Annotated in this window: 95 protein-coding genes and 14 pseudogenes; 39 read left to right on the plus strand and 70 right to left on the minus strand. The window is 58.9% G+C overall.

Annotation, left to right across the window (positions count from 1 at the left end; genetic code table 11):
• Nucleotides 1–72 precede the first annotated feature (72 nt).
• Entirely contained in the window at nt 73–402 is a 330-nt protein-coding gene (locus M0D64_RS32750) for a hypothetical protein (RefSeq protein WP_266260861.1), read from the minus strand.
• Between the two features lie 268 nt (nt 403–670).
• On the opposite strand from M0D64_RS32750, the gene M0D64_RS32755 reads away from it, so the two are divergent.
• Nucleotides 671–1,000, plus strand: a complete 330-nt coding sequence (locus tag M0D64_RS32755; RefSeq protein WP_266260862.1) for a hypothetical protein — start codon at nt 671–673, stop codon at nt 998–1,000.
• Nucleotides 1,001–1,047: 47 nt separating this feature from the next.
• On the plus strand, nt 1,048–1,266 hold the full coding sequence (locus M0D64_RS32760) for a hypothetical protein (RefSeq protein ID WP_266260863.1): 219 nt from the start codon (nt 1,048–1,050) through the stop codon (nt 1,264–1,266).
• A gap of 107 nt (nt 1,267–1,373) precedes the next feature.
• Here M0D64_RS32760 and M0D64_RS32765 read toward each other — a convergent pair whose 3' ends face one another.
• Together M0D64_RS32765 and M0D64_RS32770 are read right to left on the minus strand one after the other, a co-directional pair.
• Nucleotides 1,374–1,601, minus strand: coding sequence for a hypothetical protein (locus tag M0D64_RS32765; RefSeq protein ID WP_266260864.1), 228 nt, complete (start codon nt 1,599–1,601; stop codon nt 1,374–1,376).
• Nucleotides 1,602–1,737: 136 nt separating this feature from the next.
• Nucleotides 1,738–2,004 carry a hypothetical protein gene (locus M0D64_RS32770; protein WP_266260865.1) on the minus strand — a complete coding sequence of 89 codons (267 nt, stop codon included), beginning with the start codon at nt 2,002–2,004 and terminating at the stop codon, nt 1,738–1,740.
• A 111-nt stretch (nt 2,005–2,115) separates the two neighbouring features.
• Between M0D64_RS32770 and M0D64_RS32775 the strand changes: the two genes are divergently transcribed.
• Nucleotides 2,116–2,673 (plus strand): hypothetical protein, encoded by a 558-nt coding sequence (locus tag M0D64_RS32775; protein WP_266260866.1) that lies wholly within the window; start codon nt 2,116–2,118, stop codon nt 2,671–2,673.
• A gap of 2 nt (nt 2,674–2,675) precedes the next feature.
• Here M0D64_RS32775 and M0D64_RS32780 read toward each other — a convergent pair whose 3' ends face one another.
• Nucleotides 2,676–2,918: a hypothetical protein gene (locus M0D64_RS32780; RefSeq protein WP_266260867.1), complete on the minus strand. Its 243-nt coding sequence runs from the start codon at nt 2,916–2,918 to the stop codon at nt 2,676–2,678.
• Between the two features lie 34 nt (nt 2,919–2,952).
• Here M0D64_RS32780 and M0D64_RS32785 point away from each other — a divergent pair, with 34 nt between their 5' ends.
• The 3 genes from M0D64_RS32785 to M0D64_RS32795 are packed head-to-tail and all read left to right on the plus strand — an operon-like array spanning nt 2,953 to nt 4,220.
• A complete protein-coding gene (locus M0D64_RS32785; RefSeq protein WP_266260868.1) occupies nt 2,953–3,075 on the plus strand; it encodes a hypothetical protein in 123 nt (40 codons plus the stop codon).
• Entirely contained in the window at nt 3,075–3,476 is a 402-nt protein-coding gene (locus tag M0D64_RS32790; protein WP_266260869.1) for a DUF1643 domain-containing protein, read from the plus strand. The genes M0D64_RS32785 and M0D64_RS32790 overlap by 1 nt, the downstream gene beginning before the upstream one ends.
• Nucleotides 3,477–3,482: 6 nt before the next feature.
• Nucleotides 3,483–4,220 carry an IS6 family transposase gene (locus M0D64_RS32795; RefSeq protein ID WP_266260870.1) on the plus strand — a complete coding sequence of 246 codons (738 nt, stop codon included), beginning with the start codon at nt 3,483–3,485 and terminating at the stop codon, nt 4,218–4,220.
• A gap of 260 nt (nt 4,221–4,480) precedes the next feature.
• On the opposite strand, the gene M0D64_RS32800 is transcribed toward M0D64_RS32795, so the two are convergent.
• The 3 genes from M0D64_RS32800 to M0D64_RS32810 all read right to left on the minus strand — a co-directional run bounded on the left by M0D64_RS32800 (nt 4,481) and on the right by M0D64_RS32810 (nt 7,504).
• Complete coding sequence (locus M0D64_RS32800) at nt 4,481–5,851, minus strand: MFS transporter (protein ID WP_171929075.1); 1,371 nt, start codon at nt 5,849–5,851, stop codon at nt 4,481–4,483.
• Between the two features lie 955 nt (nt 5,852–6,806).
• Nucleotides 6,807–7,025, minus strand: a complete 219-nt coding sequence (locus M0D64_RS32805) for a hypothetical protein (RefSeq protein ID WP_266260871.1) — start codon at nt 7,023–7,025, stop codon at nt 6,807–6,809.
• Nucleotides 7,026–7,282: 257 nt separating this feature from the next.
• Nucleotides 7,283–7,504 carry a hypothetical protein gene (locus M0D64_RS32810; RefSeq protein WP_266260872.1) on the minus strand — a complete coding sequence of 74 codons (222 nt, stop codon included), beginning with the start codon at nt 7,502–7,504 and terminating at the stop codon, nt 7,283–7,285.
• Nucleotides 7,505–7,832: 328 nt separating this feature from the next.
• On the opposite strand from M0D64_RS32810, the gene M0D64_RS44960 reads away from it, so the two are divergent.
• A complete protein-coding gene (locus M0D64_RS44960; RefSeq protein WP_367619676.1) occupies nt 7,833–8,114 on the plus strand; it encodes a GNAT family N-acetyltransferase in 282 nt (93 codons plus the stop codon).
• On the opposite strand, the gene M0D64_RS32815 is transcribed toward M0D64_RS44960, so the two are convergent.
• The 9 genes from M0D64_RS32815 to M0D64_RS32855 all read right to left on the minus strand — a co-directional run bounded on the left by M0D64_RS32815 (nt 8,095) and on the right by M0D64_RS32855 (nt 15,280).
• On the minus strand, nt 8,095–8,496 hold the full coding sequence (locus M0D64_RS32815; protein WP_266260873.1) for a GNAT family N-acetyltransferase: 402 nt from the start codon (nt 8,494–8,496) through the stop codon (nt 8,095–8,097). The two genes, M0D64_RS44960 and M0D64_RS32815, sit on opposite strands and share 20 nt — an antisense overlap.
• A gap of 274 nt (nt 8,497–8,770) precedes the next feature.
• Complete coding sequence (locus tag M0D64_RS32820; protein WP_266260874.1) at nt 8,771–9,091, minus strand: non-heme iron oxygenase ferredoxin subunit; 321 nt, start codon at nt 9,089–9,091, stop codon at nt 8,771–8,773.
• Nucleotide 9,092: 1 nt separating this feature from the next.
• Nucleotides 9,093–9,461: an SUF system Fe-S cluster assembly protein gene (locus M0D64_RS32825; RefSeq protein ID WP_266260875.1), complete on the minus strand. Its 369-nt coding sequence runs from the start codon at nt 9,459–9,461 to the stop codon at nt 9,093–9,095.
• Between the two features lie 8 nt (nt 9,462–9,469).
• On the minus strand, nt 9,470–9,925 hold the full coding sequence (gene sufU / locus M0D64_RS32830) for a Fe-S cluster assembly sulfur transfer protein SufU (protein WP_266260876.1): 456 nt from the start codon (nt 9,923–9,925) through the stop codon (nt 9,470–9,472).
• Entirely contained in the window at nt 9,922–11,175 is a 1,254-nt protein-coding gene (locus M0D64_RS32835; protein ID WP_266260877.1) for a cysteine desulfurase, read from the minus strand. The genes sufU and M0D64_RS32835 overlap by 4 nt, the downstream gene beginning before the upstream one ends.
• Nucleotides 11,172–12,506 carry a Fe-S cluster assembly protein SufD gene (gene sufD, locus M0D64_RS32840; protein ID WP_266260878.1) on the minus strand — a complete coding sequence of 445 codons (1,335 nt, stop codon included), beginning with the start codon at nt 12,504–12,506 and terminating at the stop codon, nt 11,172–11,174. The genes M0D64_RS32835 and sufD overlap by 4 nt, the downstream gene beginning before the upstream one ends.
• Nucleotides 12,503–13,285: a Fe-S cluster assembly ATPase SufC gene (gene sufC / locus M0D64_RS32845; RefSeq protein WP_266260879.1), complete on the minus strand. Its 783-nt coding sequence runs from the start codon at nt 13,283–13,285 to the stop codon at nt 12,503–12,505. The genes sufD and sufC overlap by 4 nt, the downstream gene beginning before the upstream one ends.
• Nucleotides 13,286–13,328: 43 nt before the next feature.
• Nucleotides 13,329–14,777 (minus strand): Fe-S cluster assembly protein SufB, encoded by a 1,449-nt coding sequence (gene sufB, locus M0D64_RS32850; protein ID WP_266260880.1) that lies wholly within the window; start codon nt 14,775–14,777, stop codon nt 13,329–13,331.
• Nucleotides 14,774–15,280 carry an SUF system Fe-S cluster assembly regulator gene (locus M0D64_RS32855; RefSeq protein WP_266260881.1) on the minus strand — a complete coding sequence of 169 codons (507 nt, stop codon included), beginning with the start codon at nt 15,278–15,280 and terminating at the stop codon, nt 14,774–14,776. Before M0D64_RS32855 ends, sufB begins: the two co-directional genes overlap by 4 nt.
• A gap of 419 nt (nt 15,281–15,699) precedes the next feature.
• Between M0D64_RS32855 and M0D64_RS32860 the strand changes: the two are divergent.
• The 3 pseudogenes from M0D64_RS32860 to M0D64_RS32870 form a co-directional block, all read left to right on the plus strand.
• A pseudogene (locus tag M0D64_RS32860) lies at nt 15,700–15,819 on the plus strand (IS110 family transposase); the annotation flags it as partial.
• A gap of 429 nt (nt 15,820–16,248) precedes the next feature.
• Nucleotides 16,249–16,482 (plus strand): annotated as a pseudogene (locus M0D64_RS32865) (hypothetical protein); the annotation flags it as partial.
• 403 nt (nt 16,483–16,885) lie between these two features.
• Nucleotides 16,886–17,070, plus strand: a pseudogene (locus M0D64_RS32870) (integrase core domain-containing protein); the annotation flags it as partial.
• 149 nt (nt 17,071–17,219) lie between these two features.
• On the opposite strand, the gene M0D64_RS32875 reads toward M0D64_RS32870, so the two are convergent.
• Complete coding sequence (locus tag M0D64_RS32875) at nt 17,220–17,747, minus strand: GNAT family N-acetyltransferase (protein ID WP_266260882.1); 528 nt, start codon at nt 17,745–17,747, stop codon at nt 17,220–17,222.
• A 327-nt stretch (nt 17,748–18,074) separates the two neighbouring features.
• Here M0D64_RS32875 and M0D64_RS32880 point away from each other — a divergent pair, with 327 nt between their 5' ends.
• Nucleotides 18,075–18,794, plus strand: coding sequence for an IS6 family transposase (locus M0D64_RS32880; RefSeq protein ID WP_266260883.1), 720 nt, complete (start codon nt 18,075–18,077; stop codon nt 18,792–18,794).
• A 77-nt stretch (nt 18,795–18,871) separates the two neighbouring features.
• A pseudogene (locus M0D64_RS32885) lies at nt 18,872–19,489 on the plus strand (IS4 family transposase); the annotation flags it as partial.
• 319 nt (nt 19,490–19,808) lie between these two features.
• Here the strand turns inward: M0D64_RS32885 and M0D64_RS32890 are convergent.
• From M0D64_RS32890 to M0D64_RS32910, 5 genes and pseudogenes are all read right to left on the minus strand, one after another.
• Entirely contained in the window at nt 19,809–20,684 is an 876-nt protein-coding gene (locus M0D64_RS32890) for an endonuclease/exonuclease/phosphatase family protein (RefSeq protein WP_266260884.1), read from the minus strand.
• Nucleotides 20,685–20,832: 148 nt separating this feature from the next.
• On the minus strand, nt 20,833–21,456 hold the full coding sequence (locus tag M0D64_RS32895) for an HAD family hydrolase (RefSeq protein WP_266260936.1): 624 nt from the start codon (nt 21,454–21,456) through the stop codon (nt 20,833–20,835).
• Nucleotides 21,457–21,560: 104 nt separating this feature from the next.
• Nucleotides 21,561–21,758, minus strand: a pseudogene (locus M0D64_RS32900) (YncE family protein); the annotation flags it as partial.
• Nucleotides 21,759–22,120: 362 nt separating this feature from the next.
• A complete protein-coding gene (locus tag M0D64_RS32905; protein WP_171925646.1) occupies nt 22,121–22,468 on the minus strand; it encodes an MTH938/NDUFAF3 family protein in 348 nt (115 codons plus the stop codon).
• 41 nt (nt 22,469–22,509) lie between these two features.
• On the minus strand, nt 22,510–22,911 hold the full coding sequence (locus tag M0D64_RS32910) for a hypothetical protein (protein ID WP_233468733.1): 402 nt from the start codon (nt 22,909–22,911) through the stop codon (nt 22,510–22,512).
• Nucleotides 22,912–23,622: 711 nt separating this feature from the next.
• Between M0D64_RS32910 and M0D64_RS32915 the strand changes: the two genes are divergently transcribed.
• Complete coding sequence (locus M0D64_RS32915; protein WP_266260885.1) at nt 23,623–23,868, plus strand: hypothetical protein; 246 nt, start codon at nt 23,623–23,625, stop codon at nt 23,866–23,868.
• Between the two features lie 101 nt (nt 23,869–23,969).
• The gene (locus M0D64_RS32920) at nt 23,970–24,128 is read left to right on the plus strand and encodes a hypothetical protein (RefSeq protein ID WP_171925647.1); all 159 of its coding nucleotides are present in this window, start codon (nt 23,970–23,972) and stop codon (nt 24,126–24,128) included.
• Between the two features lie 565 nt (nt 24,129–24,693).
• Here the strand turns inward: M0D64_RS32920 and M0D64_RS32925 are convergent.
• Nucleotides 24,694–24,843: a hypothetical protein gene (locus M0D64_RS32925; RefSeq protein ID WP_171925648.1), complete on the minus strand. Its 150-nt coding sequence runs from the start codon at nt 24,841–24,843 to the stop codon at nt 24,694–24,696.
• Between the two features lie 269 nt (nt 24,844–25,112).
• On the opposite strand from M0D64_RS32925, the gene M0D64_RS32930 reads away from it, so the two are divergent.
• The gene (locus M0D64_RS32930) at nt 25,113–25,376 is read left to right on the plus strand and encodes a hypothetical protein (protein ID WP_171925649.1); all 264 of its coding nucleotides are present in this window, start codon (nt 25,113–25,115) and stop codon (nt 25,374–25,376) included.
• Between the two features lie 1,181 nt (nt 25,377–26,557).
• Here M0D64_RS32930 and M0D64_RS32935 read toward each other — a convergent pair.
• From M0D64_RS32935 to M0D64_RS32955, 5 genes and pseudogenes are all read right to left on the minus strand, one after another.
• Nucleotides 26,558–26,716: a hypothetical protein gene (locus M0D64_RS32935; protein WP_171925650.1), complete on the minus strand. Its 159-nt coding sequence runs from the start codon at nt 26,714–26,716 to the stop codon at nt 26,558–26,560.
• A gap of 28 nt (nt 26,717–26,744) precedes the next feature.
• Nucleotides 26,745–27,488, minus strand: coding sequence for an acetoacetyl-CoA reductase (gene phbB, locus M0D64_RS32940; protein ID WP_266260886.1), 744 nt, complete (start codon nt 27,486–27,488; stop codon nt 26,745–26,747).
• A gap of 156 nt (nt 27,489–27,644) precedes the next feature.
• Complete coding sequence (locus M0D64_RS32945) at nt 27,645–28,214, minus strand: phasin family protein (protein ID WP_266260887.1); 570 nt, start codon at nt 28,212–28,214, stop codon at nt 27,645–27,647.
• Nucleotides 28,215–28,514: 300 nt separating this feature from the next.
• Nucleotides 28,515–28,712 (minus strand): hypothetical protein, encoded by a 198-nt coding sequence (locus M0D64_RS32950; RefSeq protein ID WP_171925653.1) that lies wholly within the window; start codon nt 28,710–28,712, stop codon nt 28,515–28,517.
• 450 nt (nt 28,713–29,162) lie between these two features.
• A pseudogene (locus tag M0D64_RS32955) lies at nt 29,163–29,390 on the minus strand (nitric oxide dioxygenase); the annotation flags it as partial.
• Nucleotides 29,391–29,602: 212 nt separating this feature from the next.
• On the opposite strand from M0D64_RS32955, the gene M0D64_RS32960 reads away from it, so the two are divergent.
• Nucleotides 29,603–30,100 carry a 2OG-Fe(II) oxygenase gene (locus M0D64_RS32960; protein ID WP_266238972.1) on the plus strand — a complete coding sequence of 166 codons (498 nt, stop codon included), beginning with the start codon at nt 29,603–29,605 and terminating at the stop codon, nt 30,098–30,100.
• 731 nt (nt 30,101–30,831) lie between these two features.
• On the opposite strand, the gene M0D64_RS32965 is transcribed toward M0D64_RS32960, so the two are convergent.
• A complete protein-coding gene (locus M0D64_RS32965) occupies nt 30,832–31,302 on the minus strand; it encodes a bacterioferritin (RefSeq protein ID WP_266260888.1) in 471 nt (156 codons plus the stop codon).
• Nucleotides 31,303–31,441: 139 nt separating this feature from the next.
• Between M0D64_RS32965 and M0D64_RS32970 the strand changes: the two genes are divergently transcribed.
• Nucleotides 31,442–31,711, plus strand: coding sequence for a hypothetical protein (locus tag M0D64_RS32970; RefSeq protein WP_266260889.1), 270 nt, complete (start codon nt 31,442–31,444; stop codon nt 31,709–31,711).
• A gap of 491 nt (nt 31,712–32,202) precedes the next feature.
• On the opposite strand, the gene M0D64_RS32975 is transcribed toward M0D64_RS32970, so the two are convergent.
• Together M0D64_RS32975 and M0D64_RS32980 are read right to left on the minus strand one after the other, a co-directional pair.
• On the minus strand, nt 32,203–32,466 hold the full coding sequence (locus M0D64_RS32975) for a hypothetical protein (protein ID WP_266260890.1): 264 nt from the start codon (nt 32,464–32,466) through the stop codon (nt 32,203–32,205).
• Between the two features lie 112 nt (nt 32,467–32,578).
• Nucleotides 32,579–32,803, minus strand: coding sequence for a hypothetical protein (locus M0D64_RS32980; RefSeq protein WP_266260891.1), 225 nt, complete (start codon nt 32,801–32,803; stop codon nt 32,579–32,581).
• 35 nt (nt 32,804–32,838) lie between these two features.
• On the opposite strand from M0D64_RS32980, the gene M0D64_RS32985 reads away from it, so the two are divergent.
• Nucleotides 32,839–33,042: a hypothetical protein gene (locus M0D64_RS32985; RefSeq protein WP_266260892.1), complete on the plus strand. Its 204-nt coding sequence runs from the start codon at nt 32,839–32,841 to the stop codon at nt 33,040–33,042.
• 220 nt (nt 33,043–33,262) lie between these two features.
• On the opposite strand, the pseudogene phaP reads toward M0D64_RS32985, so the two are convergent.
• The 7 genes and pseudogenes from phaP to M0D64_RS33020 form a co-directional block, all read right to left on the minus strand.
• Nucleotides 33,263–33,829, minus strand: a pseudogene (phaP, locus tag M0D64_RS32990) (TIGR01841 family phasin).
• Nucleotides 33,830–34,070: 241 nt separating this feature from the next.
• Nucleotides 34,071–34,268, minus strand: a complete 198-nt coding sequence (locus M0D64_RS32995; protein ID WP_266260937.1) for a hypothetical protein — start codon at nt 34,266–34,268, stop codon at nt 34,071–34,073.
• Between the two features lie 407 nt (nt 34,269–34,675).
• Nucleotides 34,676–34,936: a hypothetical protein gene (locus tag M0D64_RS33000; protein ID WP_266260893.1), complete on the minus strand. Its 261-nt coding sequence runs from the start codon at nt 34,934–34,936 to the stop codon at nt 34,676–34,678.
• 849 nt (nt 34,937–35,785) lie between these two features.
• Entirely contained in the window at nt 35,786–36,226 is a 441-nt protein-coding gene (locus M0D64_RS33005) for an SET domain-containing protein (protein ID WP_266260894.1), read from the minus strand.
• A gap of 178 nt (nt 36,227–36,404) precedes the next feature.
• Entirely contained in the window at nt 36,405–36,611 is a 207-nt protein-coding gene (locus M0D64_RS33010) for a hypothetical protein (protein ID WP_266260895.1), read from the minus strand.
• Nucleotides 36,612–36,813: 202 nt separating this feature from the next.
• Nucleotides 36,814–37,104: pseudogene (locus tag M0D64_RS33015) on the minus strand (HU family DNA-binding protein); the annotation flags it as partial.
• A 1,239-nt stretch (nt 37,105–38,343) separates the two neighbouring features.
• Nucleotides 38,344–39,240: a LysR family transcriptional regulator gene (locus M0D64_RS33020; protein WP_266260896.1), complete on the minus strand. Its 897-nt coding sequence runs from the start codon at nt 39,238–39,240 to the stop codon at nt 38,344–38,346.
• Between the two features lie 113 nt (nt 39,241–39,353).
• On the opposite strand from M0D64_RS33020, the gene M0D64_RS33025 reads away from it, so the two are divergent.
• Nucleotides 39,354–40,775 carry an aldehyde dehydrogenase family protein gene (locus M0D64_RS33025; protein WP_266260897.1) on the plus strand — a complete coding sequence of 474 codons (1,422 nt, stop codon included), beginning with the start codon at nt 39,354–39,356 and terminating at the stop codon, nt 40,773–40,775.
• 611 nt (nt 40,776–41,386) lie between these two features.
• Here M0D64_RS33025 and M0D64_RS33030 read toward each other — a convergent pair.
• The 16 genes from M0D64_RS33030 to M0D64_RS33105 form a co-directional block, all read right to left on the minus strand.
• Nucleotides 41,387–42,064, minus strand: coding sequence for an RraA family protein (locus M0D64_RS33030; RefSeq protein WP_266260898.1), 678 nt, complete (start codon nt 42,062–42,064; stop codon nt 41,387–41,389).
• A complete protein-coding gene (locus M0D64_RS33035; protein WP_266260899.1) occupies nt 42,061–42,723 on the minus strand; it encodes an RraA family protein in 663 nt (220 codons plus the stop codon). Before M0D64_RS33035 ends, M0D64_RS33030 begins: the two co-directional genes overlap by 4 nt.
• Nucleotides 42,720–43,397, minus strand: coding sequence for an RraA family protein (locus tag M0D64_RS33040; protein WP_266260900.1), 678 nt, complete (start codon nt 43,395–43,397; stop codon nt 42,720–42,722). Before M0D64_RS33040 ends, M0D64_RS33035 begins: the two co-directional genes overlap by 4 nt.
• Nucleotides 43,394–43,795: a RidA family protein gene (locus tag M0D64_RS33045; protein ID WP_172178329.1), complete on the minus strand. Its 402-nt coding sequence runs from the start codon at nt 43,793–43,795 to the stop codon at nt 43,394–43,396. The genes M0D64_RS33040 and M0D64_RS33045 overlap by 4 nt, the downstream gene beginning before the upstream one ends.
• On the minus strand, nt 43,786–44,748 hold the full coding sequence (locus tag M0D64_RS33050) for a protocatechuate 3,4-dioxygenase (RefSeq protein ID WP_266260901.1): 963 nt from the start codon (nt 44,746–44,748) through the stop codon (nt 43,786–43,788). The genes M0D64_RS33045 and M0D64_RS33050 overlap by 10 nt, the downstream gene beginning before the upstream one ends.
• Before the next feature lie 67 nt (nt 44,749–44,815).
• Entirely contained in the window at nt 44,816–45,583 is a 768-nt protein-coding gene (locus M0D64_RS33055; protein ID WP_266260902.1) for an SDR family NAD(P)-dependent oxidoreductase, read from the minus strand.
• Entirely contained in the window at nt 45,580–47,289 is a 1,710-nt protein-coding gene (locus M0D64_RS33060; RefSeq protein WP_266260903.1) for an AMP-binding protein, read from the minus strand. Before M0D64_RS33060 ends, M0D64_RS33055 begins: the two co-directional genes overlap by 4 nt.
• Nucleotides 47,286–48,278: an aldo/keto reductase gene (locus M0D64_RS33065; protein ID WP_266260904.1), complete on the minus strand. Its 993-nt coding sequence runs from the start codon at nt 48,276–48,278 to the stop codon at nt 47,286–47,288. The genes M0D64_RS33060 and M0D64_RS33065 overlap by 4 nt, the downstream gene beginning before the upstream one ends.
• On the minus strand, nt 48,271–49,338 hold the full coding sequence (locus tag M0D64_RS33070) for a medium chain dehydrogenase/reductase family protein (protein WP_266260905.1): 1,068 nt from the start codon (nt 49,336–49,338) through the stop codon (nt 48,271–48,273). Before M0D64_RS33070 ends, M0D64_RS33065 begins: the two co-directional genes overlap by 8 nt.
• Nucleotides 49,338–50,630 (minus strand): Rieske 2Fe-2S domain-containing protein, encoded by a 1,293-nt coding sequence (locus M0D64_RS33075; RefSeq protein ID WP_172178358.1) that lies wholly within the window; start codon nt 50,628–50,630, stop codon nt 49,338–49,340. Before M0D64_RS33075 ends, M0D64_RS33070 begins: the two co-directional genes overlap by 1 nt.
• Before the next feature lie 69 nt (nt 50,631–50,699).
• Nucleotides 50,700–51,689 (minus strand): amidohydrolase family protein, encoded by a 990-nt coding sequence (locus M0D64_RS33080; protein WP_266260906.1) that lies wholly within the window; start codon nt 51,687–51,689, stop codon nt 50,700–50,702.
• 624 nt (nt 51,690–52,313) lie between these two features.
• Complete coding sequence (locus M0D64_RS33085; RefSeq protein WP_266260907.1) at nt 52,314–53,036, minus strand: TetR/AcrR family transcriptional regulator; 723 nt, start codon at nt 53,034–53,036, stop codon at nt 52,314–52,316.
• 161 nt (nt 53,037–53,197) lie between these two features.
• A complete protein-coding gene (locus M0D64_RS33090) occupies nt 53,198–54,493 on the minus strand; it encodes an MFS transporter (protein ID WP_266260908.1) in 1,296 nt (431 codons plus the stop codon).
• Between the two features lie 144 nt (nt 54,494–54,637).
• Nucleotides 54,638–54,958, minus strand: coding sequence for a 2Fe-2S iron-sulfur cluster-binding protein (locus tag M0D64_RS33095; protein ID WP_266240031.1), 321 nt, complete (start codon nt 54,956–54,958; stop codon nt 54,638–54,640).
• A 13-nt stretch (nt 54,959–54,971) separates the two neighbouring features.
• Nucleotides 54,972–56,219 carry an NAD(P)/FAD-dependent oxidoreductase gene (locus M0D64_RS33100; RefSeq protein WP_266260909.1) on the minus strand — a complete coding sequence of 416 codons (1,248 nt, stop codon included), beginning with the start codon at nt 56,217–56,219 and terminating at the stop codon, nt 54,972–54,974.
• 12 nt (nt 56,220–56,231) lie between these two features.
• Entirely contained in the window at nt 56,232–57,458 is a 1,227-nt protein-coding gene (locus M0D64_RS33105) for a cytochrome P450 (protein WP_266260910.1), read from the minus strand.
• A 297-nt stretch (nt 57,459–57,755) separates the two neighbouring features.
• Here M0D64_RS33105 and M0D64_RS33110 point away from each other — a divergent pair, with 297 nt between their 5' ends.
• Nucleotides 57,756–58,700, plus strand: a complete 945-nt coding sequence (locus tag M0D64_RS33110; RefSeq protein ID WP_308102528.1) for an NAD(P)-dependent oxidoreductase — start codon at nt 57,756–57,758, stop codon at nt 58,698–58,700.
• A gap of 220 nt (nt 58,701–58,920) precedes the next feature.
• Here the strand turns inward: M0D64_RS33110 and M0D64_RS33115 are convergent, their stop codons facing one another.
• The 6 genes from M0D64_RS33115 to M0D64_RS33140 all read right to left on the minus strand — a co-directional run bounded on the left by M0D64_RS33115 (nt 58,921) and on the right by M0D64_RS33140 (nt 65,609).
• Nucleotides 58,921–59,778, minus strand: coding sequence for an SDR family oxidoreductase (locus M0D64_RS33115; RefSeq protein WP_266260911.1), 858 nt, complete (start codon nt 59,776–59,778; stop codon nt 58,921–58,923).
• 873 nt (nt 59,779–60,651) lie between these two features.
• Nucleotides 60,652–61,806: an acetyl-CoA C-acetyltransferase gene (locus tag M0D64_RS33120; protein ID WP_266260912.1), complete on the minus strand. Its 1,155-nt coding sequence runs from the start codon at nt 61,804–61,806 to the stop codon at nt 60,652–60,654.
• Nucleotides 61,803–62,606, minus strand: a complete 804-nt coding sequence (locus tag M0D64_RS33125) for an enoyl-CoA hydratase/isomerase family protein (RefSeq protein WP_266260913.1) — start codon at nt 62,604–62,606, stop codon at nt 61,803–61,805. Before M0D64_RS33125 ends, M0D64_RS33120 begins: the two co-directional genes overlap by 4 nt.
• A complete protein-coding gene (locus M0D64_RS33130; RefSeq protein ID WP_266260914.1) occupies nt 62,603–63,667 on the minus strand; it encodes a phosphotransferase in 1,065 nt (354 codons plus the stop codon). Before M0D64_RS33130 ends, M0D64_RS33125 begins: the two co-directional genes overlap by 4 nt.
• The gene (locus tag M0D64_RS33135) at nt 63,664–64,851 is read right to left on the minus strand and encodes an acyl-CoA dehydrogenase family protein (protein WP_266260915.1); all 1,188 of its coding nucleotides are present in this window, start codon (nt 64,849–64,851) and stop codon (nt 63,664–63,666) included. The genes M0D64_RS33130 and M0D64_RS33135 overlap by 4 nt, the downstream gene beginning before the upstream one ends.
• A complete protein-coding gene (locus M0D64_RS33140; RefSeq protein WP_266260916.1) occupies nt 64,848–65,609 on the minus strand; it encodes an SDR family NAD(P)-dependent oxidoreductase in 762 nt (253 codons plus the stop codon). The genes M0D64_RS33135 and M0D64_RS33140 overlap by 4 nt, the downstream gene beginning before the upstream one ends.
• 660 nt (nt 65,610–66,269) lie before the next feature.
• Here M0D64_RS33140 and M0D64_RS33145 point away from each other — a divergent pair.
• From M0D64_RS33145 to M0D64_RS33165, 5 genes and pseudogenes are all read left to right on the plus strand, one after another.
• Complete coding sequence (locus tag M0D64_RS33145) at nt 66,270–67,652, plus strand: MFS transporter (RefSeq protein WP_266260917.1); 1,383 nt, start codon at nt 66,270–66,272, stop codon at nt 67,650–67,652.
• A gap of 106 nt (nt 67,653–67,758) precedes the next feature.
• Nucleotides 67,759–67,911 (plus strand): hypothetical protein, encoded by a 153-nt coding sequence (locus tag M0D64_RS33150; RefSeq protein WP_266260918.1) that lies wholly within the window; start codon nt 67,759–67,761, stop codon nt 67,909–67,911.
• 57 nt (nt 67,912–67,968) lie between these two features.
• Nucleotides 67,969–69,144 (plus strand): annotated as a pseudogene (locus tag M0D64_RS33155) (IS3 family transposase).
• Between the two features lie 703 nt (nt 69,145–69,847).
• A complete protein-coding gene (locus M0D64_RS33160; RefSeq protein ID WP_266260939.1) occupies nt 69,848–70,873 on the plus strand; it encodes a porin in 1,026 nt (341 codons plus the stop codon).
• A gap of 76 nt (nt 70,874–70,949) precedes the next feature.
• Entirely contained in the window at nt 70,950–71,681 is a 732-nt protein-coding gene (locus M0D64_RS33165) for an IS6 family transposase (RefSeq protein ID WP_266260919.1), read from the plus strand.
• A 244-nt stretch (nt 71,682–71,925) separates the two neighbouring features.
• Here the strand turns inward: M0D64_RS33165 and M0D64_RS33170 are convergent, their stop codons facing one another.
• Entirely contained in the window at nt 71,926–72,210 is a 285-nt protein-coding gene (locus M0D64_RS33170) for a DUF4148 domain-containing protein (protein ID WP_097391517.1), read from the minus strand.
• A 147-nt stretch (nt 72,211–72,357) separates the two neighbouring features.
• On the opposite strand from M0D64_RS33170, the gene M0D64_RS33175 reads away from it, so the two are divergent.
• Nucleotides 72,358–73,341: a serine hydrolase gene (locus M0D64_RS33175; protein ID WP_266260920.1), complete on the plus strand. Its 984-nt coding sequence runs from the start codon at nt 72,358–72,360 to the stop codon at nt 73,339–73,341.
• A 110-nt stretch (nt 73,342–73,451) separates the two neighbouring features.
• On the opposite strand, the gene M0D64_RS33180 is transcribed toward M0D64_RS33175, so the two are convergent.
• The 4 genes from M0D64_RS33180 to M0D64_RS33195 all read right to left on the minus strand — a co-directional run bounded on the left by M0D64_RS33180 (nt 73,452) and on the right by M0D64_RS33195 (nt 78,444).
• The gene (locus tag M0D64_RS33180) at nt 73,452–74,159 is read right to left on the minus strand and encodes a sensor histidine kinase (RefSeq protein ID WP_266260921.1); all 708 of its coding nucleotides are present in this window, start codon (nt 74,157–74,159) and stop codon (nt 73,452–73,454) included.
• 45 nt (nt 74,160–74,204) lie between these two features.
• Nucleotides 74,205–74,864 (minus strand): Crp/Fnr family transcriptional regulator, encoded by a 660-nt coding sequence (locus M0D64_RS33185; RefSeq protein WP_266260922.1) that lies wholly within the window; start codon nt 74,862–74,864, stop codon nt 74,205–74,207.
• A gap of 495 nt (nt 74,865–75,359) precedes the next feature.
• Entirely contained in the window at nt 75,360–76,769 is a 1,410-nt protein-coding gene (locus M0D64_RS33190) for an ATP-binding protein (protein ID WP_266260923.1), read from the minus strand.
• A 7-nt stretch (nt 76,770–76,776) separates the two neighbouring features.
• Nucleotides 76,777–78,444, minus strand: a complete 1,668-nt coding sequence (locus tag M0D64_RS33195) for an FAD-dependent oxidoreductase (RefSeq protein WP_266260924.1) — start codon at nt 78,442–78,444, stop codon at nt 76,777–76,779.
• Nucleotides 78,445–78,826: 382 nt separating this feature from the next.
• On the opposite strand from M0D64_RS33195, the pseudogene M0D64_RS33200 reads away from it, so the two are divergent.
• Nucleotides 78,827–79,995, plus strand: a pseudogene (locus tag M0D64_RS33200) (transposase); the annotation flags it as partial.
• Between the two features lie 473 nt (nt 79,996–80,468).
• Here M0D64_RS33200 and M0D64_RS33205 read toward each other — a convergent pair.
• Complete coding sequence (locus M0D64_RS33205) at nt 80,469–80,972, minus strand: hypothetical protein (RefSeq protein WP_266260925.1); 504 nt, start codon at nt 80,970–80,972, stop codon at nt 80,469–80,471.
• Nucleotides 80,973–81,182: 210 nt separating this feature from the next.
• Nucleotides 81,183–81,854 (minus strand): annotated as a pseudogene (locus M0D64_RS33210) (ATP-binding cassette domain-containing protein); the annotation flags it as partial.
• On the opposite strand from M0D64_RS33210, the pseudogene M0D64_RS33215 reads away from it, so the two are divergent.
• The 5 genes and pseudogenes from M0D64_RS33215 to M0D64_RS33235 all read left to right on the plus strand — a co-directional run.
• Nucleotides 81,840–82,091, plus strand: a pseudogene (locus tag M0D64_RS33215) (cytochrome c biogenesis protein DipZ); the annotation flags it as partial. The pseudogenes M0D64_RS33210 and M0D64_RS33215 overlap by 15 nt on opposite strands.
• A gap of 317 nt (nt 82,092–82,408) precedes the next feature.
• On the plus strand, nt 82,409–82,573 hold the full coding sequence (locus tag M0D64_RS33220) for a hypothetical protein (protein ID WP_169490123.1): 165 nt from the start codon (nt 82,409–82,411) through the stop codon (nt 82,571–82,573).
• A gap of 34 nt (nt 82,574–82,607) precedes the next feature.
• Complete coding sequence (locus M0D64_RS33225) at nt 82,608–82,817, plus strand: hypothetical protein (protein WP_266260926.1); 210 nt, start codon at nt 82,608–82,610, stop codon at nt 82,815–82,817.
• A 379-nt stretch (nt 82,818–83,196) separates the two neighbouring features.
• Nucleotides 83,197–83,379 carry a transposase gene (locus M0D64_RS33230; RefSeq protein ID WP_236002435.1) on the plus strand — a complete coding sequence of 61 codons (183 nt, stop codon included), beginning with the start codon at nt 83,197–83,199 and terminating at the stop codon, nt 83,377–83,379.
• A gap of 265 nt (nt 83,380–83,644) precedes the next feature.
• Complete coding sequence (locus tag M0D64_RS33235; protein WP_266260927.1) at nt 83,645–84,997, plus strand: hypothetical protein; 1,353 nt, start codon at nt 83,645–83,647, stop codon at nt 84,995–84,997.
• A gap of 483 nt (nt 84,998–85,480) precedes the next feature.
• Here M0D64_RS33235 and M0D64_RS33240 read toward each other — a convergent pair whose 3' ends face one another.
• The gene (locus tag M0D64_RS33240; RefSeq protein WP_266260928.1) at nt 85,481–86,116 is read right to left on the minus strand and encodes a hypothetical protein; all 636 of its coding nucleotides are present in this window, start codon (nt 86,114–86,116) and stop codon (nt 85,481–85,483) included.
• 67 nt (nt 86,117–86,183) lie between these two features.
• Nucleotides 86,184–87,143 (minus strand): annotated as a pseudogene (locus M0D64_RS44965) (hypothetical protein); the annotation flags it as partial.
• Between the two features lie 591 nt (nt 87,144–87,734).
• On the opposite strand from M0D64_RS44965, the gene M0D64_RS33250 reads away from it, so the two are divergent.
• The 4 genes from M0D64_RS33250 (at nt 87,735) to M0D64_RS33265 (ending at nt 94,054) form a co-directional block, all read left to right on the plus strand.
• Nucleotides 87,735–88,154 (plus strand): MarR family winged helix-turn-helix transcriptional regulator, encoded by a 420-nt coding sequence (locus M0D64_RS33250; protein ID WP_266260930.1) that lies wholly within the window; start codon nt 87,735–87,737, stop codon nt 88,152–88,154.
• A 116-nt stretch (nt 88,155–88,270) separates the two neighbouring features.
• Nucleotides 88,271–89,623: a chloride channel protein gene (locus M0D64_RS33255; RefSeq protein ID WP_266260931.1), complete on the plus strand. Its 1,353-nt coding sequence runs from the start codon at nt 88,271–88,273 to the stop codon at nt 89,621–89,623.
• 674 nt (nt 89,624–90,297) lie between these two features.
• Nucleotides 90,298–90,978 carry a hypothetical protein gene (locus tag M0D64_RS33260; RefSeq protein ID WP_266260932.1) on the plus strand — a complete coding sequence of 227 codons (681 nt, stop codon included), beginning with the start codon at nt 90,298–90,300 and terminating at the stop codon, nt 90,976–90,978.
• A 358-nt stretch (nt 90,979–91,336) separates the two neighbouring features.
• The gene (locus M0D64_RS33265; protein ID WP_266260933.1) at nt 91,337–94,054 is read left to right on the plus strand and encodes a bifunctional diguanylate cyclase/phosphodiesterase; all 2,718 of its coding nucleotides are present in this window, start codon (nt 91,337–91,339) and stop codon (nt 94,052–94,054) included.
• Nucleotides 94,055–94,385: 331 nt separating this feature from the next.
• On the opposite strand, the pseudogene M0D64_RS33270 reads toward M0D64_RS33265, so the two are convergent.
• Nucleotides 94,386–94,592, minus strand: a pseudogene (locus tag M0D64_RS33270) (transposase domain-containing protein); the annotation flags it as partial.
• Between the two features lie 249 nt (nt 94,593–94,841).
• On the opposite strand from M0D64_RS33270, the gene M0D64_RS33275 reads away from it, so the two are divergent.
• The 3 genes from M0D64_RS33275 to M0D64_RS33285 all read left to right on the plus strand — a co-directional run.
• Nucleotides 94,842–96,083, plus strand: coding sequence for a site-specific integrase (locus M0D64_RS33275; RefSeq protein ID WP_201142094.1), 1,242 nt, complete (start codon nt 94,842–94,844; stop codon nt 96,081–96,083).
• The gene (locus M0D64_RS33280; RefSeq protein WP_266260934.1) at nt 96,080–97,006 is read left to right on the plus strand and encodes a tyrosine-type recombinase/integrase; all 927 of its coding nucleotides are present in this window, start codon (nt 96,080–96,082) and stop codon (nt 97,004–97,006) included. Before M0D64_RS33275 ends, M0D64_RS33280 begins: the two co-directional genes overlap by 4 nt.
• Nucleotides 97,007–97,020: 14 nt before the next feature.
• On the plus strand, nt 97,021–97,612 hold a 592-nt coding region (locus M0D64_RS33285), incomplete at its 3' end, for a site-specific integrase (protein ID WP_266260935.1).

Genomic DNA, 97,612 nt, shown 5'->3' on the forward strand with positions numbered 1-97,612 from the left:
GGCACAACTGATCACCACCGCCGGAAAGCGATGACCGTGATAGAGCGATCTAGAATTATTCATCTCCCGATTCTACGCGACCACCTTCGCAACGTGACAAAGCCCGTACTGCTCATCGCCGAAGCGCACGGCGTCGCGCAGCATCTCTTCCATCCATTCGCCCGGGCCCGCCGCTTTGACGACCCGCGCCTTGAAGCGCATGAAGACCTCGCCTTCTTTCTGGATCACGCCGAGCTGCTTGCCGCGTTCTGTTACTCCGGCCGTGGACTGGTCCCAGTGCCGTCTCTTCGGAGCCTGGTAATGCGCGATCTCAAATTCTGCCTGCGCATGTTCGCTGCCTTCATCGCTATTGTTCTGGTCTTGAGTATCGCTCAGAAATGGGATGACGCCGACACGGATCACGTTCGCGCATCAATCCCTAACACCTGATCCCGTAAAGGCTCACCCATGTACACAGGCCTTGATATCTGTTTAGTACTCCTTTTCTGGCTGTGGGTTGGAGCGGGCTTTGGCCTGATCGTCGGAGGCATCAATCGAAGCGCGAAGCGTTCCGAGCAAGCTGCGCAGTTTCGTGTGCCGGCGGCTCACCGCGAGTTTGAACACGAATCGGATGCGTCCTACCCGCATCTCTGGGATTAACCCGCAGTCCTTCACAAAACGGAGTCAACCAATGAAGAAGGCCTTCACACAAACCTTGATGGAACTACGCGGTGGCGCCGTCGTCGAGGAAGCTACCAACGAATTGAACACGCTTGTTGCGATGGTCCGCGACACCGGCAAAGCCGGAAAGATCACGATCACCGTCGAGGTGAAACCGTTCGCGAAGGTGCAAGACGCGCTGGAAGTGACAGGCAAGGTCGTTGCGACGCTGCCGAAGGAAAAAGAGTCGGCGGAGGTGTTCTTCCCGACTGTTGAAAACAACCTGTCGCGTCACAGCGAGCGGCAGACCAAATTGCCCGGCACCTCGCTTGCCGATTCCAGCTCGGCCGCACACGGCTAATTCGACTGCTCGCCTAATCTCACTTTCAATCTCACACCGGATAAACCATGTTCAACGAATTCCATGGCGAAAAAGACGCCTCAGCCATTCTCACCGCAGGTATCGCTCTCGCAGGTCCGCATAAGAGCCCGCTCAACGACGGCGTGCCGTTCGTGGTCGTGCCGGAAGGCTTCAAGGTCGAACATCTTTTCGAACGCGACGACAACCTTTTCGATTTCTTCGTCCATGTCCGTCTCGCTTGTGATTTTGGGGGAATCCTAGCATGACCGCCCCCACCAACAAGCTCGACGTAGGAGCGAATATGAACCTGCGGCCCTGCAATCCGTACGAAGCAGCTATGACGGAACGCGTGATGCTTTTCGACGGATCGCGGTCAGAGCTGATCGATATATACGCGCGCATACGCATCGGCAGCGTCCCGAGCCTGAGCCTCAGTATCGAAGTAGCCCGGTACCAGGCGCCCGTCCAAAATAAGCTCCTGCCTTCCGTCCGCCAAGTCTTTCCCGAGCCGCAGTTCACCCTGCCATTTCGAACCATTCGGGTCTGCCGAAGTGGTCGAGATCTCATACCAAAAGTGCAAGTACTTCGTGCGCGGAGTCATGACGTTCTCCCTATTTCTGGAGCGATCGTAGCATGAAGGAACGCCCTATCCCTTTCACCGGCGTAATGGTGCGCGCGCTGCGCGACGGCCGCACGCATGACGAATATCCGGAGGCGACCGTATGAGACTGGGCTTATCACGGACCGAATGCGCCGGAGGCCAAATCCTGCTCGAATTCGACCGTCCAAACAGTGCCACGGCCGGCGTCGTAGACCTTGCTTGTGTTGTTGATCAACCGAGTCACTGTGACTTGTCGGCGAATCGGCCCGACAGTTTTGCGAGGGGGATACAACTCTTCGTCAGTGATCGTGAATTCGCCGATGTCGAACCCTTCAGCAGCCGCAGCCGCTGTCACATCTTCTTGTTCGTCCTGCGGGAACTCATGAAACACGTGCGTTGTCATGTACGCCTCCCGATGACCAGAGGAATCCTAGCATGAAGGAACGCCCAATCCTTTTCAGGGGCGCAATGGTGCGCGCTGCTAGACGGCAGCAAAACGCAGACACGGCGCATCGTGAAGCCGCAGCCTGCCGCCGGCGTCCGTGTGTCGCCTTTCTGTTCCAGCGGACTCGAAGACGGGCATGGCCGTGAGCTCGCGAATCCGTACGGCGCGAAAGGCGATCGGCTGTATGTGCGCGAGACGCGGGCGCAGCCGACGACACTTGATCCAGGTCCGACGTTCTATCGCGCGGATTATCCGGACGCAGTACTCGGCAAATACGAGAATCTGCCACCGGCCGAAGCAATCACCTGGAAGCCGTCCATTCACATGCCGCGCTCTCTTTCGCGCATCACGCTTGAAGTGACCGGCGTGCGCGTCGAGCGGCTGCAAGCCATGGAAGGCCAGACGGCCTTCGAAAGCGATGCGCTGAAAGAAGGCATTTGCCGCATCCATCACGGCGACGGCGAGTATGGATACCACGCATTCCGCTATGAGCCGCACCCGAACAACTGGACCGACCCATGCGACGCCTTCCATGAACTGTGGGACAGCCTCAACGCCGCGCACGGCTATGGCTGGGATGAGAACCCTTGGGTGTGGGTGGTCGAGTTTCGAAAGGTTGAATCGTGAAATCACCCCTTTTGACCTGCTTTATCCACGAGCTCGTCGATATAGGCGCGCGCTGCCTTCTCTCCATGGGCAATTGCTTCGTTCGGCGAGTTGAACAACACACTTGCGCCGATGTTGATCTCACCCCACCTGCCATGGGCGTAGAGGAACATCACCGGTATGAAATTTCCGCCGGAAGGCTGAAGCTCTCGGGCCTCGACGGCAAAGGTATGTCCTTTGTATGGCTGGCCGAATTTTGTCGTCATTTTCGCCCCTTGGTGATTTTCGAGGAATCGTAGCATGCAATACCTGACCGAGACTGACCTCGCTGGCGAGCGCGGTGCGCACATCAGCGACTGTGGCACGTACCGGTACCGCCTGTGGCGCGAGTGGGACCGCAGCAAGCCAAGCTGGCGTTTCTGATGCTGAACCCGTCGACGGCCGACCATTTGTCTGACGACCCGACGATCACGTGCTGCATGTCGCGCGCGATCGCAGGCAGGTACGGGCGGCTTGAAGTGGCGAATTTGTACCCGCTGCGTGCGACCGACCCCGCCGAACTGTTAACCCATCCGGATCCGCTCGGGCCTATTGGGACAGCCGACGGCGCCGTGCTCGACGCGATCGACCGTGCGTCGATGGTGATCTGCGCATGGGGCGCGCACCCGGCGGCCGAGCCGCGCGCCGCGGACCTGATGCACATCATTCGGATCACGGGCATACGCAACAAGCTGTACCACCTCGGCCTGAACAAGGATGGCAGCCCGAAGCACCCGCTTTATATCGCCGCCAGGCACTGGCACGTTGCCGAGATGGTCGAGTAAGATCGCGTGATGAAAAATGCAAAATCGCTTTACCACGGTCATCGCTTTCCGGCGGCGGTCATCAGTTGCACGGTGCGTTGGTATTTCAGGTTTCAGCTCAGCCTGCGTGATATCGAAGAACTGTTGTTCGAGCGCGGGGTTATCGTCAGTTACGAAACGGTCCGACGCTGGTGCGATAAGTTCGGTGCGTGCTTCGCACACCGTGTGAAAGCGACGCGTCGCAAGCCCGGCACCACATGGCACCTTGACGAAGTGTTTGTGACGTTGCGCGGCGAGCCTTACCTGTTGTGGCGCGCCGTCGATCAACACGGCGCCGAACTCGATATCCTGCTACAGAAGCGCCGCGACAAAGCTGCAGCGAAGCGGTTTTTCAAGCGCGCGCTTGCCTCGTGCGCTGAGGCACCGCGTAAGATCGTGACCGATCAACTGCGCAGCTATCCGGCGGCGAAAGCCGAGATTCCCGAATTGGTTCACGTCAGGCACGTCTTCGTTAAAGCCAGCGCGCGGGTCAATAACCGGGCCGAAAACAGTCATCAGCCGACGCGCGAACGCGAGCGACGCATGCGTGGCTTCCGCGTTCCTGAACGCACGCAGGCTTTCCTATCGAGCCTCGGTCCGATCCGGCAGCACTTCGCGCTCAAGCGACACCTGCTACGCGCCTCGCTCTATCGCAAACAGCTCGCGGCACGCTTCGCCGCCTGGCATCGTTTCACTGAGATCACCCAAGGTCCGTCCGCTTTCTGAGCAAAAGCGCGTCCTCTCCGCTAATGCGTCGCGAACACTTCAACGTGACAGCGCCGTGGCAGGTTATGCTCAGAGAAGTACGAACGTCCACTTCGATCAATGGCGCGACCCCTGAGATCGGTAGCCGAACGTTCGCTGTCAGGACTGAATTCGAAGTTTGAGGGTCTTCCTTGGCGTGCACGCGAACGGTTGGAGATGGTCGACAACGGCCTGCCCCACTTACCTCGGCGTATTGACGGAAGCCGCGGCAAGCTGATTAATCATGCGGCTGGGGTGGCGTGTCCGCTATCGCCCATCGTCCGTGCATCGTCGTATTCCTGCGAGATGTCCTTGTTCGTGTAGTCACCCAGCCGCGAAGCGGCGATCAGGCTGAGCACCGCGCACACGAGGACATAGCCGGCGATCGCATAGCCCGAATGGTAGTAAGCGAAGAGCGCGGTCGCAATCAGCGGCGCAGGCCCGCCCGCAATGACCGAAGCCAACTGGTAGCCCATGGACGCCCCGCTATAACGCAGTCGCCCTGTGAAGGATTCGGCGATCAAAGCGGCTTGGGGACCGTACATCATCGAATGCGGTACCAGCGAGAGCACGATGGCCGCGAAGATCCACATCGGATCCCTGGTGTCGACCATTGCAAAATAGAGGAAGCCGAATACGCCGACGACGGCGGCACCAATCATATACATCCGCCGCCGCCCGATCAGATCGGATACATGGCCAAAGAGCGGGATGGTGCCGAATTCCAGCACGGAAGCCGCCAGCACCGCCGTCAGCAACAGGTTGCGTGACACGCCCAGTGTTGTGACGCCATAGGTGAAGACGAAGGCCGTGAAAATATAGAAAGGTGCCTGTTCGGCCATGCGCGCAAAGGCAGAGAGGAGGATGTCTTTCGGCTGGCGGCGCAACACCTCGAGCATCGGCGTCTTCTCGATCTTGCGTTCAGCCAGGAGCCGCGCGAAGATCGGCGTCTCGAGAATATTCAAGCGGATGTAGAGGCCGATTGCGACCAGTACGATACTGAGGAAGAAAGGTACGCGCCAGCCCCACGTGAGGAAACCGCTTCCGGAGATCTGACTCATGGCCAGCACTGCCAGGTTGGCCAGGAACAGTCCCGCCGGCACCCCGAACTGCGGCCAGGAGGCGACAAAGCCGCGATGCGCGTTGGTGCGCGCCCATTCCATCGACATCAAGACCGAGCCACCCCATTCGCCGCCGACGCCCACCCCCTGGATGAAGCGCAGCACCGTGAGCGCGACGGCGCCCCAGATGCCGATCGTCGCATAGGTCGGAACAAAGGCCACTGCAAACGTGGCGATTCCCATCAGCAATAGCGTCACGATCAGCGTAGCCTTGCGTCCGATGCGATCGCCGTAATGGCCGAAAATGGCCGCACCAACCGGCCTCGCTATAAAGCCGACGGCGTAGATCAGAAAAGCCTGCAGTGTGCCGACGAGTGGGTCCGAGCCAGGAAAATACAGCTTCGCGAAAACCAGGCCGGTGACCGTACTGTAGAGGAAGAAGTCATACCATTCGATCGTAGTGCCAATCGTGCTGGCGATGACGGCGCGGCGCAACTGGCGCCGGGCGTCCTGATCCGAGAGGGGCATCGCTCCTGATTGCGTGACAGCCATTTGAGATCCCCCAAAAATAAGGGCGATATCCTGATATAGACCGTTTGCGCGATGAGAGGTTCCGGTGGCGGCAAGGCGCGGGCGGCAAGAACGCGTCACGATGTTTAGCATGGCGACTGAACTGGCACACTGGAGGTCCTCGCAGTGCACTCAGGTGACTATTCGCAAGGAACAGAAATCAGTGTCAAAGAGAACGTCGCTTTCTCGGGTGACGAGTAGTAAAAGCCAGCCGTCTCTTGCGGCCGGCTGAGGGCGTGATTGAGCCGTTCAGAAACGACTCGTGAGCGGCGGCTTCCGGTCAGACATGAGCCAATCGTTTCACGTCAACTGCAGCCTGCACGTTGTAGCCAACGGTTCCCGTGTGGCGCGTGTCTTCCCGCAGGGTTTCGTGAACCAATGTGCAAGACTAGCCTGGCTTGCCTTCGTGTTCGTCAACCGCAGGGCGAAGCCGATTGAACCGTCTGCGAAACCAGCCGACGCGTCACGGAATCGAGCAATTGGCATCGGAACGTTGCGTGCGCCACCGATCGCCGCGAGCTGTATCGTCTGCGCGGCGATATAGAACCCGGTAAGTGCGTCACCATCGACTGCGACGTCCAGCTTACATTCCCTATATAGCTCGTTGCGTCGCAGCATGCCACTCTCCATCGTGTTTTTCGAAGCACCGCTTGTCACGCCTTCTCGGCTCAAGCTAGCTGATGCTCGCCCATCACCCACTCGTTAGGAGGGGTGCCAGCAGGTGTATTTTGGTACAGCCAGCTTCCGCAGACCGTGCAATTCCAGTTGCTGCTGATTTTCGTCATGTGGCTCGGCGGCCCGATTGCACTAACGCCGGAAGCCGCAAGATCGCCATGCGGGGGAACGCTGGATGGCTTTTCCAACCAATTCGACACAGGCATTGCAAGGCTGCATAACTGCCTCCAAGGATCCTTTTCGAGGAGTCAAATCGCTCGACCTATGCCGAGTTCTCGTCGCACCACTGGATCACCCAGCGCTGCGACGCCTCGATAGCGTCTGCGTCGGAGGGATAGTCGCCGAGGTCGCCTGAATACTTCACTTCAACGGCATCGCCACCCTTCGGGCCGCGCCGGTGGATCTTGGCGCGGGCGTAGTGGTGGCCGCCCTCATCAAGAGGCGACGCGTCGATGTGGAACTCCTTGTAGTCGAACTTCATGACCGTCTCCGCGGGCGTACGCTACTCGCCGTCGCGCTGGAAAAGCTGTAGGCACCACGCCGCGTCTCGACCTATGTCCACCGGCTTGTTCCGGTCGTCGCAGTCGCAAGAAAAAACAAGTCCTTCCTCGTCGATTTGGGGCTCAACCCATCGAAGGCGAACCGCGTACTGCAGTTTCGGCAAGTCCACATGGCTGTCTCCGGCGCCGTTTTCGACGCTTCGCCGGTTGTCGAGGTTCGGAGAGGCGACGCCGTAATTCAGAACTCGTGCTCTTTAAGCAACTTGCTGGCAAGAGCGCGCGCTGCATCTCGCGCCTGATCCTCACGCGCGAATTCCTGTTCAGTTTCGTGTGGATCGTTCGACTCAGGTTCAGCTCCCACTCGTCGCAGATGCACGAATCCGCGATAAGAGCCCGTCACAGTCTGCATCACGCGAACTCGCGCCACATGCGTGTGAGTTGCGTAGACCTCATCTTCCACCACGATCTCCCTTCTACTTCCCAAGGAATCGTAGCATGCAATAACGGCGCGAGCGGCAATTCCGCGGCATGAGCATTCGCTGTTGCGAAACTCGTCCCACGGGGCTCGCTCTATAACGCTTCCGCGCTAGTTGTTGTGCGCTTTGAGAGGTCGATGGGCTGGCATCGCCCCCATCCCGTAACCAACGGTTGACGGCTAAAAAAGGGGGTACCAACACCATGGCTATTGGTTCAGCGCACGTTGAAGAAACCGGTGCAATAAGAGATTTGCTAACGAAAGCCGGCCTACCCGCATCCGACATATCTGAGACGACGACATCGCCTTCTTCATTTTCGAAAGCGATGGACACGTGGTTACTGGGTGCGTCGGGCTCGAGGCAAATGGCAAAGCCGGTTTGCTTCGCTCACTTGCTGTAAATCCGGCTGCCCTAAATGCGGGAATCGGCCGCATCCTCGTTTCGAACCTCGAAGAGGCCGTGGCGCTTCAGAAGATAGACCAGTCGTATCAACTTACCACTACCGGTGTCTGCGCGGTGCCGACGTTCGAACGTCGAACCTGGCTGCCCGCCGGTGGACATGGTGCCTGGAAGGCTACACATCCCGCTTCATAAGGGCCGGTGGTGACGAGGGAGGCAGCACCAAAGTAGAAACCTTGCCGTCGTTTTCGATATCGACAAAACCGATTCTCCTGTACCAGTCGTGAGCAGTTCGGTTGGATACCAAGACGTTCAGGTACAGGGTTTTTTCTAGAACGCTGCACAACGATATGACCTTGGCGAGTGCTTGACTGCCGATCGATTTGCTTCGCATCTCTGGTACGATACAGAGCATCCTCAGCCACAGGAGATCTGGTTCTACGTCCGAGTGCACAAATCCGCACTGGTCACCTTCGCAGGTAATTAATTGGCAAGTGCCTTGACGAAGGCTTTTTGCGAATCCCGCTTGTTGTAGGGCCTCGTTCCAGCCAAACGCCGAGGTAACGAAATCCTTCATCGTTCGCCGGTACGTGTCAAATAGCCATTCCGAGTCTCCGGGTACGGCCTGTCTAAAATCCAGATTCATAACGAGAGCCGATCGCGAGAGGCAAGTCTTCGCCAGAGTAACGGATACGAGGGATTGGACTCAACCCGTCGGGGCCGGCGAACGTCAACTGATGCCTATTGCCGTTAAACGGGCAGCTCCGTTAGCCATCCGCGGATGTGTGCTGCCTGACCCCGCCTCAAGTGTTCGTCCAGCAAGACGACAAGCCCCTCCTCTTGACCTCATTTCAATCCCAACGCTCGTCACGCACCTGAACGACGCCCGTCTCGATCCGCACCGGAAACACCACCACATCCTCATAAGCCGGCGGCGCCAACACCTTCCCCGTCCTGATGCAAAACCGCGCACCATGGCGCGGGCAGACGACCACGTCGCCCTCCACCACACCGCCCGTCAGGATACCGCCGTCGTGCGGGCAGATATCCTCGATTGCATAACAGGTGCCGTCGACGTTGAACACGGCAACGTGCGCGCCATCGACCTCGACGCTGCGAACAGCCCCGGCCGGGAAATCCTCGATCGCGGCGACATCGACCCAAGCGGACATATCACAGCATCCCCAATTGCAGGCGTGCCGCGTCCGACATCCGCTCTCGTGACCACGGCGGGTCCCACACCAGTGCGACGTGTACATCGTTCACACCGCTCACCGAGAACACCGCATCCTCCACCGTCGCCGGAAAGGTCTGCGCGACCGGGCAGCCGGGTGCGGTCAACGTCATGCGGACCTCGACACGGCCTTCGGCTTCGTCCACGTCGAGACTGTAGACAAGCCCCAGGTCGTAGATGTTGACCGGAATCTCCGGGTCGAACACGGTGTGCAGCGCGTCGATCACGCGTTCTTCCAGACGTTCAGTTGCTGCGCCGCAGCCAGGTTGTGCGGCCTCAGCGCGCTTCAGCCAGTTGAATGGGTCCATCGTCTGCCTCACTCTGTCGAAACGGGGCGATCCCCGTCGTGCAGCGCAGCATGCAGCGTATGCCACGCGAGCGTCGCGCACTTCACGCGCTCGGGAAATTCACGCACGCCGGACAGCACCGCCAGCTTGCCCAAATCCGGCGCGGCTGTCGTCTGCCCCGCAGCCGGTGTTGTCACCATGTCGTGAAAACGTCCGAACAGCGCCTCGGCCTCCGCTTCCGTTTTGCCTTTCAGCGCCTCGGTCATCAGCGACGCGGACGCCGTCGCAATCGCACAGCCCACGCCTTCGAAACTTGCGTCCTTGACGACGCCATCTTCGATTCGAAGATACAGCGTAATCCGGTCGCCGCATAACGGGTTGTAGCCCTCGGCCTTGTGATTGGCGTCGGACAGTCCATGACAGTTACGCGGCCGCCGGTAGTGGTCGAAGATGACTTCCTGATACAGATCGCGCAGATCACTCATGAGCCAAATACCTCCCTGACCCTGCCGAGACCTTCGATCAGGACGTCGATATCCTCGTGCGTGTTGTAGAGGGCAAGTGACGCGCGCACTGTCGCCGGTACGCCGAACCGCTGCATCACCGGCATCGCGCAGTGATGGCCCGCCCGCACGGCGACGCCGTGATGATCGAGAATCGTACCGACATCGTGCGCATGCACGCCGTCGAGCACGAATGACAGGATGCTCGCCTTGTCGCGTGCGGTACCGATGAGACGCAGGCCCGGAATCCCCCGCAATGCATCCGTGGCGTAAGCGAGCAGGTCGGCCTCGTGCGCGGCGATGACTTCCATGCCGATGCGGTCGACATAGTCGAGCGCCGCGCCCAGCGCAATCGCGCCGGCAATGTTCGGCGTGCCCGCTTCGAACTTCCACGGAATTGCGTTGTATTCCGTTTTCTCGAACGTCACCGAACGGATCATGTCGCCGCCGCCCTGCCACGGCGGCATCGCTTCAAGCAGCGCGGCCTTGGCGTACAGCACGCCGATGCCAGTCGGCCCGTACACCTTATGTCCCGAAAATGCGTAGAACTCACAATCGAGCGCGCGGACGTCGACCGGCAGATGCGAGATCGCCTGTGCGCCATCCAGCAGCACCGGTACGCCCTTCGCGTGCGCCGCTGCAACAATGCGCTCCACCGGATTGATGCTGCCAAGCGCGTTAGCCAGATGCGTCATCGCGACCAGCCGCGTACGTTCGTTCAACAAGCGCTCGTACACGTCGGCATCGAGCGCACCCGTATCGTCGATCGGCACCACTTTCAGCGCCGCGCCAGTCTGCTCGCAAACCAGCTGCCACGGCACAATGTTCGAATGGTGCTCCATCGCGCTGATCAGGATTTCGTCGCCGGGCTTGAGCTGTGGGCGCGCGTAGCTCTGGGCGATGAGATTGATTGCTTCGGTCGTGCCACGTACGAACACGATCTCCTCCGGCCGCTGCGCATTGATGAAGCGTGCAATCTTCGCGCGTGCTGCTTCAAATGCATCGGTCGCGCGCTGCGACAGCAGATGCACGCCGCGGTGCACGTTGGCGTTGCTATGCCGGTAATAAGCGTTTTCCGCGTAGATGACCGAGGCAGGCTTTTGCGTAGTGGCGCCATTGTCGAGATAGACCAATGGCCGGCCATGTACGCGCTCGCCCAGAATCGGAAAATCGGCTCGCCAGTGCTCGACATTGCGTGGATCTGGAGTCTGCATCTGCTCGATCGGTTTCATAGCAACTCCCTGATGCGCTCGCCTTCCGGGGTGCACGCGAGCAGCAGGCTTTCGAGCCGAGCGCGCAGCGAATCGATGCGCACACGTTCGACAATGTCACGTGCAAATGCGTATGTCAGCAGCGCCCGCGCCATGCGTTCTTCGAGGCCCCGCGCCCGCAGATAGAACAACTGGTTCTCGTCCAGTTGACCGACCGTTGCGCCGTGTGTGCATTTCACATCGTCGGCGTAGATCTCGAGTTGTGGTTTCGTGTCGATTTCCGCGTCGCGTGACAGCAGCAGGTTGTGATTCGCCTGATGCGTGTCCGTTTTCTGCGCATCGCGATGCACGATGACGCGCCCGTTGAACACGCCGCGCGCGGCGCCGTCGAGCACGCCACGGTAGTATTCGCGACTCGTGCCATGCGGCTCTGCGTGATCGATGCGCGTGTGGTGATCGACGTGCTGCCGGCCGCCAACGAAATAGAGACCGTTCAATGTGGCTTGCGCGTTCGCGGCGTTCAGGCTCGTGTCAATGCCCGTGCGCGACAACGCGCCGCCGAAAGCGAACACATGCGAGGTAAAACAGCTGGCGCGTTGCTGCGCAGCAGCGACCGACGCGATATGAAACGCCTTCGAGCCTTCCTGCTGCAACCGGTAGTGCTGCACATCCGCCTGTTCGTCTACGACGATGCGGGTAACCGCATTGGTCCAGTACGCGTCGTGGCCCAGCCCTACAAAGTGCTCGACGATCACGCAGCCCGAGCGTGCTCCGGCAAGCACGACGTTGAACGGCTGCACCGCAAGACCGGCTTCGTCGGTCAGGAACAGCATGTGCAGCGGTTGATCGATGACCTCGCCGGGAGGTAGCACGACGGCAAATCCATCCGTCAGAAATGCCGTGTTGAGCGCGGCGAAACCGTCAGCAAACGTCTGTGAGGTGATCGCCGCTTGCAGTCGTTGTGGTATTTCTCTCAACGCCCGCGTGAGCGAGCCGACAAACACATCATGTGGCAAACCGATCAGTTTCGACAGACTCGGCGCATGGCGACCGTTGACGAATACCAGTCGATGACCTGCAGGGTCCAGCACGAGTTCATCGACACTGCGTGGCACGTCGCTATCGTCGGTGCGGCCGGTGTGTTGCGGCGCGAAATGCCAGGGCCGCTTGCCGATCACCGACACGTTCGTGTACTTCCAGTCCTCGTGCCGCGTGGTTGGCAAGCCGAGCGCGTTGAACTGGTCGAAGGCGCTTCGGCGCGCGGCACGCAGCCACCGCAACTCAGCGCCTGGCAACGTCATCGCGAGTTGCCCAAAAGCCTGGTGGAAGTGGTCGAGAGATTCGTTTTTCATGGATGCCCCGCGCTCGCTGCACTGCCTGATTGCACAGCCTCACCCTCGATCCAGCCATAGCCCTTGCGTTCCAGCTCCAGGGCGAGTTCACGCGACCCCGACTTCACGATCCGGCCGTTCGCCAGCACATGCACGCGATCCGGTACGACGTAATCCAGCAGTCGCTGATAGTGCGTGACCAGCACGATCGCCCGTTCGGGACTGCGCATACTGTTGACGCCCTGCGCGACGATCTGCAATGCATCGATGTCGAGTCCGGAATCCGTTTCGTCGAGAATGGCAAGCCGGGGCTGAAGCACCGCCATCTGCAGGATCTCATTGCGCTTCTTCTCTCCGCCGGAAAAGCCTTCGTTCACTGCGCGATACAAGAGGCTCTCGTCCATCTGCATCAGCGTCATTCTGTCCTTGACCAGTTGCAGAAACTCCATCGCGTCGAGTTCCGGCTCGCCACGATGCCGGCGCTGCGCGTTCAACGCCGCCTTCAGCAGATAAACGTTGCTCACACCGGGTATCTCAACGGGATACTGGAACGCGAGAAACAGTCCTTCGTGCGCACGCTCTTCAGGCGCGAGCGCCAGCAGATCGCGGTCGAGATACACAACCTCGCCGCCGGTAACGACACAGTCCTCGCGCCCGGCCAGCGTGTGGGCAAGCGTGCTCTTTCCCGAACCGTTCGGGCCCATGATCGCGTGCACCTCGCCAGCCTTCACGCTCAGATCGATACCTCGCAGAATTTTCTTGCCGTCGACTTCGACTTGCAGACTACTGATTTCAAGCATGGTTCGAATCCCTCGCGAATCGTCGTGGGCGTGGCGTAGACGGTTAGCCCACACTGCCTTCCAGGCTGACGCCGAGCAGCTTCTGCGCCTCGACGGCGAACTCCATCGGCAGTTCCTTGAACACTTCCTTGCAAAAGCCGTTCACGATCATCGACACCGCATCTTCTGGCGACAACCCGCGCTGCCGGCAATAGAACAACTGGTCTTCGCCGATGCGTGATGTCGATGCTTCGTGTTCGACCTTGGCGGTCGGGTTCTTGACCTCGATATAGGGGAACGTGTGTGCGCTGCAACGGTCGCCAAGCAACAGCGAGTCACATTGTGTGTAATTGCGCGCACCTTCGGCCGCACGGCCGACTTTCACGAGGCCGCGATACGCATTCTTTCCGCGGCCCGCTGAAATGCCTTTCGACAGGATCGTGCTGCGCGTATTGCGGCCGAGGTGAACCATCTTCGTCCCGGTATCGGCCTGTTGATAGTGGTTGGTCAGCGCCACCGAATAGAATTCACCGACCGAGTCATCGCCCTGCAGGATCACGCTCGGATACTTCCAGGTGATCGCCGAACCGGTTTCCACCTGAGTCCACGAAATCTTCGAGTTCGCCTCGCGGCAGTCGCCACGCTTGGTTACGAAGTTGTAGATGCCGCCCTTGCCCGACGCATCGCCCGGATACCAGTTCTGCACCGTCGAATAGCGGATCTGTGCCCCTTCCAGCGCGATCAACTCGACCACCGCGGCATGCAGCTGATTTTCGTCGCGCATCGGCGCGGTGCAGCCTTCCAGATAGCTCACGTACGCACCTCTGTCCGCGACGATCAGCGTGCGCTCGAACTGACCCGTGTTCTGCGCGTTGATGCGAAAGTACGTCGACAGCTCCATCGGGCAGCGCACGTCCGGCGGGATATAGCAGAACGAGCCGTCGCTGAACACAGCGGAATTCAGCGCGGCGAAGAAATTATCGGTGTGCGGCACCACTGAGCCGAGATACTTCTGCACCAGTTCGGGATGATGCTGCACGGCGTCCGAGAACGAACAGAACACAATGCCGAGTTCCGCAAGCTTTTCGCGGAACGTCGTCGCCACCGAGACGCTGTCGAATACCGCATCCACCGCAACGCCTGCCAGGAGTTCGCGTTCTTCCAGCGGCACACCCAGCTTTTCGTAAGTACGCAGCAGTTCCGGATCGACTTCATCGAGACTCTTCGGACGATTCCTCTGCGCCATCGGCGCGGAATAATAGACGATGCTCTGATAGTCGATCGGCGGATGCCGGACCGTCGCCCAATGCGGCTCGGTCATCGTGAGCCAGTGCCGATAGGCCGCGAGACGCCATTCGAGCATGAACGCCGGCTCGTTTTTCTTTGCGGAAATGAGCCGGACCACGTCCTCGCTCAACCCGCTCGGCAACGCGTCGGCCGCCAGGTCAGTCACAAAACCATGCTGGTATTCGCGACTGATCAGTTCGTCGAAACCGGTTGTAGATGCGCTCATGCATGGCCTCCGTCAATCGTTTTGTGCGCCAGCGGCGTCGCACCCGCGCGGCGGCTGGGGATGCTGCGCGCACGGATCGCGCTGATATCGACCGCGCGCAAGGTCGGTCCCGCCATGTCCGCCAGCGTGACCTGCCGTAACGCCTCGTAGATCACGCGATTGACCTTCTGCCAGTTGGCGCGCACCGCGCACACCGCCTCCTGGATGCACAAGCCAGGCCGCGTGCTGCATTCGGTGATCCCGATCGGGCCGTCGACCGCGGCGATCACCTCCGCCAGCGTGATCCGCTCGGGCGGCCGCGGCAGGAGGTAACCGCCGTTCGTCCCGCGCAGCGACTCCACCACACCGCCCCGCGTCAGAACTTTCAGCACCTTTGACACCGTAGGCATCGCGACGCCGGTCGCCGCTGCAATGCTGCTTGCGCTATGGACGGCGCCCGGGTCGCGCGCCATCGCGGTCATGATCACCGTGCCATAGTCCGCAAGTTTGCTCATGCGCAACATCGGAATACCTCCCGTTTTAATCAGGACCTATTTGGTCCTGATTAGACCGAAATCGAATCGGCACGTATGCAGTGAAGGACACCGTCCTGCGTGGGGATTCCTGGCCACGTCGCCAACTGCTTCCCGTTTCCGGAGAAGCATTTCGATGTACGACGGGTACGTTGATTTCATTCTAGACCTGTCTGCAAGACCTTGTCAGTCTATGGGTCTTCGTGACGGACGGCTCTGGAGAGACACGCTCCATCGCCCGCGAATACCCACTCGCCCGTCCAGACGCCAATTGTTTGACACCTTAAATATCGACCAAATTAAAGGCCAGAATCCGCGCGCGGAACGGGCATGCGTATCGTCTGTATCGGGGGAGGACCAGCTTGGCTGTAGTTTGAGCTGTTGACGAACGCGTATCGTGACTTAACCCCAAGAGCCGAGGTCATCGCCGGGCTGTGGTCGCCGTGGCCCGCAAACTTGCCGTCATTCTGCACAAGCCGTGGGTCGACGGCTCCGACTTCCGCTGGGGATCGATGGAAGCGACGGCATGATGCAAACCGCTCACCAAAACTGAACGTTACTGGAAGCGTCCGAAGCGTGGGCGATGGTCTGGAAGCAGCCGCAACTGACTGCCGCGCCCCGGGCGCGCCCTGGAGCGAGGCTCCCCATTCCTGTCCGACCAATGCGTGCAGCGTGCCGTTGCGCCTACGGGCCGACTGCGGAAAGAAGCGTGACCCGCGCCCAAGACGTTTCCAAAGCCAATCCACCGGAGATCGGCCCTTGGCATCAACGCCGTAATGGCAGCGAAAACTCTGCTGGATAACGCTTTAGCCAGGCGTAACAGCGGCTCAACGGCGTCGCGGGTTTACGCCGACTAGGCGAGGTGCCGGGTGCGTCCGAAACTCGTGGCGTCGACCGGCATCGAGCGCAACCAAATAAGCCCCGATTCTGTCCCCACATAGCAGGAACCGGAGATCTCCATGCAGCGAATGGTCGAATATCGTGGATTCGAAATTCACGTTGAGTTGGTATCCACGTCTAAGGACATGTTCGACGTCTGGTTTCGTATCGAAGGCACCACCAAACCTCCGGGCGTCGCGGCAATCGGCGAGCGCATAAAAGTTCGTGGTGGGCCGTTCTCTCGTCGCTGGGCTTATCTTGTTGCAGAGATAGTCGGCCAGGCTGCTATCGATGTAATTCTCGGCGTTACTGAAGAGAGGCTGATCGCAGAGCAGTCTGATGCTCGCGGCGAGCTCGTCGCGCGTCTTGGCTCTAATGCATTCGTAGCGGCCCGCGATTCCTCGAAAAAAACCTCGGTGGAGATGGACATGGCGAAAGGCAAAGAAGTATTCGCGTCTCATAAGGGCTTCGTGATTCGTGTCCTTGCGGTTCCCGAATACTCTCCACACCCTCCGGGTGTGCCTTTCGGGTACGTTGGGTACGTCGCTCGTCCCGAAGCAGACATTCGCGTGGCCGGGCAAAGGATGAACTTTTCTCACCCTGTAGCCGAGTATCTGTCGGCCGAAGCGGCGGAACAGGCTGGCTTTGTTGAAGGGCGATCGATCATTGATGGCATCCATCCCGACGGACTTACTACGGACGGCCTTTAATGAGTGGCTGGCCGAGAGCTTCGTGAAAACCATGAGGCGGGATTACGTTTCGTGGATGCCCAAGCCGGATGCCCGACGACGCTGCAAAATCTGGCCATCGCGTTCGACCATTACAACGAGTCGCCTCCACACAGCGCATTGAAATATCATTCGCCACGCGAGTTTCGCCAGCGAGCTAATTCACCAACCTAAACGTGACTGTGTGTCCGGTCATGCAGGGGCAAGTCCATACCACTTGGCCGCGTCCCGCTCCTGGCCCGAACCGGGACGGTTGCGACAAGCAGTAGCCGACCTTTTCCGGCGTCAGAACACAAACAGCTCCGTTGTTCACGGTCGTGAGTCTATTGTCCGCATCCCGGGGGCGCGATGTCTCGTGGCACGAAACCACAACGCTCGAAGAGCCGTTCCGAGGGCCCGTTCCCCACGGTGATCATCGCGCGACACGCGCTATGGCCAGCAATGACAAGGTTCCTCAGGGATGCCTTGACCAGGCGGCGTGCGATGCCATTTCCCTGCATTGAGGGCCTGGTCGCCTCGATCGCGATAAGCGGGCAGTCGTACGGTTCGTAACCAGTAACAACGCAGGCCGACAGCAATTCGCCATCACGCTCGACAACCGATGATGCGGCGAGGATGCAATCGCCATAGAGACCTTCGAAAAGCGCGTTTGCTTTTGCGCGGTAGTCCGCTTCGGTTTGCTGAAGGTCATCGGTCGTGCCCTTAAAGGCTGTAAAAAACAACGCCCCGAGTTGCACTGCGTCGTCTGTCCTGACCATCCGCACGTCATCACCTCCTCGAGCGAATTCGTCGAACCTGGTCAACTCAATACGCCACATCCTGCTCTCTCGTCGCTGCGGTTTTTGATCCATGAGTGGCTGCCCTTCGAAAATCGTTGCCCTGATTCACACAGACTCGTTTCAATTATGGCAGGGGCATCCCGGTGTGCGATGCGTGGCATGCTGGAAACTCTGTTACCAAACGGGACGATTTACGGTAGGGTCGAGCAGGCAAGCTCGTGCATCGGACGGTCTCAGATAGACGCCGAAGCACCACGCGAACCCTAACCTACCCGAGCGCCCGGGAAATTACGCGGAAATTCGACCGGCGACCTGCGGAAGGTAACTGTTGTGGCTGTGGTGCAAATAGCGATCAACGAATCGGTTAGAGTGTCGGCCTGACCGATTTGAGGGCCCGCGATGAGCAAGCTGAAGAGTCTGGACGGGCTGTTCGCCGGCCGTCACTTTGACCGTGACGTGATCATTCTTTGTGTGCGCTGGTATCTGCGCTACAAGCTCAGCCGGCGCGATCTCGTCGAGATGATGGCTGAGCGAGGGTTGTCACTTGCCCACACGACGATCCTGCGTTGGGTGCAGCGCTATACGCCCGAGTTCGTCAAGCGCTGGAAGCGTTTCGCAACACCTGCGGGACGGTCGTGGCGGGTTGACGGGACGTACCTGAAGATCCGTGGCAAATGGGTTTATCTATATCGGGCGGTGGATCGGGTCGGCCAGACGGTAGACTTCATGCTCAGGGCAAAGCGCGATGTGGCTGCGGCAAAATCCTTTTTCAGCAAGGCAATCAAACATCAGGGCCGGTCACCAGCGACGGTCACGCTCGATGGGTATGCCGCCTCGCATCGGGCCGTGCGTGAGATGAAGACTGGTGGCCTGCTGCCCGAGGACACGGAGGTGCGGTCTTCGAAGTACCTCAATAATTTGATCGAACAGGACCATCGTCACATCAAGTCCAGAACGAACATGATGCTCGGGTTCAAACGTTTCAGGAGTGCCGCGACCACGATTTCAGGCATCGAGTTGATACATCGCATTCGCAAGAGGCAGTTCGACCTCTCCGCTTTCGCGCTCGAGGACATCGCTGCACCCTCCGCCTGGAATCTTGTTCTGTTCAATCGATAAGGTGTCCATATCTATAAGATACATCTCGGCTACGCCACCTATTTGCACCAGATCCAGGCAAACTTCCTCAGCGCACAGCGCGGCTGACGTTGCGTTGTGCGAGCGTGCGACTGCGCTCTCCAAGGGTGCGCGCGAGCCGCCGCAGCCTGCCTGAGGTCGACGTCTTTGCGATTCACGCCATTGAAGATAATCCCCCGCACGGCGTTGAACCGCTTGAATGGATGCTGCTGAGTTCGGTGCCCACAACCTCGCTTGATGAAGTTCTCGAACGGCTGGCCTGGTACGCGCGGCGCTGGACCATCGAGACGTGGCACCTTGTGCTCAAAAGCGGCTGCCGCATCGAGGCGCGCCAGTTCGGCACGCTCGACCGGTTTTTGAGAGCTACTGCTCTGTTTGCCGTCATCGCGTGGCACATCCTGTATGCAACACTGCTCGCGCGAACCGATACGGAGCTGTGCTGCGAAGTATTGCTGCAACCGGTTCAATGGCAGGCGCTGTATTGCCACACCCACCGAACGACGCAACTGCCAGAGCAGGTTCCAACGCTGCAGCAAACCATATTGTGGATAGGCATGCTCGGCGGCTACCTGAATCGCAAGCATGACCGGCCACCAGGACCGACCGTCATATGGCGCGGATTTCTCGTCCTGCACGAAATTACGAAGATGTATCAACTCTTCAGGCAAAGCGGATAGCATGCCCAGTAAAACTGTGGGTAAACCTGAGCCTTTCAATGGGTGACAGTTTTACTTGCGAAGTTGTGACAGATTTATTTTGGTCTACGGGTTTTGCCCTCGGTGGCGCGCTGCTTCTTTTAGCGACCGGCGTGGCGGCATGGCCTGGAAGGGAAGCCGCCGTGAAGTCGGCTAAGGCGAAAAATCGGCTTCAGGCGGCGAGAGCCGCGCGGGCGACGGGATCCGAATCTGGTGTAATGAAGGCTCGTGGGAATGACGGGCACAAGGGTGATAACGGATGAGTGGGAAATTCGTGGCCAAAGCAGATTGAGCTTGTGGATCAGCGCAAATCGAGCCACAGCGGCTGATGATCGGATGAGCGGCTATTCTGGTCCACGTCGCAATCTGCGATGCGCGGCTTCAGATCCTCGGTGACAAAAATAAAATCGCATGCGAACGGCCCGTCGGGCCATTGCAAGTGATCGTACAGACCGACCGTCGCGGCGCGCGCGGCGCCCGGGTGCGCGCAGCAGGTCCACGCGTCGGCGAAGGCGGGCGCGCCGGCAATCGGCTCGAGCATTCGGCAATAAGCAGAATCCCCGAACGCGCTGTTGAAATCGCCGCATACGATTGCGCTCATCGGGCGCGCGGTGTCGGCGAACGGACCGTTCAGCTTTTCCGCTTTGGCCGGACGGCGGGCATGGTCGCACGCTTCCTTGTGCAATTCGTGCAGCCTCGTCACTTGCGCCAGCCGTTGTGCTTCGGAGTAGAACTCAAGATGCGTGCTGATGACACGCAACGGACCGACATCGGTTTCGATCACCGCTTCGAGCGCGACACGCAGCATCGACGGCTTGGCGGGGTCGGCCAGCCACGGCAGCGAATGACGCAGCACCTGCCTGACAGGCAACCTGCTCACGATGGCATTGCCGAACTGACGCCGATCTCGCGCGGCCCCGACAGGCGGAAGATCGGAGCCGATCGCATCGATCACGCTCGCTTGCGGCAGCAACCCGGCGAGCTCGGCGAACTGATCGGCTGACGGGCCACCTGCCAGTCCGCCCCGCGCCGGTCCCGCATGAAATCCGCGCGTGACTTCCTGAAGACAAAGAATGTCGAAATCGCACAGCGCCCGTGCTTCGCGCACGATGCGAGCTAGGTCGACGCGGCCATCCACACCGCGTCCCCACTGAATGTTCCAGTTGACGAGACGCATGACGTTCTCCCTTTTAAAGCTATGTTCCCAGTTTAGCGCCGCGGCGTCGGGCCGATAAGCCTGCGCATACCGAAGAAAGGGGGGCCTCAAGAACGGACTTTTTTGTACGTTAAGGGGGAATGCCGGGACTAATACGCTGCGCTTCCCGCTATGCATCGATGGGAGGCATTTCACCGTGGCCGCGCAGCCATGCATGGTCGGCAAGCGCGAGCATTTCCCGGTCACCTTGACTATCGCCATAGGCATAGAGCACTCGAGGCTGATCGCCGCGGAACCATTGTTGCAGTCTCCGCACTTTTTCCGGTCCCCAGCAATTCGGGGAAGCCAGGTGACCAGAAAAACGGTCGTCATGAAATTCGAGCTCGGTTGCCAGTACCGCGTCGAATCCCGCAGCCGTAGCCCAGCCCTTCAGGTAGAGCGCAGGCGACGCGCTGACCAGCACGAGTTGATGGCCACGGCGCTTATGCTCCTGGACTCGCGCGGCCATTTCAGGCCGAATGAGCTTCGGCAATCTCTGAGCCACGTATTGCTGCGCCGCGTCTTCCAGTTTGCGCCGGGTCATGGCGCCGATCGTCGCGGCAAGAAAATGCGCCTTCGCGGTGCCTCGGTCGCACGTGTCGATCAGCATGCCAGCCATCCAAGGCGCCGCGTAAATCGCGCCATAGATCAATCGCGGACTGCCGACCGTGTAATGCACAAAATCACGGAGGCTGTCGGACGTGGTGATGGTGCCGTCGAAATCAAAGGCGGCAACGACCCGATCGCGCGACAGTGTTCGATCGGGGTCTGAGCGCGATGGAATCTGCAGTGAAGGCAACGGCGTACCGCTTTGGCCTCCTTGCGAGAGGGCTCTTGCACGACGTCGCGAGTCGCCGGCTAACGCATATTCCCGGTGTTGTCCCGCGAATAACGCCCGGGCTGCGGCCAGACTGTGAGTCCGTGCGGCTCCATCCCAACCGGAATGGACTTGACCGCGCCGGTCGTCGTGTCGATCGCGTAGACCACGTCGTCGAACCGGCCGGACAGCCACAACGTCTTGCCATCCGCGCTGACGTTGGCTATAACGGGGCTGCCCGCCACCCTGCTGCAAAAGCGCCGAGACAAGGTCGCCCGCCAGGCGCTTCGCGACAAGGCGTTCTGGCGACCTGTGGCGTTTCAGTCGGGCTGTCGGCCAAACGATGAGAGCCACCCGGGGCGCACTGAAGCGACTCCACTTTCCGCTCGAGGCGATCCTCATCAGCGGGCGCTGGTGCGTCGCGTACGTGAACTGGCGATGGAAGGCGAGCAGCATACGGCGCTTCTTGCTGTTGAGGACTGGCCCAACGTCGACGGATCGGATTTCGAGACGGCTGACCGCGTGACCCGTGATGGACGGGCTCGCCTGACATGCTAAATGCTGCTCAGTTTCAATGTAAATTCACACGGCGCCAAATGACCTAGCACGTGACATGCAGAATCGCGTTGGTCTCGTCGGCATGCTCCTTCAGTCTGGCGATGGCTTCTGCCGTCGGCAGGATAACCAGTTCGACTTGCCGACGCTCGGCCTCGTGCTTCACCTCTTCCATCACCGGTAACGCTCCCGTGCCGGTGCCAATTACCAGCCGCCGGCATTTCCAGGGGATGTCCTCCGCCACTGACAGCGGTGTGTGCCCAAAGGTCTCACGGAACGCCTTGGATGGCTTCTTCTTGCGTTTGCGAACCTGCCCGTGGTCGATCACCACGTCATGCTGGTAGGTGACGCCATCAATACGGATGCAACCAAAGGAAAATGCTTCGAAGCGCATGCCCATCTCCGCCGCTTTCGTGCGGGTAGCCACTCATTGCATCAAGACCCAACAGAGTGGTCGTCCAACACAATCATTATAGGTTGGACGCAGCGCTGCGCGGAATGTGTCCCGTTGGCGTCACCAGGGGTAAGCAAGCGCGTCGTGAAGCGCCGACAGATGGCTTGGCTTCCGGTTGTCAATCCCGAAAACTCGTCGTTGGTGATGCTGTTGCTCGTTTTTGGCAGTCCGTCGTCGACACGCAGGCGCGGCGTGCGGCCGAACTCTCGGGCGATCACGGGGTCTTCCGGCAGCGGCTGCGCTGGATCGAGCCAGCCAAGCCGAACTCCTGGGCAACGCGCCTCACAGCGGTGCGCTTCCTGCGGCCCATCAGCCGGAAGCGCGATGTCGCGGTCGGAATCGCCTTGCTGCATGTGGACAAGGACCTGGCGGTCCTCAAACAATTTGAACCTCCGGTTGGCCCTGGGAGCCCCCTTCAAAAGAGCGAAGCGTACCCGGCGCGGAAAGTTCGAACCGCGTCCTGCTACAAGGCGCAGGTGACGCCTCTACGTCGATCGTCGGGTGGTGCCATTACGGCGATCATCGACTGGCTCATTACGCCGTTCCTGTGCTGGCACCTATGCGCCGATCATCAAGTGGCTCCTTCTTCCATACGGCGATCCGTGACAACTGTGCGTTGGCGGCTAGTTTGTCAAAACGGCCCCAAATGACTCGAACCTGTTCTGACATGCCTTCCTCGATTCGTGGTTGAGAGCGAATACGAATATGAGCCTTCCGCGTGACCTCGCAACGCGCAGTTCAGCTACGCAGCGCGCATCCGGGCGACGTCAAGCCGCGGGCGCGGTGAAAAGTCAGTTGTCGTCTGATCGGACTGGCGGGCGCTCATGCGGGACCGGCTCGTCTTTATCTGCGTCCGGTGCAGATGACTCGGTCTGCGGCGCCGCGCCAGGGAGCGGCTTGTCTCGCGTCGCAGGTGGCTCGGCAGGTCTTGTGGCGGGGTCTGACGGCATCTCGTTCTCCCGATGACTGGGGAAAATCCCCACCACTACACTAGCACTGAACATCCGGCGTGGCTTGCGTGCGGAACTCCTGGACTACCAGCCGCACATTGGTGCCAGATGCTACGATGGCTGAAAATCGCTGCGGAGGTCTCAATGCAAAACCCCGCCCTGTTCCACGTGCTTCTTGACCACCTCGAGGCGAACGGCACCCAGCCTATCGATCTTCAGCGGTTCGTCGACCGGTGGCCCCGACTTCGATCGCACGACGCGTTTCCGTGCCCGGTCTGCTACCTCGCCGGCGAGGAGCAGCCGCTCGCAGCATTGCCGACGCAAGGTAACTTCGAGCCATTCAAATGCCCAGGTTGCCGGACGCAGTTCGACGTACCAATCGACGGGTAACACCACGTGTTCCGAAATGAAAGGGACAACGCAAAACGCCGGTTTCCACGAGCGCATCGCCTAAAATGCAAGCATGCTGGCGACCTGGCAAGGAGGCTGCCATGGCCGGGTCGATGACGGGGGTGCTGTTTGGGATGATCGCGCTGATCATGGCTGCGATATTGGTAGCAGAGCACTACAGACACGCACACCACAGCAATCAGCAATTCCGCTCGCTGGACCCGCATCCCATGCGGGACTGGCTGCACCATAAGCGTTGATGGCGCAGCCAGAGTTGAAAGCCCCGCTGAAGGCGGGGCGACCTGGCCAAACTGCATCACTCGCAGCGGGTTTCCCAATGGTGATGCGTCTTCACCTCGTGGCATACCCGATGATGATCATCGTGGTCGTCTGCTTATGCCGATGCAATAGTGCCGAGGGTAGGGGTATGAACAAGGTACGCGGACTATAAACTCCCCGGAGTCTGGCGGCTTCTTCTGCGAGGATCCAGGAGCGAACTCTCCAACAAAAACCGTAGGTGCAGCGGAATGGGGCCCGTTGAGGGGCGTTGAGGTCATCAACCTGAACAACACGACCACTGTCTGCTGGTAGGCGCGATCAGCCACAGCCCTGTTGCGGGCGTGGCATTGCCGGTGGCGATCCACCTAGGCCGTATGGCGGTAGAGATTGTTACGTGAAACGCGCCCAGAGCGGGTGCGGTACGATGGTATGGCATCAACGGAGGCGAACATGGCATGGGACTTTCAACCGACTACGGCGTCAGACCTAGGGCAACGCCTGTCCGAGTTGCGGTCGCAAGCGCTTGCGGCTGTGCACGGTCAGTATTCAGGCGATCTCTGCGGGAAAGTGCTTGACCTGATCGACCATGCTGAGCGGCTTCTTGTGCTTGATGCCTTCGATGAAGAAGCAATTGCCATTTCTAGACGGCTTCTCGACGACGGGAACCCTCGCCTCGCGTTGGAGAAGCTTGCTCATGTAATCGAGCCGCGTCTTTTAAGGCAATCACCTTGATGGTGGATTGGTCAGGCCAAGATATTCCCTGATAGCCCACCCGACCCGCTGGAACTATTTCAGCGGGCGTGACGGTCCGTCTGGAAACGATGAGGATTGTCAGATCGCTTCGCGTCTCGACATTTGCGAATCGGTTCGGGCAGGCGGGCCGTCAACGCAGCGGACACCGCCTGCGTTGACGATCTGACTGGCATAGAATTGCGGCGCCCCAAGACCGCGAATCGAGTGCATCAATGAAAAGAATCTATGCCTATAAAGGCTTCGAGATCGCGGTGGACCTTGAAACGGTGTGGGAAACGTCCGGAAACGTCACGTTGGTGCCACCACGCGGCTTTATAGCTGTTGTACATATTCGAACGGCGGGATCTACTCGCCCGATGGTTGCGCCGATACGCCTGACGGCAGATCAGCAGCAGCCCTTCACGACGGAAGCCGACGCGCTGATGGCAGGGTTCAGCGCCGGACAGCGGGTCGTAGATGACACGCTCGCGCCGTGAATGTACCCGGCCCGGCGTGTGGTCGCTGTCAGTCTCTGAACGTCGGTAGACGTTCCCGCGTTGACGACCTGACAAGCGTTGGAATTTCATATGGGAAGCGGGCGATGCTGGACTCCACCTCACCGATTCATCGTCCGCGAAACCGTCACCGTCGGGACCGGGTCCAGCGACAACAGTCGTGATGGTCCAGGTTGCTGAGTTACTGAGCACGCCGATGTTCGCGACGATAGTGACTGACTACAGCGGTCGCTGCGAACACTAGCGCGAACGTACTGATCACAATCCCGATTCACGATTCGCCCATCGCAGTCTCCTTCATTACGTCCGATCCGCGGTTGCCGACCGGTTGCCTTCATTGCAGGGCTGATTTCCTGCCCGCGCAGTCCATTCTCATCGAACGAACCGCGTCACAGCGGTGCGCGGACATCGCTTAACGAATTCTCGCTACAGCGTTCAGGACGGCGCGGCCCTGTAGTGTGATGCTTGGTCGCCGCTGCCCTGACGCCAGCAGTTCAAAGATTACCTGTCGAAAAAGTCGCTGACCGTCTCTCTCACGAGATTCTCAGGGGTCCTTACCCTTCACCGACGTTCGCGAGCGGTTTATAGGTTGATCTGAGAGGTCGATTTTTTCATCGGCGGACTGAAAACGCCGTGCAGCGACTTTTTCAACAGCATCTGAAGAATTCCGGACATTCGGAGGTGTGCATTCCGCGATCAGCCACCGGCGGCTCCTGGCCGAGCCCGGAAGTTCGATGTCGAACCGATTTGGTCGGACCCAGCCTGCGTCGAACTTCCACAGTCGGCCCCGGCATGTGGAAGCATCCGGAGAACTGAAATCGTCCGTTTCTTACATCGCCTTGCACCCACAAGAGTGCGTCCATGCCGGGCGCACAAAAAAAGCCAAGGCGGTGAAGCCTTGGCTCAGGGGGTTCTGCTGGTTGAGAGGACCAGCAGAATCCGAGGGTGGCCACCGCGCCTGAGAGCGCGGCAGCCCGGTCACAAGATATCGCCGTTTCATCGTCGCGCGAATCGATGTTTACCGCCATGGCGTACGAAACGGCGGCAACCATCGCATAGGTGTTGCCAGTGCACGTTTGCTGATGGAACTCAGGTGCCCATCCATTCAGGCAACGATGCGATCACCCTCGATACCGCAACAACAGGATAGCGAGCGCAGTAGTTCAATGCCGGGCGTTGCTCCAGTGCGGCCAGTAGTGGTGGTGATCCAGCTGTCTGAGCCGTTTCCGACGCAATTGCTCCCGGTAATAGTGAGCGGCGACGAACACGGGTGCCATCGCCAGCACGAACGAACCCACAACGATTGCCACTGCTTCACTCATCGCAACCTCCATAGCAGAACTATCGGCTTCACTGCAGGTGTTGCCCCCCGTTGATTGCAATGTTGGCACCGGTCACGAAACCCGCTTCGCGCGAGCACAGGTACAGCACGAGTGCGGCGACTTCGTCGGGCTCTCCGAGCCGGCCGACCGGAATCTGCGGAATGATCTTCGTCTCGCGGATGTCCTCGGGCACCGCCATCACCATCTTCGTCGCGATATAGCCGGGCGAAATGGTGTTGACGGTGACGCCCTTCTTCGCCACCTCAAGCGCCAGCGATTTCGTGAAACCATGCATGCCGGCCTTGGCCGCCGCATAGTTGGTCTGGCCGAAGCCGCCCTTGGAGCCGATGATCGACGACACGTTGATGATGCGGCCCCAGCCACGCTCGACCATGCTGTCGCACACCGGCTTCGTCATGTTGAACACCGAATCGAGGTTGGTCCGGATTACCGCGTCCCAATTGATCTTGTCGAGCTTCCTGAAGCTGGCGTCGCGCGTGATGCCGGCGTTGTTGATCAGGATGTCGACCGCTCCGACTTCAGCTTTGATATGCGCCGCGCATCTTTCGCACGAGTCGTAGTCGGCGACGTCGACTGCGTACGCGCGGAATTGTCGTCCCTGTGCTTCCATCCGTGCGAGCCACTCGTTCGCACCGGTGTTGCCCGGCGAACAGGTAACCACGACCGCATAGCCGGCGTCATGCAGCTTGATGCTGATCGCTTCGCCAAGTCCGCCCATTCCACCCGTCACCACCGCGATCTGCTTTGCCATCGAATCGTCCTCATAAAAGCTGGCGTCATGCTCATCTGGAGCAACACTGCCTTCAGTCCATGAATTGGATGTACCGGAAGGCGGGATCCCCTATCCATAAGGAATCCTTTATATATTACAGAAACCATACCGCGGGCATCGCTGCCCGCGCCAGTTCTAACGCTTCGCGCCCGCTGCTACGGGAGCCTGTCCGGAGTTGCTTCGCACGGCCTTTGACGCTGAAGCTGTGAGTGCATCAAAATTACTCCCGGCAACCTGCACGGCCTGTTGTCCCGTTTTCTGCAGCGTTTCGTACAGGGTCGTGGTGGCGGCGATCGCTGATTTCCACGCAGCGATCGCGGCTTCAGAACCTGCGGGACCATGCTTCGCCGCTTCCTCGACGAGTGTCTGCACGCGATCGTTATACCGATCGTAGTGCGCCTGTGCGAATTGCGTGACTTCAGCCTGAGTGGTCGACGCGATGTCGAACACTTGCCGGCTGTATGACAGCGATTTTTCCGCGAAGGGTCCGGTGAAACCTGCTTGCAGCGCGAACCACTGCTGCGGGTCTGTCGTGCCAGGCACCTTCGTCACGTTCTCCTGCGCCTCGGCGAGCGTGGACCTGACGACCTGCAGGTTCAGCGCGACCAGTTTCTCGATGCCTTCAAAGACCTTTCCGGTCAACCCGAAGAACGCGTCGAGGTTGGCCTTCGCGGCGGCGACTTGCTCGGGACTCGATAGAATCATTGTTGAATTCCTCAAAATCCGGTCCGGCGCGCGAAACCCCGATCGAACGGATGTGTTGCGGCGGATCGTCATGATGGATAAATCGAAGTGCAAGGACGCCTGCCAGGCAGCATGCGTCGCAAGGACTTCGGTCGGTCGTTACATCAACAGGCACTACAACTTAAACCCCAACTGCGACGCTTCGTTCATGACTGTTGCTTCGGCGCGCTCGCCGTATGGTGCAGCGGCACTTGTGTCGCACATGGGGGACAGCAAACGCTGCGATTTCATTCAGGGCCGTGAGATGGACGCCACAGATGTCTAGCGCATCCGGCCGACGGCCTTGAGAATGGAATCGCCGTCGTTTGTGACCTGGGGACGTGGGTGTCCTGACGCGAGGTTTTCCAGTGAGATGAGTTGCTGCTCGAACAGAGTGCCGAGCTCGGCGCGGTCCAATCCAATCTGGTCTGGCGCGTCCTTGATGAGCATTAAGGCGGCGAATTCATGGGGACTCAGCATATCGTCTCCTCGATTTAGTCTGTCTGCGCGGGGAGTATTAATTACCCGCTCCAGCGTGCATGCCCGGCAAATATTCCTGCCGCCCCTCCGTAAAGCGATCATTCGAAAAATAGAATCACGGAGACGCCATCATAACCGCTCAATTGTTAAATGCAATATACGGGATACTTTTTATGGGCACAACCATTTTGTCTGATGAATATTTATGTATATTGCATGACAGCGCGGCGTCGTCCACAACGCCACCGCCGATCCCAGTGGATGCCCGGCTGGCAAGGCCCATGGACTGATCCGGACTACACCCCAATGTTTGAATCAATGACTCAAGTAATGATGCCAGTCCATTTGGCTTCATTGGATGAGTTTATAGTTGAATATTGTATTTATGGGCTAACGTCCATTTGAAGCGGTTATCCTTAGCTCGACATTGCGAAATATTTACTACAGCGAAAGGATCGAATTCTTGATCAGATTGACGTCGACGAAACCCGCGTGATCGTAGTCACGGCCCTGCGTATCCTGGGGCAGCGGCTCGTTGTAAAACACCACCAGATGAAAATTGGCATGCGCCGCAGCGCCCTCACGCAGCCGGTCACGCATCGCATGCACGCTGCAATTGCGGGCGCCGTGTACGAATACCACCTGCCTCTGCGGATCCTGTATTGCCTTCTTGAGCACAAGCCCCCTTGCCGATACCCGCCTCGGGCGGCCGTTCGAATTTCCACCCAGCACCTTCGTTCGAAGGAACAAGCAGTGACCCGATCACACTCGCTGGCGCGTTTCGATGCACCCGGAGATGAACAGCATCGACGTATCGTGGATGCCATTCGTGACCATGGCTGGTCGGAGCAGGACAATTTTTTCCACCGAATTTGACGCTCGCGCTGGCGTTGGAATGTGCAGCTCTTGCGACGGCCGGGACGCTCACATTGGCGCTTGTCGGCCAGGGCGCGACACGTTCGCTTCAGCCCGATGTGCGCGGCGACCGGATTCAGTGGCTGGAGGCGGGCCAGTCCGAAGCCCGTGACCAGTATCTCGCGATCATGGAAATGCTGCGTATTGCGTTGAATCGCGGGCTCTTTCTGGGACTCGAAGAATACGAAAGCCACTTCGCATACTACGCCCCGGGCGCTTCGTATCAGCGACACCGCGATCGATTTCGCGATGACGATAGCCGCACGGTTTCCGTCATCGTCTATCTGAATGCGGACTGGCTGCCTGAGGACGGCGGCGCGTTGCGGCTACATCCAGAGGGCTTGAGCACGCAGGACATCTTGCCAGTCGGCAGCCGGATCGCAGTGTTTCTATCCGCCGACATGCTGCATGAAGTATTGCCTGCGACGCGCGATCGCATGTCGCTCACGGGATGGTTTAGACGCCGATCATGATCTTCCAGGCCGTTCCGGGGACCTGATCGTTTCGGCGCTTGACGCCGGTCGCGCAAATTCAATGAATTGGCAGACACGAAATAATTTTCGTCAGGGGCAGCACCGTGCGCGTAAGCGAGTCAAATACAACTCGAAGTTTTAAGTATGGCTCCGCCGCCCAGATGGACGACCATGGTCCGACAAGATACCTGTATGACATTCAGACGGTCGACTTCTCGCATGTTCAATGTCACCAGTGCTGTTGGACACATGGCCGACTCCGAAATCTCGCAACAGGCCGCCTAGCATGCCAGCGTTCAAAAACCCGACATTTCTATTTGGCTGCCGCTACGACATTCAAGAATGGCCTCGACACCAACAGAGTTGATTATCGGAGATTATGTTCGTAGCCGGGCTACTTCGGGTGACACGCATCGCCTGTGCGCTCGGCACGGACCTACAGGGCCACCTCGCCACAGTGCTCTTTCGTCCCCGCTCCCGATCCCTCCGGCGCACTGCGCCACTCGACGGTGACACCAGAAGTCATTCCGTTGCAACCGTAGCAGCGAGGTTTCGCAACCTCTTCCGCCGATAGAAAATACGGCGGCTTCTGCCCTCGGAAAAACCCTGACTGACCGTCTCAGGGCGTGAAACGGCCAGCTCCCAGTCAGCAATTTGGCCCACGACCGCTATTCAATATCGCAACGAAGGGGGCGTCGAAGGTGGTACGCCGCTTGAAAGTTTGGGAAGTCTTAGGTGTCAGGCACAGCGTCCCGTGATTTCGCGACTGCGCCCGGACGCCGCAGCATCTTGTCGACCTCCCCAGCATGCAGCTCTTCTACATGGATCAGCTGCCGCGCATATTCTTCGAGCGCGACCGATTGATCCTGCACCAGTTCCAACAGGTCGCGGTAAAGGCTCAGCGCAACTTTCTCGGCTTCCAGCGATTCGCGGAGGATGGAGCCAATGTCAAACGTGTGGGAATCGAGTAACGGCCCAATTTCGAGGGATGGGTACGCCCCTAGCGTTGTAATCCATTCGCCGGCCTGCTGCGCATGAAGCAGTGACTCGTCGGCCTGCTCTCTTAGCCAGGAAACGATCGGAATGCGGCCGAACCCGAATACGAGGAATGAATAGTGTGTGTAACGAACAACGCCGGCAAGTTCTGACTCGAGGATCTGGTTTAGCACCTCGACGACCCTCTTCTGATCGAGCTCGGACATGTTTCCCTCCACATGCGCGCAAAGATTTGGCTGGGGATGCGGCCAGCACCTTTCATAGTGCGCCTCACGGGTTAAACCGATCAAGCAGACTACTTTCTGCGGCGCAACATGCAGTGAAGAGCAACGCCGTGGAGAAGCAATGCAGGGTTCACTGGTCACGCCCGCGCTCGTTCCTCTCGACACGCTGAGGGAGCAGATCGCACAGGCCGTCGCCGCAGCGAAGGCCTATGACGTCCCCGGACGCGTGTGTCAGCTGGGGATTCAGCAGGCCGTCGAGGAGGGCGATGCGGAGGACGAAATCTGGAAGGAGTCGCCGCTCCGCCAACACAACGGTTTGGGCTATTGGGCCGCTGTGAATTTGGGGCCTGTCCTCAATGCCTGCCAGCCCGTCTGCGGCTCCTTCCGCTGATCGCTTACCTGCTCGATGCCGCCTTTCAACACCGCTTCACAAAAGGCCAGACGGGCTCGGTAGTAATCTGCGTGCATCTGCGCGTCAAGGATGCGTTGTTCAGCCTGGAAGAGTTCCAGACGCAATTCCCGCAACGCTTTTTCGGCCTGCTTCTCCGGAGTAAGTGCGTTGCGTACAGCCCAGCTGGCTATCCACCGCAGCATGATGAACTCCTCTCATCGTCAGGTGACATTCCGCCGGCTTCAAATCGGACTTTCATGCCGGGGGCGCAAAACGCCGCTGTCCCGACCACTTCTTCATACAGCCACTGGTGAGTCAGCGCTATCAATAATCAGGGAGTACCTGTGCGTCACACTGCGCGGTAGATCACGTTGTTGCGAAAAAATTTCCCACCGCCCATGCAACCGGCTTTTCCGCGTCTGCGGCGAGATCATATGGATACACCGTAACATGCACCTGGAGCAGCCACACATCACTTGTGCGTGGTGACGTCACTCCCTCGAGATGACGCGTGAGCAATCGACGAACGTATGCGCGCGCCCCTCTGCGTAACGCACTGCCTCGTCACTGGACAAAAATTCAACCGACTCGGCAAAACGTGCAATCACGTTTGCCTGGATGAAGGGCTCCCGCTTATACACGTACCACGCGACTGCGTAACGCCGCTCGGCACCGTTGAACGACACGGATTGATTCTCCGTTACCTCGACGTAAACGCCGTGCCCCCGATACGGTTCGCAAGAATGGCCGTACATATTTCCTCCCCAGCGTCTGCGCACTGGACAAGTTAGGCGGTGCAACAAGCATTCCAGGACGTTCGTTCTTTAGAGAATGCGCGCCTCGTGCTGCCCGCAACGAGGAGAGGACTTACGCGCCATGATCGGTCGGATAAGGGGGCTGAACAAAGTACGCGCTTATCCTCTGCCTTATGCGCTGCAGCACATAATCATGAACCTTGTTCAGCCCCCCCTGCTGCGGCGTATTTGCGCGCATTCTCACCGGGCCGCCAGCGCGACAATCTGGATGCTCCTGAACGCGGGGCAGCACTGATTCACCTGCGCCGGAGAGCCGGCTTACGGATAGTTCCTTCATGTTAGGACTCCTCGAAAAACCCGAGAGAAACCTTCATGGCCAGCCACAATTTCTCGTACAACGAGGTCAACTACAGCGTTTACGTGACCCAACAAAAGGACGGCAGGTGGGACTGGACATACACGTTGACCAAACCGCCCATCTACTGGAAAAACCCGGAGAAGCCTGCGGGAACTCCGGAGCAGGCGATCGAAGAGGCTCGTTTCGACGCGGAGCGCTGCATCGACGCGATGAAATAGGCCGTTGGATATCGCCCGTACCATCGGGCATGGCTCCAATTCGGCCGCTTCTGCCGCTAGTATCGTGTTGTCGGTTCGTCGACGCGGGGGAGGCGTGTCGCGCCGCACTCATATGGAGAGCGACGACACCCGCCCAGGAATCATTCAGCGGAGCCGATGTCAATCGGCGTCCTTAGCATGACGTTGCGCACAGACGCGGGCGTGCAGCCCGCGTCAGGCGTTACCGCTTCGCGCCAGCCGACGCCTGCCCAGCGGTGCGTCGGGCGGCCTTCGAGGCCGCGGCCGTCGCAGTCTCAAAGTTGCTTTCGGCGAGTTGTACCGCTTGCCGGCCTGTTTTCTGCAGCGTTTCGACCAGTGTACTGGTGGTAGTAATCGCCGACTTCCACGCCGCGATGGCGGCTTCGGAGCCCGCCGGCGCGTTCCTGGCGGTGTCCTCGACGAGCGCCTGCACGCCGCCGTTGTACGCCTCGTAGTACGTCTGCGCAATGCGCACACATTCGGCCTGCGTAGACGAGACGATCTCGAGCACCTGACGACTGTACGATTGCGCTTTTTCCGCCATCGGCGTGGCGATGGCGGCCTGCAGCGCGAACCACTCATGCGGCCCGTTGGCGGAAAGCGCTTTCAGCGTGTGCTCCCCGGTTTCCGCCAGGGTCGACCTGATCGCTGTCAGATGCAGCGCTGCGAGCTTCCCCGTGCCCTCAACAAACTAACTGGTCAGCTCGGAGAGAATGCCGAGGTTGGCGCGCTGGGCCGCAGCGACTTGTTCGGGTGTCAACAGACTCATCATGAAGCTCCTGAATGGCGATCCGACACAGGATCCGGAGACGGGCCGGCAGGATCGCGGGAATAGATCAACCACAGTGTGCGCATCGCGTGCAAGGCCGACCTCGCAAGGCCTCCAGACGGCCCCGCCATCTTCCGCACAACCGCTGAAGCAAGGCTTTCTCGCAGCACCGCTTTGTCCGGACAGGCTCAAACCGACGCCACTGCCTCTGCCCAGGCAGCACGACAGGTGCGGCAGTGGTTCAGCTGATCCGGGCGACGGCCTGGAGAATGGAATTCCCGTCACAGGTGACGGAAAAGCGCTCTCCTCCGGACGCCAGTGTTTCCAGCGCGACGAGTTGGTGCTCCAGCAAGGCGTCCAGCTCCGCGCGATCCAGTCCGGCCGGATCGGAGGCGTCCTTGACAAGCATCAAGGTAGCGAATTCATGGGGGCTCAGCATGTGCGTCTCCCAAGTGAACAGGGTCAACGGCGCCGGAACGGGATGAATGCCCACTGTCACGCAGACGGCGCGAGCCGGATTCGGCAAATCAAACAGTTTCAAGTGCGAGTCTGCTGGATGGCTGGGCGTATTCCGCCATCCTCGAATTCTCATCTTAGTAATTTTTTTGACTTTTTGTCAGACGATTGTGCGTCAGCACGCAAATTCAGCTCCGGGACGTCAATGGCTCCCTAGAGGGGGGCGCTCAGACTCAGACCGGAAGATCTGATCATGTGACGGAGCGTCGCAATGGGTTGCGGTGCACGCGCCCGTACAGACAGGTGAAAGCGGTGCTGCGCCAGACGTGATGCCGTCACAGCTGAACCGCGTTGACGCCCGGGCTGCCGGTCAATCCCGTTTCGCTGACGTTACTTTGCCCTGTGGGACCAGTACAGTGCATCGTCCTGCCGGTCGAAGACGAAGGATTTCATCAACATCTGCTGCGCCGGGTCGAGCTGGTCGAATTCAAGCCCATGCGTCGTCAGGGCGCCGGGCGCGGTGCTTTTCTGTACGGTGCGGATGATAGCGCTGGTTTCGCTCTGCGCGTCGAGGTCCGTCGACAGAAGCCGGTACGCCACGCGCAGACGATCTCCGACCTGCCCCAGCGCCCACGACGTCGCGAGTGACATGCTAGGGCGCGCTGCTGTCTTGCGCGAGCCTCAGACCTTCGTAGGTATCGCCCGACGGGTCGATTCCGTAGCAGGGGTGGCTTCAGAAAACGGAATTTAAACCACGCTAAGCCGATTTCATACCGCGGGCTGAGAACGCGAGCAGATCTACGCCGGGTTGAATCGATGCGGGGAAAAGGCTGACTCGGAGCGCAAACGAAAGCAACATCATTCGGCCAACGCACTGGCCTTTTGTCGTAAGTAGGCGCGCGTTGGCTGGATGCGTCATCGGGTCTGGTGGATGGCGTCAAGCACATCGGCTAGCCTACCGACACGGGACTCAATGCCAGTCGCGCGTCCGCGCGACGCTCACGAAAACAGTGGCAAAGATTCGACGACGGTCTGGCGCCGACGCCGCGGAGTTGTGGATCGACTTGTTCGCATTCCGGCTTTCTCGCTGGCCGAGCCGAGACGCTCGTTGAGATCGGACAGGGCTTTGCAGACAGACGTGCGAGCGGGCATCCCAGACAATGCCAGTTCAAGCCGGTCCATCAGTTCTGGCAGACCTGCTTCCCCTGCCCTCTTTCGCGCGTACTTCCGCTTCTGCATAAGGCCGCTCCCCTGTATCTGTCGACGACACGCGTTGGCGTCGACGTCACCACAAATCGTCAAGATCCAGCGACATCTGTTTCTTCGGGTTTGCGCCGGGAGTACCGCCAGATGCATCTCCCTTTGGCAGCGGTGATTTCAGCACATCGAGATGAAAAACCACCGCCCCCCCGATCCGGACAAAACCATCATTCGCCTGCTTCGGGACGAGTCCGCTTTGCGGGAGAGCAACGCTGCATTCTCCCTCCTGCGCCGCCCTGTTCACGCTGCGTCCGCCAGCATCGACTGACGGCAGCCCGATGCCGCACACCGGCAGGCGTACTGGGCCCGAACCTCTTCACTCGCAGGATCGTCAATCGCCAGTAGATATTCAATGAACAGTTCTTCGCCCGGCTCGATTGCCCGCAGCGCATGAATGAAAATCCTTCCACTATCCTCGACGGTTTCGCAGTTGGGTGCGCACGCGTGATTGAGCCAGCGCGCGCTGTTGCCGTCACGGCTGCCGTCGATCACACGCCCATCCGACAGCCCGAAAAGAAACGTATGGCCTTCGACACCTTCGCGCTGGTGACGGCGCACCGCATTGCGCCACGACGTGATTTGACCTTTGTACTGCAGCACGCGCTCGCCCGCCACGAGCGGTTTTATTGCGAACACGCCCCTGCCGTGAACTGATGACCGCCGGACGATCACACGCCTCATGGGGTTCCCTCGACTGTTATGCGCGTCAGTATAGAAGAGGCATAAATCCGCATCCACACTGACGCGAATGCGTCATCCGCGTCAAGGTTATGGCAACCGTACTGCATTGCAACAGGAAGTTCAGTTTGGCGCAATCAGCCTGAGGCTCGAAGCCCAGTCGTCTGAACGCAGTGCCGAACTAGAAAAGCTGATTACCCAGCTCACGCAAGCTGACCCACTTCACCGTGCTCACGAAGGTCCTGCCCGTCGTATCAAGTGACTCAATCATCGCGCGTTGCCCGCGGGCTTCCGCAATGACGCGCACGATGCGCGTCCGGTAGCGCAGTAACGCACCGATCGTTGGGCACGAGGTTTCGCGCCGGGTCCGCGATCGTTTCTTTTCCATACGGCTGTCTATATAGATATGCAGCGAATCGCAGGGACCGCGGTACATCGCGGCATCTCGCCACCGATGCTACCAGGCCGACTTGCCCAGGTCCAGGCTCCATGCGCATTCACGTCCACTCCCTGTCGCCGCCCAACGGTAGGGGCGACGTGGCCGGCTGGGTACGGCCGGGAGGAACCCGGCCGATGGCTTGTGCCTGGTCTCAGCCGCCGTTCACCGCATCCTTGAATGCCTTGCCCGCCGTGAACTTGACGGTCTTCGCCGCAGGGATCTGGATCTCGGCGCCGGTCGCCGGGTTGCGGCCGACCCGCGCGGCGCGCGCGCCCGTCGAAAACGAGCCGAAGCCGATTAACTGCACGGTGTCGCCCTTCGTGACGGCCGCCGTGATGGTGGCGATCAGCGCATCGAGCGTGTCAGCGGCGACCGCCTTGGTTGCGCCGGTCTTCGCGGCGACTGCATCCACCAGTTCCTGCTTGTTCATCGTTTTTTCCTCGTTGAGTGAATGATGATGGCGTCACCCTACCCGATCGGCACGCCTCCGCGCAATCGGCACGCGACGACACGGGTTTCACGCCCCCGGCCCACACCGATGCCGGCCCGTCTTCTCCTGTCGTCTCGGCGCGTGCCTGTTGAACCGCCTGATGAAATGGCACACGCAAGGTCAGGGACGCTGACCGCGAAAGGTCAACGGCCCGGGTTCTGCCCGGGAGGCCCGGCATTCCCCGGGGATCGGCCGGCCGCGACCATCGACTACGCCTCGGTCTGCCCCATGCCTTCTGTTGCGTGCGCCCGCGTCCCTCGCAGCTCCGGTTACTCCCGTCAATCCGGCGGCGCATCTTTCCGAAATAAGGGCCAGTGTCCTCAAATGAAGGGTATGATAGCTCTGACTATGCGGGCCTTCATTTGCAGTCCGCCGCATCCATTGGCCACACCAAATTCGCTTCCGTTACACAACTTCTGCAGTCCCGTACGTGCAGCGGCCGCATTCATTTCAACCGAGGGCTTCCAACGATCACCGCCCTCGGGTTCGCGCGTTTGGGGCCACCCACCGCTACCGCTCCCCTCTCCTGATAACCCCGATTATTAGGATTGAATTTGATTGAGCATCAGTGCGGCGATAACCCGCGTTATCGTGGCTTCAGGCCTTCAAATTACCCCGGCAGGCGACCAAAAAAATTGGATCATTTTACTTAAGTCAAGTTCTCGAATCCGAGTTGACCGGTGTCGTTCGATATACGCACTATTCGTTTCTCGTCTTCGGATTCGGCGGATTCCGATCAGATCCTGGCTACGTGAACAGGCCGACGAATCGTTTTTCACGCACAGAAATCGGAGAGTGGATCACCGTAGTGCGTCGTAGTCATCTACGGTGTTCGAGCGCGGGAGACGCTGGAACAGCCAGTTCAGTTAGGAATACGTATCGATTCCGTTGACCTTGCAGGTTTATGCCGAATCGAATAGAAAGTTCACGCTGGAGGCGTGACAGCCCAAGCGCTCGAAGAGCGCATTCTAGTTGTCGCGATCAGGCATAGTCCGTGCGTTAAAAGCAGAAGTTGACGGCCGATCTCCAATGACCCTCGCCGTTACCACACATCAAGCGTTGAATAATTCTGTACGTACAGATCTCTGCGGGGAGCGGGGAGCAATCCCCGTCGCTACCGCGACCGACCGGGCGTCGCCCTACTCCATTTCATGCCGGGTGGCGGGAAGAACGCGAACAATGCCAAGCGCACTATCGTTGGCCAAGTTCATGAATGAGATCAACAAAAGCGCGGAGTCCCCCTGGTAGCTGCCGCCCAGGGGGATAGTAGAGCGCCAGACCACGGTAGCTGGGCGTCCAGTCCTGCAGCACGCGCACAAGCCGTCCAGCCGCCAGGTCATCACGCACATACCAATCGGCCAGATAGGCCAGGCCGGTACCGGCCAAGGCGGCTTCACGCATGAGCCCCGGGTCGTCGAGCGTGAGTGGTCCGCTTACTTCGATATTCATTGGTTCGCCATGACGGGAAAACTCCCAGCGCGACGGCGCACCACTGGGAAACCTGGCCCGTACACAGGGGTGCCCGGCAAGCTCGGCCGGTGAAGTCGGGATCGGGAACCGTGAGAAGTGCTCAGGCGAACCCACCACCGCCATCCGGAGATCACCGTCGATCGGGATGCGGACCATGTTTTGCGGCACCGCCTCGCTCAGGCGAATCCCGGCATCGAAGCCCTCGGCCACGATGTCCACCATTTGCCCCTCGGTCACGATCTCCACCTTCATATCGGGGTAGCGGCTCAGGTACACCAGTACGATGGGCGCAAACACCATGCGGACTGCGCCCAGCGAGGCGTTGATGCGGAGCGTGCCAATAGGCGAAAGGCGATGGAGGGTAGTTTCCTCCATGGCGCCGCGAATCTCCGACAAGGCCGGCCTGATCCGGGCCACGAAGTGCTCGCCAGCCTCGGTCAGCGAGACACTACGCGTGGTCCGATGAAACAGGCGAACGCCGAGTCGCGTTTCCAGTCCCGCAACAGCGTTGCTCAAGGCCGTGGTCGAGATGCCGAGTTCATTCGCTGCGCGGCGAAAGCTCTGGTAGCGGGCAACAGCAAGTGCGGCCTCCAAGCCGACTAAGCCAGATTTCTGCATTATCCTGATTTTCGAACCAAAATATCAACATTTATCTATCTTATCAGAACAATTAGGACGGCATATGCTGCGTGCACCACCTCCGGATAGTCCGGGGAAACACAGGAGCGATCATGCAAACCATCCACCAGATCTACATCGACGGCACCTTCGTGACACCGCACGGCACCGAGACCGTTGAAATCATCAACCCGACCACCGAAAGGCCTCTCGCACGCGCGACCCTCGCCGATGCCCAGGACACGCGTCGCGCCATCGCTGCGGCAAAAAGGGCGTTGCCGGCATTTGCGCAAACAACAGTCGGCGAGCGCGTCACCATGCTGAAGCGGCTGCACGCTGCCGTCCTGGAATGCAGCGATGCACTGCGCGATGCGACGATTGAAGAATATGGCGCGCCTGTTTCACGGGCCACCTGGATCTCCCACTTCGCGGCGCAATCATTTCTTGACGCCGCAGTGACGCTGGAGGCCTATGACTTCACCCGCGTGATGGGTACCTCAACCGTAGTGATGGAACCTGTGGGCGTTGCTGCCCTCATCACTCCGTGGAACAGCACTGCCGGTTCGATCTGTAGCAAATTGGCGATGGCCATCGCCGCAGGTTGCACGTCCGTGATCAAGCCAAGCGAGCTGAGCCCAATACAAAACAGGATCGTGACGGAAGCAATTCATGCGGCAGGGTTGCCGGCAGGCATCGTCAATATCGTCACCGGACGCGGCGACGTCGTGGGCGCAGAATTGAGCACGCACCCGGATGTCGCCAAGATTTCCTTTACTGGCTCCACGGCGGTGGGCAAGATCATCCAGCGCGCGGCGACCGACACCATGAAGCGTGTCCACCTCGCCTTGGGCGGGAAATCCCCGTCCATCATCCTTGACGATGCGGACCTGACGAAGGCAGTTCCGCTCGCGCTCAATGCGGCGTTCATGAACAACGGGCAGGCATGCATCTCGGGGAGCCGATTGCTGGTACCTGAGCGGCGCTTGGCAGAAGCGATCACGGTGGTGAAAGAGACGGTGGCGCAGATGAAGGTGGGCGACCCGGCCGACCCAACGACCGTCATTGGACCCCTGGCCAATCGCAACCAGTACGAACGCATTCAGAACTACATCAGGCTCGGTCTCGCCGAGGGCGCTACGCTTATCACGGGTGGCGAGGGGCGTCCGGCGGGGCTAGAGCAAGGCTATTTCGTCAAGCCGACGGTATTTGCCGATGTGCGCAGCGAGATGACCATCGCACGTGAGGAAATCTTCGGCCCCGTTCTGTCCATCCTGACATATGGCAGCGAGGAGGAAGCGATCGACATGGCCAACGATACGGTGTTTGGCCTGCACGCCTACGTCATGTCGTCCGATCCGGCACGGGCAAAGGCCGTGGCGACAAGGCTGCAGGCCGGTCGAGTGATGATCAACACGCTACAGCACGATCCTTTGGCGCCGTTCGGCGGATTTAAGCAGTCGGGCGTCGGGCGCGAGTACGGCGTGCTTGGTCTGGAATCGTACCTGGAGGCGAAGACGTTGCTTGGGGTGTTGTGAAGCCATGGCGAAGAGCCGTGGCCGCGGGCGGCTTCACGCTCGCAAGGGGCCTCACTGCTGGCCGTCGAGATCGCAACCGTCGTCGGCTCTACCCGCCTCGAACGACGTGCCGGCAAAGGTGACGCCAGCGATGGCGGCATCGCTACGTTTGTCGAACGTCTAGCGCGATATGCCGCAGCGAGGTAAGCGCCCAGGCAAGTCATGTTGATCCCCGGAGCACAGCCCAGGATGCTCGTATCCATCAGTGGCCTAGCCGATCAGCGCCTCCGACACCTGCGCGTCCTAGCTGCGAGAGCTGCTGCGTTGATCCGCATCGACGCCGCCTGGCTGGCGACGACGCCACTGGACATGTGCGCCAGCACCGAGACGGCCCGGCCTCGCTGGTGCTGGTCTTCGGCAGTGCCAAGCCCCACCATGCCTACCTGTTCGCCAACCGAAGCGCCACGCGTATGAACGTGCTGGTGCGCGACGGCATCGGCCTGTAGTTGGCAGCGCGCCTCGCCGCTACTTCGACTCCGGGCACCGCTCTCCACGCGTCATAATGATTCAAGCCTCATTTAGCACCAGTCACGCCCACACGAAGCGGTTTAACCGTCATTTCGCGCTCCTCCTCAACGGTCTAGACCAAATACTTGCAAGGTCGACTCTCCAGCGCGCAGCCTCGTCAGAATTGCCCTCTCCGCCGCCTCACGTTTCTCGGCGGCGAGAAGCACCTCACCAATCCGCTCATTGGGGATAGAGACCACTCCGTCAATATCACCCACGATCAGGTCGCCAGGACTCACGAAGATGTCACCCATCAGCACAGGCTTGTTAAGCCATCCCGTCGCACCAAAATCTTTCCCGGTACCGCGAATGCATAAGCCTCTTGAGAAAACAAGAAACCCAACTTCCTCAAGCAGAGCGCCATCTCTCACGCCCGCATCTATGACCAGGCCGCCCAGTCGGGCGACCATTGCTGCAGTCGACATGACCTCGCCCCAATATCCTGCTTCATAGTGGCCGCTTGCATAGACGACCAGGATATCGCCCGGGCTGGCCGCCTTGATGGCTCGATGAATCCACAGATTGTCGTTCGGCGGGCAGTGCACAGTAAAAGCCGGCCCTGCCAGCCTGAAACTGGCGGCTGTCGGCTTGATCGACGACGGTAACGCCCCGATCCGGCCTCCAGCTTCGTGAAGTGTCGCCGAGCCGAGCCGAGCGGCTCGTTTGATCTGGTCTGCAGGTAGCGCTACCGTTTTGCGCACCGAGATTGACGTATCGACGACCGGATCGTGTTCGCCACTCATGCTGAGTCCTTCAAAGTTTGAAGGCGGTGGTACCCAAACCGACGGCGAGCCTCGTCTAGCCGAGTACCCTCTCGTGCGAGAGCGCGAATTGCGTCTTCGGCACGCGAAATCTCCTCAGCCGCATCAAGGATGGCGTCCTCATGGGCGCTGGGTAGGACCACTACACCGTCCGCATCGCCGCGCACGAGGTCACCTGGCGCGACGCGAACCGATCCAATTGAAACCACGACTCCAGTGGCCTCCACCTGCACACGATCCTTGCCAGTTCGCATCCAATGTCCGCGAGAAAACACCGGGTATCCGAGCTTGCGACAGAGCGCGACGTCGCGACAGATTCCGTCTATGACTGTTCCGGCAATCCCTCTACGATGAGCGATCTCCGTCAAGATGTCTCCCCACACTGTTACATCTTCACGGCCCCCGTTGTCGAGGACGACAACCGATCCGGGAGGAACGTCATCGATATAGTCGCCTACCGTACCAGCGGGCTTGGAGGCCGGCCCGTAAAGAAGCGTGAAGGCTCGTCCCGTCAACCGGAACTCGTCAGCACGAGCCTTGATCCAGGCACATTGCCCGTGGATTCCAAGGCGATCCAATGCATCGCTCAAAGTTGCGCAGTCGAGCGAGGCTGCACGTTCAACATTTCGGTCCTGATTCATCGCTTCAGCATCTCCTCGTAGTCGGCACCCATGACATGCGTAATCGACATCCCCTCCATCAAAGCCTTGCTCATGATGCTTTCGCGAGCTGCTATCCGTTCCGCGGTATCGAGGACAGCGGCGATGTGTGAGGCTGAAACGAACACGACGGCGGTTCCATCTGCAATCACGTAATCGCCCGTTTGCACAGTCGCGTCCGCGATCTGAACTGTTCCGCCCGTCTCTAGTTCCGCAACTCGGCCACGCGCTGTGAGGGCTGTCGAGCCACGCGCATAGATCGGGAATCCCAATCCACGCGCCTCGTCAACGTCACGCACTAGCCCGTCAGAGATAACACCTGCGATCCCGCGAACTTTTGCGCCAGTCGACAGAATTCCGCCCCAGGATCCAGCGACGATTCCGGTACGCTGTTCGACTACGATGACGTCTCCCTTCTGCGCCATTTCGATGGCCCGCGCACCGAGGTGCGGAGTGGGCGTTCCTCTGCTCGAAACCTCATCGGCCTTCACCAGTTTCACGGTCATAACGCGTCCGTATACTTTCGCCAGACACGATAGCGGTGAGAGTCCTGTGACTGTGCCTTTGAGAGAGAGCTTGTCCAGGCTGTCGGAAACGGCACAGGTGTCGAGCCGGCCAAGCCGCTCCAGGATCGTTGAATCGTTCACGTTGGTCATTTCAGTACGGCTATGATTTCAAGTTGAACAAGCATGCCGCCTCGGAGCGCGGACACGACTGTATGGCGAGCGGGACGGTCATGCGCATCAGGGAAAGCGCGCAGCCATTCTTCGTTAACAGCAGCGCGATATCCCTCCTCGCTAACGAGCACTCGGACATGGCCGACATCACCCAAATCGCCTCCAGCCTCTTTCAACAACCTTTCCATATTTGCGAAAGCGAATCGGACCTGCGCAGAGAGACCCTCGGCCAGACTACCAGTCGATGGGTCTACTCCCATGATTCCGGAGGAGAACAGCATGTCTCCGACTCGAGTGCCAAAAGGAATCGGCACGGCATGCGAAATCCCTTCTAGATCAAAAGATTCGCGGTGTGGTCGGTCTGGGTTCATAGCCATTTTGCGAACGCCATGCCTACGCCGGTCCCAGCTTCCGAGCGATATCCGGGGATGTAGTCAACGAGCTTCATGCGCAATCCCTCGAGCGCCCCGCCCGCCGCAATCCAGTTCAGAACCTCCGAAGATCCGGACTGCAACTTACTTCTCGGGACTGAGGAGAGCGCCTCGCCATCGCCCTTGGCGAGCCCCTCCAGTATCTGGCGATCAAACTCGCTGTCGATAACGAAGTGACTGAGCCCACCAGAGGCAATCACCGCTACGCGTTCCGCGCCGGGCCACGATTCGATCGCCTTGCGGATTGCCTGTCCAAACGCGTAGCAACGCGCCGCAGTGGGTTGGTTCGGAGGAACGTAGGTGTTGATAAGCACGGGGATCATCGGGATGATCTTGTCCTCGCGCATGATGCGGCGACGCACGAACGTAAAGGCATGTCCCAGAGAGCGTTGTTCGTGCTGGCGTGAGTACTGAGCCACATCAAAGTTTTGCTCCATCAGATTTTTAATGATGTGGCGACCGAACTCCGGATGACCCGGATAGCCTTCCTGCCTCTCACCATGAAATGCCCACAACACTGACGCTCTGGAAGGAACGCTCATATCACCATGGATAAATTCCGGTCTGTCCCAGCTCTTGTCCCCCCAGAAGACTGAGAACGTCGGCATGCAGTCGTCGAGAAATAGTTCCTCCTGGTCATCACCGATCAACACGACGACGTCGGGGGCGACATCGTTGAGTGTCTGAGCGAGATCGGCGATTGCGCTCTGGACCGCGCTATGCTTTTTTTCCCAAACCTCTGGACTGAGTTCCTGGGCAATCCAGTCAGGCTTGCGCTTCAGGAGCTCTTCATAGGGTGTGCGATTCTGGTCAATCCGCGCCTGCTCGCTCCACCACTTCGGCTCCTGGCTAACTTGAGGACTGTGCGACATAGCCAGTCCCAGCACGATCTCGGCCATAAAACTCCTCATTCCTCGTTTGAAGATGCGCGCTGTGCGCATCAATGTGTACGCGTATTCGTAAAAGTCAGCTCGCGGTCCATCCGCCGTCCACCGGGAGAATCACGCCGGTTATGAAGCTCGCGCCCGGAGACGCCAGAAATAAAATCGGCGGACCTATCTCGTCTGGATGGGCGGCGCGACCGAGCGGCACCCTGTGCTGAATGAGCATGCGCCAGCGCTCGCTTACCTGGCTCTGTTGCGACATGTCTGTAGCAAATGGACCGGGTGCAACCGCATTGACGCGAATACCACGCGGCGCAAGTTCGACAGCAAGCGCTTTTGTTATCTGCACCACTGCGCCCTTGGAGGCCGCATATGCCGAGCGCTCGCTCATTCCGATCAGCCCTGCAGTGGATGCAACATTTACGATCGCACTGCCGGGTTTCATGTGCGCAACAGCGGCGCGACAAACCGACCATACGCCGTATGCGTTAGCACGCATGACCTGCTCGAAGTCGGCATCCGACGTGGCCTGCAACGTTCCACGAGCAATCGCGCCAGCAGAATTCACGAGAATATCGACGCTCCCGGCGTATCTGATCGTCGCTTCCACCACCTTGTCCGCAGTTCCCGGTTGCGACAAATCTCCGACGACGCAGGAAACCTTCGCACCAGCGCCTGCCAGAATTTCGGCCCGTTCCTCAAGCGATTGTTGGTTACGTGCTACCAACACCACATGAGCTCCTGCATCGGCCAAGGCGGCAGCTGCCGCTGCGCCCAGTCCTCTCGATCCCCCGGTCACAACGGCGACCCGTCCGGATAAATCAAATGGCACGCCTGCGCCATTGCTCATACCGCCTTCTCCCGCAGAACACGTCGTAGCACCTTGCCCGAATTGGTCTTAGGCAACTCGTCGAGGACCTCGATCAGGCGTGGCACCTTGTACGACGCCAGTCGCTCCCGGCAAAACAGCGTCAACTCCTCTTGCGTAATCGTCGCCGATGGACGCAAGACGACGAACGCTTTCGGTGCTTCGCCACGGTAACTATCAGGCACTCCTATCACCGCGGCCTCGCTAATCGCTGGATGCTCCAGCAACACGTCCTCGACCTCGCGTGGCCACACCTTGAAACCGGATGCGACGATCATGTCCTTTGACCGGTCTACGACATAAAACCAGCCTTCTGTGTCGGCACGCCCGATGTCCCCCGTGCGCAACCAGCCGTCTTCAAATGCAGCCGACGATGCGTCCGGTTTCCGCCAATACCCCGCGACGACCTGCGGACCCGAGGTCATCACCTCGCCAACATCTCCGCCGAAGGGCAACGTCGCACGCGACTGCAAATCGACTATCCGGCAACGTGTTCCGGGGACTGGTACACCTATCGACAGCGAGCCAGTCAATTCATCCACCGGAGCTCGGCGTCCCAAAGGCACCAAGTGCGAGGGCGACGTCGTCTCCGTCAGACCATAGGCGTTGTGGATATACACGCCCGTCGCTGCCTCCCATCGCTCAACGATCGCCGGCGCCACGGGTGCGCCCCCGCTAAACAACTTGCGAAAATGGGATAGGCGCGAGGGGTCGAACGCGGGCTGGTCAAGAAGCGCGATGTAAGCAGTAATGGCCGCCACCGTCGTCGTGCAGCGATGGCGCGCCAACAAATCGAGTACGGTGGCTGCTTCGAACCGATAGCACATGACTACGGCAGCTCCCGCGACCAACCCTGCCGCGATATGGGCGACCAACCCTGTTACGTGCGAAAAAGGCGCGGCCGCAAAGAGGACATCATCGGAGGTAAGTTCCAGCCATTGACGATAGACCTCCGCGCTGGACGCCACATTTGCGTGAGAGATGAGTGCAGCCTTGGGCTCACCCGTGGTTCCTGACGTGTATGTCAGGAAGGCGATATCACTCCGATCAATCGACCATCCAGACGATGTGCCTGGCTTGTCGAGAAGCGTCGACAGATGGCTCCATCCATCGGGCATCTCAATGTCCTCACTGACTTTCCCGAGAAGGGTGGGCGTGTCGCCCTCACGAAGAAACTCATTGGCAAACGAGACCGCGACGGAAAGGCTTCCTCCCCAGTCCAAAGTCGCACCATGAAGTGCCATGGCCTGCTCTGCCCCGACGATCGCAGCACACGGTTCAGCGTCGTGCAGATAGTGAACCAGTTCTCGCCGTTTGAGCATGGGATTGAGCGGCACAACGATTGCACCCAGACGCCAGACCGCCAGCACTCCGATTACCGTTGCCGGAGTGTTTTGATTCAAGATTACGACCCGGTCGCCTTTCTTTACCCGGTCGGCCCACGCTGTAACCAGGGCGTCGACCTTTTGGCCGAGCTGCCGGAAGCTAAGCGCGGTATCGAAATACCAGAGCGCGATCGCATCGGGGCGCGCCGCCACGTTGACCTCAAAAGCGTCAAGCGGCAATGCTGGCTCGATAGCGACGTCCGGGCCGATACCGGGGGCGTAGAGGCGGACCCACCGGCGATCGTCGGTTGACCCTTCATCACTCGAGACTCCATCGGAGAGGCGGATCTCAGACATAGTCATGCCATTTCATATAGTTCACGAAAACGGGCGGCGATCTGCTGGAGCCGTTCGAGCTCCAGGGGTCCCGCCTGTGCGGCAGCGATTGCTTCGTCGAGATGTGAACGCTCGGAGATACCCACTAGAACTGTGTCGATAATGGGTTCACTCAAGGCGAAACGCAGCGCGAGACGGGTCATTGACGCGCCTTCTGGCACGAAGGCGCGAAATGCATCCGCCTTCACGCGGTCCGCATCCACTTCGGCTCGAGACAGTGATGAATAGGACTTCGCAAAACGATGAAGCTCACCGCTTTCGCTAAGCGCACCCGCCGCGAGAACGCGAATACCGACCACGCCAACATCGCGGTTCGACGCCTTCGAGATCATCTCTCCGTAGTCCTGAGCCCGCCACGCTGCAACGGTCGGAACGACCGCGCTCGGGTTGATGAGGTTGTAGTAGGCTTGAAAAAGGTCGAAGCGGTCGGCTTCGATGACGTCAAGAATCGAGTCGGTATGACCTAGACCTGTGAAACCAATGGCACCGACGATGCCTCTGCGTTTCAATCCTTCCATGACGTCTGCTACCCCGCCGGGCTGCAATACGTCGTCTACGGAGAGAACACGACCAGCCAGATCCCGTTGACGTCCCACGCGACTATGCAGGTACAGGATGTCCAGGCGTTCTCGGTTCAGCCGTTCCTGGCTGCGCTGGACGGAACGGACGATTGCACCTTCCAGGTCATCAAGGTCGCCAGGGGCAATGTCGATCTTGGTACTGATGATCGGCGATGCGCCGAGGGTCTTGAGCGTTTTTCCCAGATTAACTTCCGAGTGGCCGCCGCCGTACGTCGGAGACGTGTCGAAGATATTAATCCCTTGCTCCAGCGCGCTGCCGATGACAGCGCACTGTTCGTGCTCGCTGCCGCGGACCATGAGCCCCGCGGTCCCGCCACAGCCGAATGAAATCTCAGAAACTTCAAACCCGGTACGTCCTAAACGGCGCTTACGCATCGACGTTGCTCCTTGACGAGGCTGCATCCTGAATGACGACATGAGCTCCACGAACTACACCACCATCGAGCAATCCTTTGAGAACAGCTTCTGCAGCCTCAAATCCGTGGACCTCCCCTGCAAATCCTCGAAGCCTCTTTCGCTCGGCCGAGACAATCTCTACCGCCTTTTTCAGAGACTGTGCCGAGGCACCACGTCCGCCTTTAAGGGTGAGTCCCTTGCGACGAATCGTCTCCGGCTCCATCCCAGACGGTTTAGTTGAAGTGCATGCCAATATCACTCGCCCAAGTTGACCAGCCATTTCAACCGAAGCCGCAACGTACTCCACCGGAGCCTCTGTCACGACCACGATCACGTCGTAGGGTCCTTCGATTTTCGGTGCAGCGGGAAAGCTGCGCACGTTGGCTCCCATTGCCCAACAGGTTTTGATCGCGTCTACACCACGTGAATCGCCGTACACAACGACTTTCGACGCTCCCGCGTGTAGAGCCACCAAAGCTGTTGCCGCGCCCATCCGACTCGTGCCGAGGATCGCCACTGATTCCCCTGCCTTGATCTCTGCGCCAAGGTGGAGCCATTCAACGCCCGAAGCTACGGGAAACGCGAAGGTCGCGAGCTCGATGGGCAAATCTTCAGGTATCGGGACAAGTACTGATTGTTCGTCGAGCGTCACAGTCTCCGCATATCCTCCCCAGTTACTGGAAGATGAGTCTTGAACAATGTGTCCATATCGCGGTGATTTGCAGAATCGCTTTTGATCGCGCAAACACCAATCGCACTTCCCGCAAGGCCGTGCGTCATCGATCATGACCCTTGCACCGAGCAACTCCTGTAGCGCACGCGGGGCGGTGGGCCCAACATCCTCGACGCGCCCCACGATCTCGTGCCCGAGTACCAAAGGCGTAGTCATCACCGGACCATATCCATGGAGTGTTTCGGCATCTCCGATACAAACAGCACTCCCTTCCACCCGGAGAACCGCTCCACTCTCACCCGCTGATACCACTGGGAGATCGCGCAACTCCAGCTTGCCGTCTCCGACGTGAACGAGGCCTCGCATCAAACAGCCTTTCCCAGTGACGCCGTTGCCGCGGCGCCGTAAAGCTTTTCCCACCAATCGTCGTCGCGATTGATCGTCGCCGCAGCGCTTCGTACCTGGCTGTAGTCGCTATTAAGTGCGGGAATTTCAGGCTCCTTGCCGTCTCTAATCTGACGAGCTGTTGCGAGGAGCATGCGTCGCATGTGAACAATTGCCTTGTCGGTCATCCCCAGATGCTCGATGGTGCGATCCTGGATGGGCCCCATCGACTCCTGCACAGCAATATCTTGCATGGTCGTGCCATACAGTCCGGTGTAGGTCTTTCCCGCCTTGATGCCTTCGCGATCCTGGAACCATCGGTTGTCGGCACGTCCTGGACGGCGATAGTCGGGCAGCAGATCCTCACCCATCCGCAAGCCGAGGAAAGTTTCATGCGCCTTCACTTCGACCGGCGAGAGTGGATGCTCGTTGTCGTACCAGACAAGGTACATTGCCGTGTTTTCGCTATCTAGCGGCACTGACGCTTGCATGTACACGGGAGGGATCATGCTGTAGAACGGCAAGGCATAAGCCGTAGCCCTCACGTATGCGAGTTTCTCCGGATCGGCCACTGCCTTGCGGATTGCGCCATAGATAAAGCCGAACTCGGTCTCTCTGACGTCGATCTCGGGTGAAGTATCGGTTGAAGGCCGCGAACGTCGGCCATCGCTGTGAACTTGATCCTGATCGTAATCGCCCGACGCACTTGTCTCTGCGCTATGCAGAAAATCACTGTGTGCCGAATCGAGTGAACCCTCGAGCGACTGCACAAAGTTGACGTTATAGAGCGTTTTTCTCACAACGTAATGAGTCGGCGGCAAGTCCATCCATGGAAAGCGTGGAAGTGGGGGTGGCTCTCCGGGTCCCAAGTAAGCCCACAACAGTCCGCCCGCTTCGACACACGGGTAGGTCGTGTTATTCACCCGTCCGCACATCCGGCTATCTTTCGGCTCGCCAGGCATTTCACATACATGGCCGGCCACATCAATCTTCCAGCCGTGATAAATGCAGCGCAGTCCGTCACCTTCATCACGCGCTAGCATGAGCGATACACCGCGATGGGGACACACCTCGGACATCAAACCTACCCGGCCTTCGGCATTTCGCCAAGCCACGAGTCGCTCACCCACCAGATTGACGCGAACCGGCCCTTCGCCGGGTGACGGAATCTCATCCAGCAAACATGCCGGCATCCAGAACCGCCGCAGGAAGATGCCCATGGGCTGGTCTCCCTCTACACGGCACATCAATTCATTGTCAGCCTTTGACAGCATGGGGTATCTCCATTGTTAGTCGAGCCGTCCCGCTCGATCTGCGGGACCGGTTGCGAGATCGTTCGCTCGCTAGTCTTTGAACGCGCGCGGGTAAACCTTTCGGCAGTTCCCTTCGAAAATCTTGTACTTATCCTCAGCCGTCAGCCATGGGACGGCTTCAATCGCAGGCTTTAGGTCGTCGAAGTCGCGCCCCGTATGCCTACACGCGATCGTGCCCGTCCCTGGTCGTTCCGTGCCAAAAAGGCAGTTGTCTACGCCAAGCACCCGGAATTGAAATTCCAGCGCCTCGGGCGAATAGTTGCAGGTGTCGTAATAGAGTTTGCGAACCTTCTCGTCGAACGTTTCACCGCCCCGTCGCTCGGCCCATGCGCGAAAGCGCCCCATTTGATACGGAATAGCCCCCCCGCCGTGCGCGACAACAATCTTCAATGTCGGGAAGTCTTCGAACACGCGGCTCTCCAGCAAGGAGATGATCGAAATACTCTCTTCGTTGATGAATTTCAGCGTGTAGGATTCTCGCGGATTGCAGCAACTCGCTGAGTGAATGAGCGCCGGCACATCGAGCTCGACAAGTTTTTCGTACAGGGGATACCAGAAGCGATCGCCAAGGCCGGGCGGCGCTGTTTCTTCACCTTCCGTGGGATCCGGATTCAACAGGCAGCCGACGAAGCCCAACTCCTTCACACATCGCTCCAGCTCGGCCAAGCAGTTTGCAGGGCTCTCCGCACGAAACTGCGGAAGGCCGGCGACTGCCCTGAAACGGTCCGGGTGCAACTGGCATTGGGCATGGATGGCATCATTGACTGCACGAGTCCACAACGCAGTTACTTTGGCCGGCTTGATCGAGTGCAGCATCATGTACGGGCGCGGAGAGAGAAACTGCACGTCAGTTCCCACGCCATCCATAATTTCGATCAGTCGATTCGAAACAGCATGCAGCGCCTCCTCCTTGATTCCGGAGAACGGCGCGGCCGGATTGGCACGGCTGGCTACCAGTTCGCTCATGTACCTATACAGTTCGTCGGTCATAACAACATGGGCGTGACTGTCGATGATCATGCGATAGCTCCGAAGCTGCGATTCGTTCATTGGACCATGAAACCATTCGGAATCCGTTACCCTTTATGGGATTTACGTTCCATGTAGAAACAATATAACCTTGTCCGTGAGGCGTCAAGCAACTTTTGTCGGCAATCGTTGGATTCACTGTCGGGAATGCGTCTATGCGTGCCAGAGCCGAGCGCCCGAGGCGCTCATACACCGGTGCTACCAAACTCAACTTGGTACTGACAGGGGAGAGGGGGAGGTAAAGGCGCGGACGGTGGTGTCCGTTATCAGACCAACGCGGCGAACGACGGCGGCACCGTGTTCACGATGAATTCGAACGGCTACTACAGTTCGAACAAGCTCGGCTTTCCCGGCAATGAAGATCTCGGTGATGGCTGGACGGGTACCCGATCTACGAAATGATCACCGAGTACAACACTCCGACGAATAGCACTTCAGCACGAGTCGCAGCGCGTATTTCGATAACACGCGCGCGGACAAAATGAACGCGGATACGTCCGCGTCCGTGGGCGCCTGTCCTCGGTCCTGTTCAAGGATTTCCCGACATCGCGTTTCGTCATTCCGCTTGGGGGCGGTGTAGTGTCGTATTACTGACGACGTTCATGCGGCATTTCATCACCGTTGAGCCGGCTTCCGAGGCGCCGGCTTCCGAGACACCGTCTTCCGAACGATTTGCTTGATGGCGCGGGGTTCATCTTCGCTTTTGGCAGATTTTGACCCACCGGCTTGGTCCAGTTCGGCCAACGCAGCCTTAAGAATGGCGAGAGCCCCCCAGATCTTGATTTCCCGAGCCTTTTCTGTGGAGAGAAAGCAGACGTCATGCAATACAACGACCGACTCGATACCGATAAACAGGCTGAGCGCCCCGATTAACTTCTCGTATCGCTTCGTACCAAGCTGAGTACGCAGCATACCGATTGCCGACTCAAGCACTTCCTTCCGTGCCCCTCTACGATGCGGGAGCAACTCGTCATCTGAGCCCTCATTGTTCAACGAGAGCTTCAGCATCGTGCGATAAAGGTAATTGTGGTCGGTAATCGTAATGTCACTGGCCTCAACCACCGAGCGGAGACGATCTTCGACCGTTTGCTTGCTCTCGAGCGCCGCGTCAATACTTCGTTTCTCAACCTCCGTTGACGCGTAGAGCGTGGCGTGCACCACGAGCGTCTCGACCGACGGAAAGTAGCGATACGCTGTCGTGCGACCCACTCTAGCGCTATCTGCCACCTCGGCAACGGTGAAGGTTTTCCCCTCACGTACAAATTGTGCGGCGCATTCGACTAGTGCCATATGCGTGCGCATTTTCTGATTGCTTCGCCCACCAACAAGGTTCGACATGATTCTCCAATCGGGCGTGGCCCGCCGACAAGGACGTCCTCAACGTATATCTGCTGAATGGTACACCATCCCCATGGCGAGACAGAACAACCGAGTTGAGCCTTTCTGGAGCCGAACGTCGACGTGAAGCGCAGCTGCAAATCGAAGGATACGAAAGCCCCTCAGTTGACTGTACGTGACCCCGAGGACTTGCGTGCAAAACCCAGTAGCGCACCTAACACTGCCATGATGGCTGAGACACCTATGGCGGCTTGGCCTACGTGACCAAACAATCGGAAAAATATCGCTACCAGCATCGCGCCAAGGATCTGACCCATGGTACGCGAAATCGCAATGAGTCCAGCCGCCGCACCACTCCTGTGCATTGGAGCGGAAGACAATAGCGCACGATTGTTCGGCGATTGGAAGAAGCCGAAGCCTATACCGCAGACGCCCATGCGAATGGCAATAGCGGTCAACTCCATTCCAGGTGAAAGCCACAGAAGTGAGCTCAACCCAGCTGCCATCACGAAAAGGCCGCACCCAATCAGCACCTCGACCGACACGCGATCCGCGAGCCTGCCAGCGAGGGGCGCGGCAAGCGCCACGCCGGCAGGCCATGGCGTCATAAGCAAACCGATTTGCACGAGATTGAAATGCAAACCGTCCTGAAGGTAGAAAGGAAGAGCAACCTGGGTCAGCGTCTGTGCGGTAAATGTGGACACGGACGTTAGCGCAGCCAAACGTACCAAGCGTATCCTGAGAAGGTCGATCGGTACAAGCGGTCGACTCTGAGACAAACAACGATTCACCAGCACTACCGCCGCAATGACGCCACCGATCAAGACCGCGCCACCCCGTAACTCGAAAGGATTTCGCGTGACCAGATCGATCCCACTCAACAGCATCGCAAAAGCGATGATGTTCAAAACAATGCTCAATACATCCAGCTGCCTATCTGCCTTCGGGCTCTCTGGCAATGTTCGCCAAGCCAAGGCTAAGGCCAGTGCGCCAACTGGAAGATTGATAGCGAATAGCCATTGCCAGGGACCCAGCGCGAGCATGACCGAGGCAATCGTAGGCCCTAATGCGCCAAACGCGGCGATAATTAAAGCGTTCGCACCGAGCGCCGCACCGAGGAGCCGCGGTGGATACATAACACGAGCGAGTGCACCATTCACACTCATAATGCCCGCGCCGCCGATTCCCTGAATCGCCCGCGCGACGACCAGTTCAGTGAGATCGTGCGACGTTACGCAACCCAGGGAGGCTAGCGTAAAAATACACAGACCGCCGATAAAGACTCGACGATAGGTAATGATTTCCCCGAGCGCTGACATCGGCAACAGCGAGATCACGACACCCAGTTGAAACGCGCTTACGATCGCAATCGAATCAGCAGGCGAAGCCCCTAAATCACGCGCAATCGTCGGGAGCGCAACGTTAGCAATTGAGCTGTCAAGTATGCTGACAATCAAGGCTAACCAAACCCCGGCTAGCGCAAGATAGCGCCGCGGGGCGGGAAGACCTTCGTGCCGACAATCCTCCCCTGCGACACCCTCCCGTGGCACGACCGTTCCAGCCGGATCATTTAACTCAACCGAGTTATCTGTGCCCATTGCTCAATGTTGGCTCTCAGGAATGGCCACGACCAGACCGTCTAGCGCCTCAACAACCTGCAATTGGCAAGCAAGCCGGGAATTCGGGAGAACAACCTGTGCGAAATCCAGCATGCTGGCTTCCATGTCGCCCACCTTGTTTACCCTGTCTTTCCAGGACTCGTCAACATAGACATGGCACGTTGCGCATGCACACGCACCACCGCAATCCGCATCGATTCCAGGTATCCCGTTCTTGATGGCGGTCTGCATCACGCTGTCGCCATTTCGAGCATCCACGGTTCGATGCGTACCATCAGCCGTAATAAAAGTGATCTGGGGCATAGACTCTTCGCGATCAGATCGCGACCTCCTTCATTGAAATATTTGGATTGCGCAGACGCTCGATGTCGATTTCGGTCCTGGCACCGATGAGTTGACGACCCATCATGAATTCAGGCACCGCGTTCACGGCCTCAACCGCCTGGATCCGTTGATCGGCGCTGACGTGAAAGACCGCAAACCTGTCTTCGTCGGGGTCGCCCCGAATGACTATCTCGGCAACATCCATGGGCAAACCGGCAATCTGCAACTTCACATCGAACTGATCTGACCAGAACCAAGGAGTCTCGGGTTTTGGCGCCGGCAAGTTGCAGATAGAGGCCGCCGCCTGCTTCGCCTGTTCAAGCGCGTTGGGCACACTCTCGAGACGCACCTTTCGGTTGTACAGTGGAAGCGGTCTACGCGTGCAATCTCCAATTGCGTAGATGTTCGGATCGTCTGTGCGCGCTGAGAGATCGACGAGCACGCCGTCATCACATCGCAATCCAGCATGACGCGCCAGTTCCTCATTTGGAACCGCACCAACTCCTACGAGGACCAGATCGGCCGGCAATTGCTCGCCGTCGTCCAAGCACACGCTTGCCGCTCCATCCAGCATCTGCACGGATGTAACTGACCGGCCCAAGCGAAAAGCAACGCCGCGTTGACTGTGATAGCGAAGAAAGAAGCTCGAGAGTTGCGAGCAAGCAACCCGAGCCAAAGGACGCGCCTCCCTCTCAACTACCACGACTTCGGCGCCGAGAGCACGCGCCGACGCAGCTACCTCCAAACCCACATACCCGCCACCAACAATCACCACTCGCGCGCCGGGTTTAAGTGCGAGCTTCAATTTTTCCGCATCAGCCGCAGTGCGTAGCTCAAGCACGACAGGCAGCGATGTTCCTTCAAAAGGCGCAGTACGGGCTCGGGCTCCAGTGGCCAGGATGAGATTGTCGTAATTCACTGTTTTGCCATCCGTCATGCATACTAGCCGAGCCGAGCGGTCGATGGCGTCGACACGCGTGTTGAGGTAAAGCTGTATGCAGTTCTCGAGATAGAACTCTGCGGGCCTCAATCGAAGACCTTCTTCGTTTGCTTCGCCTTTGAGCCATGCCTTAGAGAGAGGTGGTCGCTGATACGGCTCCAGCGGCTCCTCCCCAATCAAAGTGATTGATCCGGCAAAACCATTCTGGCGCAGAAACGCTGCGACCGATCCCCCAGCATGGCCTGCACCAATAATCACCGTGCCAGGTGACTGCAATGAGTTGATACTTGTCTCCAACATGGCGTTCTCTCTTCAAGAGACGTTGACTGACTCACCCCATTGCAACGGCAACTCAACCAGACCGAGCGTTACACCCGTGTGGTAGGAGAGCGATGCTCCAGGCCTTACCCGCAGCTCTGGTAATCTGGGGAGCAGTTCTTCGAGCATGATGCGCAACTCCAACCGGGCAAGAGGAGCGCCAACGCACATGTGCGGTCCGGAACCAAACGCGCAATGCTGCCGTCGGTTTGAGCGATCAAAATCAACCTCAAGCGCCTGGGGGAATATCTCTTCGTCCAAGCCTGCGGCAGAGATAAGGCAAAGCACCATGTCACCTTTACGAAGCTCTACTCCTGCGTACGTTGCGCCACGCGTGACTTCACGACCGATGCTTATGATGCTGAAACGGCGGAGCAACTCCTCGACGGCGTCAGGGATTTTGTCGGGGTTACTGAGTAGCTTCTGACGCTGATTCTCATGCTCGGCCAGATAACGCATGATGTGCGTCATCTGAGCAGCCACCGTGTCGAGTCCTCCATTGAAAAGCGTAATGAGGATCGACAGCATCTCCTCGCGACTAAGCGGTATTCCGTCGACTCGCGCCCTCAGCAACGAAGGCATGATGTGACCACCGCTCTTTTCCGGATCTACCAATTGTTCATCGAGCCAACCACTGAGATAGGCAATGGACTTCTCATGCGCGTCGTTAGATTCTTGTTGCGACACGCCATGAAAATAGCTCTGCACCCAGCCGATCATTTCGTCGCGTCGTTCAAGCGGCAGACCGCACATTCGCATGAAAATCTCAACCGGCATACGCATGGCGAAGTCGCGTACAAACTCAGCTTCGTTGCGTGTGGCCAACTCGTTCGCCAACCCGCGGGCAGTGGCGCGAATTGCTGGAGTGAGTTCGTCCAGGATCCGATGGCCGAAAAGTTCCACGACACTAATCCGATACTTGCCGTGCTCAGGAGGGTCCATGTGGTGCGGAATCGACGGAACCGTACGTTCAACACGAGGTACCCGAATATTTCGGCTGGAGAAGAGTTCGCAATTGCGCAGGATGTCGATGACAGTCTCACGCTTCGCGGCACACCAATGGCCGCCGAGCTCCGGCGAGTAGAAAAAGCCCGGACCGGTTCCCAAGTCGTGTAACACGGTCCACGGATCGGCGACCATCGCTTCGCCAGTCCGATAGTTAAAGGACACAACCCGGTCCGCCGGAACATCATTCAACCTTCCATGCACTGGACAACCCATTTTCGCTCCTGTTTATCGTGCCCCAGGACCCAACCCCTTCCTCGGGATAAATTTTCATAATGGGACTGTTGTACCATTTAGAAAAAGCGCGTGTCAAGCACGGAACGAGGCTTCGCGGTGGTCATCGTCGATGTGTTCGCACCTGGACGGCAACAGCCGCCGACCTCCAGGCCTTTGAGGCATTGCACTCTGACGAGCTATTTGTTTCTACTCGCCATGAAATCGACACCTACACACTTTTATGGTACTTTAGTCCCACAAAGGAAATTCGCACCATGAAGGAGATGTACATCCTTGATGTTGAACGCCGGACAACGGAGTCACGTTCCGGCCACATCTGACAGCCTCATAACCAACATTCTTTTCTTGGCCATGGCAATGACCCTACAATCGAAAACTCTGTTTATCACCGGTGCAAGTCGCGGTATTGGTCTCGCAATCGCCCTCCGAGCGGCGCGAGACGGCGCCAACATCGTTATCGCCGCCAAAACTGTCGAGTCACACCCAAACTTATCAGGGACGATTTATACCGCTGCGGAAGAAATCGAGCGCGCCGGCGGTACGGCTCTTCCTCTTGTCGTGGACGTCCGTGATGAAGGGAGCGTTGTCCGCGCATTTGACGGGGCCGTACAGCGTTTTGGTGGTATCGATATATTGGTAAACAATGCAAGCGCCCTTTCGCTCACCGACACGCCGTCGACGGATATGAAGCGGTACGACCTGATGCAGCAGATCAACGTCCGAGGCACTTATCTCTGCACTCGAACGGCACTACCGTATTTAAGCCGCGCAGAGAATCCACATGTATTGAACCTCGCTCCTCCACTGGACCTCGATCCGAAGTGGTTCGGCCCACATGTCGCCTACAGTATTGCGAAATTCGGCATGAGCCTTTGCACGTTAGGACAGGCACGTGAATTCGAGTCACTAGGCATCGCCGTCAACTCGCTCTGGCCCGTTACCACTATCGACACAGCCGCCGTCCGCAACAAACTCGACGATATGGCCAACTCCAGTCGGAATCCCGAGATCATGGCCGATGCCGCGTACGCAATTCTTACAAAGCAGGCAACAGAAGTGACGGGCAACTTCTTTTTGGATGAACAGGTGCTGCGCGAGGAGGGAGTGACCGACTTCTCATCTTACGCACGGCACCCACTCGCACCATTGACCGCAGACTACTTTGTTAGCGACCGGATCCTCGACAGTTTGCCGACAGAGCTAGTCCGCCTGCCGCAGTGACACCGACGATCATCGACTTCACGATGGCTCCCTTGCGAGGGTGCCATCGAGCCGGCGCTTATGCCGTCGCCACCTCGCTGATGCCTGTAGTGGTCAAGTCCATATCTCCGCCCGATGTGCAAGGCCGTGTAGCCAAGGACAATCCGACGCGGACTATCCAGGGGCCCTTCCTTCTCCCGAAGGACCACCCGCACTGTTACCTCAGATGGCACCGCTTCCTCTAAAATTCGAGGGCGTGCCACTTCTCACGACGATCGGCCGAGAACTGGTGATCTGCAGTTGCAAGGTAACCGCCGTCAACCAAAATATCGACACCCGTCATCAAACTAGCGGCTGGAGAAGCTACGAATCTAATAACCTCGGCAATCTCTGACGACGATCCGAGCCTTCCAAGTGGTAAATCGTTCCCGCGATGGTCAAGACCGGCCTGTCTTTGCGCCCCCATCGCTGTGTCGCCGAGTACACCAGGAGACACTGAAAGCAATCTCCCCTGCCGCTGGCCCCAAGCGTAAGCTCGACGCTGCACCTGCAGAATCGTTCCACGCTTGGAAGTTGCATAGGCCAGGCGATGTTTCGGCGCTGTGGGAGCCTCGGCTTCAATGACTCGTGCCAGGTCGGCCGGCCCCTGTGTGGGTTCTAACAATGAGGAGTCGAACCGATGCCCAAGCGTTCTATGTCCTGCCACCGAGGCCACACAGACCCCCACCACTCCGGGTTTTACCAGGGGTTCGAAGGCTTCCAGTATATTGATAGTTCCATACAGATTTACTGCATAAATGATCTCGGGGGGCGTAGGTGGCGCGACGCCAGCGGCATGAATCAGTACCGCAAATCCCCCCATTTCGTTTGCGGCCACCGCCAGAGCATGCGCGTCTGCCTCACGCGTGATGTCCGCGGGCATCGCAACAGCATCCACTCCTTCGGCCTGGAGCGTACTCACTGTCGAATTGACCGCATCCGGTCGAAGATCCGAAACCAGAATTCGGTGGTCGCGAAACCGCCGCGCACAGGAGAGTCCAATATGACCGGCACCGCCGGTGATGACCGCAAGGGGCAATCTACTGCTATCGTCTGTCATGGTTCGATCTCGTCAAAGATTCGAGGCCGCAGTTAAGGAAGATGTATTGCGTGTATTGCGCGGCGGGATCGCAGCAATGCAGCTCGAACCCTTAGGCTTTGTCAGCGACACGTAGCGTGGTCGCCTCGTCAACTGCAAACATGCGAGTGGCAATCGCGCAAATGAGATTATGATTTGGGTAATTCAACATTCATATAAAAGCGCATGGCAGGACGCCGCCCGTCTGGTGGAAAGACTCGCCATGCACCATCCTCGTGTTTGAAAAAGAAGATGGAAAGAGCCCTACTTGAGGAGCGAGCCTCAACTCGAACAGAGCGGCTGTGACCTACGCCGCTCCATTTGAATCGGGTTACCCGGACGGGTGCGGCTGCAAACCACTTCTCAACAACTGACCGCAAACAGATTTCTGCGCTTTTCATCGACGTCTCCTTCCAGGCTGCAGCGAACCGGCCGCCTCAGCCTGCGGCTCAACTACGCCTTTACGAAATGTGCCCGTAAACTGCACGAGTTCACCAACGAGCTAAAGAGTTTGTCTCCTATTTCAGAACCCTCGAGCAAGCCCACCTGAACATCGCCTAATCCCAAACCGCGCCGCAGTCGGTGACCATCAACGCGATGATCTGCCGGTCCATGAGAAGACGTACGAAAACCGCAGCAGGAAAAGTGCGTCCCTTCTGCCGCGTGCGCTTCGCTTAACGCCCTGATCGGTGACAGACGGCATGAGACTTCCTTTGCGTCGGAGTCCGCTAGTTGGCAGGGGTTGTCTGGTTGCCTTCTCCAATACACGGCCTTGAGATAGGTGTCGTGTTTCTTTATGGTATTTAAATCCCATATTAGATCAACTCGCGATGAGGTGCAAGCCTTGAGCGTGCATCAGATGGCTTCGATGATGGTGACATTCGCGATGCCGCCGCCTTCGCACATTGTCTGCAAGCCATACCGCTTTCCACGCGCTCGCAGCGCATGTACTAGCGTTGCTGTAAGCTTCGCCCCGGAGGCGCCGAGCGGATGCCCTAGGGCAATCCCCCCTCCATTCACATTGAGGCGATCTGGATCCGCATCAACGGCCTGTAGCCAGGCGAGCGGTATCGGCGCAAACGCCTCATTGACTTCGTAGAGGTCGATTTGATCGATTGATAGGCCTGCTCGCTTCAGTGCTCTTCGCGTGGCCGGAATTGGCTCTTCAAGCATGACAATCGGGTCCCCTGCAGTAACCGTAAGATTGTGAATCCTGGCAAGGGGCGTCAGTCCATGCGCCTTCAATCCATGCTCATTGGCCACCAGAACGCCGGCGGAACCGTCGCAGATCTGACTTGCGTTTGCTGCACTTAATACGCCGCCGTCCCGCAATAGCTTTACCGATCCAATCGACTCTGCTGTCGCATCGAACCGGATACCTTCGTCGACAACGTGTGACTCCCCATTCACCTCAAGTGGCACAATCTCGGCTCGAAAGGCCCCTGCATTGGTGGCAGCTGCGGCCCGCTGATGGCTCTTCAAGGCGTACCAGTCGAGCTGTTCACGACTAAACCCGTATTTCTCAGCAATTAATTGGGCTCCAGTGAACTGGCTAAAACCATCCACTCCGTAGCGTCTTCGGATTCGTTCACTCCAGGGGCCACCTAATCCTGCATTCAATGCGAGGCTTGTCGGCGTACCCATTGGAACGCGACTCATGCTCTCGACGCCAGCCGCAATCACGACGTCTTGTGTGCCCGACATGACCGCCTGCGCTGCGAAATGGAGAGCCTGCTGGGATGAGCCGCACTGCCGGTCGATTGAAACGGCCGGAACGCTATCTGGTAGCCTGGATGCCAAGACGGCGTTACGCCCAATATGGAAGCTCTGCTCACCAACCTGGCTCACGCAGCCAAAGATGACGTCTTCTATGGCGCCGGGATCAATTCCACAACGATCGACCAGCGCATTCAGCACTTCTCCTGCCATATCAGCCGGATGCCAATCGGCGAGTTTGCCGGCGCGGCGACCACCGGCGGTCCGGACCGCCTCGACAATGTATGCGTTCATACCGTGCTTTCCCGATGACTTGGACTGGCGTTGCGCTTGGAAACAAATGCCTGGATACGGTCACGAGTTTGCGACGTTCGGCTGAGTTCAGCGATCACCCTCGCTTCGTCTTCCATCTGCGTCTCGAAACTCGACTCCAGACTTGAAAGCAGCAGATTCCGTGTTCTTCCGATTGCGGCGGTGGTCGATTTCCCGAGTTGTGCAACTATCGTCCTAACCTCATCAGCCAGAAGTTCGTCATCCACTGCGCGTGTAACCAGGCCTAACTCGGCCGCATCGTCTGCACCTAGCCGCTTGTTCGTCAAGATAATTTCTTGAGCCCGGCGCAGGCCGACAAGACGAGGAAGGAGCCACGTTGAACCACCATCCGGGGAAAGACCAATGCCCGTATAGGCCGGCGTAAAGTGCGCCGAACTAGCGGACAGAGCGATGTCTCCGAGAACCGCCAAGCTGAGCCCAGCGCCAGCCGCCGGACCGTTTATAGCGGTAATCAACGGCTTCTGCATCCTTGCGAGCCGCGCTATGGCCATATGCAAGTACGCAGTCAGCTCTTTCAACAAAGAAGGCAACGCATCGCCGGCAGACACGAATCCTCCCACATCGCCTCCTGTACAAAAGAAGCGTCCTGCACCCGTGAGCACGACGCAGCCTATCGAATCATCTTCGTCGCAATCGATAGCGGCCTTCATCAACCCCTTCGCCAATGAGAGGTCGATTGCATTGCCTACGTCGGGCCGGTTCAGTGTCAACTTCGCAATGGACCCATCGCGCTCAAAGAGCAAAGTAGCTGGTGAGTTCATGAGAGTGCTCCTTGCGACTGTTCCCAGGCTCGCTGTGCCACAAACGGCAGCGCGGCGACCAACTCCTTCGCATGGGGCGAAGCCGCCGAGCCACGCTTCCAACGTGCTTTGATGCCATGAAAGATCGCCGCGAGTCGAAACATATTGAAGGCGACGTAGAAGTTCAGGTTCGCGATACCGTCACGTCCCGTATGAGCACAGTAGGCAGCCACGTATTCATCTTCGCTTGGGATGTTCAGCTCACTTAGATTTGCGCCTTCAAGGCCCGCGATGATCAGCGGTGGCATACGGTACATCATCACGTTGTACGCAAAGTCGGCAAGTGGATGGCCTAACGTCGACAATTCCCAGTCCAGGACGGCCAGAACGCGGGGCTCCGTAGGATGGAATATCATGTTGTCGACGCGGAAGTCACCATGCACGATGGTAGTTTCATCGCCAGCCGGAATGTGTGCGGGTAGCCATTCCATCAACTTCTCGAAATGCGGATCCCGACCGGCCTCAACGTCACCTGTGTATTGTTTGGACCAACGCGCAATCTGCCGCTCGAAGTAGTTACCGGGGTGCCCGAAATCGGTCAAGCCCACCGACCGGTAGTCGATGCTGTGCAACTTCGCGAGCGTTTCGTTGATCGCGTAGAAGTAGCGCGGTCGCTCGTCACGGATAACATCCGGGAACGTCGCGTCCCAGAGGACTCGCCCCTGTACGAAGTCCATCACGTAAAACCACGTGCCAATCACCGCATCGTCCATGCACATGCCGTGCAGATGAGGGACAGGGAAATCTACCCTTTCAAGCGCCTGCAACACTCGCGCCTCGCGCTCCACAGCGTGCGCGCCGCGCAAAAGATCGCCCGGTGGCTTGCGCCGCACTACGTATGCCTTCTCCGGCGTGTTCACCTTGTAGGTGGGATTCGACTGTCCGCCCCTGAATTGTTCGACCGTTATTGGTCCTCGAAATCCTCGAACGTTCTCAGACATCCATTGCGTCAGACCGGCGATGTCGAAGCGGTGTTCACTTCGGACCTCCGAAGTCCCATTGAATGAAATAGCTTCTTTCATCGAGCCATCCTATCCAGAGCATTATTTCTGATCCTGTTGGCGAGCGACCATTTGTGCACTTCTGTGGGCCCGTCGTACACTCGAAATGCGCGTATCTCCCGGAAAACTTTTTCGACTATCGTGTCGCCCGCCAAGCCTGTCCCGCCCATTACCTGAACGCAACGGTCTGCGACACGGAATAGTGCTTCGGATACAGCAACCTTAGTCATGGATGATTCGCCAATACCCTTCGCGCCGCTGTCCAGCACCCCTGCGCACCAGTCGATCATCAGCTCGGCCTGCTTCAGGTCAATTTGATTCTCCGCGAGCATGAAGCCTACGCCCTCGTGCTCAATGAGTAGTTGACCAAACGCACGACGCTTTACTGCGTACGCGGTTGCAATCTCTTGAGCCCGGATGCACGCACCAAGCCAACGCATGCAGTGAGTGAGTCGAGCAGGTGCCAGCCGAATCTGGGCATACTTGAAACCTTCTCCACTCGCTCCGAGTATCTGGCTCTCCGGGACACGAAGACCATCAATCCGCACGATGGCGTGACCTCCAGGCATCGAATCGTCAAGCGTGTCGAGAATACGCTCGATGCGGATCGCTGGATCCGGCAATGCAACCAGGAACATCGTCGCGCCCTGCTCGGAGCGAGCCATAACGATGCCCATGCCGGCGCCGTCAGCTCCCGTGATAAATGCTTTGCGACCGTCGATCACCCAAAAATCGCCATCCCGTCGAGCGGTAGTCAGCATCATTGACGGATCGGAGCCAGCACCGTTGTCTTCGGCCGGCTCGGTCATGAAAAAGGCGGAGCGAACCCGACCTTCGATGAGCGGCGTTAAAAATCGATCTTTTTGCGCGGGCGACGCCACTCTTCCCAAGAGGTACATGTTCCCTTCGTCGGGTGCTGCGACATTGAGCGCGAGCGGTCCAAGGGGTGATAAACCCGCCGCACGCAAAACCAAAGCGGTTTCTCCATGGGTCAGATGACTGCCATCAGGAAGTACATTGGGCGTCAGCAGCCCTTCGGCGCGCGCCATGTCCCTCATTTGCTGTACGAGGTCGTCACTGGGACCGTGCGGACCCTGGCGAGGATCACGCTCAAAAGGCACGACGTGTTCGCGGACAAAGATCTCGACGCGCTCAGCTAGCCGACGGCCTCGGTCAAGATGTGGAGTAGTAGAAAAATCGTTCATCGCGGCGCCATCCTGATCGCACCATCCAGTCGAATCGTTTCGCCGTTAAGCATTGGATTGCGCACGATACTTTCTACCAGGTGCGCATACTCCTGCGGTTTGCCTAAGCGCGCGGGAAACGGGACCTGACTTCCGAGTGAATCTTGAGCTTCTTGAGGCAAAGCAGCCAACATCGGCGTCCAGAACAATCCCGGCGCAATCGTCACAACCCGGATTGATAGTGACGCCAGGTCTCGAGCCATCGGAAGTGTCATGGCGACCACGCCGCCTTTTGACGCTGCGTATGCGACCTGTCCGATCTGCCCTTCGTAAGCAGCGACGCTCGCTGTATTGATGATCACGCCGCGCTCTTCTGCAAGCGGCTCGATCTCGCTCAGCCGTGCCGCGAATCGGGAACTCACAGTGAAGTTACCGATCAGGTTCACCTCTATCGTGTCTCGGAACTGACGCAAACTGTGCGGCGCTGCATCGCGACCTACCGTTTTTGCACCAAGCGCCACGCCGGCACAGCCAACGAATACGCGTGCAACGCCGTGAAAGCGCTCCGCCTCGTCGAGAGCGGCTATAACGTTGTCCTCTCGAGAAATATCTACCTTTACGAACCGCCCTCCGATCGCTTGGGCCTGTGCACGGCCAGATTCTTCGTTCAAGTCGAAGATCGTTACCTTGGCCCCCAGCGCGGCCAAGTGACGTGCGGTTGCCCCACCCAGACCAGAAGCTCCGCCCGTGACTATCACGGCGAGTCCAGCTATCTCCATGCTCATCTCCTCATGTCACAACATCAAGGGCGACCTCAGGCGGTGTTGATCGCATCCCTCAATTCGACCCTCCCATTTTGGGTATTTATACCCGTTGTTGTACTACAGTACCATACAAATATTCGAACACTCAATGCGATTGCAGGCAGGACTATGTATAGGTGCGGTACGGCGAAGACCGTGTCGGGGTATGTGCGGTTGCATGAAAAGAGGACGTCCGATTCATCTCCAGGCCGTCCTTCTCTGAACTGCCCGTAATGCGTCGTCGGTTCGGGTAGGGATTCGCCCATGTTGTTTGCAACGGCACACTCACGTCTGACGATTACTTGCTCAACGTCTCTCGGTTTTAATCGCTAAGTATTCGTTTCATTCGCTGGGAATCAGCCACTTTTTAGCGCTGCATGGTTGTCCATGCGTTTCGCCGATCTCCATCGACGGCCTCCAAGGAGCGAAGTGCGGAACGTTCTCACTTTTACCTTGACGACGTCGAGGTCGACGTTTATTGTACTAGAATCCCATTTCGGAACTCGATTTCCTTATTGTGCACCGAGCGCAACGTGGGATAGGAGGCAGTCTCGACTAGCCGATATCGGCGCCGCGAGATGAGAATACAAACCTGCAAACTGATCGAGGTCCATTACCTTGGCCCATCACCCTTCCTTGAACGACACACAGCAATCCGCTGAGCAACATGCTGGCGCACGTGCGTGGTATGCCGTCGGTCTGCTGCTATGTCTATACATCCTGTCTTTCTTCGGTCGACAAATCATTTCACTTTTGGTGGAGCCCCTCGAGAAGGACTTGGGCTTGACCGAGGTCCAGATCGGGCTCCTGATTGGCTTCTCGTTCACGCTGGTTTACGCCATTGGCGGAATAGCGTTTGGATGGTTCGTCGACACCTTTCCACGAAAGCTGATTATCTTCATCGGCACAATTGTCTGGGCCCTGAGTTGCATCGGCTGTGGCCTCACCACGTCGTTCGGATGGCTCTTCGTCGCTCGCATGGGTGTTGGCATCGGCGAAGCAACGTTGATGCCGGCGGCATATGCTCTCCTGAGCGACACATTCCCACGGCGGCGGCTAGCCACTGCACTGGGAGTTTTTTCGTTTGGCGCCACGTTTGGTATCGCAATTTCTCTCGGTCTCGGTGGCTATCTACTGGCGCTGTTTGCTCGCTCTCGTGGGATAGAAACGCCCTTGGGCCACCTTGACCCGTGGCAAGCAGCGTTTGTTATAGCGGGGTGTCCTCCACTTGTCTTCGGCCTGCTCGCGCTGACATTGCCTGAACCCACTCGGAAAAAACGGGCCTTCGGGCATCCGCCTGCTGCGACTCCGCTACTCACCGTGCTTCGTCGGCGTCGAGGCATCATGGCCGCCCAGTTCGCGGGATTCTCTATGAATGCATTGATGGGATACACCCTGATGGCGTGGGCACCAGCATTCATGAGCCGGAGCTACGGCTGGAGACCGGGTGAGATCGGTCCAGCGCTCGCGCTTGCTCTCGGCCTAAGTGGCGCTATCGCCACTCTTGGCAGTGGATGCCTCGCGGATCGCATGTGGGCACGCGGCATAAAGGGCAGCCATTACATACTCGCCGCATCAGCTTTATCCGTCTCCTCTCCATTCGGCGTCATCGCTTTTCTCTCACCCAGTCCCTGGATTTTCCTTGTAGGAATATTCGTGGTGTATTTTGCGGCAGCGGTCGGACTCAACATGGGCGCCACCTCACTACAGTTGCTTACGCCGCCTGCATTGAGGGGCCGTCTGTCTGGTCTGTATCTTTTCTGCACTAATATGTTCGGGGCCGGCCTCGGTCCGCTGATCGTCGCGATGCTGACACAGCATCTGTTTCACGACCGCGCCAAAGTCGGGATTGCGATGGCTATCGTGACACCCACAGCCGCGTTGACTGGCGCAATCATTCTTGGCCTCGCATGGCGTCGGTATGCGAAGTTGATTACCGCTGCAGAAGACTCAATTGATGAAGTGGAGTCGGTAGACGTCGCGGCACCTAGCGTCGCGGTATTAGGGACGAAATCATAACGTTACGACACTGGCGTTCGTCGAATTCTCGTAAGTGCGTGACCATCCCGTCTTGAATTGCGCCGACCGACTTGGAAACATCGTGTCCACTTAAATAGGTGGACACGTGAACACTATCGAAGAAGAAGTGCTGCTTGGCCGGCGCCGACGCCGGCGCTATAGCGTGGAGTTCAAAGCCGAGGTGGTAGCGGCCTGCCAGGCGCCGGAGGTACCGCTCGCCGCCATTGCGTTACACCACAAGTTGAACGCGAATCTGTGAGGCCAGCCAGAAAAAGTGGAAGCCAAGATTCCGTAAAATCTAGGGATGGAGGCGTACATGAACCGAATCCCCAAAGCTGTCTACACGAAGGAATTCCGTGAAGAGGCGGTGAAGCTCGCGATGACCGAGGGTGTTGGTGTGTCGGGGCTGCCCGTCGGCTGTTGATATCAATGAAGACCGTGGCAAGCTGGGTGCGCGCTGTGAAGGCCGGCAAGCTGGAGCGTGTGGGTCAGCATCAAAAGCCGTTGACGGAGATCGAAGCTGAGCTCGGGCGAGTTAAGCGGGAACTGGCCGAAGTATAGATGGGGCGCAATTTGCTAAAAAAATTCGCGACGTACTTTGCGAAGAAGTCGCGGTAAAGTACGGCATGATCGAGCAGATGCGATAGGACTATGCAGTGCCGCCGATGTGCCGGCTGCTGGGCGCTTCCATGAGCGGCCATTACGCGTGGCGCAAGCGCGCGCCATCGTTGCGCGCACGGCAGGAGGCCCGACTAGAAGCCGAGGTGCTCGCTGCGCATCAGCGCACGCGTGAAAGCTTTGGGCCCGAACGCTTGCAGAAGCACCTCGGTGAGCATGGCGTGCAGCTCGGCGTTCATCGTATAAAAAGGCTGCCTCAAAAGCTCGGTTTGCGTTGCAGGCAGAAACGCAAGTTCAAGGCGACGACCAATTCGAAGCACGACCTGCCAGTGGCACCGAACCTAATGAACCAGGATTTCAGCGCAACCGCACCAAATCAGGCCTGATGTGGCGATATCACGTATATCGCGACCGACGAAGGCTGGCTGTACCTCGCTGGACTGAGACGGATTTGTTCAGCGGCGAACTGGTCGGCTACGCCATGAGCGAGCGCATGACGAAACATCTGGCGATGCAAGCGCTGTTCCGTGCGGTCGCATCGCAGCGCCCAGCGCCTAGTCTGATCCATCATACGGATCGCGGATCCCAATACTGCGCTAAGGCGTACCGGGAGCTCGTCGGCCAGTTCCGCATGCAGGCGTCAATGAGTCGGCGAGGAAACTGCTTTGACAACGCACCGATCGAATCGTTTTGGGGCACGCTGAAAGGCGAGCTGGTCTTTCATCGACGCTTCGCCACACGCGAAGAGGCCAGGCGAGCCATCAGCGAAAACAGTGAGATCTTCTATAACAGGCAACGCACGCAGGCTCGTCTTGATTACCCGTCACCTATAGCATTCACGCAGCGATACTATCTGAATCGGGTCGCTGCTTAACCCGTCGGCGTCCACGCATTCCGACCGACCTCAGTTCGAAGTATGCCGCTATCAACGGTGATAACGGTCGAGCCTCGCCTATGCGAACTACACCAACGCCTTGCACAGAATCGCATTGACCTGGCGCAGTTCAAGGTTTCCTCGCTCCAGCCCTTTCAGGCGTTCCGCTCCGAGGCGTTGCCCTCGATCCGTAGGCACTGATTCCGTTTTTCCTGACACATCCAGTTGCGCCGCGTCTAGCCGGCGTAGCCCATCTCGGCAGTGATCGACGTGATCATCACATTGCAGTCGTGTCGAGTCTCCGGGGCAGTCGTCGTTGCCTTTTTATGCGACGTTCAAGTAGTCACTCTCGGCGGTGGGAGACATGTCGAGGGCTATGCGGCCAAGCCGCGGGTATCCACCGATATGCCTTTGTGAGACTTCATTCCCATAATAAGACATGAATACCCAAACGAGCTTCTCCTCTGCGTATCCGCTTGCAATTGTCTGTACGTTTGGGTCGCTGTGCGTTGCTAGTCTTGCGGTCATGGCCGTGGATGGCTGTCAAGCGGTGCGGCCGTACAACAGTTGGGTCGATGATGCCCCCGCATCACGGTACGGATCGATGTCACAACTTTCCTAGTCCCTGTCAATTGCATCAGTGGCGGGATGTCAGTTACGACTTTAAGACAAGATTCAATAATTAGTAATACATACTATGGAGATGACCGTGAGGCGATACTTACCTAGTTTGTTGATTGCTCTGCCTCTAGCTTCTACTCAGGTTCGGGCACAAAGTGACCTTACTCTATATGGAATCCTCGATACCAGCCTGGAAGTCACAAATGTTGGAAATGGCGCGACGGCAAGAATGGATTCCGGGGGAGTGAACGGGTCTAGGTATGGCTTGAAAGGTACGGAAGACATCGGGGCTGGTTACAAAATAAAATTTACCCTTGAACAGGGGATTTCATCTACCACTGGCGCCGCATCTAATCCCGCGCTCGCATTCAGCCGTCAGGCTTGGGTCGGAATGGCTGCTCCTTGGGGTGAGGTACGAGTCGGACTACAGAACTCGCCCGTGTACGTAACGGTGACTGGTGTGCTTGATGCATTCACCGTCAACACGTTGGCATCCGGCCTGGACAGTTTTTTAAGTATCTCGCCAAGACAAAATAATGCAATTACGTATCTGAGTCCGGACTTCCACGGACTATCCGGCCAGGTCATGGTAAGTTTGCGTGATTCAAGTACAAAACCGGACAACGGTATTGCCGCCTATAACCTCGCCGTTGAATACAGTCGCGGGCCGTTAAATTCTGCAATAGGTTATCAACGGGTTACCAACTTCAAAGGTAGTTCCACCCTCAACGCGCTGTTCGCCGGAGCCAACTACGCATTCGGGCCGCTTAAAGTTTTTGCTGCATATCACAACGCAAAAATCACAGGTCTAGTTGATAGGGACGTTTATTCGCTATCAGCTAGCTATCAATTCAGCGTTTCAACAATGCTTTCCTTCGGTGGCGCTCACGCCCACGACAGGTCTGGCATGGGCAATGGAGGTGACCAAGTTGGGCTGATGTACTGGTATTTTGTCTCAAAGCGTACCACCCTGTACGCAAGCGCAGCATTTTTGGACAATCACAATCACGCAACTTTCACGATTAACGGTGCTCCGGTGGGGATCCCGGTTGCATACCCCGGTGCCAACCCTAGAGGCATACAACTAGGTATCCAGCATCGGTTCTAGAGATCGGCCGGCGCACCATGCATGCCGTCTTCAGGGCACTGTCAAGTTGCTGGAGATAGGGCGGTAGAATGAAGCGATGAAGAATTCAAAATCGCTTTATCACGGCCACCGATTCCCTGCTATCGCCATCAGCTGCGCCGTTCGCTGGTACTTCCGGTTCAGCCTGAGCCTGCGCGACATCGAGGAGTTGTTGCTCGAGCGTGGCGTCGTGGTCACGTACGAAACGATCCGTCGCTGGTGCGACAAGTTCGGCGCGGGATTCGCTCAGTGCGCCAAGGCAGTCCGGCGGAAGCTAGGCAGCACCTGGCATTTAGACGAGATGTTCGTGACGCTGCGCGGTGAGCCGTATCTGTTGTGGCGGGCGGTCGACGAGCACGGCGCCGAACTCGATGTGCTGGTGCAAAAGCGTCGCGACAAGGCCGCAGCAAAGCGCTTCTTCCGGCGGGTGCTGCGTTCAAACCCGGTGCCGCGCAAAATCGTTACCGACCAGTTGCGCAGTTATCCGGCGGCGAAGGCTGATATTCCTGAGCTCGCTCAGGTCAAGCATGTTTTCGTCAAAGCGGCCGCACGCGTAAACAACCGCGCCGAGAACAGTCACCAGCCAACCCGTAGGCGCGAACGCCAGATGTGTGGCTTTCGCGATGCGCGTCGCACGCAGGCTTTTCTTTCATGCTTCGGCCCGATCCGTCAGCACTTCGCGCTTCCCAGACATCAGATGAACGCCGCATTTCATCGCGCCATACTAAAAGAACGCCTCGGCACATGGCATAGTTGGACGGTCTCTACCGCGATCAACACAGTTATCTGATAAGGATAACTACTCTTATGTCGCACAATTGGCCTACAGTCGACAACTTGACAACGCCCTAGAAATAGCATAACGATCGCTCCTTTTTACAACCCGTACCGCCTCTGCGCACTCACGCCACATCGCTTCACTGCCTTCAGTCTGAGCTAGAGTGAAACCCGCAACCAGTTGATTGCCAGAATCACGACGCTACGTTTTGCGCGGTCCGGAAAATTGCGCATTGATACGATCCGGTTGTCCCCCGTCATTTGCTGGGTACACCCGATCCTGACGAACCGCCAACCGCGGGACCGTAGCCGGTTTGGGCCGGCACCGTGCCGTTCTGCGCTGCGACGCGCGCCTGCGCGGCGCGGATATCTTCCGGATAGTTGGGGTCACGGCGGCCGGGATTGTAGCCGGCCTTTTCGAGTTGCGTCAGTTCTGCTTTCACCTGTTCCCGTGTGACAGTCGAACTGGATTGCTGAGCGAACGATACGGCCGGAGCGGCCAGAACCGAGATGGCAACGAGTGCATAGACCAATGATTTCATGATAGCTGACCTCCAAGGACGAAATCTGTCCTCCTTCGCACACTCATTCCTGCAGTGAGCAACTACAGTTTAGTTGTTAGGGACGATCCTGCACGTTGGACCCGTAATCACCTGTTCGCCTGATTGAAGTCCCAGGGTGTGATTGAAATGAAGAAACTCGCCTGCGCGCTGCTTCTCGCCGCCGCACCGCTCGTGACGTCGGCCGGGACGCCGCTCCTCCATTCCCGCAGCGCGATCGCGTACGACGTCGGGCGCGGCGAAGTCCTGCTGGAAAAGAATCCTGACGAAGTTGAGCCCGTCGCTTCGCTCACCAAGCTGATGACGGCGATGGTCGTGCTGGACGAAGCGCAGGCATTGGGGGAAACACTGACCATCGACGATGCCGATATCGATCGGCTCAAACATTCGGGCTCGCGTATCCCGGTCGGTGCTGCGCTCGAACGCGAGGAGATGCTGCGCCTTGCGCTGATGTCGTCCGAGAACCGCGCGGCCTCCGCGCTATCGCGCGCGTTTCCAGGTGGTCAGCCTGCCTTCATCCAGAAGATGAACGACAAGGCGCGCGCGCTGCACATGGCCGATACGCACTTCGACGATCCGACGGGGCTCTCACCAGACAACCTCTCCACCGCGCGTGACGTCGTGAAATTGGCGGATGCCGCGTCCCACTATCCGTTGATCGGCGCATTCACGACACTTCCGCATTACGAGGAGGCGATCGGCAGCAGAACGAGGTTCTATCGGAACACCGACCCTGTCGTCGATTGGCCGGACTGGGACGTTCAGCTCGCGAAGACCGGTTATACCGACGAGGCAAGACGCTGCATCGTGGTCGAAGCCAACATGCCGAATGGTCAGGTGATTATTGCGCTCCTCGGCGCGAGGTCTTCCCGGGCTCGTTCGTCGGACCTGGTCACGATCCGCCGTTGGCTGAACGGCGACGAAACGCCCGTCGTCATGCCGCCCATGTATTACGCGGGCGCGCAGCATCATCACCATCGAATGCTCACCCAATCGAATCGCGTCAAAGTGCGGCTCGCAGCGTATCGGGCAGGATCCGTTTCCAGTGCGCGGCGGCCGAATGTCGAGCACCATACTGGCAAGCGGCACCGCCGCGGGTCGTCAGGCGTCTAGTTCCAGTAAATGTCGCGCTGCGACTGTAACGATTTACGCGGTTTTCTGTCGCCAAATGCTGTTCCAGTGTGCATCCATCGCGCGAGAATCCCGACCCAGGGTCCGTCAAGTCAAGCGACACCTGTCCCCTTGCACCCCAGCGGCAGCCTCACCCTATTGGTCGTTTCGGCGGGACGCGAGCTTGCCTGAATCGTCCCGCCGTGCCGATTGACGACGATACGGTAGGCGATATGCAGACCCAGCCCCAAGCCCCGCCCCTGCGCTTGACTCACGGGCTTCGACGTAAAGAAAGGCTCGAACAGGTGCGACAACGCTTCCTGCGGAATGCCGGGCCCGGTGTCGGTAATCTCGACCGTCGCGCAGTCCGCATTGTGGCGCGTGCGGATAGTCAGGTCGCCGCGCCCGTTCATCGCCTCGATCGCGTTCTCGACAATCCTGGTCCAGACCTGATTGAGTTCGCTGCCATACACCTGCAGGCGCGACAGGCTGCGGTCGTAGTCGCGGATGATCGCAACGCCCGGCTTCAGTTCGTGCGCCATCACCGTCAGCGTATCCTCGATGCCATCGTGGATGTCGATCTCCTGCTGCGGTCCCTGATCCATGTACGAGTAAGCCTTCATCGCCTTCACGATCTCCGAGATCCGGATCGAGCCGCGCATTGCTTCGTGCATCACCGAGCGATGCTCCAATACCTGAGCAATCCACCGGACGGCTGGATCGAACTGCTCCGCGTTCAGACCAGCAGCCAACTGCCCGAGGTCATCGGGTGCGATCCCATGGGCGACAAGACACGGAGCAGCCAGCCACGGCTTTGCCACGCGATGGACAGCGAGCCAGTCGCCGAGCCGCGTTTCCGCTTCGCTTTACCGCAGCGAGCCCGCAGCGCCTGCGCAAGCTTGCGATCCGTTGCTTCCCGCCAGGGCTCTCAGCGCTTCCACGGCATCGCGTGGCACAGCACTCGCGCCAAGTGCCAACGCCGAATGCTCGAGCGCCGCGAGTCCGGCGAGCAGGTGGTCGAGCGCACGCGTGACGACCGAAGCGGGATTGTTCAACTCGTGCGCAAGCCCGGCCGCGAGCTTGCCCAGTGCATCGAGCTTCTCGCGATTGCGCCCGGCCGCTTCGAGTGTGGTGAGCCAGTCGATCATCCAGCGATTGATGACTCGGTTGAAAGGGTCGCACGACGTGAACAAATCGCGGAAGGCTGCTTCCGGAAGCAGCGCGAGCCGACAATCGGTTGCGGCCCTGAGCGTCGCCGGATAGGGAATCGAGGCAATCATGCATGGCGTGCCCAGGATCTCCGGCGCAACGAAGCGCTCGCTCGGAAGATGTCCCTCGGCACGTCTCGTCGCCGTCACCTCTCCGTCGAGCAGAAAGAACAGGCTGGAGCTTATCTCGCCTTCTTCGAGGAGGACGTCGCCCGCCCCGACGGTGAACCCGGTCAAGTTATCGCACAGCCATTGAAGCCGTTCCGGCGGAAGGTCCGCAAACACCGGTACCCTGCACAGCTTGTCGAGTTCGATCATGGTTCGCTCCCTCCCGACTACAGGAATACTCCCTAGGGAACCGGCGCGCACTTCCCCGCATCCGGTCCCGACCACCGGGTCCGGATCGTCGATGCGCATCGCAAACCTGATGGCGAGCGCTGGAACCATCATACCTGGCGTTGAGCCAGGATACGCGTGAGTCTGCAGCTATGCCGACCGTGTGATTGCGATCTGAATTCAGCGTTACAACCGCCGTTGCCCCAGTTTGAGCCGGGAGGTGAAATCGCCAGCGGCGAAGATCGCGATAGCCGCGTGAAATGCGCAGCCTGAGCCTGGTTAGTATTTTGAACCAGGTCACGCGGCAACGCGTGCGGCGAGGTGTTTCAGGGCGTATCACGCAGGCCGAGCTTGAAGCAAAAGTATCCGCACACGGCGCAGCTGATGACCGCCGCCGGGAATATGCGACCCTGAAAAAGCGATTTTATTTTCTCCATCGCGCGATCTTGCGCGACCACCTCGCCAACGTGAGAGAACTCACCGGCTCACGCCGCCCGCACCTTGCGAGACGAGCGGCAGCCGCACCCGAAACGTCGTCTTGCCCGGCTGCGACTCCGCGCTGATCGCCCCGTTATGCCGGTTGACGACGATCCGGTACGCGATGTCGAGGCCGAGGCCGCAGCCCTTGCCGAGCGGCTTCGTCGTGAAGAACGGCTCGAACAGCCGAGGCTGGATCTCGAGCGGAATGCCCGGCCCGTCGTCGGTGATCTCAACGACAACGCTGTCGCCCTCCCGGTGCGTGCGTATCGTCAGGTCGCCACGCCCGTCCATCGCGTCGGCGGCATTGTCAATGATGTTGGTCCACACCTGATTGAGTTCGCTGCCGTAGACCGACAGCCGCGGCAGCGCTCGATCGTAGTCGCGTGTGACCATGATGCCGTGCTTGAGCTTATAGCGCATGATCATCAGCGTGTCCTCGATGCCTTCGTGGATGTCGACTTCCTGCAGCGGTGCCTGGTCCATGTACGAGTACGCCTTCATCGCCTTGACGATCTCCGAGATCCGGCCTGCGCCGCGCCACGCTTCGTCGGCGAGGGAACCCAGCTCGAGCGTCGCGGCGAGCCAGCGGATTGCCGCGGAGAACTGCACCGACGTCAGGCGCCCGGCAAGCGGGGCGAGATCGCCGGCTGCGATCCCGGCTGCCGCGAGACACGGCGCGACCAGCCACGGAGTCGCGACGCCGCGTTCGGACACCCAGTCGCTGAGCCGGTCCTCCGCCTCGTTCTGACGCAACGGGTCCTGCGGCACCGGCCCGGCAGCCGACGCACGGCGGGCCGACCACGCGTCGAGCTCGCCCATCACGTCGGCCGGCACCGCGCTGTCGATCACGACACGGACCGTGTCACCCAACGTGCCGACCGTCTCGCGGGCGTGATGCGCCGCGCGCGCGACGGCTGCCGCCGGATTGTTCAGCTCGTGCGCGAGGCCAGCGGCAAGCGTGCCCAACGCCGCCAGCTTTTCACGACCGAGAATGAACGTGTCATACGCATTGATGCGCGCGAACATCGAACGGAAGATCATCTTACTGAACGGCTCGCAGTCCATCAGCAATTTGCGGAACACCGGCTCCGGAAACACAAGGACGCGGCAGTCCGACCCTGCCGTGATAGTTAGCGGCAGCGGGATTCCCGAAAGCAGCGACGCTTCGCCGATACACACCGGCGCCTGCCGGCGGTCGTCAAAAACCTGTTGTGAGCCCACCCGTTTCCAGACCAGGAACTCACCCTCGACGAGCACATAGTGTCTCGTCACCTGTTCCCCTTCGTGCAGCAGCACGTCTCCCTTCGCGAGCTCGAGCTCGCTCACGTTGCCGGCCAGCCATTGCCGCTGTTCCGGCGAGAGCGCGGCAAAGAGCGGCATCTCGAACAGCGCCCGCAGATCGCTCATATTTTGCTCATAGGTTGGCCAGGTACTGGTGGATGAAGTGCACGCTGATCGAGCCCTCTCCGACGGCCGCCGCAACGCGCTTGATCGAATCCGCGCGCACGTCGCCGGCGGCGAAGATGCCCGGGACGCTGGTCTCGAGCAGGAACGGTTCGCGCTCGAGCTGCCAGGCAGCCGGGGCCGGCCGCCTGCCGTCCTTCCGCAGCGTGCGGCCGGTCACGAGAAAGCCGTGCTCATCGCGTTCGACAACGCCATCCAGCCAGTCCGTGCAAGGCACCGCGCCGGTAAAGACGAACAGGCCGCTTGCCGGAACGACCTCGGTGCGGTCGGTGTTGAGGTCGCGCAGTGTAATTTCTGCGAGGTGGCCTTGTCCCGCGACGCCCTCGACGACCGTGCACGGACGTACCCGGATGTTCGGCATCTCGCTGATCTGCTCGAGAAGGTAGCGCGACATGCTCGAGCTCAGTTCCGGCCCCCGGCACAGCAGCGTCACCGTGCGCGCGTACTTGCTGAGGACCATCACGCCCTGTCCGGCCGAGTTGCCCGCGCCGACCACATACAGGTCCTGGTTCGCGCAGGCGAGCGCCTCGGCCATCACTGCGCCGTAGTACACGCCGGCGCCGGTCAATTCCTCGATTCCGGTGGCCTCGAGCTTGCGGTATGAGACGCCGCTCGCGACCACGAGCGCGAGGCAGCTCAATTCGGCACCGTCAGACAGCTTGACGAATTTGTACGGTGCCTCGACGCGCAGCCCGACAACCTCCCGCGTGAGGATCATCTCGGCACCGAAGCGCTTCGCCTGCGTCAACGCGCGCCGCGACAGCTCCGCGCCGCTGACCCCTGCGGGGAATCCGAGGTAGTTGTCGATGTGCGAACTGGTGCCGGCCTGGCCGCCGGGCGCTTCGCGTTCGACGATCGCAACGCGCAATCCTTCCGATGCGCCGTAGACCGCCGCCGCGAGTCCCGCCGGGCCGCCGCCGACGATCACGAGGTCGTAGAACGGCGTCGTCGAGTGCGTGCTGATGCCGACCTGCTCGGCGAGCTGCGCGCTGCTGGGCCGGCTCAGCACGGTTCCGTCCTCGAAGATCAGCACGGGGAGCTGCCGCAGCGACGGGCTCAGAGCGTCGAGCAGCGCGTCGGCCTCGTCGTTGCGTTCGACATCGAGCCAGCGATAAGGGATATGGTTGCGCGCCATGAAATCGCGCAACTGGTGCCCCTGCGGCGACCAGCGGTGATCGATCACCCGCACGCCCTGAAACGCCGGGTGGAACGAAGCCTGCCAGTCGTTCAGCAGATCGTCGAGCACCGGGTAGAAGTTCTGCTCCGGCGGGTGCCATGGTTTGAGCAGGTAATGATCGAGATGCACGGTGTTGATCGCCCGGATCGCCGCGTCGGTGTCAGCGTAGGCGGTCAGAAGCACGCGCTTGGCCTGCGGGAACAATGCCATCGCCTGCTCAAGGAATTCGATGCCGCTCATCTGCGGCATGCGCTGGTCCGCGAGGAACAGCGCCACCGGGTGGTCCTGCACGCGCAGTTCCTGGGCCGCTGCGAGCGCTGCCTGTCCGGAGTCGGCGCGTACGATCTGGTAGCGCTCGCCGTATGCGAGCCGCAGGTCGCGCGCGACCGCCCCGACCACGGCTGGGTCGTCGTCGACGGCGATGATGACGGGCTTTTCCATCGCGTTGAGGGTGCAGCTGGATACTCGCCGGCTCGAATGAAGCGACAGAAAACGCTCCGCTCGATCGCGCACGTTGCGCCGAGTTACCTCGCTGAATCAACATTCTAGTCCGTCGCGGTGCCAATTGATCGTTCAACCGATTGCGGCGATGAAGCGGAACTTCCAGCGACGGGTCGCAGTATTCGTCACGTAAACCGTACAGACGCACCGGGCGCGAGGCCCGGCATGACCGTGGGGCGTCACATAGAGGTACTGGCGATGCATTTGTCGCGACGACGACCTTGGGTCCCTCGAATGTCTCCTAGAAAAGGATTGAAAAAGTCGCCTGACCCGCGAATTCACAGGTATCCTGGAACACATCGATCGACGGGAGTACATCGTCATGATGGGTCTGGGTGCCGGGCAGGACATGCTCTTCTACCCATTCAACCTCGATAGTCATGTGCCTCGTACGTATCTGCTGCGCGGCATCGATCAGGTTCTCGTTCTGGGTGATCTTCGACAGCGTCTCGCGCCGTTCTACAGCCCGATGGGCCGACCATCGATTGATCCAGAACTCATGATCCGCATGCTGATTGTGGGCTACTGCTTCGGCATCCGCTCCGAGCGCAGGCTATGCGAAGATGTGCATCTGAACCTCGCCTATCGATGGTTCTGCCGCCTGGGTCTGGAGGACGACGTACCCGAACATTCGGCGTTCTCCAAGAATCGTCACGGGCGTTTCCGTGACAGTGATGTGCTGCGTCACGTGTTCGAGTCGGTCCTGAGCCGATGCATGACCGAGGGGCTCGTGAAGGGCGAAGGATTTGCCATTGACGCAAGTATCATCAAATCCGATGCGAGTCGCTTCAGCGCAGTGCCGGGAACTCAGCCTGTTGACTGGGGGCATGTCGCTGGACAAAGTCGCGCCGTACGGGAATATCTCCGTGGGCTGGAGGAAACCAATCCGGTGAGCCCAGACGCGGTAGAGCCATCAGGGCCATCGTTCTTTGCCTACTCGACCAATTATCTGATCGATTTGCATGCGGGGATCATCATAGACGTCGAAGCGACGCCCGCGAACCGATCACACGAAGTGCACTCGACAAGGACGATGATCGACCGGGTGGAGCGGCAGTATGATCTGAAGCCTCAACGGCTCGTCGGCGACACTGCGTATGGCTCTGCAGCGTTGCTTGACTGGATGGTCACGCAGAAGGAGATTGCCCCCCATGTTCCGGTCTGGGACAAAACCACACGCAAGGACAACACATTCTCCAGTAGCGAGTTCTATTGGGACGAGTTGGCCAACGAATATCGTTGTCCTGCGGGACGCGCGTTACGCAGTGATCGGCGCCAGTTCAAAAATCACGCACGCGCATTACGAAGGCAGACACGATCATCTGTCGGGCAAGCCAGTTCGACTGTGCCGGTTGTTCGATGAAGGATCGCTGCTGCCCGAATACGCCCATGCGCAAAATCACCCGTAGCATTCACGAAGCTGCCCGCGACGAGTCCAGGTGCATCGCGACAACGCCGGAATACAAGCAATCTTGCCGCGAGCGAAAGAAGTCTTGAGTTCCGAGCAGAACCACACACCGACCTTGAACCGGGTACTGTAGTGATTCACGTGGTGGCCGCCGGCAGCGTGGCTGACTTCCCCTTTGGTGCGTCGAGCGTCAAGCTCAATTGCCTGCAAAGAAGACTGGTTCTGGCCGCGATCAGCCGCACATTCTGGTGAGCTTCGCTTCCCGTTGGAGAGATTTGTATTCTCTATGACGCGACCGGGCCGGCGCCGCTGCGTGACAGGTGCAACCTGATCTGGAGGTGTGCCATGAAGGCCCTGACTATGCTGGATCCACGCGCGGCGTTTGTCGACGTGGGCAGTGAGCACATGCATGTATCGGTGGCCGGCGACGAGCCGGCCGTGTTGGGGTAATCGTCCTTTTCGTGCAATTTCTGGCGGTTTGATCCTGAAAACCCTTATCAATCAACGATTTGTGCATCCTCTGTTTCCGCGAAAGCCCTGGCGCCGCAAAGCCTTGCTACAAGCGGCTCTGCACGCGCCCACCGCCAGAAATTGAGAGGGTAAGGACGATTACCCCTTCGACCGTATCACCTTCCTTCACCAGGACTTCGACGACTGACATGCCCTTGAGGGCGATGTCCGGCACTTCCACTTCCACCATGCTTCCGCTCGCGGTTTGCGGCTGCACGGCCGGAACGGTTGCCTGACAGCGCTGGGACACGTCATCTGGCTTACTGCCGCATTGACGGCGAAGCCGTTCTTGTCGACGTCCTTCGATAACATCCATCGCCCATTGTGCCGCGATCAGGGCGACCCACACCCCAATCAGCACAAGCCAGCCCCACGCGTCAAGGATCAGATAGGCAACGAGACCCATCATGCCGCCGACGCCGATCATGCCGTATTCCCGTATTCGCCTTCCTGCGAAGAACCCAACCATCATCCCCAGGATCACGAGAACAAAACCTGCTATGGAGTGGTCGTCGTGGTGCACGGTACTCAACCAAATTTGGCCGGTCACTCATTGTATCTAAGTAACGCATTTGCTCCAGACCTCCTCATGGCCAGCGCCTCGTTCAAGGCATTGCATCTTGCGCTGGCTTCAGCGGTCGGAACCGACCCATATTTGACCAAATCAAGCGCGAGTTTGATCAGGCGTCGATGCATGCCACGCTGATCCTCAAGGAAGAGTGGCAAAGGCTGAAATATGAAGTCGCAGACCCTGACAGCCTCATTCGCGACATCCTCGCTCATCGCGAGCGTGAAATAGCCGAGGATTTGGCGTCTTTTGAGCCAGAGGACAGCGATCTCTCGCCTCTTTCCGCCGACGCGCCCGCGCAACGAAACTAAGGCGAATTTGACCTCCGGGGAGCATGCGCGCGCGGCTCGACAGATCGCCCGTGCGAATGCCGAACTCGCTCACGGCTTTGGTCAGCGCCGCGCGCCCCTCTTTCATATCGAGCAATGGATGGGCGTGACGTTCGAGCGTCATTAGCGTGACTTTGTGCTTCCGGCTTAGATTCACATGCAGGCCTTTGCCTTTGCGGTCTTCGCCCAAATACGTGAGGCCGTGGCGCATTGCGTCGCGTGGGCTCTTCAGATCGGCACGGCGGCCGGCGATTTCGATGCGGCCCGCCGTGCGTTTTCGCAAGCCGATGATCGCTTCGAACGCTTCGGTACGGCCCGCGCCGACGAGGCCTGCAAAACCCAGCACTTCGCCGGCACGCACCTCGAAGCTCAGATCTTCCACCCAGTCCGGTACCGCGAGGCCTTCTACCTTCAACGCGATCGGCGCGTCGGCAGGCACGGTGATCTTGTCGGGGAACATATCGGACACGTCGAGCCCGACCATCAGATTCGCCATCTGCTGCCGCGCGAGCCCCGCGGTTTCGCTGCGTGCGACCTGCATCTGGTGCTGGGGCCCGCTCCAGATGGCAAGCCTGTCCGGTTACGCGTCACGATCGACGGTCTGCCGCCGGGCGCATCGCATGGCGCCGACATCGCAGCCGACGGCAGCGGGACCGTGAATAGTGTGCGTCTGTATCAGTTGGTGCGTCAGACGGAGCCGATACGGGATCGGACAGTCGCCGTCGAATTTCTCGATCCAGGTGTCAGCGCCTATGCATTCACGTTTGGCTAGATCGCCATTTTTATCCGGAGCCCGTCCGCCTGCCGACCTGGCGCAGCATCGAACCTGCGTTGCCTGCAATCGGGTCCGTGTGGCCGACGCAATCGCGGATTAACCTCGCGGTCAATCTTCCGACGATTTGTATTTCATCGTATTCGGAATGCGGATGGGACCTCGCCGTCTCTATTGTTGTCGTTTTGAAAACTGTGAATTCACCGCGGCTGCGTTGATGCCCAGCGCATAGTGCTTAGAATGCATTGTGTGGACAAACCGCTCACGCGCATCAGAGTGCTAACAGAATCGCATGATTCAACGTTGTGGAGCATCAGATGGACATCCTTGACCTGGCTCGGAAATCGGGAATGACGGTGGTTCTTGACGCGAAGATTGGACGTCAGGAGTACCGCACAGTGCACGGCTCAGTCGCGGCGCTTGAGCGCTTCGCCGAGCTTCTCGCCGCGTCGATGCACGATGAGCTGGTGGAGCAAGATTGATACGCGTTGACAACAATCTCAAGCAGGAACCGCAATGAACTACGACTCATCGAAATCCAGAAACATCGGCCGCGCTGAGCGCTCGAACGACAAGTACGACGGAGGTTCACCCTCCGACGAGGTCGCACAGGCGGTCGGCAAGAAACGTGAGACAGCAAGGAACTGGGCGTGGGCGCGCAGCAACGAATCGTACGACTGGATGGACTCGCATAGTCTCTTCAACACCCGGGACTCGATCCATTGAACGATTTACAAGGGGCGACGGTTTTGCGCGATCGCAGCGTTGAACTGTATCGATCTTTGAAGTTGGCTTAACCCATCTCGGGCAGCAGACTGTCCGCGTTAGTCTCGACCCGTCTGAACAGATGGGCTAGCAGCGAACCTCGCTGTGTACGGTTACCCTGTGGAACGCCCGTTGGGGCACAACGCGGCGGTCTCCCACTCAGAACGCTGGCGTTCGAATTCCTCCCTTCAGATAGACCCGCTTGCCGGTGTGCCGCGTCCGCCATCTGCAATCGCGTCGGCCTCCACTCACGCCGCTGCTGGTCCCGAGCGAATGTGTGTCCACTTAAGGGAGCACCGTAGCCGTCGCCTACGCAGCGTCCCATCGTGCGGCGCGCGAGATGAAAGTAGAAGGACTTCTGCCTGAAGAGATAACGCTGAAATCGTCCAGGTACCTGAAAAACCGGATCGACCGGAATCATCGCAACGTCAAATCGCGGGTGGACGTCATGCTCGGCTTCAAACGCTTCAGGGACTCCACCGTTACGATCTCCGGGATCGAACTGATGCATCGCATTCGCTGAGGCCAACTCAGTCTGACCGACGCGCGGCTCACAGAGACTACCGCGCCTGTCGTCTGGATAGCCAAGCTTTCAGTTTGTTGAGTTGACGCGCAAACTGGCGGCTTCTCGCTCGCTTTCGGTATTGGCACCACAACCGACGGGAGCAACGCCGTCAGCGTTTGGGTCACCAGAACGGCTCGTTGGCTGACGACAAGCCCGACGTGAGTACCCCCTCGCTTATAATCCCCGCATTGATAGTGATTTCACCGGCGGAGAGCCCCACTTTATGAATCAGCCACATGGGCGACATCCGGGATCTCGAGACAAGGGCCCGCGTCAATCGCGCCAACCATCGACTTCTCATCGACAGAACAAGCCATACGTAAAAACGCCACCTGCCCGGGATCCATCCCAGACGGCATCCATTTTCAAAACGCGTTCGTTTAAATGGCTGGTCGATGCGGTGGGCGCAGAGAATATTGCACTGGGACTCGATTCCAACCTGACGCGCGTGGCCGAATTAATAAACGGCCAGAGATTCACACCCGAGACGGCCTTTCACATTGAAACGACGCTCGGGCTACCCGATGGGTTTTTCGATCAACCCAACCCCGCCCTCACATCCGAGACCATCGGTCGTTTGAAGGCGCCGCTTGACTTTATTCGCGCTAACGCTGAGCCGGAATCGGCGGACGAGCAGGCATCGGAGCCGGCTCCTGCAATACCAGCGAACCACCGCCCTACCCCCACTGACCGTTTGCCCAGGGAACCAGAAATGTCAAAGAGAACCGATGGCGGCTCGCCACAGGCCGTCGCGAAGCGCAAGCCCACAGCGGCAAGGACTGCCACGGTTACTTCGTCGAAACCGGCATCAGCGAAAGCTAAAGCGTCCGTGAAGTCGGGGGCCCAGCAATCCTTGCCGTTGAACGACGTGGCGGCTTTGCAAAACATTCGGCGCGCCAACCTGCACGTACTCACCTCCCGCAAGGGATCGAAGCTGCGACTCAGCGCGGTAATGAGTATCAGCGCCTCCAACCTGGACAATCGTCTGTATGGGCAGAAGCGCATGGACGACGCCGAAGCCAGCCGTTTCACTGAACGCCTCGGGTTGCCAACTGCCTGGCTGGACATTCCGCGTTCAGTCACGGACATTCCTGATTCGGTGTCGGCTCTGCTTGATCCACAGTCGGGTCGACCTGCATCTGATCAACGGGAGCTATCAGCTGCGATAAGGCCGGAAGCGGCGGTGGCAAGAAAGTCCGCGGGTAAGAAGGCGAAAACCGCGAGCGATCGACACGCCCAACCGTCCGAGGCGGATCATGCCAGCGATGCCGCCGTGACGAAGGCAGTCGTGGAGCAACTGGATCCATTACTCCCGCCTACCTCCGATCTGGCGATCCATCAAACTGTTGACAACGATGTCCCACCGTCCGCCTCTCACCAGCGGCCTGCGCCAGCCTCCGTCACAGAGGTCATTGCAGAGCCGCGCCGTTCTGCTCCCGTGACGAGCCTGGACGATCTGATAGGCATTGAACCAATAGCAGAAGCGCTGATCAAGACGCTCGCAGGGAAAGCACGGACTGGGCGGCTGGATGAGATGAAAGCGCTGGAACTATTGCGACAGATCGTGTCGCTCTGACCTGAATCGACAGTTCAGCAGAACTCCGTGGCGGCGGGGCTGCCCGCGGAACGGCGCGCCCTTTCAGCAGACGCCACGTACCCGGTCGTTGAGAAGAGAAACCCGCCTCTTCTCATCGCAGCCTTGATTGCTTGGTAAGCGCACAATTGACGACGCGGGTTGTGCTTTGAGAGGCGATGTGCATAAGGCGAAGCTGCATCCGAGTGTCCTAGCGCACAGAATGTCGTCCTGTTGTCATGGAGCATAAACGGGCTCAGATCGTGGCCCGCTCAAACAGGACGAGGCAGTATGAAGATGACGATGACAAAAAGAGCTGCTTTCATGCTTGTGACGCTGGTCGCCTCCTCAGTCGCATGCGCAGCGGGGTATCGGATGCGGACGCGGGTACGTACGAATGGCTCGGCCAGAACCAAGCTACCGCATCGGTCTTGAGCGGGCGATCAATCCGTTTATCGGTAAGGAAATGGTGCGTGAGAGCGGACTTCAATCCGACTTCTTCTCGTCCTTGGTCTTCGAGTCATCTGCGAGCTTTTTGTCGGTCTCACCTCTCTTTTCTTTGCCCCTTATGCGACCGACCGCGTCGCTGAGGATCGAAAACACAGGATTAGCGTCATCCACCTTCATGGCCTCGATGGCCTCGGTGGTCTGGCCTACCGCGAGGCGCCCGCTGAGGTCTTCAGATAGAAGCGCCGCGCCGAGCAGCAACGACTTTTCCGTGGTCTCCATTTCGGCGTACGCCTTACGCGCAACGAAATAGTTTGACCGCTTCAGATAGACCCGATAGAACGCCTTGAAATCCTCCGTCGATGACCGGTACTGTCGCAGGAGAAACCAGGCGATCGCTTCGAGGAAAACAAGAAGCCCGAATGGCCGGATGCTCGCGATGGCATAGGCTTCCCAATGTCCTTTCAAGGCAGGGGTTTCGCCGTTCAAGAACGTAGCGAAGTCGGGCACCGTACCGATAAAGGCTCCGATACCGACGAATGCCATCAATACGCCGGCGACCAGAAGATACAGAGATCCGTTGTATGAGCGCTGAGCTGTCAGCCAGGAGTTTTTCATTTCCACGCGCAGAGCGCCTTCGGTTGTGCCGTCGACATCGGGCATCTCGAAGCCCATCTGTTGAGTGCGATCCCGCGACCGTTGCCGTCGAAGCGGAAGCCTGCGATACGACGTTGCCGATACTGGCGTTCAGTTGACTGACGTTGACACCATCCGTGCCATTGACACCCGGCGCCACGTTGGTCAACCTGCGCTCGTTTCCTGATGATCCGATAGACACGGAGTTCGCGTCGGACGCGACCGAGTTCGTGGCGGACGCCTGCGCGCCGGCACCAATAGCCGAACTGTTCGCTCCCGATGCCGAGCTGCCGCTGCCTGCGGCGACGGAGTTTGTGCCGCTCGCCCCTACCCGCGTCCCGAGCGCGACGCTTCCGGCGGAGTTTGTGCTCGCGCTCGCACCGATCGCGATGGATGAGCCTGCGGTCGCGCTCGCGCCCGTGCCGATCGCAATATCGTTGGTCACTGTCGACGCCGATCCCGCTACACCTGCTACTGCGCCACTACCTTGCGCAATGCTCCCGTCACCGTTCGCTGCGGAATTCACGCCGGCCGCAATCGACGAAGCTCCCGCAGCGGTTGCAAAATTGCCGCCGGCATATGCGGCGTTTCCCGAAGCGGTGGAACCCTCGCCGATGGCGGTACTGAGCGTGCCGTTTGCACTACTGCCAGAACCGTACGCGCTGCTGCCCAGACCGGAGGCGACGCGGCCCTCACCTCCCGCGATTCCGAAGTTTCCCGTCGCCGCGCTGAAGGTACCTAACGCTGTGGACTGTCCGCCGGTAGCCTTCGCGTGACTGCCGACCGCCGTGTTGCGAATGTCCGAGCTGGAGGCACCGGCTTCCGCGTTGGGGCCAATAGCCGTATCTTCGGCGTTGTTCGGCTGCGAACCCGACCCGACCGCGACCGAGTCAATCGCGCTGGCGTTGGTCGGCTGGCCGGTGGCGCCACCCCGATCGCGACGGCGCCGTTTGCGGTTGCCGCTCCACCGCCATCGTTGAACTGCGCATGGGCCAACGGTACAGTGCCCGCGAGCGAACTCACCAGGGCAATCGCAACAAATCTCTGGTTTCTGGATACGGCGCACGTGTGATTAGATCTGCTCCATCCGGACTTATTCTGTTCGCACTCCGCAAACGCTTTCACATCGTAGTTATGGTCCCTTCTCATCCCCCCTCCGCCCGGACTGCCATCGGTCGCAACGACGGCTTAATCTCTTTCTTTTGCTATATCGGCAAATGTGGGAGTTTCATCAGGGTGGACTTTGTTAACCACTGTCAACTACCGCTGCAATCGATTTGACGCGGCAGTACGCTCCGGCCGGCGAGCGGATTCGCACAGCACTGCCGCGAACCGCCCCATGTCAATTCGGGAGCAGACCCTTGAAAAAATTTCATCTGAACGGATCTTCCTCCCTGCACTGTACCCGCCGACGATTGCCTAAGTTCAACCCAATTCAGCCAGCCACCCACCCTCAAGCATTCGTTATCTGTGATGGCGTGACCATCAGCCTTTCAGGCTCTATCTGATTCACTTACGTCTTCGCCTTGCTCATTTAAAATCCCAAACGAGCAGCGAATCATGTTGCGTCGCCGCCCCGACTGAATGCCTCTGTTGTTGATGCGGCGCCCGGTGACGCTCGCGATATTTCAAACCCGTTTAAGGACCAGGAGATCGAATGAGTTCGCGCAAAGGTGGTTTGCCTGAAGCACCGAGCAAGGAAGATCTGGAAGCGATGTCTGAATTCCGTTACAGGCTCCGGCGCTTCCTGCGTTTTTCCGAGGAAGTAACTCATGCTGCGGGGGTCACGCCTTTGCAGTATCAACTCATGCTGCAGGTCAGAGGTTTCCCCGGCCGATCATGGGCAACTGTGGGCGAACTGGCCGAACGGTTGCAGGCAGCACCGAATGGCACAGCTGCCTTGGTGTCACGGTGCGAAGCCGCCGACCTTGTGTTTCGCAAACCTGGCGAGGTGGACCGACGTCAGGTGCAGGTCCATCTCACGGTGAAGGGGGACCGATGCCTGCTGGAATTGGCGGCGCTGCACAAACCGGAGATCGAGTCTTTTGGCTGGGCGTTTGGCAAAACGACTGAATAACCGACGTATCGTTTTTGCGCAGACCGATGTCAGCCACATTGTCATGCGCGGCCTACATTTAGATATGGCACACTGTGCTATATCTACTATCCTGACGCGTTTCCGGTGGCGGCCGCATGCATATTCCGAAATCTATCAACAGACGTGCATTACAGCGCGGCCGGAGGCTATGGCTGCACTTTGGTGTGTTCTGGCTGGGCGCTATTGTGACTGGTCTCCTCGCCGTTCTTTACGCGCAGTTGATCGATATTGGATACAACACTTTCTTGCGCTACGCGACGCGCTACTGGTGGCTTCCGTTGCCGGTCACTCCAGCTATTGGCGCGGCAAGTGTCTGGCTAACCCGACGCTATTTCCCGGGAGCTGAAGGCAGCGGCATTCCGCAAGTTATCGCAACACTCCACGACGACGGCATTCTTGCTCCGCGGCTTCTCAGCATCAGAATCCTGATAGGCAAGATAGCCGTGTCATTTCTTTCGATACTGGGCGGATTCACTATTGGCCGCGAGGGCCCGACTATCCATGTGGGCGCGGCCCTCATGTTCAACCTGCGGCGTTTTTACCCACAGCGATTCCGAGCTATTCGCGGCACCGAGCTAGAACGCAGACTTGCTCTCGCGGGAGCAGCGGCGGGTTTGTCTGCAGCCTTCAATGCACCACTTGCTGGTGTCGTATTCGCCATCGAAGAATTGACCCGCAGCTTCGAACAGCGCACGAGCCGCGTACTGATCACCGCGATTATTTTCGCGGGCGTCGTTTCATTGGGACTGCAGGGTAACTACACCTACTTCGGGACGATCGACGTAGGCGGCCATTTTCCGGACCTGCTTGCCGTGGCGGTCCTGCTGATTGGAGTGGTGTCGGGTGCTGCAGGTGGCCTATTTTGTTGGTTGCTGCTGAATACCCGTCTCTGGATGCCTTCATCAGTTACGAGCTGGCGCGGTCGCCAGCCGGTCGTCTTCGGCGCCGCGTGCGGCCTGATCGTTGCCGTGATCGGCGTTTCGTCTGGTGGGCATACGTTCGGCAGTGGCTACGCCGAGGCGCGTGCGATGCTGGAAGGACGAGCGCAACTCGGCGCCGCTTATCCGCTGCTCAAGATGGCGTCGATGGTCGGATCATATCTGCCAGGGGCGCCGGGTGGCCTGTTTGCACCATCACTTGCAATCGGTGCCGGAATCGGGAATGCTTTGCACCTGATATTCGGCCAGATGCAGCTCCCGATGCTAATCGCCCTTGGCATGGTCGGCTATCTGGCAGCCGTGACACAGAGCCCAATCACCGCGTTCGTGATTGTCATTGAAATGATCAACGGGCATGCGCTCGTCATCGCGCTGATGGCGACTGCGCTGATATCCAGCCAGGTGTCGAAGCTGTTTGCACCAGCATTGTACGAAGCGTTGTCGGAGCGTTATCGCAGGCCAAGATACGCACCGGGACTTGCCGCAGCGGATGACCGGCATCGCGAATGATGCCGGGGGGCTGCTGTTCCAGACTAATATGCGCAACTGCTTTAGCGTGTAACAAACGTCACCTGTGCGGTACATTTCGGTCATTCGATACCGCATTCTTGATTTCCGATCTCAGACTGATCCGCCAGGTGGGGACAACCCGCTTCCGCGGTCCGACCCGGGTTCATCCCAAAGTCCAATTCCAAAGTACAACGGTCATTCTTTCCGTCGTCTTCGCTACTGGGTGATCGGCCGAACCCGGAAGTTCGGGGCCTGCTGCAGTTACCGGGGTGCACCGAGCCATAAACTCGCGTTGCGCCTAGGGTCCGCCTAGTAGCGATCCGATCTTCCCTCAACCGCACCTTTGCGCTCGCCGCCACAGTCAGAAAGGCGACTCGGGATCGCTGGCGCAAATCTTTTTCGGATTCCCAAACCTCTCTCATCAAATCCCGGCTCTCCGAATTTTCCCGGCTATGCATATCAGCGCGTTTGCGTTCATGAGAATCTAGTTTGTCGCGTTAGGAGCGGCTCTGCCGCTTCGAAAGCGACAAACTTTTTCTCATTCACCTACGGGGGTTGAAATGGACCGCATCGATTCAGTTGTTTTGACGCAAAATACGGGTTATACGTCGCTCGGGGAACGCTTTAATCAGAGCACCGTAAAGAAAACGGAAAGGTTGCCGTTTACGATAAAGGTGGTAAGTAACCTGGCTGACCTCGACAAGGCCGTCGAGATGCGCCGCGCCGCCTATCGACGCCACTTGCCGGAATTCGCCGAGACCATGGGCGTCGAGGCGTTGGATGGCGCGCCCGGCACAGTCGTGCTGCTCGCGCAATCGCGGCTGGACGGCGGCCCGATCGGCACCATGCGGGTCCAGACGAATGCATTCGGTCCGCTTGCCGTCGAACAATCGGTCCGCCTGCCGGACTGGCTGAGCCAGGCGAGCCTCGCCGAGGCGACGAGGCTCGGCGTCGCGCGCGGTGCGATCGGTCGGGTGGTGAAGGTGGCGCTGTGCAAGGCATTTTTCATGTATTGCGCGCAGAACGGGGTCGACTGGATGTTAATTACGGCGCGTTCCCCGCTCGATCGGGAATACGAAGCGATGCTGTTCGGCGATGTATACGGCGAAAACGAATTCCTGCCGATGGCGCACGTTGGCGGGTTGCCGCATCGGGTGATGGCGAAACCGGTTGCTTTAGTCCGTCAGCGCTGGGCGAAGGTCAACCATCCGTTCTTCGGATTCTTTTTTGAGACCGATCACGTCGACATCGACGTCAGTGTTGCATCGAAACAGGGTGAAACCGGCCACGGCACTGAGTGCAGCGGCCCGCCGAGCAGCGCCTCAGGCCCTCTGCGGTCGCTGAGCGGAGCGTAAAGCAAGATGTCCGCCCGATGGCATTCGCGCGGACAACAGGTCGGTGGCGTCAGCGCAGTCGTGCTTTCGCTGCTGACTATCGCAGCATCGCAATGAAATCGAGAATGAAGTCATTGGGGAAGGGCAGCAAATGACAAGCCTTAAGTGGGCGTTTCGGGACCGACTGACCGGCTGGGCTTTCCAGCGGTTCTCAGTATACGTGGCGCCATTTGTGATTGTGCTTGGCAGCGTCGCAGTCATGCTCTGGGCGCCGCGCCAATTCGATACTAAGGGAACGGTCCCGCTCAGCTTTCCTGTGATTGCGGATCTGTCGGCGACACTGCCACCCTCGATTGCCATCACGCGCCTACGCGACACCGTGCCCACTGCACGTTTCAGTACCCATCTCGCCGAAACGCCATTCTGGTTCATGCTCACCGTGCCTGCCCTGGCCGGTGAAGGCGCCACATTCATCGACCTGCCGTCGCGGCACGCGCAGACGCTTTCCTGCTGGCGGACGGGCCCAGTCCTTACGCTGCTCGGCGCGAGCGACCGCCACCGCACGAGCGGCGAGATGCGCGTCAACAACGCCGGCTTTGCGCTCAGGCTCGACGAGCACGCCCTCCCTGCGCAGATCCTGTGCCGAGGCACGTTCTCCGGACCCGCGTATATCACCGCTTCCGCATCGAGCCGCGACAAGCTCGAAGTATCCGCCCTCGATTTCCAACAGAGCGTTGCGCTGATCACCGGCGGCCTGCTGACGCTCGCGATCTTCGTGTTTGTTACGGCAATCATCAATCGCGAATGGACTTACGTGATTTTCGCCGCCTGGCTTGTCGGCAACCTCCGGTTGAGCGCCAACGCAATGGGCTTCGATACCGAATGGATGGGCTGGGTTATCCCGCCCGATCATATCGCGCTGTTGCGGCAATTCACGTTCGCTGCCTATTACGTGCTGACCACGACGCTCTTTGTAGAGCTGTTTCGCCGCGAGCTGAAAGAAATCGGCCTGCGCTGGAGCCTGCACGCCGTACGGTATGGCGGCTGCCTGCTGATGGCCGCCGCTTTCACGCTGAGTTACGCGCACTTCATTCCGGTGCTGTGGGCATGCGCCAGCTTCTGCATACTGGTGCTGACCTACTTCCTCGTGCAGTTGGTCATCAAGGCGCGCTCGCGCACCGTGCTCTGGTATGTCGCGTCAATGGCCATCGTGCTGTTCGCGACGCTGTCGCAGGTGCTCGCCGCCGCGTTCGGTGTGAAAGCGCTGGCGGGCGCGCTCAGCCCCGTAGTGACGGCGCTGTCGTCGAGCATGCTTTGTGCGTTCGCTATCGCGGAACGTATGCGTGAGGAGCGCGAGCGCCGCCGGCAAATGCAGATCGAACTGCGCAACACGTATGACGTCACGCCAATCGGCCTTTTCACACTGAACGGGGAAATCTCCTTCGTCCGCGCCAATCCTGCCCTGCATTCGATGCTCGGCCTGCCTCACCAGCACCACGGCACGCATCGCTGGGCCGACTATTTCGCCTCGGGCGCCGAGCGCGCTCTTTGTGAACTCCTGGAGCGCGACGACTCGGCCTCGATCGAAATCGAGGGCACAGCCGGCACGAAGACAGACGCGCGGCGCTACTCGCTGCGGGCGATTCGCGCGAACGGCTTCATCGAAGGCTCGCTCGAGGACGTGACGGATCGCTCGAAAGCGGTGGAGCGGCTGCACTTTTTAGCCGAGCACGACCCGCTCACCGGTCTCCTGAACCGTCGCGGCATCGAGCATGCAATCGGCCGGCAAAGCGGCGAAAGCGGCCCGTGGGCACTCGCGTATCTCGATCTCGACCGGTTCAAGCTGTTAAACGACCTGTTCGGCCACGGGACCGGCGACGAAATACTGCGGCATGTCGCTACGCGCCTCGTCGAGCGGCTCGGTTCCGGCGTGCCGATCGGGCGCATCGGCGGCGACGAATTCGTCTTCATGCTCGCGAACACGGCGATCGACGATGCAATCGCGTGCTGCCGTGAACTCGTCCTGGCGTTGAACTCCGCGCCATTTCACGTCGATACACGAGCGTTCCAGGTCAGGGGGTCGATCGGCGTAGTCGAGTGCTCGCAAAGTGAACGGGTGCTGGACGCCCTCGCCTACGCCGACCGCGCGTGTCGCGCCGCCAAACGCGGCGGCAATGCGCGGCTCGTCGCACTGCGCAAGGGCGCGCCGGCGTTCGAGGAGCGCGCCGCCGAGATCAGTCTGATCGAGGCGCTGGGACAGAGCCGGCTGCCCGAAGGGTTGTTCCTCGTGATGCAACCGATCATGTCGATGCGCGCACCGGCAGAAACGCTCGATTTCGAGGTGCTGCTGCGTCTGCGCATGTCGGACGGCTCGGTGACCACTGCCGCGAAGCTTATCGCCGCGGCCGAGGACTCCGGCACCATCGTCGCGATCGACCGCTGGGTGCTCTCGACGACGCTCGCATGGCTCAGCGAGAACCGCGCGTCGCTCTCCACCACCTGTTTTGTGTGCGTGAACCTGAGCGGCGGCTCGCTCAACGACGAACACTTCCTCGACGAGCTATTCGCGCTGTTCTCGCGCCACGAGGACGTCGTCCATTACCTGTGCATTGAAATCACCGAAAGCGTCGCGCTGCACGATCTCGAGCACACAGAGCGCTTCATCGCGCGCGTGCACAACATGGGCGCAAAGATCGCGATCGACGATTTCGGCGCGGGTCAGACATCGTTACGCTACCTGAAGACGCTGTCGGCCGACGCGCTAAAAATCGACGGCGAGTTTGTACGCACGATGTGTAACCATCCGGCCGATATCGCGATCGTCGAGGCAATCATTACCCTCGCACGTAATCTCGGCATGCGTAGCATTGCCGAATGGGTTGAAGACCTCGAGACCTTGCGCGCGCTGAATGAACTAGGCGTCGACTACGTGCAGGGTTTCGCGATTGCGAAACCGCAAGAGGCCAGAGACATTCTCGCGGCCTCCTCCGCCGCGAGCTTCGTGACCAACGCCGAGCTCACGCGCTATCTGAAAGCACAGCAGACGCGTTACAGCGGCGCCGATGACCAACGCATGGAGCGGGAAAGCGCGGTCTAACGCGGTTCACCACGCGCCGGCCACTGGTGCGGTCGCATCTTTTTGCCGCGCCGGGTATCGATTGTAAGCGATGCTTGACTGACGTCTTGACGGGTTAAGATAGCCCTGTTCTCAACATTTCTGATGTCGGTGATGGCACTACGGAACGGTAAATATCTGGCCACCTGCAAGGAGCGGAACGCATTGTCCGCCGCGATGAACGGACATGGTGCTGTTTGGCCTCAGGCGCAATGCACCGTGGAGAAGGGACTTGCAATGTTTGACCGCGATGGAAAGCAAGTTTGGAGTTGTAACTCCGCGTACGCGGAAGTGCATTTCAAACTCTTACGAATCAGCTGATCACCGCCGGAACCGAAGGAATTTTCCACGGGAGTAATTCGTCAACGCGATTGACAGGATGGTCGGCAATCCGGGTAAGTACATGCCGAAGGTAGAACTCTGGATCGAGATTGTTTAGTTTTGCGGTACCGATGAGACCGTAGATTGCGGCCGCTCGCTCACCGCCGGAGTCTGCTCCAGCGAACAGATAGTTTCGTCGGTTATGCCAATGTCGGCATAAAGGAGTGAATTACCTGTTCGCCGGTGCGGACTCTGGAGGCGAACGTGCTGCCGCAATTTACAGCCTGATCGGCTCTGCCCTATGCCGCATCCGGCATAGGGCAGATCATGCCGAATCCCGCGCTATGCCGAAGCAGTTCGTATCATTCACTCCTGGTCATGCGATGCGGTTTGCGCATTCGGCATAGTCTGAGGCTCTCTCCTGTCATTTTGGCGGGAAGGAGTAGACATGACCATCGAAGCGTATTACGACAGTCCCAAGATGCTTAAACGGCTTCACGAAGGGCCGTTGGGAGTTCATATCGATCTGTTCGCAGCGCGGCTGCTGCGAGAGGGACATTGTCGACAAGGAGCATGGCGCAATCTTCGCGTGGCTTGCGACTTCAGTCACTGGCTCGCACGCAAACGGCTTGAGCTTGACGACATCAACGAGCAATCGATAGAAGAGTATCAGGAGTTCCGTCGCCGATATCGATGTCCATTTCTCAGTGATCGTCCTGCATTGATCAGACTGCTCGGTCTGCTTCGAGAGATCGATGCAATTCCTGCCAAGCCACCTTTCGCACTGGACGAGCTCGAACAGGTTGTGCAGGATTTTGACCGATATCTGATCCAGGAGCGCGGATTGGCGCGCGTGTCTGCCGTTCGCCATGTCCCTTTCGCTCGGCAGTTTCTGCGGGAGCATTGCCTGTCTGGCTATCCGCAAATCACCAGCCTGACTGGTTCGGACGTCATGACATTCATCGAACGTCATGCAAGAGACCACAGTCCGCAATCCGCGAAACATATGTGCTCGGCCATTCGCGCGTTCATGCGATTTCTGCAATACCGAGGTTACATTGCCGCCGATCTTGCGAGCTGCGTACCAGGTGTGAGAGCGTGGCAGCTCACATCGCTTCCTACCTATCTGCTGCCCGACCAGGTTCAAACCGTGCTCAACGGCTGTGACCGGCATACTCCCGTCGGACGCAGAGACTACGCGATCTTGTTGTTGCTTGCTCGCCTTGGACTGCGAGCAAATGAGATTGCGTTGCTGACGCTCGATGATATTGACTGGCGTATTGGCCAACTCGCCGTTCACGGCAAGGGAAGGCGACGAGCTGAGCTACCGTTGCCGGCGGAGGTTGGCGCCGCAATGGTGGACTACCTAAAGCACGGGCGGCCGCAATCCGGGAGCCGACGCGTGTTTCTCCGGCACCTGGCTCCGCACATAGGGTTTGCATCGTCGGCGGCGGTTTCCATGATCGCCACGATGGCGCTCACACGCGCGGGAATCGATAATGTTTCGCACAAGGGCGCACATCTCTTCCGGCATAGCCTCGCGACTCAGTTGCTCCGAGCCGGTGCGTCATTGACACAGATCGGTCAAGTTCTCCGTCATCAGGATCATGACACGACCCGAATCTATGCGAAGGTCGATATCGCCTCGCTGCGCACGCTTGGCCTGCCATGGCCGGGAGGTGTGCGATGAACACTCTCTCGCAAGCGCTTCGGCAGTACGTGCTCATGCGTCGTAGTTTTGGGTTCAAGTTTGAGAACCAGGAGAGGCGGCTAACGAGCTTTGTCCGTTTTATGGATGGCCGCGCCGCTACCATTATCACGCACAAGCTCGCTCTTGAGTGGGCAATGCTGCCTATAGACGGGCGCGCGTCCTGGGCGTTACGTTTAACGGATGTGCGCGGATTTGCACGCTATCGGCGCATTGCGGAAATCAGGACGGAAGTGCCACCGTTGGGCATTCTTGTTGGTCCCTCACGCCCGAGACCCTATCTCTACACCGACGTAGAGATACAGAAGTTGTTGACGGCTGCGTTAGAACTTCCTCCGGCAGATGGCTTGCGTCGGTGGACGTATCACTGTCTGTTCGGACTGCTGGCCGTGACTGGACTGAGGATCGGTGAAGTACTTAACCTGCGACGAGAAGACGTTGATCTGGAAGACGGCGTTATCGCGATCCGCGACACCAAGTTCGGTAAGTCACGCCTTGTCCCGGTCCACCACACAACCAGAGCCGTATTGGCGCACTATGCGCAACGACGAGACGCGCACATCTGGCCGCCGCACAGTCCATACTTTTTCATCGCTGAGCAAGGTGGCAAACTGTTGCACCAATACGTTCATCCGGTATTTTTGAAGCTTTCACGGCGAACGGGGCTTCGAAGCCCCGATGCCCATTCCGGTCCTCGTCTGCATGACTTCCGGCATCGCTTCGCAGTTCAGACGCTGCTCACCTGGTATCGATCGGGTCAAAGCGTCGAATCATGGTTACCCGTGCTGTCCACGTATCTGGGGCACACCTGTGTGCGCGACACGTACTGGTATCTGTCGGCGTGTCCCGAATTGATGGGGCTCGCCGCGCGAAGGCTCGACGTGCGCTGGGGAGCCCCATCATGAGACCAACCCACATCTTGCCTGCGTTGATCGAACGCTTCTTCACAGAGCGATTGATGCGGCAACGCCACGTCAGCCCACACACTATCGCATCGTATCGAGACACGTTTCGTCTATTGTTCAAGTTCGCACAAGTCTGCCTGCGTAAGCCCCCATCCAGTCTCGACCTGTGCGATCTTGACGCGCCGCTGATTGCCGCGTTTCTCGAGGATCTGGAGACGCAGCGATCAGTCAGCGTACGGACACGCAACCTTCGTCTAACCGCGATTCGGTCCTTCTTCCGCTTCACCGCATTCGAGGAGCCTGCATACGCCGCCCACATCCAGCGCGTGCTCGCGATACCTACCAAGCGATACGATAAGCAACTCGTTCAGTTTCTGACACGCACCGAGATCGAAGCGCTTCTTGTTGCTCCTGATAGAACAACGTGGCTTGGACGTCGGGACTATGCTCTGCTATTGCTCGCGATTCAGACGGGGTTGAGACTCTCCGAATTGACAGGGCTCGATCGTGATTCGGTGCAATTGGGTTGCGGCGCACACGTTCGCTGCCTTGGCAAGGGGCGCAACTATGACGATCTCGGGAATATGCACAGTTCCGCGTCACGGA

The organism is Paraburkholderia sp. WS6 (assembly GCF_030464835.1).
Taxonomy (GTDB): Bacteria; Pseudomonadota; Gammaproteobacteria; order Burkholderiales; family Burkholderiaceae; genus Paraburkholderia; species Paraburkholderia madseniana.

Bases quoted from the DNA above. Each gene is read 5' to 3' on its own strand.
- M0D64_RS32755 (WP_266260862.1), top strand. From the start codon at position 671: ATGAAGAAGGCCTTCACACAAACCTTGATGGAACTACGCGGTGGCGCC.
- M0D64_RS32760 (WP_266260863.1), top strand. From the start codon at position 1,048: ATGTTCAACGAATTCCATGGCGAAAAAGACGCCTCAGCCATTCTCACC.
- M0D64_RS32765 (WP_266260864.1), bottom strand. From the start codon at position 1,601: ATGACTCCGCGCACGAAGTACTTGCACTTTTGGTATGAGATCTCGACC.
- M0D64_RS32770 (WP_266260865.1), bottom strand. From the start codon at position 2,004: ATGACAACGCACGTGTTTCATGAGTTCCCGCAGGACGAACAAGAAGAT.
- M0D64_RS32780 (WP_266260867.1), bottom strand. From the start codon at position 2,918: ATGACGACAAAATTCGGCCAGCCATACAAAGGACATACCTTTGCCGTC.
- M0D64_RS32785 (WP_266260868.1), top strand. From the start codon at position 2,953: ATGCAATACCTGACCGAGACTGACCTCGCTGGCGAGCGCGGTGCGCAC.
- M0D64_RS32790 (WP_266260869.1), top strand. From the start codon at position 3,075: ATGCTGAACCCGTCGACGGCCGACCATTTGTCTGACGACCCGACGATC.
- M0D64_RS32800 (WP_171929075.1), bottom strand. From the start codon at position 5,851: ATGGCTGTCACGCAATCAGGAGCGATGCCCCTCTCGGATCAGGACGCC.
- M0D64_RS32805 (WP_266260871.1), bottom strand. From the start codon at position 7,025: ATGAAGTTCGACTACAAGGAGTTCCACATCGACGCGTCGCCTCTTGAT.
- M0D64_RS32815 (WP_266260873.1), bottom strand. From the start codon at position 8,496: ATGAAGGATTTCGTTACCTCGGCGTTTGGCTGGAACGAGGCCCTACAA.
- M0D64_RS32820 (WP_266260874.1), bottom strand. From the start codon at position 9,091: ATGTCCGCTTGGGTCGATGTCGCCGCGATCGAGGATTTCCCGGCCGGG.
- M0D64_RS32825 (WP_266260875.1), bottom strand. From the start codon at position 9,461: ATGGACCCATTCAACTGGCTGAAGCGCGCTGAGGCCGCACAACCTGGC.
- sufU (WP_266260876.1), bottom strand. From the start codon at position 9,925: ATGAGTGATCTGCGCGATCTGTATCAGGAAGTCATCTTCGACCACTAC.
- M0D64_RS32835 (WP_266260877.1), bottom strand. From the start codon at position 11,175: ATGAAACCGATCGAGCAGATGCAGACTCCAGATCCACGCAATGTCGAG.
- sufD (WP_266260878.1), bottom strand. From the start codon at position 12,506: ATGAAAAACGAATCTCTCGACCACTTCCACCAGGCTTTTGGGCAACTC.
- sufC (WP_266260879.1), bottom strand. From the start codon at position 13,285: ATGCTTGAAATCAGTAGTCTGCAAGTCGAAGTCGACGGCAAGAAAATT.
- sufB (WP_266260880.1), bottom strand. From the start codon at position 14,777: ATGAGCGCATCTACAACCGGTTTCGACGAACTGATCAGTCGCGAATAC.
- M0D64_RS32855 (WP_266260881.1), bottom strand. From the start codon at position 15,280: ATGTTGCGCATGAGCAAACTTGCGGACTATGGCACGGTGATCATGACC.
- M0D64_RS32875 (WP_266260882.1), bottom strand. From the start codon at position 17,747: ATGGATCAAAAACCGCAGCGACGAGAGAGCAGGATGTGGCGTATTGAG.
- M0D64_RS32880 (WP_266260883.1), top strand. From the start codon at position 18,075: ATGAGCAAGCTGAAGAGTCTGGACGGGCTGTTCGCCGGCCGTCACTTT.
- M0D64_RS32890 (WP_266260884.1), bottom strand. From the start codon at position 20,684: ATGCGTCTCGTCAACTGGAACATTCAGTGGGGACGCGGTGTGGATGGC.
- M0D64_RS32905 (WP_171925646.1), bottom strand. From the start codon at position 22,468: ATGCGCTTCGAAGCATTTTCCTTTGGTTGCATCCGTATTGATGGCGTC.
- M0D64_RS32915 (WP_266260885.1), top strand. From the start codon at position 23,623: ATGCAAAACCCCGCCCTGTTCCACGTGCTTCTTGACCACCTCGAGGCG.
- M0D64_RS32920 (WP_171925647.1), top strand. From the start codon at position 23,970: ATGGCCGGGTCGATGACGGGGGTGCTGTTTGGGATGATCGCGCTGATC.
- M0D64_RS32925 (WP_171925648.1), bottom strand. From the start codon at position 24,843: ATGAGCAAGCTTCTCCAACGCGAGGCGAGGGTTCCCGTCGTCGAGAAG.
- M0D64_RS32930 (WP_171925649.1), top strand. From the start codon at position 25,113: ATGAAAAGAATCTATGCCTATAAAGGCTTCGAGATCGCGGTGGACCTT.
- M0D64_RS32935 (WP_171925650.1), bottom strand. From the start codon at position 26,716: ATGAGTGAAGCAGTGGCAATCGTTGTGGGTTCGTTCGTGCTGGCGATG.
- phbB (WP_266260886.1), bottom strand. From the start codon at position 27,488: ATGGCAAAGCAGATCGCGGTGGTGACGGGTGGAATGGGCGGACTTGGC.
- M0D64_RS32945 (WP_266260887.1), bottom strand. From the start codon at position 28,214: ATGATTCTATCGAGTCCCGAGCAAGTCGCCGCCGCGAAGGCCAACCTC.
- M0D64_RS32950 (WP_171925653.1), bottom strand. From the start codon at position 28,712: ATGCTGAGTCCCCATGAATTCGCCGCCTTAATGCTCATCAAGGACGCG.
- M0D64_RS32965 (WP_266260888.1), bottom strand. From the start codon at position 31,302: ATGTCCGAGCTCGATCAGAAGAGGGTCGTCGAGGTGCTAAACCAGATC.
- M0D64_RS32970 (WP_266260889.1), top strand. From the start codon at position 31,442: ATGCAGGGTTCACTGGTCACGCCCGCGCTCGTTCCTCTCGACACGCTG.
- M0D64_RS32975 (WP_266260890.1), bottom strand. From the start codon at position 32,466: ATGTACGGCCATTCTTGCGAACCGTATCGGGGGCACGGCGTTTACGTC.
- M0D64_RS32980 (WP_266260891.1), bottom strand. From the start codon at position 32,803: ATGAAGGAACTATCCGTAAGCCGGCTCTCCGGCGCAGGTGAATCAGTG.
- M0D64_RS32985 (WP_266260892.1), top strand. From the start codon at position 32,839: ATGGCCAGCCACAATTTCTCGTACAACGAGGTCAACTACAGCGTTTAC.
- M0D64_RS32995 (WP_266260937.1), bottom strand. From the start codon at position 34,268: ATGCTGAGCCCCCATGAATTCGCTACCTTGATGCTTGTCAAGGACGCC.
- M0D64_RS33000 (WP_266260893.1), bottom strand. From the start codon at position 34,936: ATGTCACTCGCGACGTCGTGGGCGCTGGGGCAGGTCGGAGATCGTCTG.
- M0D64_RS33005 (WP_266260894.1), bottom strand. From the start codon at position 36,226: ATGAGGCGTGTGATCGTCCGGCGGTCATCAGTTCACGGCAGGGGCGTG.
- M0D64_RS33010 (WP_266260895.1), bottom strand. From the start codon at position 36,611: ATGGAAAAGAAACGATCGCGGACCCGGCGCGAAACCTCGTGCCCAACG.
- M0D64_RS33020 (WP_266260896.1), bottom strand. From the start codon at position 39,240: ATGCAGAAATCTGGCTTAGTCGGCTTGGAGGCCGCACTTGCTGTTGCC.
- M0D64_RS33025 (WP_266260897.1), top strand. From the start codon at position 39,354: ATGCAAACCATCCACCAGATCTACATCGACGGCACCTTCGTGACACCG.
- M0D64_RS33030 (WP_266260898.1), bottom strand. From the start codon at position 42,064: ATGAGTGGCGAACACGATCCGGTCGTCGATACGTCAATCTCGGTGCGC.
- M0D64_RS33035 (WP_266260899.1), bottom strand. From the start codon at position 42,723: ATGAATCAGGACCGAAATGTTGAACGTGCAGCCTCGCTCGACTGCGCA.
- M0D64_RS33040 (WP_266260900.1), bottom strand. From the start codon at position 43,397: ATGACCAACGTGAACGATTCAACGATCCTGGAGCGGCTTGGCCGGCTC.
- M0D64_RS33045 (WP_172178329.1), bottom strand. From the start codon at position 43,795: ATGGCTATGAACCCAGACCGACCACACCGCGAATCTTTTGATCTAGAA.
- M0D64_RS33050 (WP_266260901.1), bottom strand. From the start codon at position 44,748: ATGGCCGAGATCGTGCTGGGACTGGCTATGTCGCACAGTCCTCAAGTT.
- M0D64_RS33055 (WP_266260902.1), bottom strand. From the start codon at position 45,583: ATGAGCAATGGCGCAGGCGTGCCATTTGATTTATCCGGACGGGTCGCC.
- M0D64_RS33060 (WP_266260903.1), bottom strand. From the start codon at position 47,289: ATGACTATGTCTGAGATCCGCCTCTCCGATGGAGTCTCGAGTGATGAA.
- M0D64_RS33065 (WP_266260904.1), bottom strand. From the start codon at position 48,278: ATGCGTAAGCGCCGTTTAGGACGTACCGGGTTTGAAGTTTCTGAGATT.
- M0D64_RS33070 (WP_266260905.1), bottom strand. From the start codon at position 49,338: ATGCGAGGCCTCGTTCACGTCGGAGACGGCAAGCTGGAGTTGCGCGAT.
- M0D64_RS33075 (WP_172178358.1), bottom strand. From the start codon at position 50,630: ATGCTGTCAAAGGCTGACAATGAATTGATGTGCCGTGTAGAGGGAGAC.
- M0D64_RS33080 (WP_266260906.1), bottom strand. From the start codon at position 51,689: ATGATCATCGACAGTCACGCCCATGTTGTTATGACCGACGAACTGTAT.
- M0D64_RS33085 (WP_266260907.1), bottom strand. From the start codon at position 53,036: ATGTCGAACCTTGTTGGTGGGCGAAGCAATCAGAAAATGCGCACGCAT.
- M0D64_RS33095 (WP_266240031.1), bottom strand. From the start codon at position 54,958: ATGCCCCAGATCACTTTTATTACGGCTGATGGTACGCATCGAACCGTG.
- M0D64_RS33100 (WP_266260909.1), bottom strand. From the start codon at position 56,219: ATGTTGGAGACAAGTATCAACTCATTGCAGTCACCTGGCACGGTGATT.
- M0D64_RS33105 (WP_266260910.1), bottom strand. From the start codon at position 57,458: ATGGGTTGTCCAGTGCATGGAAGGTTGAATGATGTTCCGGCGGACCGG.
- M0D64_RS33110 (WP_308102528.1), top strand. From the start codon at position 57,756: ATGTTGAACGCCGGACAACGGAGTCACGTTCCGGCCACATCTGACAGC.
- M0D64_RS33115 (WP_266260911.1), bottom strand. From the start codon at position 59,778: ATGACAGACGATAGCAGTAGATTGCCCCTTGCGGTCATCACCGGCGGT.
- M0D64_RS33120 (WP_266260912.1), bottom strand. From the start codon at position 61,806: ATGAACGCATACATTGTCGAGGCGGTCCGGACCGCCGGTGGTCGCCGC.
- M0D64_RS33125 (WP_266260913.1), bottom strand. From the start codon at position 62,606: ATGAACTCACCAGCTACTTTGCTCTTTGAGCGCGATGGGTCCATTGCG.
- M0D64_RS33130 (WP_266260914.1), bottom strand. From the start codon at position 63,667: ATGAAAGAAGCTATTTCATTCAATGGGACTTCGGAGGTCCGAAGTGAA.
- M0D64_RS33135 (WP_266260915.1), bottom strand. From the start codon at position 64,851: ATGAACGATTTTTCTACTACTCCACATCTTGACCGAGGCCGTCGGCTA.
- M0D64_RS33140 (WP_266260916.1), bottom strand. From the start codon at position 65,609: ATGGAGATAGCTGGACTCGCCGTGATAGTCACGGGCGGAGCTTCTGGT.
- M0D64_RS33160 (WP_266260939.1), top strand. From the start codon at position 69,848: ATGACCGTGAGGCGATACTTACCTAGTTTGTTGATTGCTCTGCCTCTA.
- M0D64_RS33165 (WP_266260919.1), top strand. From the start codon at position 70,950: ATGAAGAATTCAAAATCGCTTTATCACGGCCACCGATTCCCTGCTATC.
- M0D64_RS33170 (WP_097391517.1), bottom strand. From the start codon at position 72,210: ATGAAATCATTGGTCTATGCACTCGTTGCCATCTCGGTTCTGGCCGCT.
- M0D64_RS33175 (WP_266260920.1), top strand. From the start codon at position 72,358: ATGAAGAAACTCGCCTGCGCGCTGCTTCTCGCCGCCGCACCGCTCGTG.
- M0D64_RS33185 (WP_266260922.1), bottom strand. From the start codon at position 74,864: ATGATCGAACTCGACAAGCTGTGCAGGGTACCGGTGTTTGCGGACCTT.
- M0D64_RS33190 (WP_266260923.1), bottom strand. From the start codon at position 76,769: ATGAGCGATCTGCGGGCGCTGTTCGAGATGCCGCTCTTTGCCGCGCTC.
- M0D64_RS33195 (WP_266260924.1), bottom strand. From the start codon at position 78,444: ATGGAAAAGCCCGTCATCATCGCCGTCGACGACGACCCAGCCGTGGTC.
- M0D64_RS33220 (WP_169490123.1), top strand. From the start codon at position 82,409: ATGGACATCCTTGACCTGGCTCGGAAATCGGGAATGACGGTGGTTCTT.
- M0D64_RS33225 (WP_266260926.1), top strand. From the start codon at position 82,608: ATGAACTACGACTCATCGAAATCCAGAAACATCGGCCGCGCTGAGCGC.
- M0D64_RS33230 (WP_236002435.1), top strand. From the start codon at position 83,197: ATGAAAGTAGAAGGACTTCTGCCTGAAGAGATAACGCTGAAATCGTCC.
- M0D64_RS33235 (WP_266260927.1), top strand. From the start codon at position 83,645: ATGAATCAGCCACATGGGCGACATCCGGGATCTCGAGACAAGGGCCCG.
- M0D64_RS33240 (WP_266260928.1), bottom strand. From the start codon at position 86,116: ATGGGCTTCGAGATGCCCGATGTCGACGGCACAACCGAAGGCGCTCTG.
- M0D64_RS33250 (WP_266260930.1), top strand. From the start codon at position 87,735: ATGAGTTCGCGCAAAGGTGGTTTGCCTGAAGCACCGAGCAAGGAAGAT.
- M0D64_RS33255 (WP_266260931.1), top strand. From the start codon at position 88,271: ATGCATATTCCGAAATCTATCAACAGACGTGCATTACAGCGCGGCCGG.
- M0D64_RS33275 (WP_201142094.1), top strand. From the start codon at position 94,842: ATGACCATCGAAGCGTATTACGACAGTCCCAAGATGCTTAAACGGCTT.
- M0D64_RS33280 (WP_266260934.1), top strand. From the start codon at position 96,080: ATGAACACTCTCTCGCAAGCGCTTCGGCAGTACGTGCTCATGCGTCGT.